At 68.1% G+C, this 112,154-nt stretch carries 108 protein-coding genes (2 of these 108 running past the window's edge); 46 read left to right on the plus strand and 62 right to left on the minus strand.

What is annotated here, in order from left to right:
• The 8 genes from KF892_22395 to modC all read left to right on the plus strand — a co-directional run.
• A protein-coding gene (locus tag KF892_22395; GenBank protein ID MBX3627775.1) for a ParA family protein crosses the window boundary here: on the plus strand, positions 1–500 show its 3' portion. The gene continues 118 nt to the left of window position 1, outside the view; 500 of the gene's 618 nt are visible here — the last part of the coding sequence; its start codon lies off the left edge, out of view; it ends in the stop codon at positions 498–500.
• On the plus strand, positions 497–949 hold the full coding sequence (locus tag KF892_22400; GenBank protein ID MBX3627776.1) for a MaoC family dehydratase: 453 nt from the start codon (positions 497–499) through the stop codon (positions 947–949). The genes KF892_22395 and KF892_22400 overlap by 4 nt, the downstream gene beginning before the upstream one ends.
• 123 nt (positions 950–1,072) lie before the next feature.
• Positions 1,073–1,819, plus strand: a complete 747-nt coding sequence (locus KF892_22405) for a response regulator transcription factor (protein MBX3627777.1) — start codon at positions 1,073–1,075, stop codon at positions 1,817–1,819.
• Positions 1,820–1,927: 108 nt separating this feature from the next.
• Positions 1,928–3,712, plus strand: coding sequence for a hybrid sensor histidine kinase/response regulator (locus KF892_22410; protein MBX3627778.1), 1,785 nt, complete (start codon positions 1,928–1,930; stop codon positions 3,710–3,712).
• 63 nt (positions 3,713–3,775) lie between these two features.
• On the plus strand, positions 3,776–4,600 hold the full coding sequence (locus tag KF892_22415) for a TOBE domain-containing protein (protein ID MBX3627779.1): 825 nt from the start codon (positions 3,776–3,778) through the stop codon (positions 4,598–4,600).
• Between the two features lie 13 nt (positions 4,601–4,613).
• Entirely contained in the window at positions 4,614–5,363 is a 750-nt protein-coding gene (gene modA, locus KF892_22420) for a molybdate ABC transporter substrate-binding protein (protein ID MBX3627780.1), read from the plus strand.
• The gene (gene modB, locus KF892_22425) at positions 5,360–6,046 is read left to right on the plus strand and encodes a molybdate ABC transporter permease subunit (protein ID MBX3627781.1); all 687 of its coding nucleotides are present in this window, start codon (positions 5,360–5,362) and stop codon (positions 6,044–6,046) included. The genes modA and modB overlap by 4 nt, the downstream gene beginning before the upstream one ends.
• Positions 6,043–7,137 (plus strand): molybdenum ABC transporter ATP-binding protein, encoded by a 1,095-nt coding sequence (gene modC, locus KF892_22430; GenBank protein MBX3627782.1) that lies wholly within the window; start codon positions 6,043–6,045, stop codon positions 7,135–7,137. Before modB ends, modC begins: the two co-directional genes overlap by 4 nt.
• Here modC and KF892_22435 read toward each other — a convergent pair.
• The 11 genes from KF892_22435 to KF892_22485 form a co-directional block, all read right to left on the minus strand.
• Positions 7,123–7,980 (minus strand): class I SAM-dependent methyltransferase, encoded by an 858-nt coding sequence (locus KF892_22435; protein MBX3627783.1) that lies wholly within the window; start codon positions 7,978–7,980, stop codon positions 7,123–7,125. The genes modC and KF892_22435 overlap by 15 nt on opposite strands.
• 84 nt (positions 7,981–8,064) lie before the next feature.
• Positions 8,065–8,898, minus strand: a complete 834-nt coding sequence (gene panC / locus KF892_22440) for a pantoate--beta-alanine ligase (GenBank protein MBX3627784.1) — start codon at positions 8,896–8,898, stop codon at positions 8,065–8,067.
• A 21-nt stretch (positions 8,899–8,919) separates the two neighbouring features.
• Positions 8,920–9,780 carry a 3-methyl-2-oxobutanoate hydroxymethyltransferase gene (panB, locus tag KF892_22445; GenBank protein ID MBX3627785.1) on the minus strand — a complete coding sequence of 287 codons (861 nt, stop codon included), beginning with the start codon at positions 9,778–9,780 and terminating at the stop codon, positions 8,920–8,922.
• Positions 9,777–10,775, minus strand: coding sequence for a biotin synthase BioB (bioB, locus tag KF892_22450; GenBank protein ID MBX3627786.1), 999 nt, complete (start codon positions 10,773–10,775; stop codon positions 9,777–9,779). Before bioB ends, panB begins: the two co-directional genes overlap by 4 nt.
• A gap of 79 nt (positions 10,776–10,854) precedes the next feature.
• Positions 10,855–11,700, minus strand: coding sequence for a segregation/condensation protein A (locus KF892_22455; GenBank protein MBX3627787.1), 846 nt, complete (start codon positions 11,698–11,700; stop codon positions 10,855–10,857).
• 92 nt (positions 11,701–11,792) lie between these two features.
• Positions 11,793–11,999, minus strand: coding sequence for a DUF3460 family protein (locus tag KF892_22460; GenBank protein MBX3627788.1), 207 nt, complete (start codon positions 11,997–11,999; stop codon positions 11,793–11,795).
• 72 nt (positions 12,000–12,071) lie between these two features.
• Positions 12,072–12,743 (minus strand): hypothetical protein, encoded by a 672-nt coding sequence (locus KF892_22465; GenBank protein MBX3627789.1) that lies wholly within the window; start codon positions 12,741–12,743, stop codon positions 12,072–12,074.
• Positions 12,744–12,778: 35 nt separating this feature from the next.
• A complete protein-coding gene (locus KF892_22470) occupies positions 12,779–14,446 on the minus strand; it encodes an STAS domain-containing protein (protein ID MBX3627790.1) in 1,668 nt (555 codons plus the stop codon).
• An 11-nt stretch (positions 14,447–14,457) separates the two neighbouring features.
• Positions 14,458–15,216 carry a DUF1275 domain-containing protein gene (locus tag KF892_22475; GenBank protein ID MBX3627791.1) on the minus strand — a complete coding sequence of 253 codons (759 nt, stop codon included), beginning with the start codon at positions 15,214–15,216 and terminating at the stop codon, positions 14,458–14,460.
• A gap of 24 nt (positions 15,217–15,240) precedes the next feature.
• Positions 15,241–17,286: a methionine--tRNA ligase gene (gene metG, locus KF892_22480; GenBank protein ID MBX3627792.1), complete on the minus strand. Its 2,046-nt coding sequence runs from the start codon at positions 17,284–17,286 to the stop codon at positions 15,241–15,243.
• Between the two features lie 72 nt (positions 17,287–17,358).
• Positions 17,359–18,414, minus strand: a complete 1,056-nt coding sequence (locus KF892_22485; protein ID MBX3627793.1) for a cupin-like domain-containing protein — start codon at positions 18,412–18,414, stop codon at positions 17,359–17,361.
• Between the two features lie 119 nt (positions 18,415–18,533).
• Here KF892_22485 and apbC point away from each other — a divergent pair, with 119 nt between their 5' ends.
• Positions 18,534–19,625 (plus strand): iron-sulfur cluster carrier protein ApbC, encoded by a 1,092-nt coding sequence (gene apbC, locus KF892_22490; GenBank protein ID MBX3627794.1) that lies wholly within the window; start codon positions 18,534–18,536, stop codon positions 19,623–19,625.
• A 9-nt stretch (positions 19,626–19,634) separates the two neighbouring features.
• Here apbC and KF892_22495 read toward each other — a convergent pair whose 3' ends face one another.
• A complete protein-coding gene (locus KF892_22495; GenBank protein ID MBX3627795.1) occupies positions 19,635–20,630 on the minus strand; it encodes an MBL fold metallo-hydrolase in 996 nt (331 codons plus the stop codon).
• Complete coding sequence (locus KF892_22500; GenBank protein MBX3627796.1) at positions 20,627–21,163, minus strand: DUF962 domain-containing protein; 537 nt, start codon at positions 21,161–21,163, stop codon at positions 20,627–20,629. Before KF892_22500 ends, KF892_22495 begins: the two co-directional genes overlap by 4 nt.
• A gap of 79 nt (positions 21,164–21,242) precedes the next feature.
• On the opposite strand from KF892_22500, the gene KF892_22505 reads away from it, so the two are divergent.
• The gene (locus tag KF892_22505) at positions 21,243–21,953 is read left to right on the plus strand and encodes a Crp/Fnr family transcriptional regulator (protein ID MBX3627797.1); all 711 of its coding nucleotides are present in this window, start codon (positions 21,243–21,245) and stop codon (positions 21,951–21,953) included.
• Between the two features lie 13 nt (positions 21,954–21,966).
• Here the strand turns inward: KF892_22505 and KF892_22510 are convergent, their stop codons facing one another.
• Complete coding sequence (locus KF892_22510; protein MBX3627798.1) at positions 21,967–22,506, minus strand: DUF962 domain-containing protein; 540 nt, start codon at positions 22,504–22,506, stop codon at positions 21,967–21,969.
• A gap of 105 nt (positions 22,507–22,611) precedes the next feature.
• On the opposite strand from KF892_22510, the gene KF892_22515 reads away from it, so the two are divergent.
• The 4 genes from KF892_22515 to KF892_22530 all read left to right on the plus strand — a co-directional run bounded on the left by KF892_22515 (position 22,612) and on the right by KF892_22530 (position 25,979).
• The gene (locus KF892_22515) at positions 22,612–24,024 is read left to right on the plus strand and encodes a hypothetical protein (GenBank protein ID MBX3627799.1); all 1,413 of its coding nucleotides are present in this window, start codon (positions 22,612–22,614) and stop codon (positions 24,022–24,024) included.
• 38 nt (positions 24,025–24,062) lie between these two features.
• Complete coding sequence (locus tag KF892_22520; protein ID MBX3627800.1) at positions 24,063–24,632, plus strand: dCTP deaminase; 570 nt, start codon at positions 24,063–24,065, stop codon at positions 24,630–24,632.
• Between the two features lie 111 nt (positions 24,633–24,743).
• Positions 24,744–25,004 carry a hypothetical protein gene (locus KF892_22525; protein ID MBX3627801.1) on the plus strand — a complete coding sequence of 87 codons (261 nt, stop codon included), beginning with the start codon at positions 24,744–24,746 and terminating at the stop codon, positions 25,002–25,004.
• Between the two features lie 99 nt (positions 25,005–25,103).
• Positions 25,104–25,979, plus strand: a complete 876-nt coding sequence (locus KF892_22530) for a neutral zinc metallopeptidase (GenBank protein ID MBX3627802.1) — start codon at positions 25,104–25,106, stop codon at positions 25,977–25,979.
• On the opposite strand, the gene KF892_22535 is transcribed toward KF892_22530, so the two are convergent.
• The 3 genes from KF892_22535 to KF892_22545 all read right to left on the minus strand — a co-directional run bounded on the left by KF892_22535 (position 25,980) and on the right by KF892_22545 (position 27,773).
• On the minus strand, positions 25,980–26,264 hold the full coding sequence (locus tag KF892_22535; protein ID MBX3627803.1) for a hypothetical protein: 285 nt from the start codon (positions 26,262–26,264) through the stop codon (positions 25,980–25,982).
• 101 nt (positions 26,265–26,365) lie between these two features.
• Entirely contained in the window at positions 26,366–27,007 is a 642-nt protein-coding gene (locus tag KF892_22540) for a DsbA family protein (protein MBX3627804.1), read from the minus strand.
• A 121-nt stretch (positions 27,008–27,128) separates the two neighbouring features.
• Positions 27,129–27,773 carry an NAD(P)-dependent oxidoreductase gene (locus KF892_22545; protein MBX3627805.1) on the minus strand — a complete coding sequence of 215 codons (645 nt, stop codon included), beginning with the start codon at positions 27,771–27,773 and terminating at the stop codon, positions 27,129–27,131.
• A gap of 101 nt (positions 27,774–27,874) precedes the next feature.
• Between KF892_22545 and KF892_22550 the strand changes: the two genes are divergently transcribed.
• Positions 27,875–28,777, plus strand: coding sequence for a LysR family transcriptional regulator (locus KF892_22550; GenBank protein ID MBX3627806.1), 903 nt, complete (start codon positions 27,875–27,877; stop codon positions 28,775–28,777).
• Between the two features lie 6 nt (positions 28,778–28,783).
• On the opposite strand, the gene KF892_22555 is transcribed toward KF892_22550, so the two are convergent.
• Genes KF892_22555 through dinB form a run of 5 tightly spaced genes read right to left on the minus strand, consistent with a single transcriptional unit; the run spans position 28,784 to position 33,250 of the window.
• On the minus strand, positions 28,784–29,938 hold the full coding sequence (locus KF892_22555) for an alpha-hydroxy-acid oxidizing protein (GenBank protein MBX3627807.1): 1,155 nt from the start codon (positions 29,936–29,938) through the stop codon (positions 28,784–28,786).
• An 11-nt stretch (positions 29,939–29,949) separates the two neighbouring features.
• Positions 29,950–30,642 (minus strand): plastocyanin, encoded by a 693-nt coding sequence (locus KF892_22560; protein MBX3627808.1) that lies wholly within the window; start codon positions 30,640–30,642, stop codon positions 29,950–29,952.
• Positions 30,643–30,655: 13 nt separating this feature from the next.
• The gene (locus KF892_22565; GenBank protein MBX3627809.1) at positions 30,656–31,087 is read right to left on the minus strand and encodes a group 1 truncated hemoglobin; all 432 of its coding nucleotides are present in this window, start codon (positions 31,085–31,087) and stop codon (positions 30,656–30,658) included.
• Between the two features lie 10 nt (positions 31,088–31,097).
• Entirely contained in the window at positions 31,098–32,003 is a 906-nt protein-coding gene (locus tag KF892_22570) for a DUF3034 family protein (protein ID MBX3627810.1), read from the minus strand.
• A gap of 26 nt (positions 32,004–32,029) precedes the next feature.
• Positions 32,030–33,250, minus strand: a complete 1,221-nt coding sequence (gene dinB, locus KF892_22575) for a DNA polymerase IV (protein MBX3627811.1) — start codon at positions 33,248–33,250, stop codon at positions 32,030–32,032.
• 53 nt (positions 33,251–33,303) lie between these two features.
• Here dinB and KF892_22580 point away from each other — a divergent pair, with 53 nt between their 5' ends.
• The 14 genes from KF892_22580 (at position 33,304) to KF892_22645 (ending at position 50,664) form a co-directional block, all read left to right on the plus strand.
• A complete protein-coding gene (locus tag KF892_22580) occupies positions 33,304–33,717 on the plus strand; it encodes a GFA family protein (GenBank protein MBX3627812.1) in 414 nt (137 codons plus the stop codon).
• A gap of 41 nt (positions 33,718–33,758) precedes the next feature.
• Positions 33,759–34,943: an SUMF1/EgtB/PvdO family nonheme iron enzyme gene (locus tag KF892_22585; protein MBX3627813.1), complete on the plus strand. Its 1,185-nt coding sequence runs from the start codon at positions 33,759–33,761 to the stop codon at positions 34,941–34,943.
• Between the two features lie 87 nt (positions 34,944–35,030).
• Positions 35,031–36,338 carry a hypothetical protein gene (locus KF892_22590; protein ID MBX3627814.1) on the plus strand — a complete coding sequence of 436 codons (1,308 nt, stop codon included), beginning with the start codon at positions 35,031–35,033 and terminating at the stop codon, positions 36,336–36,338.
• Positions 36,339–36,415: 77 nt separating this feature from the next.
• The gene (locus KF892_22595; protein MBX3627815.1) at positions 36,416–36,811 is read left to right on the plus strand and encodes a VOC family protein; all 396 of its coding nucleotides are present in this window, start codon (positions 36,416–36,418) and stop codon (positions 36,809–36,811) included.
• 86 nt (positions 36,812–36,897) lie between these two features.
• Positions 36,898–37,872: a prop effector ProQ gene (locus KF892_22600; protein ID MBX3627816.1), complete on the plus strand. Its 975-nt coding sequence runs from the start codon at positions 36,898–36,900 to the stop codon at positions 37,870–37,872.
• Between the two features lie 319 nt (positions 37,873–38,191).
• Entirely contained in the window at positions 38,192–41,605 is a 3,414-nt protein-coding gene (hsdR, locus tag KF892_22605) for a type I restriction-modification system endonuclease (GenBank protein MBX3627817.1), read from the plus strand.
• Between the two features lie 20 nt (positions 41,606–41,625).
• Positions 41,626–43,227, plus strand: coding sequence for an N-6 DNA methylase (locus KF892_22610; protein MBX3627818.1), 1,602 nt, complete (start codon positions 41,626–41,628; stop codon positions 43,225–43,227).
• Positions 43,224–44,285: a DUF1016 family protein gene (locus KF892_22615; protein ID MBX3627819.1), complete on the plus strand. Its 1,062-nt coding sequence runs from the start codon at positions 43,224–43,226 to the stop codon at positions 44,283–44,285. The genes KF892_22610 and KF892_22615 overlap by 4 nt, the downstream gene beginning before the upstream one ends.
• Positions 44,278–45,921 (plus strand): restriction endonuclease subunit S, encoded by a 1,644-nt coding sequence (locus KF892_22620; protein ID MBX3627820.1) that lies wholly within the window; start codon positions 44,278–44,280, stop codon positions 45,919–45,921. Before KF892_22615 ends, KF892_22620 begins: the two co-directional genes overlap by 8 nt.
• Entirely contained in the window at positions 45,911–47,509 is a 1,599-nt protein-coding gene (locus tag KF892_22625; GenBank protein ID MBX3627821.1) for an AAA family ATPase, read from the plus strand. Before KF892_22620 ends, KF892_22625 begins: the two co-directional genes overlap by 11 nt.
• A complete protein-coding gene (locus KF892_22630) occupies positions 47,506–48,360 on the plus strand; it encodes a hypothetical protein (GenBank protein MBX3627822.1) in 855 nt (284 codons plus the stop codon). The genes KF892_22625 and KF892_22630 overlap by 4 nt, the downstream gene beginning before the upstream one ends.
• A 6-nt stretch (positions 48,361–48,366) precedes the next feature.
• Entirely contained in the window at positions 48,367–49,344 is a 978-nt protein-coding gene (locus KF892_22635) for a DUF91 domain-containing protein (protein MBX3627823.1), read from the plus strand.
• A 292-nt stretch (positions 49,345–49,636) separates the two neighbouring features.
• A complete protein-coding gene (locus KF892_22640; protein ID MBX3627824.1) occupies positions 49,637–50,212 on the plus strand; it encodes a DJ-1/PfpI family protein in 576 nt (191 codons plus the stop codon).
• Positions 50,213–50,262: 50 nt separating this feature from the next.
• The gene (locus tag KF892_22645) at positions 50,263–50,664 is read left to right on the plus strand and encodes a ribbon-helix-helix domain-containing protein (protein ID MBX3627825.1); all 402 of its coding nucleotides are present in this window, start codon (positions 50,263–50,265) and stop codon (positions 50,662–50,664) included.
• A gap of 16 nt (positions 50,665–50,680) precedes the next feature.
• On the opposite strand, the gene fdhD is transcribed toward KF892_22645, so the two are convergent.
• The 6 genes from fdhD to KF892_22675 are packed head-to-tail and all read right to left on the minus strand — an operon-like array spanning position 50,681 to position 58,363.
• Entirely contained in the window at positions 50,681–51,514 is an 834-nt protein-coding gene (fdhD, locus tag KF892_22650) for a formate dehydrogenase accessory sulfurtransferase FdhD (protein ID MBX3627826.1), read from the minus strand.
• Positions 51,511–51,747, minus strand: coding sequence for a formate dehydrogenase subunit delta (locus tag KF892_22655; GenBank protein MBX3627827.1), 237 nt, complete (start codon positions 51,745–51,747; stop codon positions 51,511–51,513). The genes fdhD and KF892_22655 overlap by 4 nt, the downstream gene beginning before the upstream one ends.
• A 3-nt stretch (positions 51,748–51,750) precedes the next feature.
• Positions 51,751–54,612, minus strand: coding sequence for a formate dehydrogenase subunit alpha (gene fdhF / locus KF892_22660; GenBank protein ID MBX3627828.1), 2,862 nt, complete (start codon positions 54,610–54,612; stop codon positions 51,751–51,753).
• 28 nt (positions 54,613–54,640) lie between these two features.
• Positions 54,641–56,227, minus strand: a complete 1,587-nt coding sequence (locus KF892_22665) for a formate dehydrogenase (GenBank protein MBX3627829.1) — start codon at positions 56,225–56,227, stop codon at positions 54,641–54,643.
• Positions 56,224–56,703, minus strand: a complete 480-nt coding sequence (locus KF892_22670; protein ID MBX3627830.1) for a formate dehydrogenase subunit gamma — start codon at positions 56,701–56,703, stop codon at positions 56,224–56,226. Before KF892_22670 ends, KF892_22665 begins: the two co-directional genes overlap by 4 nt.
• Before the next feature lie 10 nt (positions 56,704–56,713).
• Positions 56,714–58,363 carry an OFA family MFS transporter gene (locus tag KF892_22675; protein MBX3627831.1) on the minus strand — a complete coding sequence of 550 codons (1,650 nt, stop codon included), beginning with the start codon at positions 58,361–58,363 and terminating at the stop codon, positions 56,714–56,716.
• Positions 58,364–58,557: 194 nt separating this feature from the next.
• Here KF892_22675 and KF892_22680 point away from each other — a divergent pair, with 194 nt between their 5' ends.
• Positions 58,558–59,667 carry a helix-turn-helix transcriptional regulator gene (locus KF892_22680; protein ID MBX3627832.1) on the plus strand — a complete coding sequence of 370 codons (1,110 nt, stop codon included), beginning with the start codon at positions 58,558–58,560 and terminating at the stop codon, positions 59,665–59,667.
• Positions 59,668–59,794: 127 nt separating this feature from the next.
• Here KF892_22680 and KF892_22685 read toward each other — a convergent pair whose 3' ends face one another.
• From KF892_22685 to KF892_22725, 9 genes are all read right to left on the minus strand, one after another.
• Positions 59,795–60,382 carry a membrane integrity-associated transporter subunit PqiC gene (locus KF892_22685; GenBank protein ID MBX3627833.1) on the minus strand — a complete coding sequence of 196 codons (588 nt, stop codon included), beginning with the start codon at positions 60,380–60,382 and terminating at the stop codon, positions 59,795–59,797.
• Between the two features lie 3 nt (positions 60,383–60,385).
• Entirely contained in the window at positions 60,386–62,056 is a 1,671-nt protein-coding gene (locus KF892_22690) for an MCE family protein (protein ID MBX3627834.1), read from the minus strand.
• Complete coding sequence (locus tag KF892_22695; GenBank protein MBX3627835.1) at positions 62,053–62,706, minus strand: paraquat-inducible protein A; 654 nt, start codon at positions 62,704–62,706, stop codon at positions 62,053–62,055. Before KF892_22695 ends, KF892_22690 begins: the two co-directional genes overlap by 4 nt.
• The gene (locus KF892_22700; protein MBX3627836.1) at positions 62,703–63,392 is read right to left on the minus strand and encodes a paraquat-inducible protein A; all 690 of its coding nucleotides are present in this window, start codon (positions 63,390–63,392) and stop codon (positions 62,703–62,705) included. Before KF892_22700 ends, KF892_22695 begins: the two co-directional genes overlap by 4 nt.
• A gap of 49 nt (positions 63,393–63,441) precedes the next feature.
• A complete protein-coding gene (locus KF892_22705) occupies positions 63,442–64,662 on the minus strand; it encodes a GAF domain-containing protein (GenBank protein ID MBX3627837.1) in 1,221 nt (406 codons plus the stop codon).
• A 152-nt stretch (positions 64,663–64,814) separates the two neighbouring features.
• Positions 64,815–66,707 (minus strand): Flp pilus assembly complex ATPase component TadA, encoded by a 1,893-nt coding sequence (gene tadA, locus KF892_22710; protein MBX3627838.1) that lies wholly within the window; start codon positions 66,705–66,707, stop codon positions 64,815–64,817.
• An 818-nt stretch (positions 66,708–67,525) separates the two neighbouring features.
• Positions 67,526–68,827 (minus strand): TRAP transporter large permease subunit, encoded by a 1,302-nt coding sequence (locus KF892_22715; GenBank protein MBX3627839.1) that lies wholly within the window; start codon positions 68,825–68,827, stop codon positions 67,526–67,528.
• Entirely contained in the window at positions 68,820–69,332 is a 513-nt protein-coding gene (locus KF892_22720; GenBank protein MBX3627840.1) for a TRAP transporter small permease, read from the minus strand. The genes KF892_22715 and KF892_22720 overlap by 8 nt, the downstream gene beginning before the upstream one ends.
• Positions 69,333–69,361: 29 nt before the next feature.
• Positions 69,362–70,339, minus strand: coding sequence for a TRAP transporter substrate-binding protein (locus KF892_22725; protein ID MBX3627841.1), 978 nt, complete (start codon positions 70,337–70,339; stop codon positions 69,362–69,364).
• Positions 70,340–70,456: 117 nt separating this feature from the next.
• On the opposite strand from KF892_22725, the gene KF892_22730 reads away from it, so the two are divergent.
• Together KF892_22730 and KF892_22735 are read left to right on the plus strand one after the other, a co-directional pair.
• A complete protein-coding gene (locus KF892_22730; GenBank protein ID MBX3627842.1) occupies positions 70,457–70,948 on the plus strand; it encodes a GAF domain-containing protein in 492 nt (163 codons plus the stop codon).
• A complete protein-coding gene (locus KF892_22735) occupies positions 70,945–71,328 on the plus strand; it encodes a response regulator (GenBank protein ID MBX3627843.1) in 384 nt (127 codons plus the stop codon). The genes KF892_22730 and KF892_22735 overlap by 4 nt, the downstream gene beginning before the upstream one ends.
• 2 nt (positions 71,329–71,330) lie before the next feature.
• On the opposite strand, the gene KF892_22740 is transcribed toward KF892_22735, so the two are convergent.
• Positions 71,331–72,317: a LysR family transcriptional regulator gene (locus KF892_22740; protein ID MBX3627844.1), complete on the minus strand. Its 987-nt coding sequence runs from the start codon at positions 72,315–72,317 to the stop codon at positions 71,331–71,333.
• Positions 72,318–72,456: 139 nt separating this feature from the next.
• On the opposite strand from KF892_22740, the gene KF892_22745 reads away from it, so the two are divergent.
• The 7 genes from KF892_22745 to KF892_22775 all read left to right on the plus strand — a co-directional run bounded on the left by KF892_22745 (position 72,457) and on the right by KF892_22775 (position 80,894).
• Positions 72,457–73,632 carry an efflux RND transporter periplasmic adaptor subunit gene (locus KF892_22745; GenBank protein ID MBX3627845.1) on the plus strand — a complete coding sequence of 392 codons (1,176 nt, stop codon included), beginning with the start codon at positions 72,457–72,459 and terminating at the stop codon, positions 73,630–73,632.
• Between the two features lie 105 nt (positions 73,633–73,737).
• Positions 73,738–76,911 carry an efflux RND transporter permease subunit gene (locus tag KF892_22750; GenBank protein ID MBX3627846.1) on the plus strand — a complete coding sequence of 1,058 codons (3,174 nt, stop codon included), beginning with the start codon at positions 73,738–73,740 and terminating at the stop codon, positions 76,909–76,911.
• A gap of 1 nt (position 76,912) precedes the next feature.
• Complete coding sequence (locus tag KF892_22755) at positions 76,913–78,355, plus strand: efflux transporter outer membrane subunit (GenBank protein ID MBX3627847.1); 1,443 nt, start codon at positions 76,913–76,915, stop codon at positions 78,353–78,355.
• A 119-nt stretch (positions 78,356–78,474) separates the two neighbouring features.
• Complete coding sequence (locus KF892_22760; protein ID MBX3627848.1) at positions 78,475–78,753, plus strand: DUF2282 domain-containing protein; 279 nt, start codon at positions 78,475–78,477, stop codon at positions 78,751–78,753.
• Positions 78,753–79,589 (plus strand): DUF692 domain-containing protein, encoded by an 837-nt coding sequence (locus KF892_22765; protein MBX3627849.1) that lies wholly within the window; start codon positions 78,753–78,755, stop codon positions 79,587–79,589. Before KF892_22760 ends, KF892_22765 begins: the two co-directional genes overlap by 1 nt.
• Positions 79,586–80,374: a putative DNA-binding domain-containing protein gene (locus KF892_22770; protein ID MBX3627850.1), complete on the plus strand. Its 789-nt coding sequence runs from the start codon at positions 79,586–79,588 to the stop codon at positions 80,372–80,374. The genes KF892_22765 and KF892_22770 overlap by 4 nt, the downstream gene beginning before the upstream one ends.
• Positions 80,375–80,435: 61 nt before the next feature.
• The gene (locus KF892_22775; GenBank protein MBX3627851.1) at positions 80,436–80,894 is read left to right on the plus strand and encodes a DoxX family protein; all 459 of its coding nucleotides are present in this window, start codon (positions 80,436–80,438) and stop codon (positions 80,892–80,894) included.
• Positions 80,895–80,909: 15 nt separating this feature from the next.
• Here the strand turns inward: KF892_22775 and tolA are convergent, their stop codons facing one another.
• The 20 genes from tolA to KF892_22875 all read right to left on the minus strand — a co-directional run bounded on the left by tolA (position 80,910) and on the right by KF892_22875 (position 97,617).
• The gene (tolA, locus tag KF892_22780; GenBank protein MBX3627852.1) at positions 80,910–81,728 is read right to left on the minus strand and encodes a cell envelope integrity protein TolA; all 819 of its coding nucleotides are present in this window, start codon (positions 81,726–81,728) and stop codon (positions 80,910–80,912) included.
• Between the two features lies 1 nt (position 81,729).
• Positions 81,730–82,161: a protein TolR gene (tolR, locus tag KF892_22785; GenBank protein MBX3627853.1), complete on the minus strand. Its 432-nt coding sequence runs from the start codon at positions 82,159–82,161 to the stop codon at positions 81,730–81,732.
• A gap of 16 nt (positions 82,162–82,177) precedes the next feature.
• The gene (gene tolQ, locus KF892_22790) at positions 82,178–82,888 is read right to left on the minus strand and encodes a protein TolQ (GenBank protein MBX3627854.1); all 711 of its coding nucleotides are present in this window, start codon (positions 82,886–82,888) and stop codon (positions 82,178–82,180) included.
• 56 nt (positions 82,889–82,944) lie between these two features.
• Positions 82,945–83,373, minus strand: coding sequence for a tol-pal system-associated acyl-CoA thioesterase (gene ybgC, locus KF892_22795; protein MBX3627855.1), 429 nt, complete (start codon positions 83,371–83,373; stop codon positions 82,945–82,947).
• A 66-nt stretch (positions 83,374–83,439) separates the two neighbouring features.
• Positions 83,440–83,832: a TssQ family T6SS-associated lipoprotein gene (locus KF892_22800; protein MBX3627856.1), complete on the minus strand. Its 393-nt coding sequence runs from the start codon at positions 83,830–83,832 to the stop codon at positions 83,440–83,442.
• A complete protein-coding gene (locus KF892_22805; GenBank protein MBX3627857.1) occupies positions 83,829–85,457 on the minus strand; it encodes a serine/threonine protein kinase in 1,629 nt (542 codons plus the stop codon). Before KF892_22805 ends, KF892_22800 begins: the two co-directional genes overlap by 4 nt.
• 240 nt (positions 85,458–85,697) lie before the next feature.
• Positions 85,698–86,885 (minus strand): pyridoxal phosphate-dependent aminotransferase, encoded by a 1,188-nt coding sequence (locus tag KF892_22810; GenBank protein ID MBX3627858.1) that lies wholly within the window; start codon positions 86,883–86,885, stop codon positions 85,698–85,700.
• Positions 86,886–86,902: 17 nt separating this feature from the next.
• Positions 86,903–87,433, minus strand: a complete 531-nt coding sequence (nusB, locus tag KF892_22815) for a transcription antitermination factor NusB (GenBank protein ID MBX3627859.1) — start codon at positions 87,431–87,433, stop codon at positions 86,903–86,905.
• A complete protein-coding gene (locus KF892_22820) occupies positions 87,430–87,894 on the minus strand; it encodes a 6,7-dimethyl-8-ribityllumazine synthase (protein MBX3627860.1) in 465 nt (154 codons plus the stop codon). The genes nusB and KF892_22820 overlap by 4 nt, the downstream gene beginning before the upstream one ends.
• A 19-nt stretch (positions 87,895–87,913) precedes the next feature.
• Positions 87,914–89,008, minus strand: coding sequence for a 3,4-dihydroxy-2-butanone-4-phosphate synthase (ribB, locus tag KF892_22825; GenBank protein ID MBX3627861.1), 1,095 nt, complete (start codon positions 89,006–89,008; stop codon positions 87,914–87,916).
• Between the two features lie 95 nt (positions 89,009–89,103).
• A complete protein-coding gene (locus tag KF892_22830) occupies positions 89,104–89,742 on the minus strand; it encodes a riboflavin synthase (protein MBX3627862.1) in 639 nt (212 codons plus the stop codon).
• A 13-nt stretch (positions 89,743–89,755) separates the two neighbouring features.
• Complete coding sequence (gene ribD, locus KF892_22835) at positions 89,756–90,841, minus strand: bifunctional diaminohydroxyphosphoribosylaminopyrimidine deaminase/5-amino-6-(5-phosphoribosylamino)uracil reductase RibD (GenBank protein ID MBX3627863.1); 1,086 nt, start codon at positions 90,839–90,841, stop codon at positions 89,756–89,758.
• 64 nt (positions 90,842–90,905) lie between these two features.
• Positions 90,906–91,904, minus strand: coding sequence for a hypothetical protein (locus KF892_22840; GenBank protein ID MBX3627864.1), 999 nt, complete (start codon positions 91,902–91,904; stop codon positions 90,906–90,908).
• Positions 91,905–91,911: 7 nt separating this feature from the next.
• A complete protein-coding gene (locus KF892_22845) occupies positions 91,912–93,060 on the minus strand; it encodes a hypothetical protein (GenBank protein ID MBX3627865.1) in 1,149 nt (382 codons plus the stop codon).
• The gene (locus KF892_22850) at positions 93,057–93,629 is read right to left on the minus strand and encodes a prepilin-type N-terminal cleavage/methylation domain-containing protein (GenBank protein ID MBX3627866.1); all 573 of its coding nucleotides are present in this window, start codon (positions 93,627–93,629) and stop codon (positions 93,057–93,059) included. The genes KF892_22845 and KF892_22850 overlap by 4 nt, the downstream gene beginning before the upstream one ends.
• Before the next feature lies 1 nt (position 93,630).
• Positions 93,631–94,065 carry a prepilin-type N-terminal cleavage/methylation domain-containing protein gene (locus tag KF892_22855; GenBank protein MBX3627867.1) on the minus strand — a complete coding sequence of 145 codons (435 nt, stop codon included), beginning with the start codon at positions 94,063–94,065 and terminating at the stop codon, positions 93,631–93,633.
• A 17-nt stretch (positions 94,066–94,082) separates the two neighbouring features.
• Complete coding sequence (locus KF892_22860; GenBank protein ID MBX3627868.1) at positions 94,083–94,610, minus strand: GspH/FimT family pseudopilin; 528 nt, start codon at positions 94,608–94,610, stop codon at positions 94,083–94,085.
• A 127-nt stretch (positions 94,611–94,737) separates the two neighbouring features.
• Positions 94,738–95,181 (minus strand): transcriptional regulator NrdR, encoded by a 444-nt coding sequence (nrdR, locus tag KF892_22865; protein ID MBX3627869.1) that lies wholly within the window; start codon positions 95,179–95,181, stop codon positions 94,738–94,740.
• A gap of 52 nt (positions 95,182–95,233) precedes the next feature.
• Positions 95,234–96,484, minus strand: a complete 1,251-nt coding sequence (locus KF892_22870) for a serine hydroxymethyltransferase (protein MBX3627870.1) — start codon at positions 96,482–96,484, stop codon at positions 95,234–95,236.
• 233 nt (positions 96,485–96,717) lie between these two features.
• The gene (locus KF892_22875) at positions 96,718–97,617 is read right to left on the minus strand and encodes a lytic transglycosylase domain-containing protein (GenBank protein MBX3627871.1); all 900 of its coding nucleotides are present in this window, start codon (positions 97,615–97,617) and stop codon (positions 96,718–96,720) included.
• Between the two features lie 245 nt (positions 97,618–97,862).
• Between KF892_22875 and KF892_22880 the strand changes: the two genes are divergently transcribed.
• Positions 97,863–99,422 carry a UbiD family decarboxylase gene (locus KF892_22880; GenBank protein MBX3627872.1) on the plus strand — a complete coding sequence of 520 codons (1,560 nt, stop codon included), beginning with the start codon at positions 97,863–97,865 and terminating at the stop codon, positions 99,420–99,422.
• 214 nt (positions 99,423–99,636) lie between these two features.
• Here the strand turns inward: KF892_22880 and KF892_22885 are convergent, their stop codons facing one another.
• Positions 99,637–100,449, minus strand: a complete 813-nt coding sequence (locus KF892_22885; protein MBX3627873.1) for a YdcF family protein — start codon at positions 100,447–100,449, stop codon at positions 99,637–99,639.
• A 194-nt stretch (positions 100,450–100,643) separates the two neighbouring features.
• Here KF892_22885 and KF892_22890 point away from each other — a divergent pair, with 194 nt between their 5' ends.
• From KF892_22890 to KF892_22900, 3 genes are all read left to right on the plus strand, one after another.
• Entirely contained in the window at positions 100,644–102,713 is a 2,070-nt protein-coding gene (locus tag KF892_22890) for a TonB-dependent receptor (protein ID MBX3627874.1), read from the plus strand.
• 63 nt (positions 102,714–102,776) lie between these two features.
• Positions 102,777–103,316 carry a peptide-methionine (S)-S-oxide reductase MsrA gene (gene msrA, locus KF892_22895; GenBank protein ID MBX3627875.1) on the plus strand — a complete coding sequence of 180 codons (540 nt, stop codon included), beginning with the start codon at positions 102,777–102,779 and terminating at the stop codon, positions 103,314–103,316.
• Between the two features lie 150 nt (positions 103,317–103,466).
• Positions 103,467–106,499, plus strand: a complete 3,033-nt coding sequence (locus tag KF892_22900; protein ID MBX3627876.1) for a PAS domain-containing protein — start codon at positions 103,467–103,469, stop codon at positions 106,497–106,499.
• Between the two features lie 7 nt (positions 106,500–106,506).
• Here the strand turns inward: KF892_22900 and pdxH are convergent, their stop codons facing one another.
• Positions 106,507–107,148, minus strand: a complete 642-nt coding sequence (pdxH, locus tag KF892_22905) for a pyridoxamine 5'-phosphate oxidase (protein MBX3627877.1) — start codon at positions 107,146–107,148, stop codon at positions 106,507–106,509.
• A 72-nt stretch (positions 107,149–107,220) separates the two neighbouring features.
• On the opposite strand from pdxH, the gene KF892_22910 reads away from it, so the two are divergent.
• From KF892_22910 to KF892_22920, 3 genes are all read left to right on the plus strand, one after another.
• Entirely contained in the window at positions 107,221–107,679 is a 459-nt protein-coding gene (locus KF892_22910; protein ID MBX3627878.1) for a (2Fe-2S)-binding protein, read from the plus strand.
• Positions 107,630–109,912 (plus strand): xanthine dehydrogenase family protein molybdopterin-binding subunit, encoded by a 2,283-nt coding sequence (locus KF892_22915; GenBank protein MBX3627879.1) that lies wholly within the window; start codon positions 107,630–107,632, stop codon positions 109,910–109,912. Before KF892_22910 ends, KF892_22915 begins: the two co-directional genes overlap by 50 nt.
• A gap of 155 nt (positions 109,913–110,067) precedes the next feature.
• On the plus strand, positions 110,068–110,691 hold the full coding sequence (locus KF892_22920; GenBank protein ID MBX3627880.1) for a nucleotidyltransferase family protein: 624 nt from the start codon (positions 110,068–110,070) through the stop codon (positions 110,689–110,691).
• A gap of 69 nt (positions 110,692–110,760) precedes the next feature.
• Here the strand turns inward: KF892_22920 and KF892_22925 are convergent, their stop codons facing one another.
• Positions 110,761–111,375, minus strand: a complete 615-nt coding sequence (locus tag KF892_22925; GenBank protein ID MBX3627881.1) for a gamma-glutamylcyclotransferase — start codon at positions 111,373–111,375, stop codon at positions 110,761–110,763.
• Positions 111,376–111,381: 6 nt separating this feature from the next.
• A protein-coding gene (locus KF892_22930; GenBank protein MBX3627882.1) for a hypothetical protein crosses the window boundary here: on the minus strand, positions 111,382–112,154 show its 3' portion. It continues 148 nt past the right edge of the window; 773 of the gene's 921 nt are visible here — the last part of the coding sequence; the start codon falls outside the window, past its right edge; the stop codon is at positions 111,382–111,384.

The following is a 112,154-nucleotide window of genomic DNA, read 5'->3' on the forward strand; positions in this document are numbered from 1 at the left end:
GGCAGCAGTCGGCCCGCACCTGGCTCAAGCTGAGGCCCGAGGGTTTGCCCCAGATCACGGGCTGGGACGTGGCGCAAGACGAGATCGTGCGCCCGCCCAAGGGCACGACGCACGTGGTGCTCGACACGCCGGCCGGCCTTCACGGCAAGCGGCTGGAGCAGGTGATGAAGATCGCCGACAAGGTGATCGTGCCGCTGCAGCCCAGCATCTTCGACATCCACGCCACGCACGACTTCATCCGCGAGCTGCTGAAGAACCGCCGCAGCGACAAGGTCGACGTGGGCGTGGTCGGCATGCGCATCCGCGAGGGCACGATCTCGGCCGACCAGCTGCGCAGCTTCCTTGGCACCTTGGAGACGCCCGTCGTCACCTTCCTGCGCGACACTCAAAACTACGTCCACCTCGCCGCACGTGGCCTCACGCTGTGGGACGTGGCGCCCAGCCGGGTCGAGCGCGACCTGGCGCAATGGCAACCCCTCATCACCTGGATCAATGCATGAGAACGTTCGACAAGATCTCTGACCTGCAACCCCTCGTCGGCCAGGAGCTGGGCGTGAGCGAGTGGATGACGATCACGCAGGAGCAGATCAACAAGTTCGCCGAAGCGACCGGCGACCACCAGTGGATCCACATCGACCCCGAGCGCGCCAAGAGCGGCCCCTTCGGCACGACGATTGCCCACGGCTTCCTCACGCTGAGCCTCTTGCCCGAGATGACGGCCAAGGCCTTTCGCGTGACCGAGACGCGCATGGGCGTCAACTACGGCCTCAACAAGGTGCGCTTCCCGTCGCCCGTGCCGGCCGGCAGCAAGGTGCGCGGTCGCTTCAAGCTGATCGAGTACATCCCGCTCGAAGGCGGCGCGCAGATGACGGTCGAATGCACGATGGAGCGCGAAGGCTCCGACAAGCCGGTCTGCGTGGCCGAGTCCCTGGCCCGGCGTTATGCGTGAACTTTTGGCCTGAAGCGGCCACTCCGCCCAGGCCGTGGCCCATGTTGTCCCCATTCTGAGGGTGTGGGCGCCCCCCACCGCTCGCATACGATGCCGGCTGCAAAAAACTCCCGGGGGGGAACCATGAAGGTGCTGCTGGTCGATGACCACCCGCTGATCCTGTCGGCGCTGCAAACGGTCATCAAGGGCCTGGGCGACCACGTCAACGTGGTGGGGGCCGGCAGTGGCCGCGCGGCGCGTGAAGCGCTGCAGCGAGACGACGATTTCGACCTCGTGCTGCTCGACCTGCAGCTGGGCGACGAAAACGGCTTCGACCTTCTCACCGAGTTCCGCTCCGGCTACCCGGCGCTGCCGGTGGTGGTGGTCTCGGCCTCCGACCGTGTGAGCGACGTGATCCGCTCCATCGACCTTGGCGCCATGGGTTTCGTGCCCAAGCGCGCGACCAACGAGACTTTGTTCGAGGCGCTGCACGTGGTGATGTCGGGTGGCATCTACGTGCCGACGATGAGCATGTCGAGCGAGGCGGCCGTCACCGGCCGGCGCAGCACCGACGCCGCACCCACCGCCCCGGGCCCGCTGCACGTGGTCAACAAGGAGGCGAGCGACGGCAGCTTCCAGAAGCAACCGAGCCTCGCCTCGCTCGGGCTCACCCCCCGCCAGACCGACGTGCTGGCCCTGCTGCTCAAGGGCCACCCCAACAAGCTGATCGCCCGCGAGCTGGGCCTCTCGGTCGAGACGGTGAAAGACCACGTCGCGGCGGTGCTGCGGGCGCTCAACGTGAGCTCGCGCACCCAGGCCGTGCTGGCCGTGAGCCAGATGATCCAGCAGCACGGCGACTTCTCCGTGCTGCGCAACGGCCAGACCACCTGAGGCCGGCCGGGCGCCACTGAGATGCCACTCGCCCCGAGCCCGGAAAAGTCCGCGCCGATGGGCGATGCGCAGGCGGGTGGTGCGGGGTTCGACCCCGCGACACGCGCCATGCTCGACGACCTGGCCTCGGCCGAGCGGGTAAGCGACATCTACGCTTACCTGCCCATCACCACCGTGGCGATGGTCGTCGGGGTGTTCGTCACCGTCGCGCAGTACTGGTCGCTCGTGCCGAGGGCCGGCATGGTGGCCTGGCTCATCGGGCTCGCGGCGCTGGGCGCGGCGCGTTCGTACATGTACCGCGGCTTCAAGAAGCGCCGCGGTAACGACCGTGAAGCCCTGCTGCGCTGGTACCAGGCCTGGCGTGCCACCACGCTCGTGGCCGGCTGCCTGTGGGGCATGGCGGCCTGGTTCTTCTACCCCTATGGCGGTGCGGCCGAGCAGCTGACGCTCATCCTCACCATCTACAGCTACTGCATGGCGGGCATGCAGATCCTCTCGCCGCAGCACAACACCTTCTTCGAGTTCTGCGCCTTGTGCCTCACGCCGCTGGTGGTGCGGGTGGCGCTGCCGGGCGACACCCCCAATCTCATGCTGGCCGCCTACCTGGTCGTGATCTTCGGCATCACGATCATGCTGGCGCGCCTGTACCGCAAGAACAACGAGGGCCTGGTGCAGATCAAGGTGCGCCTCGACCAGCTCACGGTGCAGCTGCGGGCCGAGAAGGCCGCGGCCGAGGCTGCACGCCAGGAGGCCGAAGTGGCCAACCGCGCGAAGACCCAGTTCTTCGCTGCGGCCAGCCACGACCTGCGCCAGCCGCTGCATGCGATGGGCCTCTTCGCCGAGGCCTTGCGCCAGCGCAGCCACGACGAAGAGGTGACCCAGCTCGTCGCCAGCATCAACGGCTCGGTCGATGCACTCGAAGGCCTCTTCTCCGAACTGCTCGACATCACCCGCATCGACACCGGCGGCGTCGACGTCACGCCCGAGCATTTCAACGTGGGCGACATCTTCCGGAAGCTCCGCCTGCACTTCGAGCCGGTGGCTTTCGAGAAGGGCCTGGCGCTGCGTTTCCGCGGGGCGCAGCACAACCTCTATGCCGACCCGGTGCTGGTGGAGCGCATCCTGCGCAACCTCGTTTCCAACGCCATCCGCTACACCAACGACGGCACCGTGCTCGTGAGCTGCCGGCGCCGCAACGGCCAGCTGCTGCTGCAGGTGTGGGACACCGGCGTGGGCATCCGCGAGCGTGAGCAGGAGCACATCTTCGAAGAGTTCTACCAGGTGCCCTACAGCGAGTCGCTCACGCCGCAGCAGCGCAAAGGCCTGGGCCTGGGTCTCGCGATCGTGAAGCGCCTGGCCGCGCTCATGCAGTCGCCGCTCACGCTGCGCTCGGTGCCGGGGCGTGGCTCGGTGTTCTCGTTCGCGCTGCCGCCGGGCAAGGCGCCGCGGGCGCGCGAGCCGAGCGACGTGCGCAGCAAGCTGCCCATCGGCCTCACGCTCGACCACCGCTTCATCGTGGTGGTGGAAGACGAGCCGGCGGTGCGCGGTGGGCTGGAAGTCCTGCTGCGCGGCTGGGGTGCGCGCGTGGCCTCGTTCGAGACGGCACAGGAAAGCCGCGCCTGGGCGCTCCACGCCGACCCCGTCACCGAGCGCCCCGACCTGCTGATCGTCGACTACCGCCTGGAGCAGGGTCACACGGGCATCGAGGTGATCCAGGCCCTGCGCGCGCGCTTCGGCCAGGCCATGCCCGCCATCATGGTCACCGGTTCGACCATGACCCAGCACGACGGCGAAGCGGCCGAGCATGACTTCCACCTGCTCATCAAGCCGGTGGTGCCCAACAAGCTGCGGGCGATGATCGGGTTCAAGCTGGGCGTGCGCGCGGGCGGCTGACCCGGTCGGGGATTTCGGTAGCGCCATAGCGCTATATTCGCGAGTATATAACGACCCGCTCCCGTGACACGCCCACCCGCCCCAACGCGCCTCACCGGCCAGCTCGACATCCGCACCGACGCAGGCGCCTACCTGGGCGACACGCGGGTGCGCCTGCTCGAAGCCATCGGTGAACACGGCTCCATCAGCCAAGCCGCCAAGCAGGTGCCGCTGTCGTACAAGGCCGCGTGGGACGCGGTCGACGCGATGAACAACCTCGCCGAGCGGCCCCTGGTCGAGCGCAGCACCGGCGGCAAGGCGGGCGGTGGCACACGCCTCACCGAACACGGGCGGCGCGTGGTCGCGCTCTACCGGGCGATGCAGGCCGAATCGCAGCGCGGGCTCGACCGGGCTTCGACGCTCCTCGCGCAGTTACCCGATGGCGATGCCGCCTCTTTCGAGCGCCTGCTGCGACGCCTCGCGCTGCGCTGCAGCGCCCGCAACCAGTTCGCTGGCAGCGTGAGCGCACTGCGCTGCGGCCCGGTGGATGTGGAGGTGCTGATCCGCCTCGACGACCGCCTGGAGCTCGCCGCCGTCGTGACCCAGGAGTCCGCCGAGTTGCTGGGCCTCGCCGTCGGATGCGAGGTGGTGGCGATGGTCAAGGCTTCGTCGGTGATGCTGGTGGCGGACGACAGCCTGCGCCTCAGCGCCCGCAATTGTTTCTGGGGCACGGTCTCGCGCATCGTCGACGGGCCGGTGAATGCCGAGGTGACGCTCGATCTCGGCCAAGGCCGCAGCGCCGTGGCGGTCGTCACGGCCGAGTCGGTGCGCACGATGGGGCTGAGCGAAGGGGCGCGTGCCGCGGCGGTGTTCAAGGTGTCGAGCGTGATCCTGGCGGTGATCGATTGAAGGGGCGCGGCGGATGAAGAAGGTGACCTGGCGTCTCGCGATGCTCCTGGCGTGCGTGCTGCCATCGGCGGCGAACGCCGGCGAGGTGACGGTCGCGGTGGCCGCCAACTTTTCCGGCCCGATGGCGAAGCTTGCCGAAGGGTTCAGCGCCCGCACCGGCCACACGCTCAAGCTCACGAGCGGCGCCACGGGCAAGTTCTACAGCCAGATCGTGGCGGGCGCGCCCTTCGATGTGCTGCTGGCCGCCGACGATGAAACGCCGCGCCGTCTCGTGAACGAGGGCCATGCGGTGGCGGGCACTCGGTTCACGTATGCCGTCGGGCAGCTGGTGCTGTGGAGTGCACAGCCCGGCGTGGTGGACGAGCAGGGCGCGGTGTTGAAGACGGCGCGCTACAAGCACCTGGCCCTCGCCAACCCGAAGCTCGCGCCCTATGGCAAGGCGGCCCTTGAGACCTTGGCGGCGCAGGGTGTGCGCGAGGCCGTCGCGGGCCGCATCGTCACCGCCGAAAGCATCGCGCAGGCCTACCAGTTCGTGGTGAGCGGCAACGCCGAGATCGGCTTCGTGGCGTGGTCGCAGGTGAAGGTGCCGGGCAAGCCGGTGCAGGGCTCGTATTGGCTCGTGCCGCCGTCGCTGCATGGCGAGATCCGGCAGGACGCCGTGCTGCTCAATCGCGCCAAGGACAGCGCTGCCGCGCAGGCCCTGCTCGCCTACCTGCGCAGCGCCGAAGCCAAGGCGTTGATCCAGGGCTACGGCTACCGATGACCGCGGCCGACTGGAGCGCGATCCGGCTGACGGCCGAGCTGGCCGCCGTCACCACGCTGCTGTTGCTCGTGCTGGGCACGCCGGTGGCATGGTGGCTCGCGCGCACACGCTCGCGCAGCAAGCCGGTGTGGGCCGCGCTGGTGGCGATGCCGCTCGTGCTGCCGCCGTCGGTGCTGGGCTTCTACCTGCTGCTGTTGATGGGCCCGCAGGGGCCGGTCGGGCAGTTCACACAAGCACTGGGCCTGGGCCGCCTGCCCTTCACCTTTGCCGGGCTGGTGGTGGCCTCGGTGCTGTACTCGATGCCCTTCGTCGTGCAGCCGCTGCAACAGGCCTTCGAGGCGGTGCCGGAGCGTGCGCTCGAAGCCGCGGCCACGCTGCGCGCGGGGCCCTGGGATCGTTTCTTCACCGTGGCCTTGCCGCTCGCAAGACCGGGCTTCATCACCGCCAGTGTGCTGGGTTTCGCGCACACGGTGGGCGAGTTCGGCGTGGTGCTGATGATGGGCGGCAACATCCCGGGCCAGACGCGGGTGATGTCGGTCGCCATCTACGACCACGTGGAAGCGGCCGAGTACGCCGACGCGCACCGGCTGGCCGCCGCCATGGTGGCCTTCGCGCTCACCGTGCTGGTGACGCTCTACTGGGTGAACCGGCCGCGCCGTGCCGAGGCGGGAGCGGCGCGGTGATCGACCTCTCGCTCCGCCTCGCCCGCGTCGGTTTTTCGCTCGACGTGTCGCTGCAGCTGCCGTCGCGCGGCGTGAGCGCCGTGTTCGGCCCCTCGGGCTGCGGCAAGACGACGCTGCTTCGCGCGCTGGCGGGCCTGGAGCGCGCCGCCGGCCATGTGACGGTCGGCGACGAGCCCTGGCAAGACGACCGCCGCGGCCTCTTCGTGCCCACGCACCGGCGCCCCATCGGCTACGTGATCCAGGAGGCGGCGCTTTTCCCGCACCTCAGCGTGCGGGGCAATCTCGACTACGGCCTGCGCCGCAGCGCCCAGGCCGGCTCGCACGAGGCGCTCGAGCAGGCCGTCGACCTGCTGGGCATCGGTGCGCTCATGGCGCGCGGCACCGCCACCCTGTCGGGCGGCGAGCGCCAGCGTGTTGCGATCGCGCGCGCACTGGCCACCCAGCCACGCCTGCTGCTGATGGACGAGCCGCTGGCCGCGCTCGATGCCGAGCGCAAGGCCGACATCCTCCCCTACCTCGAACGCCTGCACACCCAGCTCGCGATGCCCATCGTCTACGTGACCCACGCGATGGACGAAGTGGCCCGCCTCGCCGACCACTTGGTGCTGCTGCGCGAAGGGCGAGCGCTGGCGACGGGGCCCACCCACGAGCTGCTGTCACGCGCCGACCTGCCGCTGGCCCGGCGCGACGACGCGGGCGTGGTGCTTGATGCACGTGTGGAGGAGCACGACGACCGCTACCAGATGATGCGCATGGGCGTGGCGGGGGCTTCGCTGTGGGTCGGCGGCTCGCACGCGGCGCTCGGCGAGAGCGTGCGTGCCGCCGTCCTCGCGCGAGACGTGAGCGTCACACGTGAGCCAGCGCAGCAGACCAGCATCCTCAATGTGTTGCCGGTCACGCTGGAGTCGATGCACGCCGATGGCGGCACGGTGATGCTGCGGCTGCGCCTGGCGGCGCAGTCACACCACGATGCGCCGGCTTACCTGCTGGCGCGCATCACGCACAAGAGTTGCGATGCGCTGGCGCTGGAGGCCGGCGATGCGCTGTGGGCGCAGGTGAAGGGCGTGGCGCTGATGTCAGCGCGCGGCTGACCGGGTCTTCTGCAGGTACACCTCCATCTGGTGTCCCTTGTTGAGCAGGCTGGCCGGCAGGTTCAGCATCTCGGTGCCGAGCTTGATGAGACGGTAGGCGAGCTTGTGGGTTTCGCCCTGTTCCTTGAGCTTGACCGAGTGCGTATCGACACGGGCGACGCCCAGGCCCACGCGCGGTGCCAGTACCTTCAACGAGCCGGGCGAAAAGAAATTCACGTGGCCCACGTGGCTGTTGAGAAAGTCCCATCGGCCCTTGCGGATCACCCGTGTCCAGCTGTCGGCGTTGCCCGTGCCGATGAGCAGCACGCCACCGGGCTTCAGCAGCCGGGCGCATTCGGCGACGAGCGCGTAGGAGTCGGGCACGTGCTCGATCACCTCGTAGAGGGTGATGGCATCGAAGCGGGCGTCTTCGAACTGGATGTCGGCGAGGAAGCCGCAATGCAGCTTGAGGCCGCGCTTCTGGCCATCGGCGATGGCCAGCGGGGCAGTGTCCACACCCTCAGCCTTGAAGCCGACGTCCTGGGCGGCTGCGACCACCGCGCCGTTGGAGCAGCCGACGTCGAGCAGCTGCATGTCGGCGAAAGGTTTGCCGACCATTTTCGAGATGAGCTTGAAGTCGCGCTTGCGGCGGCGCAGGAAACGGGCGTAGTCCTTGGGGGACGGCCAGGTGCCCTCGTAGCGGTCCCACTCCTTGTTGGCCTCGTGGAGGTGGGTCGCGTCGCAGGCCGATACCAGCTGGCCGCAGCCCTGGCAATGGTTCAACTCGCCCCCCGGCACCACCAGGCCCGACGGCACGAGTGGGGTGGGGCACAGATTGGGGCAGCTCTCGATCAGCGCCGGCATGTGTCCCTCCCGTGCGGCATGGCTTCGTTTGCGCGCGACTCTATGCGCACCGACGAAAGATTGCCGTTCGGGAGAACGCCGAGATCAGAACTCCAGGTTGTCGATCAGGCGCGTGCTGCCCAGCTTGGCGGCGCCCAGCACGACCAGCGGGCCCTGCGCGTCTGTGGCAGTGGGCACTTGCAAGTCATTGCGCCGGCGCACGGTGAGGTAGTCGGGCGCCCAGCCGCGTTCGGCGAGTTGGCGGCTGGCGTCGGCTTCCAGCGATGCAAGGGCGCCGGGGTTGGCGCGGTAGCCCGCGGCCAGTTGCTTCAGCGCTTGCGACAGGGCGAGTGCTTCGTTCAACTCAGAGGCGCTCAGGTAGCCGTTGCGCGACGACAGTGCGAGGCCATGGTCGGAGCGGCGCGTCTCGCCGCCTTCGATGGTGATGGGCAACGCAAACTGATCCACCATGCGGCGGATCACCATCAGCTGCTGGTAGTCCTTCTTGCCGAAGACGGCCACCTTGGGCTGCACGATGGTGAAGAGCTTCATCACCACCGTGGCCACACCGACGAAGAAGCCGGGGCGGAAATGGCCTTCGAGGATGTCGGCCAGCGCCGGGTCGGGGTGGACCTTGAAGGTCTGCGGCTGCGGGTACATCTCGCGTTCGTCGGGGGCGAAGACGAGGTCGCAACCGGCGCCGTTCAGCAACTCGGCGTCGCGTTGCAGCGTGCGTGGGTAGCGGTCGAAGTCTTCGTGCGGTGCGAACTGCAGCCGGTTGACGAAGATGCTCGCGACCACCGGCAGGCCGTGGGCCTTGGCCTGGCGCACGAGCGCGAGGTGGCCGTCGTGCAGGTTGCCCATGGTGGGCACGAAAGCGCACGCTTGCGGGCCCGGCAGCGCGGCGCGCAGCTCGGCGATGGTGTGGAGAACCTTCATGGCGTGTCCGTTGGTGTGCGTTCAGTACCCGTGCACGGTGTCGTCGGGGAAGGTGCGCGACTTCACCGCCGCCACGTAGGCTTCGATGGCGGCCTTGATGCTTGGGGCGCCGTCCATGAAGTTGCGCACGAAGCGTGGCAGCTTGCCTTGCGTGACGTTGAGCATGTCGTGCAGCACCAGCACCTGGCCCGAGCAGGCGTTGCTGGCGCCGATGCCGATGGTGGCCATCGCGACGCTCTGGGTGATCTCTTTCGCGAGGGCGGCCGGCACGAGTTCGAGCACGCACATCGCAGCCCCGGCGTCCGACAGTTCCTTGGCGTGCTGCTTCAGCGTGGCGGCACCATCGGCGCTCTTGCCCTGGATGCGGTAGCCGCCGATCGCGTGCACCGACTGCGGCGTGAGGCCCAGGTGCGCACACACCGGCACGCCACGCTCGACGAGGAAGCGCACGGTCTCGGCCGTCCAGCCGCCGCCTTCGAGCTTGACCATCTGCGCGCCCGCCTGCATCAGCACGGTGGCGCTGCGCATGGCCTGCTCTTTCGACTCCTGGTAGCTGCCGAAGGGCATATCGCCCAGCACGAAGGCGTTGCGGTTGCCCGCCTGCACGCTGCGGATGTGGTACGCGGTCTCTTCCAGCGTCACCGGCAGCGTGCTGCTGCGGCCCTGCAGGACCATGCCGAGCGAGTCGCCGATCAGCAGGGTGTCGACCCCCGCGGCGTCGAGCAGCTTGGCGAAGCTTGCGTCGTAGCAGGTGAGCATGGTGATTGGTTCACCGGCAGCCTGCATCTCGCGAATGCGGTGCAGCGTGACGGGCTTGCGCTCTTTCGGCGCGCTGTTGCCAGATCCACCTCCCCCGTAAAGCGACTGCTCGGCCGTGGTCATGAGGTGGTCATCCCAAGCTTGGCGAGCAGTTCCTGGTCGGCCTGCACGTCGGGGTTGCCGGTGGTCAGGAGCTTGTCGCCGTAGAAGATGGAATTGGCACCGGCCAGGAAGCACAGCGCCTGCACCGCTTCGCCGAGCTGTTGGCGGCCGGCCGACAGGCGCACGCGCGACTGCGGCATGGTGATGCGCGCGACCGCGATCGTGCGCACGAATTCGAGCGGGTCGAGCTTCTCGCTGCCGTGGAGCGGCGTGCCGGGCACCTGCACGAGGTTGTTGATGGGCACCGACTCGGGGTAAGGGTCCATGTTGGCCAACTCGGCGACGAGCGCGGCGCGCTGGGTGCGCGTCTCGCCCATGCCGACGATGCCGCCGCAGCACACCTTCACGCCGGCGCCGCGCACGCGCTGCAGGGTGTCGAGCCGGTCCTGGAACTGGCGGGTGCTGATGATGTCGCCGTACTTGTCGGGGGCGGTGTCGATGTTGTGGTTGTAGTAGTCGAGGCCGGCCTGTTGCAGCGTCTCGGCGTGGCCGTCTTCCAGCATGCCGAGCGTGGCGCAGGTCTCCAGGCCCAGCGACTTCACGGCGCTCACGAGCTCGGCCACTTTCTCGATGTCGCGGTCTTTCGGCGAGCGCCAGGCGGCGCCCATGCAGAAACGGGTGGCGCCGGCCGCTTGGGCGCGCTTGGCCGCGTCGAGCACCGCGTCGCAATCCATGACCTTGCTGGCTTCGACGCCGGTGTCATAGCGTGCGGCCTGGGGGCAGTAGCTGCAGTCTTCGGGGCAGCCGCCGGTCTTGATCGACAGCAGGGTGGACAGCTGCACCTCGGTGGGGTCGAAATGCTCGCGGTGAACCGTCTGCGCGCGGTGCATCAGCTCGGTGAAGGGCAGGTTGAAGAGCGCCTCGATCTCGGCCACGGACCAGCGGCTGGCAGCCGCGGGAGCGGTTGCCGATTCAGCCGGCTTGCGAGGGTGGACGCGGACAGCGGTTTCTTGCATGCGAGGGTTCCCGAGAGATGAATACGGCGGGCAGTCTAACCAGATGCGTCCAGCAGATGGTGCTGTGCAGCAGCCGCGGTCAGGCAGGCTGGTAGGCCAGGCGGACGTAGATGGGCGCGAAGGCTTCGGCCTGGGTGACTTCGAGCAGGTGCTCGCGTGCCAGTTCGAGCATGGCGATGAAGGTGACCACCAGCACCTGTGGCCCGCGGTTCAGCTCGAAGAGGTCTTCGAAGAGGGCGAAACGGCGGCCTTGCAGGCGGCGCAGCACGATGCTCATGTGCTCGCGCACCGAGAGCTGCTCGCGGGTGATGGTGTGGTGCTGGTTGAGCTTGGCGCGCTTCAGTATGTCTTGCCAGGCGGCGCGCAGCTCGTCGGCGTTGACGTCGGGGAAGCGCGGCGTGAGCGACTGCTCGATCACCACCTGCGCCCGCAGGAAATCGCGGCCCAGCACCGGCAGCGCGTCGAGCCGTGCGGCGGCGAGCTTGATCTGCTCGTACTCGAGCAGGCGGCGCACCAGCTCGGCACGCGGGTCTTCGGGTTCTTCGCCTTCGGCCACCTTCTTCGGCGGCAGCAGCATGCGCGACTTGATCTCGATGAGCATCGCCGCCATCAGCAGGTATTCGCTGGCCAGCTCGAGGTTGGTCTTGCGGATCTGGTCGACGTAGGCGAGGTACTGGCGCGTGACGCTGGCCAGCGGGATGTCGAGGATGTTGAAGTTCTGTTTGCGGATCAGGTACAGCAGCAGGTCGAGCGGGCCTTCGAAGGCTTCGAGGAAGACCTCCAGCGCATCGGGCGGGATGTAGAGGTCCTGCGGCAGCTGGAAGAGCGGCTCGCCGTACAGGCGCGCCACGGCGATGTGGTCCACCACCTGCGGAACCGCTGCTGCATCAGGCGCCTCGTCGGGCGCCATCACCTCGGAATCCATGCGATGAACGCCTCAGCCCGGCGCCCGGCCGCCCGAAGCCGGGCTGCGCCCCCTCGGGGGGCAGGAGCGGAGCGACGCGGGGGCCGTCATCCTTAGCGCTTCGTGTTGTTCTGGTACACGTAGGGCTGCTGCGGCACGCGGGCGTCGCGGTACTCGGCCTGCGCCTCGCGGTCGATGGGCTTGTCCCACAGCAGGGCGCGGCCGCGGCGCTGCTCCTCTTCGAGCGTCGGGCGCTTGGCCTTCAGTTCCTCGATGAACGAGGTGATCTCGGACTTGTACGGCTTCCAGAACAGCGGCATGGCGGTCGGGGCGCCAGGGCGGCGCCGGAGTGAAGCCGGGATTTTAAGCGCTCGGGATGAGCCGGCCGGCGGTCAGGCTTCCACCCGCTTGACCTGGCTCGCGCGCCGCAGGAAGTCGTTGGAATGCCCCACCATCCAGCGGGCGAGCTGGTCAAGCAGATCGGAGCCAACCTCGCGTGCCGGGAACTCGGCCGTCACCGTCTCCAGGCTGTCGAAGTTGTTGAGCTGGAAGCGCAGCACACCTTGGTCATGGTCGGGCAGGACGCGGGCCATGAAGGTGAGATCGGCCTTGAAGTTGAAGATCACTTCTTCGAGCCGGCCGTTGGCTTCGTTGCGCACCCACTTCGTGTCGGGCGTGATGCCGGCTTGGCGCAGGCGCGATTCCAGGCGTTCGATCTCGGGCGGGAAGTCTTTCCTCATGGTCAGCGTGCGGCCGGTCTTCTGCACGGCGTGGATCACGAGGTGGTCGTAGACCTCCTGGTCGCGGTGCTGCTTGCGCCGGGCGTCGACCTGGAAATCGCATCGCTTGAGGTTGTCGAGTGCGGTCACCTTGTCCAGCGAAAAGCGGATGGGGGGCGTGGGTTGCAGCACGTTGAGCTGCTGGGCGAGGTCGAGCCAGTATTGCCAGACGGTCTTGCACGCCGCTTCCACCAGCGTGGCGTTGCGTGCGAGCAGGGCGGCGTCTTCGGTGCTTTGTGTCTTGAGCGCGTCGGCCTGGCGCTTGAGGTCGTTCAGGAAACTCATGATGGTGCTGCTTTCTCCCGGCCGGGCAGGATAGCTCAGCGACCCGGTGGCATGGCGCGTGACAGGGCCCCCCCAAGGTGGGTGGTGATGTTCTCCAGCCCCAGCTCGGCGTCGAATCCGGCTCGGCGCACCAGTTCGCGTGGCTGCTCGTTCAGGTCGCACAGGATGAGGCGCACGCCTTGCCGCGCCAGTGCCTTGTGCAGCTGCATCAGGGCGTCGAGGCCGGAGTTGTCGATGGACACGAGCTGGTGCATCTCCAGCACCACGGCGTGCGTGCCGGGCGGCAGCTGCTGGGCGATCGTCTCGATCTTGCCGACGGCGCCGAAGAAGAGCGTGCCGTACAGGCGGTAGACCTGCACGCCCGGCGGACTGTCGGGGGCCAGGTCGGTGCGGAAGAGGCTGCTCATGCGGTAGATGAAGAAGCCGCAGGCCATGATCAGGCCCACCTGTACCGCCACCGTGAGGTCGAAGATCACCGTCAGCAGGAAGGTGCCCAGCAACACCGTGCGGTAGGGCACGCTGAAGCGGCGCAGGCGCGCGAACTCGTGCCACTCGCCCATGTTCCAGGCGGCGAAGAGCACGATGCCCGCCAGCACCGCGAGCGGCACGTTCATCGCGAGCGGCGCCGCCAGCAGCACGATCAGCAGCAGCGTGAGCGAGTGCACGATGCCGGCGATGGGCGTCCTGGCACCGGCGCGGATGTTGGTGACGGTGCGGGCGATGGTGCCGGTGACCGGGATGCCGCCGAAGAAGGGCACGACGAAGTTGGCGACGCCCTGGGCCATCAGCTCCTGGTTGGGATCGTGGCGTGGCGGGTCGGTGAGGTTGTCGGCGATGCGCGCACACAGCAGCGACTCCACGCCCCCCAACAGCGCGATGGTGAGGGTGGGAATGACGAGTTCCTTGGCGCTCTGCCAGCTGAAGGGCGGCAGCTCCAGCGACGGCAGGCTTTGCGGAATACCGCCGAAGCGCGAGCCGATGGTCTCCACCGGCATCTGGAGCCACCACGCGAGCGCCGACAGTACCACCAGCGCGACGATGGGCCCCGGCACGCGCGAGGCGCTGCGCAGCGTGTGCCCTTCCAGCAAGTGAGAGGGCAGCAGCGACCCAGGGCTGAAGAGCCGAGGCCAGAAGAAGAGCATGGCCACGGTGGCCGCGCCCAGCCCGAGCGCGTGCAGGTTCAGCGTGTGCAGGTGGGTGGCCAGCAGGTGGACCTGCGAGAAGAAGTCGCTCGGCAGCTTGGCGACCGAGAGGCCGAGCAGGTCCTTGATCTGCGAGAAGGCGATCAGCACCGCGATGCCGTTGGTGAAGCCGATGACGATGGTGACCGGGATGTAGCGCACCAGCGCCCCGAGCTTGAAGAGCCCGAGCGTGAACATCAGCACGCCGGCGAGCGCGGTCGCGATCAGCAGGTTGGTGAGGCCATAGCGCTGCACGATGCCGTAGACGATCACGATGAACGCGCCGGCCGGCCCGCCGATCTGCACGCTCGAGCCACCGAGCGCTGCCACGAGCAGGCCGCCGATGATGGCGGTGAAGAGGCCCTGCTCGGGCTTCACGCCGGAGGCGATGGCAAACGCCATCGCGAGCGGCAGCGCGACCACGCCCACCGTCACGCCCGCCCCCACGTCGCCGAGGAAGCGGCGGCGGTCGTAGCCCTTCAAGGCATCGACGATCCGGGGCCGGAAGGCGGCGAGGTCGATGCCGGGGCGCTTCACGGTGCGGCGTTCCCGGGGGGCGCCAGGCGGGCCTGCACGTCACGCCACAGCGGGCGCAGGCTCAGGAGCACGAGCAGCGCGGCAAGCGGCACGGTGGTGACGTAGCCCACCCACTTGAAGCCGAGCGCGCCCAGCACACCGCCGACGAAGAAGCAGGCCACCAGCAGCCCGTGCGTGCGCAGCCGTTCGCGGTTGGCGCGCACCTGCCCGAGTTGGGCGTTGCGGTTCACGTAGACGAGCTTGCCGAGTTCGATGCCGAGGTCGGTGACGAGGCCCGTCACGTGGGTGGTGCGGATCTCGGCGCGCGAGATCTTGGTGATGACGGCGTTCTGCAGCCCCATCGTGAAGCAGAGCAGCAGCACGGTGGCCGGCAGCAGCAGGGCCGAGTGCAGGCCGAGGCTTGCGCCCATCACGCCGAAGATCATCAGCAAGCTGGCCTCGAGCAATAGCGGCAGGCTGTAGCTGCTGTGCAGCTGGCGGCGCTGCGCCCAGTTGACGAGCAGGGCCGTGCTCATGGCGCCCGCGGTGAAGGTGAGCAGTGCGGCCAGCGCAGCGCCGGCCAGGAGGAATTGGCCGAGCGCCAGGTGGTCGGCCAGCGACGACATCACGCCGGTCATGTGCGAGGTGTACTGGCCGACGGCGAGGAACCCGCCGGCATTGGCCGCACCGGCCACGAACGCCAGTGTCGCCCCCAGCCGTCGGTTGGTCCGCGGCGTGCGCTGCACATCGGTCCAGCCTCGGATGAAGGGCAGCATGGGTGGGGGTTGGTGTCGTCCGGGTCAGCGCACCCTCAGCCCCGGCGTGGCGCCGGGCCAGGGTTCGAGCACGTAGAGGCCAGGGTTCTTCTTTTCGTCGGCATGCGATGCCGCAAGAACCATGCCCTCGCTCACGCCGAACTTCATCTTGCGCGGCGCGAGGTTGGCCACCATCACGGTGAACTTGCCTTCCAGCTGCTCGGGCTGGTAGGCCGACTTGATGCCGCTGAACACATTCCGCGTCTTGCCTTCGCCGACGTCGAGCGTAAGGCGCAGCAGCTTGTCGGAGCCTTCCACATGCTCGGCCTTCACGATCTTCGCGATGCGCAGGTCGACCTTGGTGAAATCGTCGATCCCGATCTCGGCGGCGAGCGGCTCGCCCCCAGGGGCAGGCGGTGCGGCCGGGGCGGGCGCTTCGAAGAGGGCGTCGAGCAGCTTGGGGTCGACACGCTGCATCAGGTGCTTGTACTCGCCGATGGTGTGTGCGCCGAGGGAACGCTGCGCGTCGGCGAAGCCCAGCGGCTCCACGCGCAGGAAGCTCTCGACCTGCGCGGCCAGCGCCGGCAGCACCGGCTTCAGGTAGATCGTGAGCACGCGGAAGGCTTCGATGCAGACGGTGCACACGTCTTGCAGCACCTGGTCCTGCCCGGCCTGCTTGGCCAGCTCCCACGGCTTGTGCTGGTCGACGTATTCGTTCACGCGGTCGGCGAGCAGCATGATCTCGCGCAGCGCCTTGCCGAGCTCGCGCTCGTTGTACAGCTCGACGACGGTGGCGCGGTGCGCGCGCAGCCCGTCGAGCAGCGTGCGGCCTTCGACGCCCACGTCGCTCGACAGCCGGCCCTCGAAGCGCTTGGTGAGGAAGCCCGCGGCGCGGCTCGCGATGTTGATGTACTTGCCGACGAGATCGCTGTTCACGCGGGCGACGAAGTCTTCCGGGTTGAACTCCACGTCTTCCACGCGCGCATTGAGCTTGGCCGCGAGGTAGTAGCGCAGCCATTCGGCGTTCATGCCCAGCTGCAGGTACTTGAGCGGCGAGAGGCCCGTGCCGCGGCTCTTGCTCATCTTCTCGCCGCCGAGCGAGAGGAAGCCGTGCACGTTGATGTGGTTCGGCGTCTTGCGGCCGCTGAAGTGCAGCATCGCCGGCCAGAAGAGCGTGTGGAAGGTGATGATGTCCTTGCCGATGAAGTGCACCTGCTCCACATCCGGGTCGGCCATGAAGGCGTCAAAGTCGCGGCCGGTCTTGTCGAAGAGGTTCTTCAGCGAGGCCAGGTAGCCTACGGGCGCGTCGAGCCAGACGTAGAAATACTTGCCCGGCGCGTCGGGGATCTCGATGCCGAAGTAGGGCGCGTCGCGGCTGATGTCCCAGTCGGCCAGCCCCACGTGGCCGTGCTCGTCGACGGTGAACCATTCCTTGATCTTGTTGAGCACCTCGGGCTGCAGGCGGCCGGCGGTCGTCGTCCAGTCCTTCAGGAACTCGATGCAGCGGTCGGACGAGAGTTGGAAGAAATAGTGCGAGCTGCTCTTGAGCACCGGCGTCGCGCCGCTCAGCGCCGAGTACGGGTTCTTGAGCTCGGTGGGTGCATACACCGCGCCGCACACCTCGCAGTTGTCGCCGTACTGGTCTTTCGCGCCGCACTTCGGGCACTCGCCCTTGATGTAGCGGTCGGGCAGGAACATGCTCTTCACCGGGTCGAAGAACTGCTCGATCACCCGCTCGGCGATCAGGCCCTGCTTGCGCAGCGCGCGGTAGATGTCTTGCGCGAGGGCGTGGTTCTCGGGGCCGTCGGTCGAGTGCCAGTTGTCGAAGCCGATGTGGAAGCCGTCGAGGTACTGCTTGCGCCCCGCGGCGATCTCGGCCACGAACTGCTGTGGCGTCTTGCCCGCCTTTTCGGCCGCGATCATGATCGGCGCGCCGTGCGCGTCGTCGGCGCAGACGAAGTGCACTTCGTTGCCCAGCATGCGCTGCGCCCGCACCCAGATGTCGGCCTGGATGTACTCCATCATGTGCCCGATGTGGAAGGGCGCATTGGCGTAGGGCAGGGCGGTGGTGACGAAGAGCTTGCGGGTCATGGGTGTCCGGGTGCGAGAGCCGCGCCACGACGGCGCGGAGCGGTCGATTCTAGGAGTCCCGCGGCCTGGGCCTCACCAGTTGTGGATGGTCGGGTTGACGTAGCTGTACTGGTTCGGCACCGCGAGGTTCGAGTACGAGAAGGACAGGCTCACGTCGAGCGAGCGCACCTGGTGCCACCAGCCGAGCGGCAGGAAGACGGTGTCGCCCGGCTCGGCCACCACTTCGAGCACCGTCACGCCCTCGAAGTCGGGGTAGCGGGCGAGGTCGGGCGCGTCGAGGTCGATGGGGCTGTAGACGTCGTAGTGGTTGTACAGCCGCGGCGTCTGCAGCGGCGAGATGAAGCGCCAGCGCTTGCGGCCCACGATCTGGGTGTGGAAGAGCATCAGCGTGTCGTGGTGCAGCGGCGTCACCGTGCCCGCGGGCCCGAACCAGAACGACGCGCGCTCGGCCAGCCGCGCCCGGTCGCAGATGGGCGGCAGGCTGCCGATGTCGTCGAGCAGCGGCGCGAACTCCGGCCGGCGCAGCGCCTCGTTGTTGGCGGTGAGGTAGTAGTCGTTGGTCTCGCCGCCCGCCATCACCTGGTCGACGAAATCGGCGAGCCGCACCTGGCGCTGCAGGTTCAGCTTGTTGATCTCGTACTTCGGGTCGGCGTTGCGCTCGGCCTGGATCTGCACGTCAAGGTGGCCGAAGCGGGCTTTCAGGTCCTGAGGTGACCAGCGTGCCTTGGCCGGCCAGTCGTCGGCCACGCCGGTCAGCACCACCGGGCGGCAGCCGACGACGTAGCGGTCCACGAATTCGGCCGCGCCCACGTGGCTGCGTTTTTCGACCTGGGCGTAGTGCGGGTCCAGCTCCCACAGCCGCTGCTGGTTGGCCATCACCGACTCGAGCTTGCGCTGCAGCTGCTGGATCTTGCGGGCGGCGAGGAACGCCGGGTCGGTGTCGACCTTGGCGATGGCCACCTGCGCCGCCCCCGCATCGATGCCGGCCGCGGTCATCGTCTCGAGCATGGACTCGGCGGTGCAGTTGCGCAGCCGGTTCTCGGCGACCCATTGCTGCCACTCGGCATCGACCGGGCGGCCTCCGGCGAGGGGCCGCGGCGCTGGGGGGAAGGTGTCAGGTGCGCTCATCGTCGTCTGCCGGGCAGGGCCGGACCATTGTGATCCCGTGCCCGGCGATGCGCAAAACCATGTGGCGGGCACAGGCCCTAGACTTCGCCGTTCCCTGTCCTCATCTTTTCCCGCCCGCCATGTCTGCCACTGAAGCCGCGATCCTCGACGCGCTGAAATCCGTCATCGACCCCAACACCGGCCGAGACTTCGTCAGCACCAAGCAGGTGAAGAACCTGCAGATTGCGGGGGGCCACGTGAGCTTCGACGTGGAGCTGGGCTACCCGGCGAAGAGCCAGTTCGAGGGTCTCGCGCAGGCGCTCACGCTGGCGGCACGCGGCGTGCCCGGCGTCGACACGGTCACGCCCAGCATCAGCTCCAAGGTGGTGGCGCATGCAGTGCAGCGGGGCGTGCAACTGCTGCCCAACGTGAAGAACATCGTGGCCGTCGCGTCCGGCAAGGGCGGCGTGGGCAAGAGCACCACGGCCGTCAACCTCGCGCTCGCACTCGCCGCCGAAGGCGCGAGTGTGGGCGTGCTCGATGCCGACATCTACGGCCCCAGCCAGCCCACCATGCTCGGCGTGGAAGGCCGCCCCGAGAGCGCCGACGGCAAGACCATGGAGCCGAAGGAAAACCACGGCGTGCAGGTCATGTCGATCGGCTTCCTCGTCGAGCCCGACAACGCGATGATCTGGCGCGGCCCGATGGCCACCCAGGCGCTCGACCAGCTGCTGCGCCAGACCAACTGGCGCGACCTCGACTACCTCATCGTCGACATGCCCCCGGGCACTGGCGACATCGCCTTGACGCTCGCGCAGCGTGTGCCCCTCACCGGCGCCGTGATCGTGACCACGCCGCAGGACATCGCCCTCATCGATGCCAAGCGCGGCGTGCGCATGTTCGAGAAGGTGGGCGTGCCCATCCTCGGGCTGGTGGAGAACATGGCCATGCACGTGTGCTCCAACTGCGGTCACGTGGAGCACATCTTCGGCGCCGACGGCGGCAAGCAAATGGCGGCCGAGTTCAAGATCGACTACCTGGGCGCGATGCCGCTGTCGAAAAACATCCGCCTGCAGGCCGACTCGGGCGCGCCGACGGTGGTGGCCGAGCCCGACAGCGAGATCACGAGCCTCTACAAGGCGATGGCCCGCCAGGTGGCGGTGAAGATCGCGCAGCGCTCGAAAGACTTCTCGTCGAAGTTCCCGACGATCACCGTCTCGAAGAACACCTGAGGGGCGGACTCAGGGCGCGAAGGGCTCGAAGAGCGGCGGCAGCCGCACCTCGATGCCGTCTTGCTGCCCGCGCTGCTGCAGGTCGGCCATCACCACGTCGAAGTCGTCGACCAGATACGGCGAGGCCACGAGCGGTGCGTCGAGCATCGGCTGCATGAAGTCGTCCCAGTGGATCGGGATCACGCGTTTCGCGCTGGTGAGCTTGACCGTCTCGTGCCAGTAGGCGGCGCGGTAGGCCTCGTCTTTCTTGCCCAGGGTGCCGGTGCCGAGGAAGACGGTGTCGGCGCGCACGCCCGAGAGCGCACCCGGCACGATGCCGGCACTGCCTTGCACGAGAAAGCGCCGGCCCGAGCCGTGGCTCACCGCGATCGACCACACGTCGCCTTCGCGCCAGCGGGTGGCGTGGGCCGGCGGCTTGAGAGGCGAGGTGATGAGTTCGCCGCCCTCGCCGCTGCTGAAGGGCGTGGGGCTGTGGCGGCTCGTGATGAAGCGCAGGGTGAACTGGCCGAGCTGCAGCGTGTCGCCGTGCTTCACGGCGCGCATCTGCGTGTCGGCGAGGCCGAAGCCACGGCCGATCTGCAAGGTCGACTCGCCGCCCACCAGCAGCGCGCCGGTGCGCTGCGCGACGAGCGGTGCATCCATCGCGTGGTCGTAGTGCGAATGCACCGGCACCACGGCGGCAAGCCGGGTGACGCCCAGCCGCCGCAGCGATGCCTCGACCACCGCGGCATCGGGGCCGATGGTGCCGAAGAAGGTGCGCAGCGCCGAGGGCCGCGAGAAGAAGCCGTCGATGGCCCAGGCGGTCTCGCCATCGTCGAAGACGAGCGTGGCCACCCCGGCGAAGCGCACGCGCACGCCGCTGGCCTGCGGCGCGGCGGGCAGCGTGAGCGACTGGTACGGCGCGAGCGAGGGCCGGCGGTTGAACTGCACCACCGCCCACGCGGCCAGCAGCACGAGCGCCGCCAGCAGCGCGAGGGCGGCCCGTTTCAGCAGGCGGCCGGTCACCGGTGGGCCGGGGCCGACAGGTCGCGTAGCACGGTCGGGCCCACGCGGCGCTCGATCTCGGCCAGCAGCGGCTTGCCCCAGCCCAGCGCGAACATGCCTTCGCCGGTCACGAACATCGGCCCGACGAGCAGGCCGATCAGGTCGTCGACGAACGCCGGCTTGCGGCCTTCGTAGTAGTGGCCGATGAACTGGATCACCCAGCCGACCACGAAGCTGCCGATGCCCCAGCCGAGCCAGGCGGCGGTGCCGCCGAGCGCGAGGCTGTGAGCCAGCAGGATGAGCACGCCGTTGGTGACGCTCACGCCCACCCCGAGCGCGAGGTTGCCGCGGGTCAGGTACCAGGCGGTCGAGGCGAGCCACAGCAGCCAGGCCGGCGTGATCGGAAAGCCTCCGAGGCTGAAAAGCTCGGGTCGCGAGAGCAGCACGCCGATCGAGAACACGATCAGCGGGATGCCGACGAAGTGGGTGGCGATGTTGCGGCGGTCACGGTGGTACGCGGCGTACTGGACCATCATCTCGGTGGCGTTGCGCATGGCTGTCTCCATCGGGGTGTTGTGGGGCGGATGCTAGTGCGTTGGAGTGAAAAGCGACTGTCAAAATTCAGACATTCACATGTCGCCCTCCACGACCTCCGCCACCCCGGCCTTGCAGGCCGCCCTGCGCACCGATGCCTGGTTCGGCAGCTGCGCGCCGGCCCTGCAGGAGGCCCTGCTCGGCCTGGGTCGCGCCGGGCAACTGGCCGCGGGTGAGCGCCTCTTCACACGGGGCGCCTCGGCCGAAGGCCTGTGCTGCGTGACGGCCGGGGCGCTGCGGGTGGGCGCGCTGCAACCCGACGGCAGCGAGACCCTGCTCGGCTACGTGGAGCCCTACCAGTGGTTCGGCGAAATCTCGCTGCTCGACGGCCTGCCGCGCACGCACGACGCCGTGGCCGATGTCGACACCACCGTCTGGCAGGTGCCGCAGCCGGAGCTGAGGGTTTGGCTCGACGCGAACCCGGCCCATTGGCGCGACGTGGCACGCCTGGCCTGCACCAAGCTGCGCCTCGCGTTCACCATGCTGGAAGACATCGCCCACCTGCCGCTCGAGCAGCGCCTGGCGAAGCGCCTGTGGCTCGTGGCGCACGGCAATGGCACACGCCCCGATGCGCCGCGCCGCCAGTTGCGGCTGCCGCAGGAGCAGCTGGCCCTGATGCTCGGCGTGAGCCGGCAGAGCGCCAACAAGGCGCTGCGGGCGCTGGAAGACAAAGGCGTGCTGAAGCTGCGCTACGGCGCCATCGAACTCATCGATGTGGCGGTGCTCGCCCGCGCCGCGGGCCTCGCCTGAGGGGCTTGCGGGCTCAGGCCGGGTGGGCCAGGTCGCGCAGGTGCGTGGGGCCGGCGCGGCGCTCGATCTCGGCGAGCAGCGGCTTGTTCCAGCCCATCGAGAACAGCGCCTCGGCCGTCACGAACATCGGTCCGACCAGCAGGCCGAAGACATCGTCGACGAACGCCGGCTTGCGGCCCTCGTAGTAGTGCCCGAGGAACTGCATCGCCCAGCCGATGAAGAAGGTGCCGGCCCCCCAGGCCAACCAGCTCGCCATGCCCCCGCCAGCCACGCCATGCGCCAGGGCGACGATGCCGCCGACCGCCAGCGTGACGGCCAGGCTCAGCGTGAGCGGCCCGCGGCGGCTCAGGTACCAGGCGCCCGCGAAGCAGAAGGCCACCCAGGCGGCGGTCACGTCGAGCTGGGGCAGGGTGAGGTGCAGGCGGGCCAGCAGCACGCCAATGCCGAAGATGATCAGCGGGATGCCCACAAAATGGGTGACGATGTTGCGCTGGTCTCGGTGGTACTGGGCGTAGTGCACCAGAAGGTCCAGGGTGCTGCGATGTGCGTTCATGACGGGTCTCCGCATGGCGGGCGTTGGGTCACATTCTGGGCCGGGCTGCAGCCCTTGGGAACATGGTAGTTACACAGAGACCGATGGTGTCACGGGAAGGAACGAATGCAGGGCGTGCTTGAGCAAAACCGCACCAACATGAACACATTGGCGCGCTGGGCGGGCGCGGCGTGCCGCAGTGCGGTCTTCATGCGGCCGGGGCTGTCGGGCCTGCATATCGGGCCAGTGGGTCTGGTGCTGCTGACGGTGCTGCTGGTGGCCGGCGGAGCCGCCTTGCAGCGGCTCTTCTATTGGCCGGGGCCGGTGCAGTTCTACTGGCAGGCGGTGGGCAGCGGCTGGATGGCCACGCTGTTGCTCGTGCTGGCCTGCTGGATGGCCGCGCGGGGTACGCCGGAGGGTGAGGGCGGTGCAGTGCTGCTGGCGCTGCTCTGGCTGCAGCAGATGCTGATCTCCTGGCCGATCTGGGGTGCCTACCTCGTGCTGCAGCGTGGGCTGCCGCCTGGCGCGGCGGCGCTGGCGGCGGAGGTGATGCAGGTGCTGCCCTGGGTGTTGATGGGCTGGATGGCGCTCGCGGCCGCCGTGCTGCTCGCGCACCATGCCGACCGGGCGGCGCTGCGGGTGGCGGTGGTCATCGTGGTGGCCGCCGCGGCGCTGGCCAGCCTCTACCTGCCCCGCGGCGCGTACTGGTACCCCGACGTGACGGCTGCGGCTGCGGGCGAGCCCGAAGAGCAGCGCCTGCAGCTCACCCAGGAGGTGCTCGAAGCCCAGTCGGCCACCGTCGTGTCGACCCTGCATGCCTTGGAGCCGCAGCGGCCCGGCGTGGCCGACGTCTACGCCATCACCTTCGCGCCCTATGCCGGTGAAGAGGTGTTCCGCCGCGAGAGCCGGCTCGTCAGCGAGCTGATGCAGGACCGCTTCGATGCGCGCGGCCGCACGCTCTCGCTCATCAACCATGCCGAGACGGCGCGCGAGCTGCCCTGGGCCACCGGGCTCAACCTGCGCCGCGCCATCCAGCAGGTGGCGAACCTGATGGACCGGGAGGAAGACATCCTCTTCATCCACCTCACCTCGCACGGGGCGCGCAACGGCCGGCTGGCCGCGCAGTTCGACCCGCTGGAAGTCGACGAGCTCACGCCCGACAAGCTGCGTGCCTGGCTCGACGAAGCCGGCGTGCGCTGGCGCGTGCTGTCGATCTCGGCCTGCTACTCGGGCTCGTGGCTGCCCACGCTCGCCGACCCGAGCACGCTGACCATGACCGCGGCCGACGCCACGCACACCTCCTACGGCTGCGGGCGCGGCTCCGAGCTCACCTACTTCGGCCGTGCGATGTATGCCGAGCAGTTGCGCGGCACCCGCTCGTTCGAAGCCGCGCATGCGGCGGCGCGCGAGGTGATCGCCCGGCGCGAGAAGGAGGCTGGCAAGACCGACGGCTATTCCAACCCGCAGATTCAGGTGGGCGAGGCCATCAAACCCAAGCTCGCCGAACTGGCGGGCCGGCTCGATGCTGCGGTGCGATAGGCCACAATCGAGCCCCCTCTGAAAAGCGCGAGACCGGCATGAGCATCAAGAGCGACAAGTGGATCCGCCGCATGGCCGAGCAGCACGGCATGATCGAGCCCTTCGAGCCCGGCCAGGTGCGCCACGCGGCCGACGGCCACAAGATCGTGAGCTACGGCACCAGCAGCTACGGCTACGACATCCGCTGCGCGCCCGAGTTCAAGGTCTTCACCAACATCCACAGCACGGTGGTCGACCCGAAGAACTTCGACGAGAAGAGCTTCGTCGACATCGAGGCCGACGTCTGCATCATCCCGCCCAACAGCTTCGCGCTGGCGCGCACGGTGGAGTACTTCCGCATCCCGCGCAGCGTGCTCACGATCTGCCTCGGCAAGAGCACCTATGCGCGTTGCGGGATCATCGTCAACGTCACCCCCTTCGAGCCCGAATGGGAAGGCTACGTGACGCTCGAGTTCAGCAACACCACGCCGCTGCCCGCCAAGATCTACGCTGGCGAAGGCTGCGCGCAGGTGCTCTTCTTCGAGAGCGACGAGGTCTGCGAGACGAGCTACAAAGACCGCGGCGGCAAGTACCAGGGTCAGCGCGGGGTCACCCTGCCAAAAACTTAACGGCACATCGTCACGGGGCGCGAACTGGGCGCTCGCCGGCCCCCAGTTCCCCCGATTCCCCGGCAGGGTGCAGGGCTATCGTGTGGCCACACGCTACACATGGAGCCCGCCATGACGACCTTGTCGCACGCTGCCCCCGCCGCCGGCACCCACCGCCCGGTCGCGCTGATCGAAGACCTGAAGGCGCTCGGCCGCTTTCGCAGCAAGATGGCGCAGCAGGCCCTGAGCGTCAACGTGGCCCGCATGATGTACGACCGGCCCTATGCCTTCGACCGCATCGCGCTCGCGCACAGCAGCGCCGATGAGTCGCTGCAGCGCCTGGCCCTGCAGCTCTTCGCACAGTACTCGCAAGACGACGCTGCGGCGCACTGAGCGCGCCGTCGACTCCGCATCAGGGGCTGCCGCGAGGCGGCCCTTTTCGCTTTCCGGCCTTCGCTACCATGCCCCTTCGGCCAACACCGGGAGCGCAGCATGAAGTGGGAAGGCAATCGCGAGAGCGACAACGTCGAGGACGCCCGCTCGGGCGGCGGTGGTGGCGGGTTCTCCTTCGGCGGTGGCCGCGGCATCGGCCTCGGCAGCGTGGTGATCGCGCTCGTGGCCGGCTGGATCTTCGGCATCAACCCGCTCACCATCCTCGGCCTCATGAGCGGTGGCGGCCAGGCGCCGCAGGTGCAGCAGGCGCCCGCCGGCAAGCCGCCAGCCGACGACCCGATGGCGCGCTTCGTCTCGGTGGTGCTGGCCGACACCGAAGACGTGTGGCGCGAGCAGTTCCAGCAGATGGGTGCCACCTACCGCGACCCGAAGCTGCGCCTCTTCCGCGGCAGCGAGGCCACGGCCTGCGGCATGGGCCAAGCGGCGATGGGGCCGTTCTACTGCCCCGGCGACCAGAAGGTCTACATCGACCTCAGCTTCTACGAGACCATGCGCACACGCCTCGGCGCCCCCGGCGACTTCGCCCAGGCCTACGTGATCGCGCACGAGGTGGGCCACCACGTGCAGAACCTGCTCGGCATCAGCGGCAAGGTCGACAGCATGCGCGGCCGCGTCTCCGAGGCGCAGCAGAACGCGCTCTCGGTGCGCCTCGAGCTGCAGGCCGACTGCTTCGCCGGCGTGTGGGCGCACCACGCCAACAACGCACGCCAGATCCTGGAGCAGGGCGATGTGGAAGAAGCGCTCAACGCCGCGTCACAGATCGGCGACGACGCGCTGCAGCGCAAGTCGCGCGGCACGGTGCAGCCCGAGACCTTCACCCACGGCACGAGCGCCCAGCGGGTGACGTGGTTCAAGAAGGGCCTGCAGACCGGCAGCGTGAACCAGTGCAACACCTTCGAGGCGCGCCAGATCTGATCAACGCCTCGGGGGCGGCAGCTCCAGCGTGCCAAGCCAGTCGCAGCGCAGGCGGCCCCGCCGGTGCAACGCGCGCCGCAGGGCCACGTAGAGCGTGGGCGTGAGGAAGAGCAGCGCGCAGCCCAGCGCCATGCCGGGCCACCACAGGATCAGTGCCGCGGGCTCGCCCATCCAGCCGAACATCCACGCGGTGAGCACGCCGTCCCAGGCGTGGTACTCGAGCGGGTGCTCCGGCTTGTGGGCCAGCTGCCAGAGCTTGATGGCGTGAAGCTGCTGCAGGGTCATGGGGCTCTCCCGACGAGCGCGCGGCCTTCAGCGTAGAACCATCTGCGCAGCGTGAAAACCCCCTCGGCCGCAAGCCCCTCGGGCCCGCTCAGACAAGCGGCTCAGGCCAGCAGCGCCAGCTGCTCCGAGAGCGTCTTCTCGCCGAAAAGCCACTGGCCCGGCAGCAGGCGCATGCCCTGCTCGCTGGGCCACACGAGCGCGGGCACGCCGTGCATGCCGACCGCCTTCATCACCTTCTTCGCGCGGGCGACACGTTTGTCCGTGAGGCCGGGCAGGGCCGGGTTGGCGAGGCGCTGCTCCCAGGTCTCGGCATCGTCACCGAGTGACTTGGACAGCGCCTGCGTGATCACGCTGCGGTCGCTGATGTCGCGGCCGGCGACGAAGCGCTCGCGTTGCAGGGCGTGCAGGGCGTCGAGCTCACGGCGCACGTTCCACTGCGACACGGCGGTCAGCGCTTCGGTGGCGGCGGTGCTGTCGAAGGGCAGCTCGGGGTTGGCCAGCACCTTGCGTTTGTAGAGCTCGCTGAAGCGCTGGCCGCTCATCGCGGCGATGCGCGCATCGGCCTGCTCGATGTGGCGAGCCATCTCGGCGTCGAGCGTCTTGCCCGGGGCGACGAAGAGGCCGCTGGGCACCGGCTCGACGATGCAACCGCCCAGATCCGCCAGCCCGTGGATGGCGGGCATGGCGCCGTAGCACCAGCCGCACAACGGGTCGTAGAGGTAGATCAGGTGGTCGATGGCCATCCGGCGAGTATGCGACAGCCCCTTGAGGGTTCAAGCCCGGCCGCCGATGGTCGGCAGCATGGCGCCGCCGGGCGGTGGGGCGGCCTCGGCGGTCAGTGGCGTGGGCGCGACGTTCCGCGGTTCAGTACGCCGCGGTGAAGCGGCGCTGCACGTGCCGCGGCGTCTCGATCTCGTCGACGATGGCCACCGCCAGGTCGGCCACCGAGAGGCCGGCCGGGGCGCCGTTGGCGTCGACCAGCACCTCGTCACCGCCGAGGCGGAAGCCGCCGCGCCGCTCGCCGGGCGCGAGCATCACGGCCGGTGAGACGAAGGTCCAATCGAGCGAGGTCTCGTGGCGGATGCGGTTCAGCGCCTCGCGGGCGGCGAGCGCACCTTGCTTCCACTCGGCCGGGAATTCCGGCGTGTCCACGAGCTGCACCCCAGGCGCCACGTAGAGGCTGCCCGCGCCGCCCACGACCAGCAGCCGCTTCACGCCACTGCGCTTCACGCCGTCGACGATGGCCTGCGTGCCCTGCAGGAAAAGGTCGTGGATGCGTGGCTCTTTCCAGCCCGGGTTGTAGGCGCTGATCACGGCGTCGACACCTTCCACCGCGTGGGCCACCTGCGCGCTCTGCAGCGCATCGGCTGCCACGACCGTGAGGCCCGGCCGGGTGGTGAATTTCGACGGATTGCGCGCCAGCGCCGTGACCTGGTGGCCACGGCGCAGCAGCTCTTCCAGCAGGGCCGCGCCGACGAACCCGGTGCCTCCGATGAGGGCGATCTTCATGTGTGTTTCTCCAATCCGTTGCAATGGATGTGACGATATGGGCTTCACAATCGGCTAGGAAGTCGTTCAAATCGAAGAACTTCTTTAAGCCCAGCTTCACAATGGACGATCTCCGGCGCATGGCCGTCTTTGCTGCGGTGGTGCAGCACGGCTCGATGAGCGCCGCCGCCCGGGCGCTGCGCATGAGCACTTCGGCGGTGAGCCAGCAGGTGCGCCTGCTGGAGCAGGGCAGTGGCGTGACGCTGCTGCACCGCTCCACCCGCAAGCTCTCGTTGACCGACACCGGTGCGCGTTTCGCCGAGCACTGCCACGCGATGGTGAGCGCTGCGGCCCAGGCGAACGCGCAGCTCGCGCTGGCGCACGACGCCCCGAGCGGCGAGCTGCGCATGTCGGCGCCGGTGGGCTTTGCGCGGCACATCGCACCGGGCCTCGGGCCGCTGCTGGCGGCCCACCCGGGGCTCACGCTGCGGCTGCTGGTGGACGACGCCCTCATCAACCTCGTCGACGCGCGCATCGACCTCGCCCTGCGCGCCGGCCGCCTGCCCGATTCGAGCTGGGTGGCACAGCGCCTGTGCGACTTCGACTGGATCCTTTGCGCCTCGCCCGACTACCTGCGCCGCCACGGCGAGCCCGCCACGCCGGCCGAGCTGGCGCAGCACCAGTGGCTGGTGGGCTCACGCGACGGCTCGGGCCTGCAGATCGAGCTCATCGGGCCGCAGGGCGAGCGCGCGCCTCTGCGCGTCGACGCACGCATCGCCAGCAACAACCAGCTGAGCCTGGAGCAGATGTGCCTGGCTGGCCTCGGCGTGGGCATGCTGACCCACCCCGACGTGCACGAGGCCCTGCAGGCGGGCCGGCTGAAGCGCGTGCTGCCGCAGTGGCAGCTCGCGCCGGGCCCGGTGTGGGCCGTCACGCCTCAGCGCGAGAACCAGCCAGCCAAGGTGCGCCATGCCATCGAGGCGATGCGGGCGTACTTTGCGGCCACGCCGGGCACGCGGGTGTGAGGGCCCTCAGTGCCCGGGCGCAGTGCCCGGCACGAGGATGCGCCGGTCGACGTTGCGGATGTCGGTGTGGCCGCAGAAGGCCATGCTCACGTCGAGTTCCTTGTAGATGATCTCCAGGCACTTGGTGACGCCCTCTTCACCCAGGGCGCCGAGGCCGTAGAGGAACGAGCGGCCGATGAGCGTGCCGCGGGCGCCGAGGGCCACCGCCTTCAAGACGTCTTGCCCCGAGCGGATGCCGCCGTCCATCCACACCTCGATCTTCGAGCCCACCTCGCGGGCGATCTCGGGCAGCGCGGCAATCGACGAGGGCGCGCCATCGAGCTGCCGGCCGCCGTGGTTGGAGACGATCAGCGCATCGGCGCCGCTGCCGGCCGCATAGCGCGCGTCTTCCACGTCCATGATGCCCTTCAAAATCAGCTTGCCGCCCCAGCGCTTCTTGATCCACTCGACGTCGTTCCAGTCGAGCTTGGGGTCGAACTGCTCGCGCGTCCAGGTGCTGAGCGAGGTGACGTCGCTCACGCCCTTGGCATGGCCGATCAGGTTGCCGAAGCTGTGGCGCTTCGTGCCGAGCATGCCCAGGCACCAGCGCGGCTTGGTCATGAGGTTGAGGATGTTGGCGATGGTCGGCTTGGGCGGCGTGGTGAGGCCGTTCTTGATGTCCTTGTGGCGCTGGCCGAGCACCTGCAGGTCGAGCGTCAACATCAGCGCCGAGCAGCCGGCGGCCTTGGCGCGGTCCATGAGCCGTTCCATGAAGTCGCGGTCGCGCATCCAGTAGAGCTGGAACCAGAACGGCGACTTGGTGTGCGCGCGGATGTCTTCGATGGAGCAGATGCTCATCGTCGACAGCGTGAACGGAATGCCGAACTTCTCGGCCGCACGGGCCGCGAGGATCTCGCCGTCGGCGTGCTGCATGCCGGTCAGGCCCGTGGGCGCGATGGCCACCGGCATGTGGGTCGGCGTGCCGGCCATGGTGGTGGCGAGCGTGCGGTTGTCCATGTTCACCGCCACGCGCTGGCGCAGCAGGATCTTCTGGAAATCGCTCTCGTTGGCGCGGTAGGTGCCTTCGGTCCACGAGCCGGAGTCGGCGTAGTCGTAGAACATGCGCGGCACGCGGCGCTTGGCGAGGACGCGAAGGTCCTCGATGCAGGTGATGGGGGTCATAGCCCCAGAGCTTATCCCCTGCGGCGGCGCGGAACGAAGTTCAGTTGCGTCGTCGTTTTCACGGGCGATGCGCTCACCTGCACCGGCACGCCTGCCTGCTCCTGGAGCTGGTCGGGGTGCCAGAGGGTCAGCTGCGCGGGGCCATCGGGCACGCCCTCGATCGTGACGACGCCATTGGCGTCGGTCTTGCCGAACCACGGTGTGTCGGCCACGTAGACCTGCCCGCGCATCGAGCCGTGGATGTGGCAGCCGAGGCCAATGGGGCCGGCCGCGTCCATCTTCAGGTCGGCGCTGGAGATGCCCGATTTTTTCTTGGCCGGGCCGCTCGGGTAGGCGTCGCCGCCGCCGCGGGCTTCGGCGATGGGGTCGGCGTCGAGCCGCAGCTCGAAGGTCTTGGCCGGGGCGATGGCGCCCAGCGGGCCGCTCGGCGTGGAGCGCACGTGGTGGTCGTAGGCGTCTTTGTTGACGAAGCGCAGCGTGCTGCCCACCGGCACGACGGTGAGGAAGGGCACGAAGCGCGAGCCTTCCTGCACGATGAGCACGGGCTTGGCGGCCGGCGTCACCGTGCCCTTGTTGGCGGCCTGCACCAGCACCACCACGTCGGGGGCGGGCTTGCCGTCCTTGTCGGTCACGGTGAGTTGCACGGTGCCCGCATGGGCGGTGCTTGCAACAAGGGCCAGCAGGGCCAGCAGGTGTCGTGTCATCGGTTTGTCTCCCTCACGGCGTGTTGATGATGTCGCGGTGCATCGGCGCGAGGCGCGCCAGCAGCTTGTTCTGTGTCGAGAACGCGATGCCTTGCGCGTTCATGCTGTCTTGCAGCACCTCCACCAGCGCGTTGAAGTCGCCTTTGGTGATGTCCATGCCCTCGTGGGCCTTCTTCATGTCGGGGCCCTTGAGCTTGCAGGGGCCGCCCGAGACCTCGCAGAACTGCGCCACGAGTTGTGCCTTCACGTGCGGGTGGTCCACGTCCTTGAAGAAGGGGTTCATGCGCTTGTCGGCGAGCAGGCGGGTCATGAAGTCGTCCATCAGCTTGGTGAGGCCGGGCTGGCCGCCGAGCTGGCGGTAGAGCGAATCGTCGGCGGGTTGCGCGTGGGCCGTGAACGCGAGGCCGAGCAGGGCGGTGCACAGGAGTTGAAGCAGGCGGTGCATGTCGTGCTCCTTAGAAGGCAACCTGCGCCGAAAGGTACGCGCCGGTCTGCCGCTTGTTGACGACGCCCGGCACGATCTTGCCGGCATCCACATAGGCGAGCGTGAGCGAGAAGTGCTTGCTCGGCGCCCACGCGACGAACACGTCGGCCCAGTCGTCTTCAGCCAGCGCGCCTGCGCCCAGCGCGGTGACGTCGCGGAAGTTGTCGGGCTTGGCGCGGTACTCGGCGCCGATGGCGAGGTCTCGCCGCAAGAGCCAGGCGAGCGAGACTTCGGGCTGCAGGCGGTAGCTCGTGTGGCCGGTGGCGCCGAAGCCGAGCAGGCCGTTCTGGTTGGCCTTGGTGGCGCGCAGCGTGCCGTTGACGAGCACCCCTTGCGCGAGGAAGAGCTTGGTCGCGCTCAGGTAGAGATCGGTGCCGCGGTCTTTCGCGCCGAAGCCGGCGAGCGTGCTTTCGAGTGCGCCGGCATCGGCCTGCTTGTGTTGCACGCCCACGGCCACCTGCGGCACCCAGGTGTCGCTGTCGAGCACCGCGTCGCCCAGCACGCGCAGCTTGACGCCGAAGATGTCTTGCTTGAGCTTGAGCCCCGGCAGCGTGAGAGCCGTGCCGACCGGGCCGGTGTCGAACGACTGTTGTGCGAACGACGCCTCGATGCGGTCGCCATAGGCGAGCGCCACGCCCGCCGCGTTGACCGCGAAGTCTTGGGTCTTGACGCGTGTGGCGAAGGCCGAGCCGCCGATCTCGCCCACGCTGCCGTAGCCGCCGGTTACGGCCCAGGGCGTGAGGCCGCCGCCTGCCGCACCGTCGATGCTGCTCACGCCGCCGGTCAGCAGCAGCTTGCCGCCGAATGAAAGCGCCGGTGGGCTGGCAACGGCCAGCGCCAGTGCGCCGGCCAGTGCGAAACGATGGTGTCGTGGCATGGAATGTGTCCCCTCTCCAGACTCATCTACGCGTCAGATCCGCTTTCGGATGCATCGAACAGCGGCAGCGGCGCATGGTAAGCGGGCACTGGCTCCTGTGCCACCGGGGTGTCGATGGCATGAGGGTTGAGCAGCTCCGAGAGCTTGGCCAGGTTGCCGGCGCGCACGCCCAGCAGGCGCAGGCGCCGGGTGAGGTCGACCCGCTTCAGGCATTCGCCGGCGGCGCGGCGGATGGTCTTCGCGTCCATCGTGTGCGCGGGCAGCGTGAGGTCGCGCGTGACGATCTTGAAATCATCGAAGCGCAGCTTGATGCCGATGGTCTTGGCCGCGTAGCCCTTGCGGCTGAGGTCGTCGGCCAGCTCGATGCACAGGTCGGTGAAGATGGGCGTGAGCACGCGCCGGTCGCGCACGGCGTGCAGGTCGCGCTCGAAGGTGGTCTCGCGGCTCATCGAGACGGGCTCGCTGTGCGTCACCACCTCGCGGTCGTCGATGCCGTGCGAGGCGCGGTGCAGCCAGGCGCCGTAGCTCTTGCCGAAATGCTCGACGAGGTAGGCCGCATCGCGCGCGGCGATGTCGCCGATGGTGTGCATGCCATGCGCCGCGAGTTTCTCGCTCGCCTTCGGGCCGATGCCGTTGACCTTGCGGGCGGCCAGCGGCCACACGCGGGCCGGGATCTCGTCGGCCCGCAGCAGCGTGAGGCCATCGGGCTTGTCGAACTCGGAGCAGAGCTTGGAGAGCAGCTTGTTGGGCGTGATGCCCACCGAGCAGGTGAGGCCGCCCGTGGCCTCGGCCACCGCGTCTTTCAGCTGCTGGCCGATGGCGCGCCCGCCGTCGTCGTGCACGCCGGGCAGCTCGGAGAGGTCGATGTAGATCTCGTCGATGCCGCGGTCTTCCACCAGCGGCGCGATGCGGCGCACCGCGGCCTTGAAGAGGCGCGAGTACTTGCGGTACTCGTCGAAGTCGACCGGCAGCAGCACCGCATCGGGCGCGAGCTTGGCGGCCTTCATCGTGGGCATGGCGGAGAACACGCCGAGCTTGCGTGCTTCATACGTGCTCGTCGTCAGCACGCCGCGGCCGGTGTAGTCGCGCAACAGCGAGAACTCTCGTGTGCCGTCAGGCCGCATCACCGGCTGGTGCCGCCGGCCGCCGCCGATCACCACCGGCAGGCCTTTCAATTCCGGGTAGCGCAGCAGCTCCACGGAGGCGTAGAACGCATCCATGTCGAGGTGGGCGATCAGGCGAGGCACGACTGTATTTTCATACAGTTATCTCCGGCAGGCGAGCCCACTACCATCCCCCGATGACCTACACCGCCCAATGCCTCTGCCGGGGCATCTCGTTTCGCATCGACGGCGAACTGGCGCCGATCCAGATCTGCCACTGCTCGCAATGCCGCCATGCGCAGGGCGCTGCCTTCGCGGCCAACATCCCGGTGGATGAGTCGGCGCTGCACTTCGACAGTGGCCGCGAGCTGATGACCGAATACGAATCGACGCCGGGCAAGAAACGCGCGTTCTGCCAGCGTTGCGGCTCGCCCATCTACAGCCGCCGCGACAACCTGCCCGGCGTGCTGCGCATCCGCGCCGGGCTCATCAACGAGCCGCTCGCCTCGAGCATCGGCTTCCACGCCTACGTGGCCAGCAAGGCCAACTGGTACGAGATCGGCGACGAGGCACCTCGGCACGCCGAGGGCTACGTGCCGCCTGCCGCCTGACCATGCTCGACTTCGAAGCGCCCCCCATCGAGTCGTCGCAGATGCGCCGCGCCGGCAAGGAATTGCTGTCGCTCGCGTTGATGGACACGCGCAACCACAGCCTGCGCTGGATGAGCGCGATCGAAGCGGCGCTGCCCGGCTTCGCGGTGAGCGAGCCGCAGCGCGAGGGCCTGAACCCGCCGCTGTGGTCGCTCGGCCACCTGGCCTGGTATCAGGAGCACTGGATCTCGCGAAACGTGCAGCGCCAGCGCGGCACCCAGGCCGACCCCACCGCGCTGCGGCTCGCGTCCATCGAGCCCCAGGCCGACCGGCTGTTCGACCCCTCGGTGGTGTTGCCCTCGCTGCGCTGGCGGCTCGAGCTGCCCGAGCCGCAGGCCATCCGCCAGTACCTGGCCGACACGCTCGAGACCACGCTCGAGCTGCTCGACCACGCGGCGGAAGACGACGACGCGCTGTACTTCTTCCGCCTCGCGCTCTGCCATGAAGACGCGCAGCTCGAAGCCTTCGCCGAGCTCGCGCAGACGCTCGGCTTCGACCCGGGCTTGCTGCCGATGATCGGCACGCTGGCGTCGCGCCAGCCGGTGCTCTTCCCGGCCACGCGCTGGCTGCTCGGCTCGCCACCCGGCGGCTTCGCGTTCGACAACGAACAGCCCGCGCACGAGCACAGCGTGCCCGAGTTCGAGATCGACGCGCAGCCCGTCACCTGGGGCCAGTACTGCGAGTTCGTGGAAGACGGCGGCTACGACGACGAGCGCCACTGGTCACCCGAAGGCTGGGACTGGGTGCAGCGAGAAGGCCGCCGCACGCCGCGCCATGTCGACCAGATGCGCCAGAGCGTGCTGATGCAGCGCTTCGGCAAGATGACGCGCGTGCCGATGTCGCAACCCGCCATGCACGTGAGCTGGTACGAGGCCGACGCCTGGTGCCGCTGGGCCGAGCGCCGCCTGCCGACCGAGCTGGAGTGGGAAGTCGCCGCGCACCAGGGCGCCTCGCGCGGCGTGCGCTTCGGTCAGGTGTGGGAGTGGACGGCGGGGAGCTTCCGCCCCTACCCAGGCTTCATGCCCGGGCCCGATGCGCAGTATTCGCAAGCCGCCTTCGGCTCGCACAAGGTGCTGCGCGGCGGCTCGTTTGCCACGAACGAGCGCATGCGCAACGCGAAGCACCGGCGCTTCCTGCTGCCCGAGCGCGACGACGCGTTCAGCGGGTTTCGCAGCGTCTCGCTCTGAGCGTCAGCGCCTGCCCGGCGCCGATCTCTCCCCTAAGATCGCCCGGCTTTCCGTTCACCACAACGACACAAACCGAGGGAGATCTTCATGCCAGGGCGCCATTTGCTCGTCTGCTTTCCGCGCGTTCGCCTTCTGCTGGCCCATGTGCTGCTCGCCGCGGCCACCTGCACGCAGGCCGCCGAGCCGGGCTACTTCAAGTTCAGTGACTTGATGAACTCAGACTCCGGCCGGGCCCTTCACGACCCCGCCGTCAAGCTCTACTGGGCGACACAACCGACGCCCGAGTTTGCGGAAGTCGCCCCGCCCGATGTCTATGCCCGGCGCGGGCCCTTCTCCAACGCGGGCGGGCAGGCGTACTGTGTGGGGGCGTTTGAAGACACCCTGAAGACGCTCATCAGCGACGCACGCAGCCGCGGCTACGACGCCGTCATCAACCTCCAGGCCGCCGTGGATGGCCAGCCCTCGAACGACAAGGAAGGCTTTCGATGTGCCGGCGACCGGCGCGTCAAGGTCGCGCTGTGGAGCCAGTTCGCGATGACGCCTGCCGCGGTGCAGCGCATGGTGGAGGCCGACGAACGGTCGACCCGCACGCCGCCGAGGCAGGCCCCTGAGAACGGCAGGTTCATTCCGCTGGCCCCGATCCTCACGTCTGCCGAAGCGCAAAAAATACTCGGCCCCGACATGCATGTCTTCTGGGGCATTGCAGCACCCAAGTACGCCAAGCGCTACGGCCCCGATTCCTATTCGGAGTCTGCTTCCAACCGAGACATTGGTGACGAAGGCGCGTGCCGGAAGGCCGTGCTGGAGAGCCTGAAGTCGATGGCGAAAGACGCCGAGGAACGCGGCCTCAACGCCATCATCAAGGTGCGAAGCTTCTACGACGATCGGTATGCGCCCGTCATCACCGACGCCGAATGCCGCCAGAGGCAACTGATGATGGGCAAGCTCTCGGTCAGCTTGCAGGCGTCATTGGCCAGCATCGACGACGACAGCATCGGCTTCGCGCCCATGCCGGCCAGGCCTGCGGCCAAAGACGCCTTCTTCATGCCCCTCGGCCCCATCCTGGAGTCGCCCGAAGCGCGCGCCATCCTGGGCTCCGATGTCAAAGCGTATTGGGAGTTCAAGGCGCCCAAGTACAGCCGGCACAAGAAGCCCGAGGTCTACTCCGAAGACGTGGCGCTCGGCACGCTGACCCGTGAAGAAGCCTGCCGGCAGGCCGTGCTGAAGACGCTGTCGGAAATGGTCTCGAACGCCCGAGGCGGCAAGTTCGATTCGATCATCCGGATCCGCAGCTATCTCGGTGAGAAGTACGCGCCGGTGCCGACCGACGTCGAATGCAAGGTGGCGAAGAATGAAGCGGTCGTCGAGTTGCGGGCCACGCTCGTCAGGCAGTAGCAGGGCGAGAGATCGGGGCATTGCAGCGTGCCGACAATGTGCGCTTCCCCTTTCACCAGCATCACAAGGAGACAAGCTTGTTCAATCACATCATGGTCGGCACCAATGACATCGAGCGCTCGAAGCGCTTCTACGACGCCGTGCTCGGCGTGCTCGGTGCCGGCGAGCCCGTGCGCAACGTGAACGCCACCGGGCAGACCCGGTTGTTCTACCGGCACGACGGCAGCAGCTTCTGCGTCTCCGAGCCCATCAACGGCGAGCAAGCCACCGCGGCCAACGGCGGCACCATCGCGTTCAAGTGCAGCTCGCCTGAGCAACTGCAAGCCTTCCACGACGTCGCGGTGGCCAATGGCGGCACGTCGATCGAGGAGCCACCGGGCTTGCGTGAGAGCACGCTCGGGGCGATGTACCTTGCCTACGTGCGAGACCCCGATGGCCACAAGCTGTGCGCCGTTCATCGTGTCAAACGCTAGCGAACGCGTGCAGGTGCCGCGCCCGTGGGCCGAGAATACGTGCCCCGGCGACACAGCCGCCCCAGTGACCGACCCGCTCCGTTCCGATGCCTGACATTCCCAACATTCCCGAGCCTGCCTTGGGCACCACGCCCGATGCGACGCCGAACACGCCCGCCGAGGCGGCGCACCCCGCTCCCGAGGTGGCTGCCGCACCGGCACCGCGGCCCGAGCCCAGCGTGGCCGACACCGGGCGCCTGCTGGCCACGCACTTCCCGGCGCTGTTTGGTGAGGGTGTGATCAAGCCGATCAAGCTGCGCATCCAGGCCGACATCCATCAACGTGCGCCAGGGGTGTTCACCAAGAAGGCACTGTCGTTCTTCCTGCAGCGCCACACCACCCGGACGGCCTACCTGCGTGCCCTGGTTGCGGAGGGCGCGACACGCGTCGACCTCGACGGCCAACCGGCCGGGGAAATTGCGGCCGAACACCGCGATGCTGCCGGTGTGGAGCTCGAGCGGCGCCGTGTGCTGGTGGAAGAACGGAAACGCGCGGAGCGCGAGGCGGCCCGGGCGTCGCGTGGGCCGAGCCACCCGCCACGCCGTTCCGAGCAGGCGGAGGGGGCGCAGGCCACTTCGCAAGCAGCCGGAGAGCGGCCTGCCACCCGTGGCAAGCGCTCGGCGCAGCCCGCCACTGCTGATCGCCCCGACCGATCGACGAGGCCACCTCAACGCGGCCAGGCGTCACCGCACGCTCAGCCGCCAAGACCTGGCGCACCACGAGGCCCCGGCAAGCCCGGCAAGCCCGACGATGTGGGCTCGGGTGCACAGCGGCGCCCGCACGGGCCAAGGCCCGAGCGGCATGGCGGTGCACGTGAGCAAGAGCCCGCGAACGCACGCGCCCCGCACATGACCCCCGAGCAGGCGGCCGAGGCCGAGGAGCGCCAACGGCGCGCTTTGCTGCTGCGCAGCTTCGAGCAGAGCCCACTGTCGAAGGCGAACTTCGGCGCCTTGAAGGGGCTGAGTGAGGAAGCCCTGGACGTGCTTCTGACCCTTGCGCGGCAGGAGCGTGGCTCACGCTAGTGGCCTGGCTCCCGCAGGGATCGGGACCATTTTGAGATCTGAGTGATCGCCGGCTGCTGTTCAGCGATTGCTGCCCTCCCATGCAGCCTCACGAGCGCCCCCTATCGGGCTACTAGCCATCGGTCAGGCCGTCAAGACGCATAACCGCTTCAGACTGGGTTGCCGTCGTTCGAAGGAGGGCTCGAAGTGCTGCGCATCTTCAGTGCTACCCGCTGGTCGCGGCTGATGAGCAAAGGTGCTCGTCAAGGTTACTTCCGGCAGAATTGCCCGCAAAACCTGAGCTGCAAGGCTTGCCAGGAGCGTGCGAGAGAGGAGCTTCATGAGGGAGGCAGGCACATCAAACTTCGGCTACCTGATGACGCACGACGAACAGCTCGTGCGCTTGGGGATGCTGGCCGAGCGCTACTTTCCCGACGATCCCAATACCTGCTTGCTGAAGCTGAGGCAGTTGACCGAACTGTTGGCTCAGCTGGTGGCCTCCAATGTCGGCCTCTTCACCTCGCCAGACGAGAAGCAAGCCGACCTTCTGCGCCGCCTTCAGGACCAGGGCATCGTGCCGCGCGAGGTTGGCAACCTCTTCCACGAGGTTCGACGCACAGGCAATGACGCCAATCACCGCTTGGCCGGGGATCATCGAACGGCCCTCCTTGCGCTTCGCTTTACCTGGCAACTGGGCGTGTGGTTCCACCGCACCTTCAAGGATGCTGGCTTCAAGTCGGGTCCTTTCCAGCCCCCCACACCGCCTGTGGATCAGAGCAGCGAGCTGCAGGCGGAACTTGACAGCCTGCGCAGCGAGCTGGCGCAGTACAGAGCGACCCACCAGGACGCCGTCCAGTCGCTCAACCAGATGCACACCCAGGCCCGGCAAGCGGAACAAGACCGCGCCTTCTGGGAGGCGATGGCCGCCGAGGCCGACGCGGCCAAAGCTGAACTGTTGATACGCCTGCAAGCCCTTCAGACCCAGGCCGAGACAGCACCGCCACAGACCATCGCCAAGTTCGTGGCGGCGGCCAACACGGCAGCAGCCTCCCTCCAGATCAGCGAGCGCGACACACGCAGGCTGATCGATGAGCAACTCGCCGCTGCCGGCTGGACGGTCGACTCCGAGCAGCTCACCTTCACCAAGGGCACAAGGCCGCAGCGCGGCCAGAACCTAGCCATCGCCGAATGGCCGACGGAGACCGGGCCCGCCGACTACGCACTCTTCGTGGGCCTGGTGCCCATGGCCATCGTCGAAGCCAAGCGCAAGCACATCGACGTGTCCGGCGCCCTCCAGCAAGCCAAGCGCTACAGCCGTGGCTTTCGCCCCTCACCCGAAGTCGAGCTACCAGCCACCAATTTCGGCGCGCAAGGCGAGTTCCGCATCCCCTTCGTGTTCGCCACCAACGGCCGCCCTTACCTGCGGCAGTTGGCCGAGCAAAGCGGCGTCTGGTTTTGCGACGTTCGCCAGCCAGAAAACCTGGGCCATGCACTCGATGGCTGGTACACCCCCGGTGGCCTGAGCGCGCTACTGCAGCGCGACGACGCACGAGCCCATGCCGAGCTGGCCCATTCGCCTTTCGACTATGGCTTCCCGCTGCGGCCCTACCAACAGCGCGCCATCCTGGCCACCGAAGCCATCATCCGCGACGGCCAGCGCGCCATCCTGCTGGCCATGGCCACGGGCACTGGCAAGACCAAGACCTGCATCGCACTGATCTACCGCCTGCTCAAGGCCAAGCGGTTTCGGCGCATCCTGTTTCTCGTCGATCGCTCAGCCTTGGGAGAGCAAGCGGCCAACGCGTTCAAAGACACGCGCATGGAGCGCCTGCAGACCTTTGCCGACATCTTCGGCCTCAAGGAGCTGGAAGACCAGGCGCCCGACGACGACACTGCGGTGCATTTGGCCACCGTGCAAGGCATGGTGCAGCGCGTGCTGTACCCCAGCGATGGCACGGCGCCACCACCCATCGACCAATACGACTGCATCGTCGTCGACGAATGCCACCGCGGCTACCTGCTCGACCGAGAGCTGTCCGACACCGAACTCAGCTTCCGTGGCTACGACGACTACGTGTCGAAGTACCGCCGTGTTTTGGACTACTTCGATGCAGTGAAGATCGGCCTCACCGCCACGCCCGCGCTGCACACCACGCAGATCTTTGGCGCGCCCGTCTTCACTTACGGCTACCGCGAGGCGGTGATTGACGGCTACCTGGTGGACTACGAGCCGCCGATCCAGGTGCATACACAGCTTTCCGGCCAAGGCATTGCGTGGAAAGCTGGCGAAGAGGTCAAGGTCTACAACACCGGCCGCCAGCAAATCGAGCTGTTCAAGACGCCCGACGAGATCAAGCTCAAGGTCGACGAGTTCAACCGCAAGGTCATCACGCGCAACTTCAACGAGGTGGTCTGCTCCTACCTCGCGCAGGAGCTGGACCCAGCCTCCCGCCGCAAGACCCTGATCTTCTGTGTGAGTGACAGCCACGCCGACATGGTGGTGGCGTTGCTCAAGCAGGCCTTCGCCGCCCAGTACGGCGCGGTCGAAGACGACGCCGTTATCAAGATCACTGGCGCGGCCGACAAACCCTTGCAGCTGATCCGCCGCTACAAAAACGAACGCCTGCCCAACGTCGCCGTCACCGTCGACTTGCTGACCACGGGCGTGGACGTTCCCGAAATCTGCAACCTGGTGTTCCTGCGCCAAGTGAACAGCCGCATCTTGTTCGACCAGATGTTGGGTCGTGCAACGCGGCTCTGCGACTTCGGCGGCACCGACGTGAAAGACTCGTTCCGCGTGTTCGATGCGGTTCGCATCTTCGAAGCCATCGGCGACATGACAGCGATGAAGCCTGTGGTCGTGAACCCGAAGATCAGCTTCACCCAACTGGCGCAGGAGCTGGCCACGTTGAAGGACGAATCCGCCACCGAACTGGTGCGCGACCAGTTCCTGACCAAGCTGCAAGCCAAGAAGCGCCACCTGACCGACAAGAACCGCCAAGACTTTGAAGCCACGGCCGGCATGCCGGTGCAGGCCTTCGTGCAAAAGCTCAAGGCCATGCCACTGGCCGATGTGGCAGCGTGGTTCGTACAGAACCCGACACTGGGCGAGTTGCTCGACCGCCGCAGTGACGGCCCCGAGCGCGAAATGTTCGTGTCAGAGCATGCCGACGCCTTCGACCGAGCCGAGCGCGGCTACGGAAAGGGCAAGAAGCCCGACGACTACATCCGCGCTTTCAGCGAGTTCATCAACACGCAGGGCAACCAGATCCCAGCGCTGGTGACCGTGCTCACACGGCCCCGCGAGCTGACCCGCGCGCAACTGCGCGAGCTGGTCTTGGCACTGGACCGGGCGGGCTTCACCGAAACCAATCTCGCCTCGGCCTGGCGCGAGCTGACCAACCAGGACATTGCCGCCCGCATCGTCGGCTACATCCGCCAGGCCGCCATTGGTGACGCGCTGCTACCCTACGCCGAGCGCGTCGACCGGGCTCTTCAGCATCTGCTGGCGCATCCACCCGCAGGCAAGCCCTGGAGCACGCCGCAACGCGACTGGCTCAAGCGCATCGCTGCGCAGACCAAAGCCAATGTGCTGGTGGACCGCTCGGCCATTGACGACCCCGACTTGATCTTCAAGCGCGAGGGCGGAGGCTTCAACCGGCTGGACAAGGTCTTCAACGGCCAGCTCCAACCCGTGCTCGATGCCTTCAACGACGCGCTGTGGGCCCTGCCGCCCGAATCTGCCAACCGCTGACTCTTCTCGAACCTGAATCCATGTCCAACCCCACTGCTGCACTCGACATCGGCGCCAAGCTCTGGTCGCTGTGCCACGTGCTGCGCGATGACGGTGTCACCTACCACCAGTACCTCAGCGAGCTGACCTACCTGCTGTTTTTGAAGATGATGAAAGAGACGGGGCAAGAAGACCGTCTCAAGGTGTGGAAGCGCCCCAAGAAGTCTGAGCCGCCCGTCGAACAGCCCGGCACCCGCTGGGACGACCTGCTCAGCGCCTCGGCCCCTGAGAGGCTCGACACATACAAGGAAATGCTGCTCGACTACGGCCTGCACGGCCGTGGCGCCGTGCAAGCAATCTACGCCAACGCCAACACCTTCATCACCAAGCCCGCCACGCTGAGCAAGCTGGTCACCGACATCGACGCGCTCGACTGGTACAGCGTGCAGCGCGACGACCTGGGCGACCTGTACGAAGACCTGCTGGAGCGCAACGCCACCGAGAAGAAGAGCGGTGCAGGCCAGTACTTCACCCCACGGCACCTGATCGACAGCATCGTCAGCGTGATGAAGCCCCAGCTCCGCGACGTCATTCAAGACCCAGCGGCCGGCACCTGCGGCTTCTTGATCGCTGCCAACAACCACCTGCGGGCGAACAACGATTTCGACAGCCTCACCGAAGAAGCCCAGCGCCGCTACAAGCGTGAAACCTTCTACGGCATGGAGCTTGTGCAAGACACCCACCGCCTGGCGCTCATGAACATGCTGCTGCATGGCATCGAGGGTGGGGTGACCTATGGCGACACGCTGGGCGAAGAAGGCACGCGCTTGCCCGCCGCCACGCTCATCCTCTCCAACCCCCCTTTCGGCACCAAGAAGGGTGGCGGCCTGCCGACGCGCAAAGACCTCACCTACGAGACCAGCAACAAGCAGTTCGCCTTTCTTCAGCACATCTACCGCAACCTCGCACCCGGCGGCCGTGCCGCCGTGGTGTTGCCCGACAACGTCTTGTTCGAAAGCAACGTCGGCACCAGCGTGCGCCGTGACCTCATGGACAAGTGCAACCTGCACACCATCTTGCGGCTGCCCACGGGCATCTTTTACGCCCAGGGCGTGAAGACCAATGTGCTCTTCTTCACCAAGGGCGATAAGACCGACAAGGGCAACACCAAAGAAGTGTGGGTCTACGACATGCGCGCCAACATGCCCCAGTTCGGCAAGCGCACCCCTTTCACCCGCGACTACTTCCGCACCCCCGACGACGCGCCGGCCGGCACATCCCGCGACAAGTTCGAAGACGTCTTCGGCCCCGACCCCCAAGGCGGCCCCGAAGCCCTGGCCCGGCGTGTAGACAGCGGCGACACCGGCCGCTGGCGCAAGTTCACCCGCCAGCAGATTGCTGACCGTGGCGACAATCTCGACCTCGCCTGGCTCAAAGACGACAACGCCGACACCGCCCAACAGCAGCGCGAAGACCCCGCCCTGCTGGCCCGCCTGGCCATGCGCGAAATGAATGCCGCCGTGCTGGAGCTGCGCGCCCTGCTCGAAGCCCTGGGCGAAGACCCCAATGCCGAGCTAGACGAGCTCGAAGAGCTGTTGCCCGATGAGGCCGGCAACGAGGCCAGCGAGGGGGCCGACGCGTGACCCCGTCTGTTCCGGCGCCTTCACCCAGCGGCCCGCACACCGACCTGCACGCCGAGCTGCGGGCGCTGATTGCCGGCAGCCGCCAGCGCCTGGCCGGTGCCGTCAACGCCGAGCTCACCCGCCTGTACTGGACGGTCGGCCAGCGCCTGCACGTCGAGCTGCTGGGCGGTGAGCGTGCCAGCTACGGCGCCCAGTTGCTCGACCAGCTCGGCCAGCAGCTCTCGCACGAGTTTGGCCGTGGCTTCGAGGCCCGCAACCTGCGCCGCATGCTTCGTTTTGCCCAAGCCTTCCCGGCGGCCGAGATTGTGTCGACGCTGTCGACACAATTGAGCTGGAGCCACCTTGTGGCCATCGTGCCGCTCAAGACGGCGGAGGCCCGGCAGTACTACGCCGCCCAGGCTGCGCACGAGGGCTGGAGCGTGCGTGAGCTCACGCGCCAGATTGAGCGCAAAGCCTTTGAGCGCCAGGCCCTGGCCAGCGCCCAGGCCGGCGCGGCCCTCCTGCCCGAGCCGGGCGCAGCGCCCGCCCAAGTCTTCAAAGACCCCTACTTTCTCGACTTTCTGGGCCTGCGACAGGGCCACGACGAGGCCGACCTGGAGGCCGCCATCCTGCGCCAGCTCGAAGCCTTCATCTTGGAGCTGGGGCGCGGGTTTGCATTCGTCGAGCGGCAAAAGCGCATGGTCATCGACGGCGACGACTTCTACCTCGACCTGCTCTTCTTCCACCGCCGCCTGCGCCGCCTGGTGGCCATTGAGCTCAAGCTCGGCCGCTTCAAGGCTGCGCACAAGGGCCAGATGGAGCTTTACCTCAAGTGGCTCGACCGGCACGAGCGCCAACCCGGCGAAGAGCCGCCCATCGGCTTGATCCTGTGCGCCGAATCCAGCCGCGAGCAGGTGGAGCTGCTGCAAATGCACCGGGACGGCATCACCGTGGCCGAGTACTGGACCGAGCTGCCGCCCAAGGCGGAGCTGGAGCAGCGGTTGCATCAAGCGCTGGTCGAAGCGCGGGAGCGGTTGGCGCGGCGGGGGGTGTTGTTGGAGGGGGACTCCGATGAGTGACCAGGACAACTTGGGCCGACAACTGCCTCCCACGTGGGCCGTCGCACGGCTGGGCGATCTCGTCAACTACGGCCGCACCAACAAGGCAGAACCAGAAGAGATCGACGATTCGGCGTGGGTGCTGGAGCTGGAGGACATCGAGAAGGACAGTTCGCGTCTTCTACAGCGCGTCACCTTTGGCGAGCGGCGATCAAAGAGCACCAAGAACCGTTTCGATACGGGCGATGTGCTCTACGGCAAGCTGCGTCCCTATCTGAACAAGGTACTGATCGCGGATCAACCCGGCTTTTGCACCACCGAGATCGTGCCGATCAAGAGCTCTGCGCACCTGGACACGCGCTTCCTGTTCTATTGGCTCAAGCACCCGGCCTTCCTGAGGTACGTCGAGGCAGAGAGCCACGGCATGAACATGCCCCGGCTGGGCACCGAGGCTGGCCGCGCGGCGCCATTCGTAATCGCGCCGCGAGCTGAACAATCCCGCATCGCCGACCAACTCGACACCTTGCTGGCCCGCATCAAGGCCTGCAACGATCACCTCAATGCCATCCCGGGGCTACTCAAGCGGTTTCGACGAGCGGTCATCAATGCCGCGACGACTGGCGCTCTGACAGAGGACTGGCGATCCACCGCTGGCAATGCGTCGGACGCGGAGGCTGACGCGGGGATCGCAAACACCACCATCTCAGCAATTGCGCTAGACCTGCGGTATGGCACATCGAAGAAATGCGACTACGTGTCGACAGGCGTAGGTGTACTTCGCATTCCAAACATCGCTGACCATGGGCGCCTTGATCTCAGAGATCTGAAGTCCGCTGAGTTCGACAGCGGAGAACGCGCCAAGCTGTCGCTTCACGAGGGCGACCTGTTGGTGGTTCGTTCCAACGGAAGCTTGGATCTGGTGGGAAAGACAAGCGTGGTCACGAAAGCGGAGGTCGGTCTTCTGTTTGCCGGCTACCTCATGCGCTTGCGAGTGAATACTGCGTTGGCTGTCCCTGAGTTCATTCAGTTGAGCCTGTCCGCTTCAGCTCAGCGCCGCTACATCGAGCAAACAGCAAAGTCCACAAGCGGTGTGAACAATCTCAATGCCGAGGAACTGCGTGCCTTGAAGCTTTGGTTGCCGGAGCTTGCCGAACAGCGCGAAATCGTGAGCAGGGTCGCTGCCCTCTTTCGTGTCGCTGACCGTATAGAAGCCAACTTCAGCAAGACGCTCAGCCGAACGAGGAGGTTGGCTCCCCAAATCCTGGCTAAAGCGTTCCGCGGTGACTTGCTACCGCAAGACCCCCATGACGAGCCCGCCAGCGCCCTGCTGGCGCGCCTCGCCGCCGAACGAAGCCAAACCAGCGCGCCAGCCAAAACCCGCAAAGCGCGCACCCCGCGCACCGCGCGGTCGCCCCAATCAACGTCATCCCCCAGCCAAGCCATGCCCACCAAAAGCCGCCAAGAAGAAGACGTGAAAGGCCAGCCCTATCTCGCCGGTCACCTGCGCCACCTGGGTCAGCCGGTGGATGCCAAGACCTTGTTTGAGGCCTCGGAACTGCCGGTGGCCGACTTCTACAAACAGCTCGCCTGGGAGATCGCCCACGGCCATGTGAACGACGCCGACCCGCTGCTGGAGCCCGCCCGCCATGCGGCTTGATCGCGTCTACGTCGACGGCTTCAAGAACTTGAAGCAGCTGGAGGTTGACTTTGATGAAACCCGGCTGACCACCGTCTTGATTGGGCAAAACGGGGCCGGCAAGTCCAACCTCATCGAGGCGCTGGCCCTGGTATTCAGCCACGTCGATCTGCGCAGTGCCTCTTTGCGATTCAGCTATCGCGTGACCTACCGCATTCAGGCGCGCAAGGCCAAGCCCGGCGAGTTCACACGGGTGGCATTGAGCAATATGCCCAGCGAAGCGCCCATCCAGGTCGATGGCAAGCCAGTTTCTCGAGCCGAGTTCGAACGGAACAAGTCCGAATGGTTTCCTGACCTGATCTTGGGTTACTACTCCGGCAGTGGGCGGCGCTTGGAACGGGTGTTCGACAAGCACCAGAGCAATTACTACAAGGCCATTGCGCGCAACAACGACGAGGACGCCTGCCACCAGGCCTTGCTGGCCCGCCGGCTGTTCTATTGCCGCCATGTTCATGGCGTGATGGCCTTGTTGGCCCAGTTCGCGTTCCCTGACGAAGACGCGGACAAGCTGCTTGAGGAGATCGTCCGCGTCACAGGCTTTCATTCGGCGCTAGCCTTGTTCCGCGAGCCCTGGTACGCCAAAGGTGGGCGCAGCAAGAAGCGCGAAGACGCCGCGAACTTTTGGGGCGCCGATGGGCCGGCAGGGCGAACGGCCCGGCAGCTACAGGCGATGGCCTTCCATCCGTTCGGTCTGACGGGCAATGACATTGACGACTATCGCGACAGGCTCCAGGACGAGGCCCAGTTCGCAGTTTTTCTGCGCGATCAATCGGTCATCCAGCGCTTGCGCGACACCTTCAGTGATGACGCGGACATGTTCTATGCCTTGGAGGCATTGGATGTCTCAGACCTGATTCGCAGTTTGAATGTCTGGGTGACGCGGGAGAACGATGCCAGCGGAGACATCGAGTTCTCCGACCTCTCTGATGGCGAGCGACAGTTGCTGATGGTGATGGGTTTGTTGCGCATCTCGCGGGGCAAGCGGGTGCTTTTCTTGCTGGATGAACCCGACACCCATCTCAACCCGCACTGGCAGTTGAGCTATCTGCGGTTGATCGAAAGGTGGACGGGAACGGCGGCTGATGCAGAGAACAGCCACATCGTGCTGACATCTCACAACCCGCTGACCATTGCCGGCTTGGAGCGCAATGAAGTCCGTGTGCTGCATACCGAACCAGCGAGCCAACAGGTGTTGGCTTCAGTGCCCTTCGTCGACCCGCGCGGACTGGGTGTCAGCGGTGTGCTCACAGACATCTTCGGCATGCCCAGCACTTTGGATGAGCCCACCCAGAAAAAGATCGACGAGCGCAACAAGCTGGCGCGCCTTCGTCAGCTGAGTGTTGCCCAAGCTCAGCAGCTGGAAGTGATCAATCAGGAACTGCGCAAGCTCGGCTTCATGTACGAAGAACGTGATGAGCTGTACCGCGAGTTCCTGCGCAAGCTGGACGATGTGGAACTTGCCGATGTCGAGCCTCTGACGCCTGAGCAACTGGCGCAGCGCGACGAGACCACCCGTGAGTTGATTAAGCAATTGCTGAAGAAACCATGATCTATGTCCACCGGAACTGGGACCTCGTTCCAGAGCAAGTCAAGAACGACTTGAAGCAAGCGGCGGCAGAGTTAGATGCCATTGCCGATCCAGAAGCTCGCAAGGCTTACATCAAGGAAAACCAAGGCAAGTGGTCGGCGGTGCGCGACTACCTGGGTCAGATGTCTCACCGCAAGTGCTGGTACTCAGAAGCGCCCGAGAGTGTGTCTCGCTACCAAGTTGACCACTTCAGACCGCATGGCCGGGCCAAACAAGCGTTGCGCGATACCTGTGACGGCTATTCCTGGCTGGCCTTCGACATCGAGAACTTTCGGCTGGCGGGCGTGTTGTGCAATACGCAGAACAAAGAGTACTCAGAGGAAACAGTGGGCAAAGGGGATTGGTTCCCGCTGCTCGACCCGGCAAAACGCGCGAGCCTGGCCGCGCGCGACTGCGGTTGCGAGTCGCCGATATTGCTGGACCCGATTGACCCCGATGATCCGGGCAAGCTTTTGTTCAAGGACGACGGAACGGTGTGGCCACATGATCAGCTGTCCGAGGCGGAAAAGGAGCACGTCACCACCGCGATCGACTGCTTGGGGTTGCGTCAGAGCCAGCTCAACCGCGCGCGCAAGCGCGTGTGGACCGATTGCACAAGGCGCGTGTTCAAGTACAACCGAATCGCGGCCAAGCCAAAGGGGAAAAGAACCCCAGAAGAGGCAATGACGTTGCAGGAGCTTGCAGGCGAGTTGATCGCTATGAGCAAGTCAGCCAGTCCGTTCGCCGCAGTGGCTCGGACCTGCCTTTCTGCCAACCTCCTGGGAAGACTCATCGTCGCAGATGAAATGCTGCACCTCGCTGCTGCGGATTGACGCCAAATGAGCGACATCAAACTCTTCCGCCTCCAATCCGGCCGGGCCATCGAACTGCAAGGCGACGCCTCCGACCTGGAGAAGCCGCTGCAGACGCTGATCGAAGCCAACCTTGACACCCTGCTCGGCATCCGCTTCCTGGCCACCGAGTACTCCACCGGCAAGACCCACGCGGGCCGCATCGACTCGCTGGGGCTGGACGAGAACAACTGCCCCGTTATCCTGGAATACAAGCGCTCGGTGGGCGAGAACGTCATCAACCAGGGCCTCTTCTATCTGGACTGGCTGATGGACCACCAGGCCGAGTTCAAGCTGCTGGTGATGGACCAGCTGGGCAAGCCCGCGGCCGACGTCATCGATTGGACCGAACCGCGCTTGGTGTGCATCGCGGCCGACTTCACCAAATACGATGGCCATGCCGTTCAGCAGATCAACCGCAACATCGAGTTGATCCGCTACCGGCGCTTTGGCGACGAGTTGCTGCTGCTGGAGCTGGCCAACGCGGCCAGTGCCAAGGCCGGCAAGTCAACAAGCACCAAGGGAGTGAAACCGACCAAGGCAACGCCCGCACCCCTGGCCGCGCCCGCCAACACCCTGGCGGCGGGCGGTGACCGCTCATACGCCGACTGGTTGCCGCTGTTGCCACCGCACCTGAGCGAGCTGGTCGCGTCGCTGGAAGGGCATGTGCTGTCGCTCGGTGACGACGTGCAGCGCAAGGAGCTGAAGCTCTACGTGGCGTTCAAGCGGTTGAAGAACTTCGCGACATTGGTGCCACAGAAGAACCGCCTGCTGTTGTACTTGCACCTTGATCCGTCGAAGGTGGTGCCGATGCCACCGAACGGGCAGGATGTCAGCCAGAAGGGGCATTGGGGAACCGGAGATCTGGAGCTGTCGCTGTTGTCGCAAGCTGATCTGGACGCTGCGAAGCCATTGATCATGATGGCCTACGAGGGGCGAGCTCCGATGTCCGCATCTGGCCTCTAGCGACCTCAGTGCGCCTTTGTCCGTCTGATTCTCACGATCTCGGCATGTCCGCTCACGCTGCAAGCAGGGTGGGGAAGGGCTGCAACGGGTCGAAGGCAGTTTTCCGGCTTGCTACAGCGAATAGGTCATACCAGTCTGAAGCCTGCGCTGGTGGAACCCGTCGTTCTCTCGGCAGCCCGGACGGCTCGTGACGGCCCCCGGGTAAACCACGACCCACCCCATACGCCGCTACTACCCACGCCGCCGTCGGCTCCCAAGAATCGTGGCTCCACCCCCAAGACGGAGACCTCAGATGAGCAAGATCCTGATGCTGTGCGGCGACTTCGGCGAAGACTACGAAGTGATGGTGCCCTTCCAGGCGTTGCAGGCCGTGGGCCACACCGTGCATGCGGTCGCGCCCGACAAGAAGAGCGGCGACTACGTGATGACGGCCATCCACGACTTCGAGGGCCAGCAGACCTACAGCGAGAAACCCGGCCATCGCTTCACGCTCAACGCGACCTTTGCCGAGGTCGACCCGGCCAAGTACGACGCGCTCGTCGTGCCCGGTGGGCGCGCACCGGAGTACCTGCGCCTGAACTCGCGCGTGGTCGAGATCACGCGGCACTTCCTGCAGGCCCACAAGCCGGTGGCGGCCATCTGCCATGGCGCGCAGCTGCTGGCGGCCACCGGCCTGATCAAGGGCCGCAAGGTGAGCGCCTATCCGGCGTGCCAGATCGAGGTGGAGCTGGCCGGTGCCGAGTACATGGGCATCGCCATCGACGGCGCCGTGACCGATGGCAATCTCGTCACTGCGCCGGCCTGGCCCGCGCATCCGGCGTGGATCGGCCAGTTCCTCACGGTGCTGGGCACGCGCATCACCTTGTAGGCATATCCTTCCGTAGCATCGACGCACGCCACACCGAAGGGAGCCTCGCCATGTGCAAGATCTTCATCAGTGCCGACCCCGCCAGCTACGAGAGCCGCACGCGCTCGGTGCGGCTACATGGCGTGGTCACGAGCCTGCGGCTCGAGAACCTGCACTGGGCGGTGCTGGAAGAGATCGCCGGGCGAGACGGCATGACGGTCGCGCAACTGATCGAGAAGCTGTACGACGAGCTGGTGGCCGACCGCGGTGCGGTGGGCAACTTCTCGTCGTTCCTGCGGGTGTGCGCGCTGCGCTATGAGAACCTGATCGCTCAGGGTCTGATCCCGCGAGACGCTTCAGTCCCGATCCGGTCACTGGATGCCGATCGTGTGCTCGATGGCCTGCACGGGGTGCCGCAGCCTGCGGCTGCGCCGCGCGAGATGCGGCAGCACAACAAGCGGGCGCTGAACTGATCGCTGGCGTGTGGGCTCAGGGCCCGTACCGCACCACCTGCGTCCCCCGGCAAAACCCATACAGCTGCATCCCGGCCTGCCGGGCGATGTCGACCGCGAGGCTCGTCGGCGCCGAGATGGTGGCCAGCACCGGCACGCCGAGCCGCGCGCACTTGCGCACCAGCTCGTAGCTCGCGCGGCTCGACATGATGACGAAGCCGTCGGCGTTGGCCAGCCTCTGCCGCGCGCGCTGGCCCAGCAGCTTGTCGAGCGCGTTGTGGCGGCCAACGTCTTCCATCACGGCGGTGAGTTCGCCCTCGGGCGTGGCCCACGCGGCGGCGTGGTGGGCGCCGGTGAGGGCGTTGAGCGGCTGACGTGAGGGCAGTTGCGCGAAGGCGCGCAGCAGCGTGGCGGGCGTGATCTGCGCGGCCCAGGCGGGTGGGGTGATCGGCTCGGGGGTCAGGTCGAGCTGTTTCAGGCTGTCGATGCCGCACAGGCCGCAGCCGGTGCGGCCGGCCAGCGTGCGGCGGCGCTCCTGCAAGTGCGCCGCCGCGCGGGCCGACACGTCGAGCCGCACCTCGATGCCTTCGGCCACTTCCACCACCTCGATGTCGTGGCACTCGCTGCGGTCTGCGAGCAAGCCTTCCGACAGGGCGAAGCCGAGTGCGAAGTCTTCGAGGTCGGCCGGCGTGGCCATCATCACGGCGTGCGAGATGCCGTTGAAGACGAGCGCGACGGGCACCTCGGCGGCGACGAGGTCGTGGTCGTTGCTCGCTCCGCGCGGCGAGAGGCGCTGCACGTCGACGTGGCGCGTGGGCGAGGTGTGCAGGCCTTCGTTGAGTGGCATGTCGAGCGGCAGTCGGGCGTTCATGACGGCGCTCCGACGAGGGCGGCGCGCTGCTGCGTGATCGCCTGCAGCACGGCGGGGTGCAGGCCGGCGCCGCCGGTGGCGTCGATGTGCGCGATGAGCTCGCGCCGCATGCGTGGCTCCCAGAACTTGCGGATGTGCGTGGCGATGCCTTCCTGCGCTTCCACCGGGTCGGGCATCGACTCGAAGAAGTCGCCGATCTGGTTGGCCATCTTGATGAGCTGGTCGACGTGCATGGCTTATTTCGCGGAGACGGTGTGGTGCCGTTGCTGCAGCAACGCTTCCTGCACCTGGCTGAAGCGCGAGTGCTCCTGCTGCCAGGCCGAGGGCTGCATCACCGGCATCACCTGCACCGCGGTCACCTTGTACTCGGGGCAGTTGGTGGCCCAGTCGGAGTTGTCGGTGGTGATCACGTTGGCGCCCGACTCGGGGAAGTGGAAGGTGGTGTAGACCACGCCTGGCGCCACGCGGTCGGTGATCACCGCGCGCAGCACCGTGTCGCCGGCGCGGCTCTGGATGCCGACCCAGTCGCCGCTCTTGATGCCGCGGTCTTCGGCGTCGTGCGGGTGGATTTCCAGCAGGTCTTCGCTGTGCCACTCCACGTTCGGCGTGCGGCGCGTCTGCGCACCCACGTTGTATTGCGAGAGGATGCGCCCGGTGGTCAGCAGCAGCGGGAACTTGCGTGTCACCTTCTCGTCGGTGGGCACGTATTTCGTGATCATGAAGCGGCCCTTGCCGCGCACGAAGTGGTCGATGTGCATGGTCGGCGTGCCGTCGGGTGCCTCGTCGTTGCAAGGCCACTGCACGCTGCCCATCTTCTCGATCTTGTCGAAGCTCACGCCGCGGAAGGTGGGCGTGAGCGCGGCGATCTCGTCCATGATCTGCGAGGGGTGGGTGTAGTGCATCGGGTAGCCGAGCGCGTTCGCCAGCTTCACCGTCACCTCCCAGTCGGCCAGGCCCGCGAGCGGCGGCATCACCTTGCGCACGCGCGAGATGCGGCGCTCGGCGTTGGTGAAGGTGCCGTCCTTTTCGAGGAACGACGAGCCGGGCAGGAACACGTGTGCGTACTTCGCCGTCTCGTTGAGGAAGATGTCTTGCACCACGATGCATTCCATCGCCATGAGCGCCGCGGCCACGTGCTGCGTGTTGGGGTCGCTCTGCACGATGTCTTCGCCCTCGCAGTACAGCCCCTTGAAGCTGCCGGTGAGCGCGGCGTCGAACATGTTGGGAATGCGCAGGCCGGGCTCGGGCTGCAGCTCCACGCCCCAGGCGGCTTCGAACGACGCGCGCACGGTGCTGTCGGAGATGTGGCGGTAGCCCGGCAGTTCGTGCGGGAAGGACCCCATGTCGCACGAGCCCTGCACGTTGTTCTGGCCGCGCAGCGGGTTCACGCCCACGCCTTCTCGGCCCACGTTGCCGGTGGCCATGGCGAGGTTGGCGATGCCCATCACCATGGTCGAGCCCTGGCTGTGCTCGGTGACGCCCAGGCCGTAGTAGATGGCGGCGTTGTGGCCCTTCTGCGCATAGAGGCGGGCGGCGGCGCGCACCTCGGCGGCGGGCACGCCGGTCACGGCTTCCATCGCCTCGGGCGAGTTCTCCGGGAGCGAGACGAAAGCGCGCCACTGGTTGAACGACTTGGTGTCGCAACGCTCGGCCACGTAGGCTTCGTCGACCAGCCCTTCGGTCACCACCACGTGAGCGAGGGCGCTGATGAGCGCGACGTTGGTGCCGGGCTTGAGTTGCAGGTGATGCGCCGCCTTCACGTGCGGCGACTTCACGATGTCGATGCGACGCGGGTCGGCCACGATCAGCTGCGCGCCTTCGCGCAAACGCTTCTTCAGGCGCGACGCGAAGACAGGGTGCCCGTCGGTCGGGTTGGCGCCGATCACCATGATCACGTCGGCCTTCTCCACCGACTTGAAAGTCTGCGTGCCGGCCGAGGTGCCGTAGGTCTGGCCGAGGCCGTAGCCGGTGGGCGAGTGGCACACCCGTGCGCAGGTGTCGACGTTGTTGTTGCCGAAGGCGGCGCGCACGAGCTTCTGCACGAGATACGTTTCTTCGTTGGTGCAGCGCGAGGAGGTGATGCCGCCGATGCTGTCGCGCCCGTGCTGGGCCTGGATGCGCTTGAACTCGCTGGCGGCGTAGTTGATGGCTTCGTCCCAGCTCACTTCCTGCCACGGGTCGGTGATCTTCTTGCGGATCATCGGGGTGGTGATGCGGTCCTTGTGCGTCGCGTAGCCCCAGGCGAAGCGGCCCTTCACGCACGAGTGGCCTTCGTTGGCCTTGCCGTCCTTCCACGGCACCATGCGCACGACCTCGGTGCCCTTCATCTCGGCCTTGAAACCGCAGCCCACCCCGCAATAGGCACAGGTGGTGATCACGCTGTGCTCGGGCTGGCCGAGCCAGATCACGCTCTTCTCCTGCAGCGTGGCGGTGGGGCAGGCTTCCACGCAGGCGCCGCAGCTCACGCATTCGCTTTGCATGAAGGGCTCGTCTTGCCCCGGCGACACGCGTGAGTCGAAGCCACGGCCGCTGATCGTCAACGCGAAGGTGCCCTGGGTCTCTTCACACGCGCGCACGCAGCGGTTGCAGACGATGCACTTGCTGGGGTCGTAGGTGAAGTAGGGGTTGGACTCGTCCTTCTTGTCTTTGAGATGGTTGGCGCCGTCGAAGCCGTAGCGCACGTTGCGCAGGCCCGTCACACCGGCCATGTCTTGTAGTTCGCAGTTGCCGTTGGCGCTGCAGGTCAGGCAGTCGAGCGGGTGGTCGCTGATGTAGAGCTCCATCACGCCCTTGCGCAGCTCCTGCAGCTTCGGGCTTTGCGTGCGCACGTTCATGCCTTGCTCGGCCGGCGTGGTGCACGAGGCGGGGTAGCCCTTGCGGCCGTCGATCTCGACCAGGCACAGGCGGCAGGAGCCGAAAGGCTCGAGGCTGTCGGTGGCGCAGAGCTTGGGCACGTGGATGCCGGCCTCGACGGCCGCGCGCATCAGCGAGGTGCCGGCCGGCACGGTGACTTCGGCGCCGTCGATGGTGAGCGTGACTTCACGGTCGGACTCGCGCTTGGGCGTGCCGTAGTCGGTGTCTTTGAGGTGGTCGAGCATGGTGATTCCTGAGCAGGCTTCGACAGGCTCAGCCCGAACGGCTGGTGGCTTCGCGCCGTTCGCCCTGAGCTTGTCGAAGGGCTTCGACAGGCTCAGCCCGAACGGGAGAGATGCCGAAGTCTTGGGGGAAATGGTTGAGCGCAGACAGCACGGGATACGGCGTCATACCACCCATCGCGCACAGCGAGCCGTGCAGCATCGTGTCGCACAGGTCGCGCAGCAGTTGCACCTGCTGCGGCCCGTTGAGGTTCAGCGTGATCTTGTCGATGACCTCCACGCCGCGTGTCGAGCCGATGCGGCAGGGCGTGCACTTGCCGCAGCTCTCGATGGCGCAGAACTCCATCGCGTAGCGCGCGAGCTTCGAGAGGTCGGCCGTGTCGTCGTGCACCACGATGCCGCCGTGGCCGAGCACCCCGCCAATCGCAGCGTAGGCCTCGTAGTCGAGCGGCACGTCCCACTGCGACTCGGGCAGGTAGGTGCCCAGCGGCCCGCCCACCTGCACGGCCTTGATGGGGCGACCCGAGGCCGAGCCGCCGCCGTAGTCGTAGAGCAGCTCGCGAAGCGTCACGCCGAAGGCCTTTTCCACCAGCCCGCCGCGCTTGATGTTGCCGGCGAGCTGGATGGGCAGGGTGCCGCGCGAGCGGCCCATGCCGAAGTCCTGGTAGTAGCTCGCGCCGCGCGCCAGGATGATGGGCACGCTGGCCAGCGTGATCACGTTGTTGACCACGGTGGGCTGGCCGAAGAGGCCCGCGAGCGCCGGCACCGGCGGCTTGGCGCGCACGATGCCGCGCTTGCCTTCCAGGCTTTCGAGCAGCGCGGTCTCTTCGCCGCACACGTAGGAGCCCGCGCCCTTGCGCACCTCGAGCTTGAAGCCGCCCAGGTGGCCGGCAGCCTCCGCGAGGCGGATGGCTTCGTTCAGCGTGGCGATCGCATGCGGGTACTCGGAGCGGGTGTAGATGTAGCCCTGCGTCGCGCCGGTGGCGAGCCCGGCGATCACCATGCCTTCGATCAGCATGAAGGGGTCGCCCTCCATCACCATGCGGTCGGAATAGGTGCCCGAGTCGCCTTCGTCGGCATTGCAGACGATGTACTTCTGCGCGGCTTGCGCACCGAGCACCGTCTTCCACTTGATGCCGGCCGGGAAGGCCGCGCCGCCGCGCCCGCGCAGGCCCGAGTCGATCACCTGCTGCACGATCTCTTCGGGCTTGAGCGTCAGCGCGTGCCGCAGGCCCCGGAAGCCGTCGTGTGCGCGGTAGTCGTCGAGCGAGAGCGGGTCGGTCACGCCCATGCGGGCGAAGGTGAGGCGCTCCTGCTTCTTGAGGTACTCGATCTCTTCGGTCGGGCCGAGGTGCAGCGCGTGGGCGCCACCGGAAAGAAAGCCGGCGTCGAACAGCGAAGGCACGTCGTCCGGCGTGACCGGCCCGTAGGCGATGCGGCCCCGCTCGGTGCGCACTTCCACCAGCGGCTCCAGCCAGAAGAGGCCGCGCGAGCCGTTGCGGATCAACTGGACATCGAGGCCGCGGCGTGCGGCTTCGTCGGCGATGCGGCGCGCGACGCGGTCGGCGCCGACCGCGAGCGCTGCGGAGTCGCGCGGCACGTAGACGGTGACGCTCATGGCTGCGCCTCCTGGGCCAGTAGGGCGTCGAGCCGCTGCGGCGTCATGCGGGCGTGCAGCTCGTCGCCGAGCATCAGCGCAGGCGACGAGGCGCACAGGCCGAGGCAATACACCGGCTCCAGCGTGTAGGCGCCGTCTTTCGAGTGGCCGTGCATGGCGCATCCCAGCTTGTGCTCGGCGTGTGCGATCAATTCGTCTGCGCCCATGGCCTTGCACGACTCGGCGCGGCAGATCTGCAGCAGCCGCCCGGACGCCGGCTGGCTTCGGAAGTGGTGGTAGTAGGTGACGACGCCGTGCACCTCGGCCCGCGACAGGTTGAGCGCCTCGGCGACGCGCGGCACCACGTCGGCGGGGATGAAGCCCAGGGCATCCTGCAGCTCGTGCAGGATGGGCAACAAGGCCCCGGGCTCGGCGGCGCGGCGCGTGAGCACCTCGTCGACGAGTGCCAGGGTCTCAGTGGTGGACACGGTCGTCATCGTTGCAAGGTCAGTTGAAGAATTTGGAAGCGCTGATCAGCGTCTTGTAGACACCCCAGGCCAGCGGCACACCGACCGCGAGCCACGCCAGCGCGACCACGACGGGCGAGGTCGTGCCGCCCGCGCCTCGGCCGCTGCCGACCTCGGCCGCCGCGGCGCGCTCATGTGCCAGGCGTTTCTCTTCCGCGAGCTCCGCCTCGCTCATGAACCACTTGTCGGCCACCGGCCGGATCAAGAGGTTGCAGATGAGCCCGATCACCAGCATGCCCACCAGGATGTACATGGTCTGGTTGTAGACCTGCTCGCGCGGAATGCCAAGCCCCAGCTGGTAGTCGCGCATGTAGTTCACGACCACCGGGCCCAGGATGCCGGCGGTGGCCCACGCCGTGAGCAGGCGGCCGTGGATGGCGCCCACCATCTGCGTGCCGAAGAGGTCGGCGAGATACGCCGGCACGGTGGCGAAGCCGCCGCCGTACATGCTGAGGATGATGCAGACCGCCGCCACGAAGAGCAGCATGCTGCCCGCCGCCGCGCTGCCCGGCATTGACGCATAGCAGATGCCGCCCAGCACGAAGAACACCACGTAGGTCATCTTGCGGCCGAGCTTGTCGGACAGGCTGGCCCAGAAGAAGCGGCCGCCGATGTTGAAGAGGCTCAGGAGCGCGGTGAAGCCCGCGGCCACGCCGGCGATCGCGGTGAGCTGCGCCTTGTCGAGCTCGCCGAATTTCTTGGCCACGCCGATCAGGCTGCCGCCGAACACCTCTTGCAGCATGGGGCTCGCCATGCCGATCACGCCGATGCCGGCCGAGACGTTCATGCACAGCACGATCCACACCAGCCAGAACTGCGGGATGCCCCAGACCTTCTTCACGTGCACGTGGCGCTGCGTGATCATGGCGTTGCTGGTGTCGGCCGCCTTGGGCACCCAGCCCGCGGGCTTCCAGCCGGTGGGCGGCACGCGGTAGCCGAAGGCGCCGCCCAGCATGAAGACGAAGTAGACGAGCGCCATCACGATGAAGGTCTGCGTCACGCCCACGTCGGTGGGCGTTGCAAAGGTCTTCATCAGCTCGGCCGCGAGCGGCGAGCCGATCATGGCGCCGCCGCCGAAGCCCATGATGGCCATGCCGGTGGCCATGCCGCGCCGGTCGGGGAACCACTTGATGAGCGTCGACACCGGCGAGATGTAGCCGAGCCCGAGGCCAATGCCCCCGATCACGCCCGAGCCGAGGATCATCAGCCAGAACTGGTGCAGGTGGATGCCCAAGGCCGAGATCAGCATGCCGCCGCACCAGCACACCGCGCTCACCACGCCGGCCTTGCGCGGGCCGGCGCGCTCAAGCCAGCCGCCCCAGAGCGCCGCCGAGCAGCCGAGGAAGACGAAGAAGAGCGTGTACATCCAGCCCAGCGTGGAGATCTTCCAGTCGCAGGTGGTGGTGAAGAGCTCGGCGAAGAAGCCGACCTCGGGGCCGCACTTGATGGCCTCCTTGATGCCCAGCGCCTTCGACAGCGGCAGCCAGAACACCGAGAAGCCATAGGCCATGCCGATGCACAGGTGGATGGCGAGGGCCGCCGGTGGCACCAGCCATCGGTTGAAGCCGGGGCCGGCGATGGTGCGTTCCTTGTCCAACAACCCAGGGGCGGCGCCTGGCGCGGCCCCCATCGTTCCCAGTCCGACTGACGACATGCTGTGGTCTCCAGGTGTGGGCGGGGTCGTGGCCCCGCGTTGATCCATATAGGAGGCGCTGGGCATATGAGTTGCTCGCGCCAACCCGAATGTATGAAACACCTGCGCCGCAGCACAATAAGTCGACCAACGCTGAATCCATCGGCGTTTCACAGCATAAGGATCAACCCTTGCACAAGGTGAGCATCCACCCGCGCTGGACGATCGCGCGGCCCGACGGCGAAGCGCTGGCCCAGCGCCTGCTCGAAGTGCTGGTCGACGTGCACGAGCACGGCAGCCTCTCGGCCGCCTGCAAGCACTCGGGCATGTCGTACCGCCATGCGTGGGAACTGATCCGCCAGGGCGAGGCGCTGCTCGGCCTGCCGCTCCTGAGCATGGAGCGCGGCAAGGGCTCGAGCCTCACCGAGCTGGGTGAGAAGCTGGTGTGGGCCGACCGGCGCATCAACGCGCGGCTCTCGCCGCTCTTCATGTCGCTCGCCTCGGAGCTCGAAGCCGAGATCGAGAAAGTGTGCGGGCCGGCGCAGGCGCTCTTGCGCATCCACGCGAACCACGGCTTCGCGGTCGAGACCTTGCGCCACTTCCTCGCGCAGGCGAGCGTGCCGCACGAGCTCAAGTACTGCGGCAGCGTGGAGGCGGTGGCGGCGCTGCATGGCCAGGCCTGCGAGGTGGCGGGCTTCGCGGTGCCGCTGGGGGAGTTCGAGCCTGCGGTGGTGGCGCACTACGCGCGGTGGTTCGATGTGCGCTCGCAGCGCATCATCCACGTCACCACCCGCGAGCAGGGGCTGATGGTGGCGCCCGGCAACCCCAAGAAGCTCTACGAGGTGAAGCACCTCGCGCGCCCCGGCGTCCGCTTCATCAACCGGCAGCCCGGCTCGGGCACCCGCCTGCTGCTCGACCTGATGCTGAACAAGCAGGGCCTGGAGCCGGCGAGCGTGCATGGCCACGAGCAATGCGAGTTCACGCACGCGGCGGTGGCGGCCTATGTGGCGAGTGGCATGGCCGACGTGGGCTTTGGCGTGGAGACGCCGGCGCGCCGCTTCAAGCTCGATTTCATCCCGCTGCAGACCGAGCGCTATTTCCTGCTGTGCGACGAGCGGGCGATGGACACGCCGGTGGTGCAGCAGATGCTGGCCATCCTGCGCAGCGCCGAGTTCCGGAAGGCGGTGAACCTGTTGCCCGGCTACCGCGCCGACGGCTCGGGCACGGTGATGAAGATGGACGAGGCTTTCGAGACGCTGCAGGCGGAGAGTCCGCGGCGGCGGCGCACCCGTTCGGGCTGAGCCTGTCGAAGCCCCGCAGCGCGCAGGCTTCGACAGGCTCAGCCCGAACGGAGCGTTGTGCGCGACACCGTTTGCCCTGAGCTTGTCGAAGGGCCTTCAAGCGCTTCGGACCCCGAACGAGGGTGGTCTACGGGCAGCGCACGCCGGCGCCGTTGTACATGGCGAGCAGGCGCTGGCCCATCAGGTCGGCCAAGGCGTTGACGGCGCGGCGGTGCGCGGCCGCAAGCGCCTGCGCATCGCCGTTCACCGGCTCGCGCACGCTGCTGCGGCACACGAGCGGCGCGTTGCCCTTGGCGGTGGGCGTGGCCGTCCACACGGCTTCGATCCACACCTCGCGCGCGGCCATCGATTCGAAGCGCTGCACGTCGACCTTCAGGCGCACGAACTCGGGCGTGTGCAGCGCGCGCACGTCGACCGCGCCGAAGCGCTTGGCCAGGCGGTCGAAGAGCGCGGCGCGCAGCTCGTCGCGCAGCGGGGCAACCCACTGCTCCTGCTCGAGGATGCGCAGGCTGTCGTCGGGCAGGCGCACCACCCACTGCTGTTGGTCGACGGCGGGCGGCACGCCCACCGGGCCGATGTCGAGGGGCAGCGGCACCGTGCTCACGGCGTCGACGGGTGCGGCCTGCGTCGACAGCAGGCTGTGGAAACGCGGCGCGGGGGTCGACGAACACCCCGCGAGCAGCGCAACGGAAAGGGCCAGTGCAAGAAGCTTCATCGTTCAGCGTCGCTCAGGAGAGGCGGGAATCTTCGCGTCGTCGGGCTTGCCGCGCAGCAGCGATTCCGGGTGGCGTTGCAGGTAATCGGTCAGCACGCGCAGCGACTGGGCGGCGCGTTGCAGGTCTTGCATCGTCTGCTCGGCGTTGCGCTGGATCGGCGCGGCCGGGTCGAAGAGGCTGCGGTCGGCGCGTTGCAGCGTTTCCTGCACCGACTGCAATGTCCGCCGCACCTCGGCCAGCGACGCTTGCGCCTCCGGCCGAAGCTGCGAGATCGCCTGGTTTGCCTGCGCCAGCGTTTCGTTGAGGTTGCGCCCGATCTCGTCGAACGGCACCTTGTTGACCTTGGCCACGATCTCGGCGATCTGCGGCTGCACGTCGGCGAGCGTGCCCGGCACGGTCGGGATGGCGGGGATGGCGGTCGAGGTGTCGAGCTCGGCCTTCTGCACCTTGCCGGGGAAGTCGAGGGCCACGTACATCTGGCCGGTGAGCAGATTGCCGGTGCGGGCCTGCGCGCGCAGGCCGTTTTGCACCAGGCGCTGCAGCAGCGTGGTGTCGCGGCGCTTGTCGTCGTCGCCTTCCTGGCGCATGGAGTCGCGCACCGCGCCGAGCCGCGTCGGGTAGATCTCGGCTTCCACTTCCACGGGGAAGCGCTTGCGCTTGCCGTCGTAGTCGAGCCGGATGGCGCGGATCACGCCGATCTCGATGCCGAGGAAGTCGACCGGCGCATCGATGTCGAGCCCGCGCACCGACTGGTCGAACACCATGCGCACGCGCAGCGGCGGGCCGTCGGGTGGGGCGAGCGCCGATTTGCGGTCGGCAAAGAGCTTGAAGCGGCTGCCGTCGGAGGCAGGCGGCAGGCCCTGCGTGCCCTGCGGGCGCTCGAACGAGATGCCGCCCGAGATCACCGAGGCCAGGGTCTGCGTGTCGACCTTGAGGCCGCTGCTGTTGAGCGAGACCTCGACGCCGCTCGCGTTCCAGAAGCGCGTCTGGCTGTTCACGAGCTTGTCGTAGGGCGCCTCGATGAAGATCTGCACCGAGAGCTCGTCGATGAGCGGGTCGAGGTTGTAGCCCACCACGCGGCCCACGCGGTTGCGCTTGTAGAGGATGGGCGAGCCCACGTCGAGCGAGCCGAGGTCTTCGGTGCGCAGCACGAAGCCGCGGCCCGGCTCGCCGCGCAGCACGAAGGGCGGGTTCTCCAGGCCGGTGAAGTGGCGCTTCTGCTTGGTGGACTCGCCGGCATCGACGCCGATGTAGGCGCCGGAGAAGAGTGTTTCGATGCCGCTCACGCCGGCGGTGTCGATGCGCGGGCGCACGACCCAGAAGCGGGTGTCTTCGACGGCGATGTTCGACACCGAGCGGTCGAGCCGCACCGTGGCCTGCACGTGGTCGCGTTTCTCGCTGAGTGTCACGGCCTCCACCCGGCCCACCACCACTTCCTTGTAGCGCACCTCGGTCTTGCCGGGGCGCAGGCCGTTGGCGGAGTGGAAGTCGATCGTCACCTGTGGGCCGGTCGACAGCACCGCGCGGATCAGCAGCGCCACGCCGACCGCCAGCGCCACGATGGGCACCAGCCACACGAGCGACGGCCCGTGCCACTTGCGCGTGACCGGCGTGGGTGGGCGCACCGGTGGTTCGGGCGGCGGAGGGGCGGAGCCGAGGGTGTCTTCGCTCATGAGGGGCGGTTGTTGTCTTCTTCTTCGGGCCAGATCAATCGGGGGTCGAAACTGCCGGCGGCGAGCATCGTGAGCACCACCACCGCACCGAACGCCAGCAAACCGGGTTCCGGGGCCACGCCGCCCAGTGCGCCGAAGCGGATGGTGCCCACCAGCAGCACGACCACGAACACGTCGAGCATCGACCAGTGACCCACCGCTTCGATCATGCGGTAGAGCTGCGCCCGCTCGACCTGCTTCCAGCGCGAGCGGCGTTGGGCGGTGACGGCGAGCACCAGCAGCGCGCCGATCTTCAAGAGCGGCACCGCGATGCTCGCGATGAAGACGATGAGGGCGAGCATCCAGTCGCCACCGTGGCGCAGCTCCTCGATGCCGCCGAGGATGGTGTGCAGCGTCTCGCCCTCGAAGACGTTGCTCGTCGACATGATGGGCAGCAGGTTGGCCGGGACGTAGAGGATGCTCGCGGCGATCAGGTAGGCCCAGGTGCGCTGCAGGCTGCGCGGGCGCCGGTGGTGCAGCGGCGTCGCGCAGCGCGGGCAGAGCAGGGGCGTGCTGTCGGCCACCGGGTGCAGCAGCTGCGAGACGCGCCCGCAGGTGGGGCAGCCGTAGAGCTTGAGCTGCTGCCCGGTCTGCACGGCTGCATCGCTCATGCGATGCCCCCGATCTCGCCGCTGCGCTTCCACAGGGTGTGCGTGCCGGCTGCGGTGATGGCGGTGATGAGCAGCGTGACCGCGCCGTAGGCGAAGAGCCCGATGCCCGGCGTGGCGCTGGTGAGCGAGGCGCAGCGCACCACCGCGACCAGCGTGCCCAGCATGAAGACTTCGGGCATGCCCCAGCGCGTGACGAAGACGAGCATGTGCATCGCCGGCACGAAGCCGCGCGGCACGATGCCGCGCACCAGCGAGCCCAGCAGGTACAGGCGCAGGAGGGTGAAGACCAGCGGGAAGACGAGCGCCGTGGCCGCGGTGAGCACGGCGATGAAGGGCTGGCCTGCCGTCCACGTGGCCTCGATGGCCTGCGGCAGCGTGGCCTGGCTCACCACGCCCTGGAAGTCGAGCGTGACGATGGGGGCGCTGTTGCCGATGAGGATGAGCAGCAGCGAGGCGATGGCGAAGGCCAGCAGCTTCTCGGTGCCGATCACGTGGCCGCGGCCGAGCAGGGCGTTGCAGCGCTGGCAGCGGGCGACGGTGCCGCGGGCGAGCGTGATGCGCTCGTGCACCGCATCGCACTCGTGGCAGACGACCAGGTCGGGCCGCGCAGCGAGTGCTGCCGAGGTGCGAGCCGCTGCCGGCGCATGGGGCGCGTAGGCGGGGGGGCTCGACAGGGGTTCGGTCATCCGGCGATCTTAGCGGCGCCCCTTGCGGGGCCCCAGCCGGGCCGGGCGATCACCCCGCCGTCTCTGCGGCTGCGGCGCGCAGCTTGCGGTAGATGGTGTTGCGGGCCACGCCGAGCTGGCGCGCGGCGCGCGAGATGTTGCCGCCTGCCGCATCGACCGCCTGGCGGATGGCGGCCATCTCCTGGGCGTGCAGCGTCGTCGGGGCCGCGCTGGGCTCGGCGGGTGCCGCGAGCGGGGCGGCCAGCGGCGCGATGGCGGGCTCTGCCGGCACGGCCTCGGGCACGGCCTCGGGTATGGCCGTCTCGCGCGGCACCGCCACGCCGGTGGCGAGCGACACGTTGGGCCAGAGCGTGGGCCAGTTGAAGAGGGCACGTGCGTAGACCGGCGTGCCGGCGCGGTCGCCGTGCTGCACGAAGAGCGTCATCGGCTCGTCGGCCCGGTGGCGGCAGTGGTCGGCGATGTGGGCCACGCGGGTGCCGAAGATGGCTTCGAGCCCGAGCCGGCGCAGCGCCGCCATGTTGAGCCCGAGGTGCTCGAGCGCCGCGCGGTTGACGCCGAGGATGCTGCCGTCGGGCGCCAGCGCGATCATCGCCTCGCGCATGGTGCCGAGCATGCGCTGCTGCGGATGGAAGTGCAGGCGCAGGCCGTGGCGGAACTTGTCGTTGAACCACTGGTTCTCGATCATGCGCGCCGACATCGTGACCATCGCCAGCGTGTGCGGGTGGTACGACGAATGGTGCCCGCTCACGTCGAGCACGCCGATCATCTGGCCGGTGTGGTCGAAGATCGGCGAGGCCGAGCAGGTGAGGAAACGGTTGGCCGCGAGGAAGTGCTCGTTGCCGTGCACGAGCGTCGGCGCTTCGGTGAAGAGCGCGGTGCCCACCGCGTTGGTGCCCTTCGACGCTTCCGACCAGTTCACCCCGGGCGAGAGGGCGATCTGCTGCAGCCGCTCGAGGAAGCTGTCGTCGCCCACGGCCTGCAGGATGCTGCCGTCGGTGTCGGTGAGCGCCACGGCGCTCTTGGTCGACACGATCTGCTCGAAGAGCATCTCCATCACCGGCGTGGCGTGCTCCAGCAGGCGCTGGTGCGGCTCACGCATCAGGCGCGTGCCGTAGGCCGAGAGCGGGTGGAGTTCGGGTACCGAGTCTTCGGTGAGCCCCAGGGCACGGCATCGGTCGTGCGACTGCTGGATGGTGTGGACGTGCTCCGGCCCGACGGCCAGATCGAAGGTTCTCGCACCAGGCGCCAATGCCGTTGCGTGACGGTCCATGAAGTCTCCTCAGCGAGGCCGGGGCGTGCCAGTGGGGTGGGCGCCGGCTCGGGCGACACATTCTGCGCCTCTTCGGTACAACGTCTGTCACGCAGGGGAAAGGGTGTCTACGGGTGGACCCTAGGCCCACCGGCACCCTGCTGGACGCCGCCTCAGGCGTTGCTGGTGGCGCGCACTTCGGCCAGGCTGGTCACGCCCTGGAGCACCTTTTCGATGCCGTCTTGCCGCAGCGTGCGCATGCCTTCGGCCATGGCGGTGCGCTGCAGCTCTTCGGCACGCGAGCCGGTCTGCACCAGGCGGCGCAGCTCGCGGCTCACGACCATCAGCTCGTGCAGGCCGGCGCGGCCCTTGTAGCCGGTGTGGCCGCAGTGCTCGCAGCCGGGGCTGTGGAAGTGCATCAGCTGCCCGTTGCGGCCGAAGCGCTCGCTCCAGTCGGCCAGCAGCGACTTGCGGTTGAGCGTGTCGTGGTCGGGCGGGCACACGTGCAGGTAGTCGTCGAGCAGCTCGTTGACCTCGTTGTCGCCGAGCGGGCGCGAGGTGCGGCAGTGGTTGCAGAGCTTGCGCACCAGGCGCTGGGCCAGCACGCCGAGCAGCGAGTCGGCGAAGTTGAAGGGGTCGAGGCCCATGTCGAGCATGCGCGTCACCGTCTCGGGGGCGCTGTTGGTGTGCAGCGTGCTCAAGACCAGGTGGCCGGTGAGCGAGGCTTCGATGGCCATCTGCGCGGTCTCTTCGTCGCGCATTTCACCGACCATGATCACGTCGGGGTCGGCGCGCAGGAAGGCGCGCAGGGCTTTCGCAAACGTCCAGTCGATCTTCGGGTTGACCTGCACCTGGCGCAGGCCGGGCTGGGTGATTTCGACCGGGTCCTCGGCCGTCCAGATCTTGCGTTCGGGCACGTTGATGTGCGAGAGCGCCGAGTGCAGCGTGGTGGTCTTGCCCGAGCCGGTGGGGCCCACGCACAGCACCATGCCGTAGGGGCGCTCCATCACCTCTTTGAGCTGTTGCAGGTTCCAGGGCGCGAGGCCGAGGTTGTCGAGCGGGATGGGCTTGGCCGAGGCCAGGATGCGCATCACCACGTCTTCGAGGCCGTTGTTGGTGGGGATCGTCGCCACGCGCAGCTCGATCTTGTGCTGCGCGCTGAACTTGGCGAAGTTGATCTTGCCGTCTTGCGGCTTGCGCTTCTCGGAGATGTCGAGGTCGCACATGATCTTGATGCGCGCGATCACCGCGTTGCGGTAGTTGGGCGGCAGCTCCAGGTGCGTGCGCAGGAGGCCGTCCTTGCGGAAGCGGATCTTGATCTTGTCGCGGCCGGGGTAGCTCTCGACGTGGATGTCGGAGACGCCGTCCTGGTGCGCCTCGATGATCATGTTGTTGATGAGCTTCACGAGCGAGTTGTCGCTCTGCTCGATCTGCCGGTCGTCGGTGGGCGCGAGGGCTTCGAGGTCTTCGCGCTCCAGCGTTTCGACGAGCTTGTCGGTGCCTTGCAGGTCGAAGGGAATCGGGTCGGCCGAATCGATGCTGGCAAAGCGCAGCGGAATGGCCGCGCCGATCTTCTCGTAGGCGGTGTTGAGCACGTCGTCGAGCCGCGCGCATTGCGCGAGCACCGCCACGCACTTCAGCTGCGTGATGAACTCGATCTCGTCGACGATGGCGCGGCGGCGCACCGGGTCGTCGAGCGCGATCACGAGCCGGCCTTCGCGCAGCATCAGCGGCATCACCTGCAGGCGCATGGCCACCGAGAACGGCAGCTTGCGCAACGCGTCTTCCTCGAAGGGGAAGGCGTCGAGGTTCACCAGCGGGTAGCCCATCTTGCGGGCCAGCGCCGTCTGCAGGTCTTCGCGCGAGACGATGCCCATCTTCACCAGCAGCTCGCCGAGCGGCACGCTGCGGTCTTGCTGCTGCTGGGCGAGCGCGTCGTCGAGCTGTGATTGCGACACCATGCCGAGCGAGGTGAGCGCCTCGCCGATCTTCACCATCGGCATCTTGGCCTGCTTCTCGATGGCGGCCATCAGCTGCTGTGGGGTGACAACCTGGCGCTCGAGCAGGATGTCGCCGAGCTTCTGGTGGCGCATCTGCTGCTGGCGGTCGACCGCCTGCTCCACCTGCTGCGGCGTGGCGGCCTTCTGCTCCACGAGCAACTCGCCGATGCGCGGGCCGATCTCGAAGCCGGTGTAGCCGGCCTTCGGGATGAAGAGTCGCTGCACCGAGCCCTTGTCGTCGACCGGCGGGAAGAGGAAGAGGCCGTGCTCGCTCTCCACATGGCCGATGGTCGTGCCTTCGATGGCCGCACCGTCGGCCAGCAGCACCTTGTAGCTGCTGCGCGGGCGCTGCTCGAGCATCGCGGCGTGTTTCTCGTGGGTGAGCAGGGCGGTGGTGATGGGCTTGAGCGGCTCCATCACCCGCAGCGAGCGGAACTGGTGGAAGCGCAGCGGCATCGTCGTGCGCGCCGGCGGCACCTGCACGTGCGCGACCTGGTCGTCGGGCACGAAGAAGATCAATCGCCCGGCCACGGCCTTGCCGTTGGTGCCGACGAATTCGCAGCCCTGCGCCTGGTGCTGCTCGTCGGCGTCGGGGTAGGCGGCAAACGGCGGCGTGGGCCACAGGAAAGCGGCGTGGCGGGCCTTCTCCACCGGCTCGGCGGCGCGCGGCGGCAGCGAGGCCGGGGCACCGTCGGTGGTGAAGTCCATGTTCACGAAATCGGAGAGGTCGGACATACGGGTCTCGCTGGAAATCGGGCGCGCAGGGTCGAAGGGCGGGATCGACCGCCCAGGCATGCTAGGCCGCTGAGCCTGCGGGGGTGTGGCGAAATGAGGGGTGAAAGCGCCCCGAGTCGGCGCTTTCGTGCGCTTGTTGGCGGAAGGCCTCAGCCGCGCATCTGCGTCGGCAGGAAGCTCACCATCTGCGGAAACAGGTACAGCAGCACCAGCATCAGCACCATCAGCAGGAAGAAGGGCAGCGTGGCGCGGGCGATGTAGCCGATGCCGCGGCCGGTCATGCCCTGCAGCACGAAGAGGTTGAAGCCCACGGGCGGGGTGACCTGCGCCATCTCGACCACGATCACGATGAAGACGCCGAACCAGAGCAGGTCGATGCCGGCCTTCTGGATGGTGGGCAGCACCACGCCCATCGTCAGCACCACCATCGAGATGCCGTCGAGGAAGCAGCCGAGCACGATGTAGAAGAGCGTGAGCGCGGCCAGCAGCGCGAGCGGGCTGAGCTGCAGGCCGCCGATCCATTCGGCCAGGTGGCGTGGCAGGCCGATGTAGCCCATCGACAGCGTGAGGAAGGCCGCCCCCGCGAGGATGAGCGCGATCATGCAGTAGAGCCGCGTGCCGCCGAGCAGCGAGTCGCGGAAGGTGGGCCAGTTGAGCGAGCCCTGCGCGGCCGAGATGAGGAGCGAGCCCACCACGCCCAGGCTGGCCGCTTCGGTGGCGGTGGCGATGCCGGAGTAGATGGAGCCCAGCACGCCCGCGATCAGCAGCACCACCGGGACGAGCCCACGCGAGGCAGCCCAGCGCTCGCGCCAGGGCATGGGCGGGTCGGCCGGCGGGATGAGCCCCGGGTGGCGCCACGACCACAGCGCGATGTAGCCCGAGAAGATGAGCGCCAGCAGGATGCCCGGGATGACACCTGCGATGAAGAGGCGCGAGATCGACACGTCGGCCGAGACACCGTAGACGATCATGATGATCGACGGCGGGATCAGGAGCCCCAGCGTGCCGGCGCCGGCCAGCGAGCCGAGCGCCATCGTCTCCGGGTAGCCGCGCCGCGCGAGCTCGGGCAGGCTCATCTTGCCGATGGTGGCGCAGGTGGCGGCACTCGAGCCCGAGACCGCGGCGAAGAGCGTGCAGCCCGCCACGTTGGTGTGCAGCAGCCGGCCGGGCAGGGTCTGCATCCACGGCGCGAGGCCGCGGAACATGTCCTGGCTCACGCGGGTGCGAAAGAGGATCTCGCCCATCCAGATGAAGAGCGGCAGGGCGGTGAGCGTCCAGCTCGATGCGGTGCCCCAGATGGTGACGGCCATCGCATCACCGGCCGGGCGCGAGCTGAAGACCTGCATGCCGATCCAGGCCACGCCCGAGAGCGCGAGGCCGATCCACACGCCGCTGCCGAGGATGAGGAAGAGCGAGAGCAGCAGCAGGGCGGTGATGGCGAGGTCATTCATTGCGCAGGGGCTCCTCGCCGGTCGTGGGTGCTGGGCGTGTGCCCGTCAGTTCGAGCACCAGTTCGTCGAGGCAGGCCACGGCCAGCACCAGCGTGCCCGCGGCCATCGAAAGCTGCGGCAGCCAGAGCGGTGTGGCGTCGGCGCTGGTGGAGATGTCGTGCAGCTGGTACGAGACCCACGCCAGCCGGCAGCCGTAGTAGGCGAAGAGGGCGGCGAGCAGCGCCGACAGCGACAGCGCGAAAAGCTCCAGGCGCCGCCGCCACGGCTCGCCCAGCCGGCCCAGCACCAGCGTGACGCGGATGTGCTCGCCGCGCTTGAGCGTGTGCGCGAGCGCGAGGAAGCCGGCGCCGGCCATGAAGTAGCCGGCGTAGGCGTCGCTGCCCGCGATGTTGAAGCCGACCTGGCGGCCCACGATCGACAGCAGCACCATCACAAGCAGGGCCACCATGCACAGCGCCGCGAGCACCGCGGCGCTGCCGTACAGCCCGTCGAGCGTGCGCCGCAACGCGCCGCGGGCGGGCTCCGCAGGGGCCGTCACTTGCGGTAGGCGTTCACGACGGCCTGGCCTTCGGGGCCGGCCTTCTGCAGCCACTCGTTGAGCATCGCCTCGCCGACCTTCTGCATGTCGGCCTTGAGCTGCGACGAGGGCTGCGCAATGGTCATGCCGTTCTTCTTCAAGAGTTCGAGGTACTCGTTGTTCTTGGCCTTCGAGGTGGCCCAGCCGCGGGTCTCGGCCTCGGCGGCGGCCTTGAGCACGGCGGCCTGCGTGGGTTTGTCGAGCGCATCAAAGGCGGCCTTGTTCACCAGCACCGCATTTTTCGGCAGCCAGGCCTGGGTGTCGGTGAAGAACTTCAGGTGCTCGTAGGTCTTGGTGTCGTAGCCGGTGGAGCCCGACGACATGTACGACTCGACCACGCCGGTGGCCATGGCCTGCGAGAGTTCAGCGGCCTGCACCGTGACCGGCTGCGCCCCCAGCAGCTCGGCCAGGCGCGAGGTGGCCGGGCTGTAGGCGCGCCATTTCACGCCCTTGAGGTCGGCAGCCGAGTTGATGGGCTTCTTGCTGAAGATGCCTTGCGGCGGCCAGGCCACGGCGTAGAGCAGCATCAGGCCCTGCTCGGCGAGTTTCTTCTCCAGCACCGGCCGCTGCGCCTTGTAGAGCTTGAGCGATTCGTCGTAGCTGTCCGCGAGGAAGGGCAGGCCGTCGGCACCGAAGATCTGCCACTCGTTCTGGTAGTTCACGAGCAGGATCTCGCCGGCCTGTGCCTGGCCGCCCTGCACCGCGCGCTTGATCTCGGGCGCCTTGAAGAGCGAGGCGTTGGGGTGCACCGTGATCTTGAGCTTGCCGCCGGAGGCTTTGTCGATGTCGTTGGCGAACTGTGTGACGTTTTCGGTGTGGAAGTTGCTGGCCGGGTAGGCGGTGGGCAGGTCCCATTTGGTCTGGGCCTGGGCAGTCGTGTGGGTGGTGGCGGCCAAGAGCAGGGCGGCGGCGATCAGGGGCAGGTGAAGGCGCATGGCGGTGGTCTTGTGGGGTGGGGAGACGCTCGAGGGTAAGCGCCCCGTTGGCGGGTGGCATCCGGGCTTCTACGTGCCAGGCCTTCAGCCCGGGCGCGATCGGCCGATATCCCTTGGATGATCCCCGCGCCCCTGCCCGAAGACGAAGCCGAGCGCCTGGCCGCGCTGCGCGCACTGCTCATCCTCGACACCCCGCCCGAAGAGCGCTTCGACCGCATCGTGCAGTTCGCCGCGACCGAGTTCGACGTGCCGATGGCGATGATCAGCCTGGTCGACAGCGACCGGCAGTGGTTCAAGTCGCGCGTGGGTTTCGAGGGGGTGTGCGAGACCCCGCGCGACGTGTCGTTCTGCTCTCATGCGGTGCACAGCCGCGAGCTGCTGCTGGTGCCCGACGCGCTGCGCGACCTGCGCTTCCACGACAACCCGATCGTGGTCGGCGACCCAGGCGTGCGCTTCTACGCCGGGGCGCCGCTGACGCTCAAGAGTGGTGCGGTGGTGGGCACGCTGTGCGTGCTCGACACCCAGGAGCGCCGCTTCGACGCCATCGACCGCAGCATCCTCGAATCGCTGCGCATGCTGGTGGTGGACGAGCTGGAGCGCAAGGCATGAAGCGGGTGCTGTTGCTGGAGCCGCACTTCGTGATGCGCAACACCGTGGCCAACGTGGCGCGCCAGCTGCGGCTGGCCGACATCCATGAAGCCACTCACTACGAGGCGGCGCTGCGCATGCTGCAGAGCGACGTCTACGACGCCCTGCTCGCCGACCTGGGCGAGAAGCTCGACGGCGTGACGCTCGTGCAGCAGGTGCGCAGCGGCGCCACGCTGTGCGACCCCGAGGTGCCGATCGCCGTGATGGCGCTCGGCCTCGATGCCGACACGATCGGCGTCTTCAAGACGCTGAAGGTGCAGCGCATCATGATCAAGCCGTTCAAGGTGAAGACGGCGGTCGAGGTGCTGGCGAGTCTGTCGGGCGTGCCGCTGCCCGCGTGAGATCAGGCGGGCGTCGACATGACGCCGAGTTCCAGCATCTGGCGCTGCTGATTCTTCTCGTGCACGGCTTTGGCCTTCTCGCACATCTGCATGCCGGTGTGGTGCTCCAGCGTCTCGGCCACCCAGTCGACGAACACGCGCACCTTCGATGAGAGGTGCCGGTTCGACGGGTAGGCCACGAGGAAGGGCATGTCGTCCGACAGCCATTCGCACATCACGAGCTCCAGCGCACCGCAGCTCGGGTACTGGTGGAACATGTAGGTCGGCAGGCGGCCGACACCCAGGCCGGCCAGGCAAGCGTCGATGTAGGCGTTGGAGTCGTTGAGCGTGAGCGGGCTGTCGACGGTGAGCACCACGCGCTCCTTGTCGCGGTTGAACTCCCAGTCGAACACCTGGCCGGTGCGCATGGAGAAGTAGTTCAGGCACACGTGCTTCTTCAGGTCGTGCGGGTGCTCGGGCCGGCCGTGCTTGGCGAGATACGCCGGCGTGGCGCAGGTCACGAGCTGCATCGTGCCCACGCGGCGCACCACCACCGACGGGTCCTGCACCTCACCCACGCGCAGGGCGCAATCGATGCCTTCGCTCAAGAGGTTGAGCGGGCGGTCGCTGCAGCCGAGCTCGAGCTCGATGTCGGGGTAGCGCTCGAGGAAGGTGTGCAGCAGGGGGATGAGCAGCCGGCTCGCCACCGCCGTGCTCACGTCCACCCGCAGCTTGCCGTGCGGTGAGCCTTGCTTGGACGAGAGCGACTCTTCGGCGTCACGCAAGTCTTCGAGGATGCGCACGCAGCGCTCGTAGTAGGCGGCGCCGTCGGCGGTGACGGTCACCTTGCGCGTCGTCCGGTGCAGCAGCCGCACTTTCAGGTGCGCCTCCAGCTCGGCCACGGCCGCCGAGAGCGTGGCCTTGGGCATGTTGAGCAGCTCGGCCGCACTGGTGAAGCCACCCGTGTCGACCACCCCGACGAAGGCCTGCATCGCGCGCAACTGGTCCATTGTCTTGATTCCTGAACAGTCAATCTTTGAAACGACACTTTATTAGGTTCTGACTGGCTAATAAAGTGTTGGTGCATTGCAGCATGTTTGACCATGCGCAAAAACCCGCAATAAAAAGCTTGAACCCAGAGGAATTCCCATGACCGTCCGTCCCGCCCCCTTGATGTTGTCCACCCTGGCCTTGACGCTGCTCTCGGCCCTGGTGCTGTCGCTGGCCGGCTGTTCGGGCGGTGGCGAGGCCCAGGCCGCCGCGCCTGCGGGCGCGCCGCCCGCCCCGCCTGTCAGCGTGGCAGCAGTTGTCTCCAAGAAGGTGCTGGAGCTGCAGGAGTTCTCCGGCCGCATCGAGGCGGTGGAGTCGGCCCAGATCCGCGCCCGGGTGCCCGGCACCATCGAGGCGGTGAAGTTCAAGCCCGGCGCGCTGGTGAACAAGGGCGACGTGCTCTTCGTCATCGACCCGCGCAGCTACCAGGCCGAGGTGGCGCGCCTCGAAGCGGCCGTGGCCAGTGCCCGCGCCAAGGCCGAGCACGCCAACGCCGAGTTCGAGCGCTCCAAGCTGCTCAAGGCCGACAACGCGATCTCGCAACGCGATTTCGACGAGCGTGCATCCAACGCCCGCCAGCTCGCGGCGAATGCCAAGGCCGACGAGGCCGCGCTCGCGTCTGCCAAGCTGAACCTCGACTTCTCGGTGGTGCGCGCCCCCATCTCGGGCCGCATCGGCAAGGCCGAGGTCACCGAGGGCAACCTCGTCGACAGCAGCGTGGTGCTCACCTCCATCGTCTCCATCGACCCGGTGTACGTGAGCTTCGACGGCGACGAGTCGACCTTCCTGCAGGTCGGCGCGCTGGCCCGCAAGGGCGGCCCCGGCGTGAAGGTGCAGGCGGGTCTCGCCAACGAGACCGGCTACCCGCACGAGGGCAAGCTCGATTTCGTCGACAACCGCATTGACCCCGTCTCGGGCACGGTGCGCATGCGCGCGGTGCTGCGCAACGCCGATGCGTCGCTCGTGCCCGGCCTCTTCGTCCGCGTGCAGGTGGGCACCGACGGCAAGGGTGAGGCCCTGCTCATCAACGACACCGCCGTCGGCACCGACCAAAACCGCAAGTACGTCTACGTCGTGGGCGCCGAGAACAAGGCCGAGTACCGCGTGGTCACGCTGGGCCCGCTGGTCGATGGCCTGCGCGTGGCGCGCTCGGGCTTGAAGCCCGGCGAGCGCATCGTCGTCAACGGCCTGCAGCGTGTGCGGCCGGGTGCGCCGATCACGCCGGAGGTGGTGCCGATGGTCACCGCCGCTGCCAGCGCGCCCGTTCGCCAGTAATTCACTCCCAGATCCCCACCGCCCACCGTTCGGGCTGAGCTTGTCGAAGCCTCGCGCAGGCCCTTCGACAGGCTCAGGGCGAACGGCCTGTGAACAGGACACCCTATGCGTTTCTCCAGGTTCTTCGTGGACCGGCCCATCTTCGCGGCCGTGTTGTCCATCCTCATCTTTCTCTCAGGCCTGATCGCCATCGGCCGGCTGCCCATTTCCGAGTACCCGTCGGTCGTGCCGCCGTCGGTGGTCGTCAGCACGCGCTTCCCGGGTGCCAACCCCACCGTGATCGCGCAGACCGTCGCCGCGCCGCTCGAAGAGGCGATCAACGGCGTCGAGAACATGCTGTACATGGGCTCGCAGGCCACCGGCGACGGCGGCATGAACCTCACCGTCACCTTCAAGGTCGGCACCAACGTCGAGCAGGCCGAGACCCAGGTGCAGAACCGCGTGCAGCGGGCCCTGGCGCGGCTGCCTGAGGAGGTGCGCCAGATCGGCGTCACGACCGTCAAGAGCTCGCCCAACATCACGATGGTGGTGCACCTCGTGTCGCCGAACTCGCGCTACGACGAGGTCTACCTGAGCAACTACGCGGTGCTCAACATCAAGGACCGCCTCTCGCGCATTCCCGGCATGGGGCAGGTGCTGGTGTTCGGTGCGGGTGACTACTCGATGCGCGTCTGGCTCGACCCGCAGAAGATCGCCGCCCGCGGGCTCACCGCGCCCGACGTCGTCAACGCCATCCGCGAGCAGAACGTCCAAGTCGCCGCCGGCGTGGTGGGCGCGTCACCCAACAAGAACGCACCCTTCCAGCTCTCGGTGAATGCGCAGGGCCGGCTGTCGACCGAAGAAGAGTTCGGCGACATCATCGTCAAGACGGGCTCCAACGGAAACGGAGTCGGCGTCACGCGCTTGCGCGACATCGCCCGCATCGAGCTCGGTGCTGCGCAGTATTCGCTGCGCTCGCTGCTCAACAACAAGCCGGCGGTGGCGCTCGGCCTCTTCCAGGCGCCGGGCTCGAACGCGCTGCAGTTGTCGAGCGACGTGCGCCAGCTGATGGACGAGCTGCAGCGCGACTTCCCCGAAGACCTGAAGTACGACATCGTCTACGACCCCACGCGCTTCGTCGAAGACTCCATCGCCGCGGTCATCAAGACGCTGCTCGAAGCGGTGGCCCTCGTGGTGCTGGTGGTGATCGTCTTCCTGCAGACCTGGCGGGCGTCGCTCATCCCGCTCTTGGCGGTGCCGGTGTCGGTGGTGGGCACGTTTGCGGTGCTGCTGGCCTTCGGCTTCTCGATCAACACGCTGAGCCTCTTCGGCCTGGTGCTGGCCATCGGCATCGTGGTCGACGACGCGATCGTGGTGGTCGAGAACGTGGAGCGCAACATCGCCAACGGCCTCACGCCGCGCGAGGCCACGATCCAGGCGATGAAGGAAGTGTCGGGCCCGATCATCGCCATTGCGCTGGTGCTGTGCGCGGTGTTCGTGCCCATCGCCTTCGTGTCGGGCCTGACGGGCCAGTTCTACCGCCAGTTCGCGTTGACCATCGCGATCTCGACCGTGATCTCGGCGTTCAACTCGCTCACGTTGTCGCCTGCGCTGGCGGCGGCGCTGCTCAAGCCGCACGACGCACCGAAGGATCGTCTGTCGCGTGGCATGGACTGGGCGCTCGGCGGCTTCTTCAAGCGCTTCAACCGCTTCTTCGATCGCTCGTCGAATGGCTACACCAACGGCGTGCGCGGCGTGCTAGGCCACAAGGCGGCGACCATGGGCGTCTACCTGCTGCTGGTGGTGGCGGCGGTGGCGATGTTCCGCGTGGTGCCCTCGGGCTTCGTGCCGGCGCAAGACAAGCAGTACCTCGTCGGCTTCGCGCAGCTGCCCGACGCCGCCTCGCTCGACCGCACCGACGCGGTGATCCGCCGCATGAGCGACATCGCGCAATCGGTGCCGGGCGTGAAGGAGTCGGTGGCCTTCCCGGGCCTGTCGATCCACGGCTTCATGAACGCGCCCAACTCGGGCATCGTGTTCTACACGCTCGATGATTTCAAGGAGCGCAAGGGCCGCACCAGCGGCGAGATCGCGGCCGAGGTGAACCAGAAACTCGGTGCGATCCAAGACGCGTTCATCATGGTCTTCCCGCCGCCGCCGGTCGACGGGCTGGGGGCCATCGGCGGCTTCAAGCTCTACGTGCAAGACCGAGCCAACCTCGGCCAAGACGCGCTCTACCAGGCCGTGCAGGCGCTGCAGATGAAAGCGTGGCAGACGCCCGAGCTCGCGGGCGTGTTCTCGGGCTACCAGGTCAACGTGCCGCAGCTGAAGGCCGACGTCGACCGCACCAAGGCCAAGCAGATGGGCGTGCCGCTGTCGGACATCTTCGACACCATGCAGATCAACCTCGGCTCGCTGTACGTCAACGACTTCAACAAGTTCGGCCGCACCTACCAGGTGATCGCGCAGGCCGATGCGCCGTTCCGCGCCGACGCCTCGGCCATCGGGCAATTCAAGGTGCGCAATCTCGGCGGCGAGATGGTGCCGCTCGGCAGCCTCGTCAACGTGTCGCCCACCTACGGGCCCGACCGCGTGGAGCGCTACAACAGCTTTTTCGCGGCCGACTTCAACGGTGGGCCCGCGCCCGGCGTTTCGTCGGGCCAGGCGCAGGCGGTGATGGAACAGCTCGCCAAGGAGACGCTGCCACGCGGCATCGGCTTCGAGTGGACCGACCTCACCTACCAGGAGATCCTGGCCGGCAACACCATGGTGATCGTGTTCCCGCTGTGCGTGCTGCTGGTCTTCCTGGTGCTGGCCGCGCAGTACGAGAGCTGGACGCTGCCGCTCGCGGTGATCCTCATCGTGCCGGCGTCCATCCTGTGTGCGTTGCTCGGCGTGTGGCTGACGAAGGGCGACAACAACATCTTCACGCAGATTGCGCTCTTCGTGCTGGTGGGGCTGGCGTCGAAGAACGCCATCCTGATCGTCGAGTTCGCCCGTGACCTGGAGCACCAGGGCCGGGGTGTGGTCGAGGCGGCGCTCGAAGCGTGCAAGCTGCGCCTGCGCCCGATCCTCATGACCTCCATCGCCTTCATCATGGGTGTGCTGCCGCTCGTGTTTTCGTCGGGCGCGGGCTCCGAGATGCGGCATGCAATGGGCGTGGCGGTGTTCGCCGGCATGCTGGGCGTCACGCTCTTCGGGCTCTTCCTCACGCCGCTCTTCTACGTGCTGTTGCGCACGCTCGCGCTGCGCATCGAACGCCGCCGTGTCTCGGTGACGCGCGCTGCCATCGAGGTCTGACATGACATTCCAAGAACGACTCTTTCCCCTGACCGCGCTGGCTGCTGCGCTCCTGCTGGCCGGTTGTTCGCTCGCGCCCAAGGTGCCCGAGCCCGAGATCAGCGTGCCCGTCGCCTTCAAGCAAGCCGCGCCGGCTGAAGGCCAATGGAAGCCGGCCGTGCCGGCCGAAGCGGCGGCGCGGGGCGCGTGGTGGAGCGTGTTTGGCGACGCCCGCCTCGATGCCCTCGAAGCGCAGGCCGAGAAGGCCAACCCGACGCTCGCGCTCGCCGCGGCACGGGTGCGTGCCGCACGGGCCACGCTCAGCGGTGCACAAGCCGGCCGTTGGCCCACGCTGGGCCTGAACGCCGGGGCGAGCCGTGCGCGCTCGGCGCCGGCCTCGCTAGGCCTGCCCGATGGCACGGCCACCTCGGCGGGCACCGTCTACCAGGCCGGCCTCGGCGCACGCTACGAGATCGACCTCTTCGACCGCGTGGGCAGCGGCGTGGCCGCCGCGCGTGCCGACGCACAGAGCGTGGAAGCGAGCTACCGCTCGGTGCTGCTTGCGCTGCAGGCCGATGTGGCGCAAACCTACTTTGCATTGCGCACGCTCGATGCCGAACTTGCGCAACTCGATGCCACCCTCAACCTGCGCACCGAGAACAACCGCCTCATCGAGCGCCGCTTCAGCGCTGGTGCGGTGGCGGAGTTCGATGTGGCGCGCTCGCGCACCGAGCTCGCCACCGTGCAGGCCGAGCGTGCCGCGCTCGCCGGCCAGCGCGCCCGCACCGAGCACGCGCTCGCGCTGCTGCTGGGCCAGGCGCCGGCCAGCTTCAGCCTCGACGTGGCGCCGCTGCTCGCCGCCGAGAAGGTGCCCGAGGTGCCGGCCGGTGTGCCGTCAGCCCTGCTGGAGCGCCGGCCCGATGTCACGGCCGCACAACGCAGCCTCGCCGCCGCCACCGCGCGCGTGGGCGTGGCCCGCTCGGCGATGTTCCCGGCGCTCGCGCTCACGGCCGAAGGCGGCCATGCGTCGAGTGAGCTCGAGAACCTCTTCAAGTGGAGCAGCCGCGCCTGGCTCGCGAGCGTCGTCTTCTCGTTGCCCATCCTCGATGGCGGGCGCAACAAGGCGGCCGTCGAGCAGGCCGAGGCCCAGCTCGATGGCGCGGTGGCGTCCTACCGCGGCACGGTGTTGTCGGCCTTCGCCGATGTGGAAGACAACCTCGCGAACCTCAAGGCCGTGCGCGAGCAGGTGCGCCACGTCGACGTGGCGCTCGTCTCGGCCCGCCGCGCGGCGGAGCTGGCCGACAAACGCTACCGCGCCGGTGAAGACAGCTACCTGCAGCTGCTCGACACGCAGCGCGACCTGCATGCGGTGGAGCGCGAGGCCGTGCGCCTGCGCGGCGGCTGGGCCAACGGCACGGTGGCCTTGATCCGTTCGCTGGGTGGGGGCTGGACGACGGCGCAGTAGGTCCACCGGGGACTTTGGGCGATGATCGCGGCGGCTGTAAGAAGCCGCCGCTGTCCTCGACGGAAGCGGGTCGTCGTCATCGTTCGCGACACCCTTCCCACCTCACAAGGAGAACCCCCATGACCCAACGCCTGATCGCTTCCACTGCGCTTGCTTCCGTGCTCGCCCTCGGCCTCGCCGGCCACGCCGCCGCGCAAGACAAGGCCAAGGAGAAGTGCTATGGCATCGCCAAGGCCGGCCAGAACGACTGCGCCAACCTCTCGGGCTCGCACTCGTGCGCCGGCCAATCCAAGACCGACAAGTCGCCCGACGAGTGGAAGTACGTCGCCAAGGGCACTTGCAAGGACATGGGCGGCCTGAGCGCCGACGAAGCCAAGAAGGCCGGCGCCAAGAAGTGATGAACGACAGCCTGCGCTGCGGCATCGGCTTGCGCCAGCCGCATTACGCGCAGCTGCTCGACACCCTGCCGCCGCTCGCCTTCGTCGAGGTTCATTCCGAGAACTTCTTCGGCGACGGCGGCGCGGCGCTCGCGGTGCTGCACGAGGCCCGCGGGCACTACCCGGTGAGCCTGCACGGCGTGGGCCTGTCGCTCGGCTCGGCGGCCGGGCTCGACCCCTGGCACCTGGAGCGGCTGGCGCGGCTGGCCGAGCGCATCGAGCCCGATCGGGTGTCCGACCACGCGAGCTTCGCGCGCGCACCGCAGCGGGCCGGCGGGCCGGTGCTGCACGCCAATGACCTGCTGCCGCTCGCGTTCACGCAGGCCTCGCTCGACATCATGGTGCGCAACGTGACGCAGGTGCAGGAGCGCCTGCGCCGGCCCATCCTGGTCGAGAACCTCTCGGCCTACCTCGCCTGGGCCGAGCAGGACATGAGCGAGCCCGAATTCTTCAACGCCCTCGTGCGCCGCAGCGGCTGCGGCCTGCTGCTCGACGTCAACAACCTGGTGGTGAATGCGCTCAACGAGCGTGCAGGCGATGCCGTGGCGAGTGCCTGCGCGTGGGTGGATGCGATCGACGCGGGCGCGGTCGGCGAGATCCACCTCGCGGGCTACGTTGACATGGGCGACATCGTGATCGACGACCACGGCAGCCGCGTGCACGAGCCGGTGTGGCAGGTGTACCGCCACGCCCTCGCGCGGCTCGGCCCGCGCCCCACGCTGGTGGAGTGGGACACCGACCTGCCCACGCTCGACGTGCTGCTCGACGAAGCGCAACGGGCCGAGCAGATCGCATGACGAGCGAAGCCGAACGCCAGCAGGCGCTGATGGCGGCCATCCTGCAGCGCGGGGATGGCGGCGCGCTCGAAGGCTTGTTGGGTGCCCGCGCCGCGGGTGTGGCGCGGGGCCTGCAGGCCTACCAGGCGAACGCCGGGGCCTCGGCCGAGCGCGCGCTGGCGGCGGTGTTCCCGACCGTGCAGGCCCTGGTCGGTGACGAATCTTTCGCCGCACTGTCACGCGCCTTCTGGCATGCCGAGCCGCCCCAGCGGGGAGACCTGGCGCAGCTCGGGGCCGGCCTGCCCGCCTTCATCGCCGCGAGCGAACAACTGGCCGACGTGCCTTACCTCGCCGACATGGCGCGGCTCGACTGGCAGCTCGCCGAAGCCGAGCGCGCGCTCGACGCACAGCTCGAACCCGAGACGCTGCAACGGCTCACCGACACCGACCCGGCGCACCTGCGCCTGGCTTTGATGCCCGGCGTGGCCATCGTCGCGAGCGGCTACCCCATCGTGAGCCTGTGGAAGGCGCACCAGCCGGGCGACGATGCGGCCCACCATCGCGCGCGCGCTCGACAACAGCTCATCCAAGGCCAGGGCGAGCACGCCGTCGTCTGGCGAACGGGCTGGCGCGCGCATGCCGACATCGTCGACCCGACGACCGCACGCTGGATGCAAGCGCTGCTGCGCGGTGAATCGCTCGCGACAGCGCTCGCACAGGCCGGTGAAGGCTTCGAATTCGAGCCGTGGCTGGTGCACGCGCTGCAGCAGCAGTGGCTGTGGCGGGCCGACGCCGACGCGGCGTGATCCGCTGCAAGAACACGCCGCGTCACACGACCAAGACGCCACACCATCTTGGAGGAACCCCATGACCACTCTCGCTGCGCTGGCTCCGTTGTTCAGACTCTGGAGCCGCTTCGTCGCCGCGCTCGAAGCGCTGCAACCCGCTGCACAACTCGGCGCACGGCTCTACGTCGCGCAGGTGTTCTTCATGTCGGGTCTGACCAAGATCCACGACTGGGACACGACCCTCGCGCTCTTTGCCGACGAATACAAAGTGCCCCTGTTGCCGCCGCCCGTGGCGGCCGTGATGGGCACGGCCGGCGAGCTGGTGCTGCCGGTGCTGCTGCTGCTCGGCCTCGGCGGGCGCTTCGCGGCGCTGGGCCTCTCGGTCGTCAACGCGGTTGCCGTGCTGAGCCTCACCGAGATCGCGCCGGCTGCGCTGCAGCAGCACGTGTTCTGGGGCAGCCTCTTGCTGGCGCTCGTGTTGTGGGGGCCGGGGAAGTGGTCGCTCGACAGCCTGCTCGCACCGCGGCTGGCCGCCTGACGCGCTACCGCCCGCTCAGGGCTGCGGCCTGAACCCGATGGTGATGCTGGCGGGCACCGAGCCGTCTTCGTCGCGCGGCAGCTTGCCGGTCTTGGTGATGGCGTCGAGCACGGCCTCGTCCCACTCGGGGATGCCGCTGCTCTTGACCAGGCGGCGCGCGATCACCGTGCCGTCGGGTGCGGCCTGCACCTGCACGTCGGCGGTCGGGTTGCCGGCCACGGCGCGGATGAAGGTGATGTTGGGGTAGATGGCGGCGCGCAGCTTGCCAGCGTAAGACGGCGACGGACCCTTGGTCTGCGAGGCGGTGCTCGTCGTCGAGCCGACCTTCTCGCCCATCATCTCGCGCATGCGGGCGAGGTTCTTGTCGCGCGCTTCGTCGAGCTTCTTCTGGCGTTCGGCCTCGGCCTTGGCGAGCTTGGCCTTCTCTTCCTGGGCGCGCTTCTTCTCGAGCTTCTCCTTCTCTTCGCGCTCGCGCTTCTCTTCTTCCTGCTTCTTCTTCAGCTTTTCCTGCTTGGCCTTCTCGATCGCGATCTGAGGGTCGGGCCGCGACTTGGGCTCGGGCTTCGGTTCGGGCTTGGGCTCAGGCTTGGGTTCGACCTTCGGCGTGGGCTTGGGCGGCGGCTCGGGGGCGATGTCGCGTTGCGCGGCCACCTGCGGCACGGCGGCCCACAACTCGGCCTCCACGCCTTCGGGCTCGCTCATCTTCCAGCTCACCCCGAGCGTCAGCGCGATCACCAGGCCCACGTGCACCAGCACCGCGAAGAGCATGCCGCGGCTCGTGCCGTCGGCCGACTTCGGCATCAGGTTTTCGCGGTCGAAGGTCGACACCGTCATGTCAGCCGTTGCTCTTCACCGACAGGCCCACACGCTGCACGCCGGCCTTCTGCAGCAGGTCCATCACCCGCACCACCGATTCGTACTTGACCGCCTTGTCGGCCGAGATCACCACGGGCGCGCTCTCGTCGCCACCTTGCGCGGCGCTCACGCGGTCGGCGAGGTTCTTGAGCGTCATGGTGCTCACGTCCTTGTTGTCGACGCGCAGGCGCAGCGTCTCGTCTTTCGCGACCACCACCTCGATCACCTTCTTCGGCTGCTGCTTGCTCTTGCCCACGCTCGGCAGGTCGACCACGCCCGTCGTGATGAGGGGCGCGCTCACCATGAAGATGATGAGCAGCACCAGCATCACGTCGATGAAAGGCACCATGTTGATTTCGTTGATGGTGCGGCGGCGCCCACCGGCGCGGCCTCCAGACATCACGGCAGGCATCGTGTGCTCCTTGCGTTCAGCGCAGCGGCGCGGGCTGCGTGGCCTGCGGCGCGATCGGTTGGCTCGCGTTGCGCTGCAGGATGTTGGAGAACTCCTCGATGAAGGTCTCCATCTGGATCGCGATGCGGTCGATGTCGCGGGCGAAGCGGTTGTAGGCGATCACGGCCGGGATGGCGGCGAAGAGGCCGATGGCCGTGGCCACCAGCGCCTCGGCGATGCCGGGGGCGACGGTCGCGAGCGACACTTGCTGCAGGTTCGCCAGGCCCACGAAGGCATGCATGATCCCCCACACCGTGCCGAAGAGGCCGACGTAGGGTGACACCGAGCCCACGGTGGCGAGGAAGGAGAGGTTGGCTTCGACCACGTCGAGCTCGCGCTGGAAGCTCGCGCGCATGGCGCGGCGCGAGCCGTCGAGCAGCTGGCCGCCGTCGGTCACCCGGCGCTCGCGCAGCTTCAGGAACTCGCGCATGCCCGAGGCGAAGATGCGCTCCATCGGGGCGCCCTCTGCACGTCTTCCCGCGTCGTTGTACAGGTCATTGAGGTTTTTACCGGCCCAGAACTCGCGTTCGAATTCTTCGTTCACCGCACGCACCTTCTTCAGCCCGAAGAGCTTGCCGAAGATGACCGTCCAGCTCGCCAGCGACACCAGAAGCAGCCCGGCCATCACGAGTTGCACCACGAAGCTCGCGTGCAGCACCAGGCTGACGATGGAGAAGTCTTGGTTCATGGAGGCTGGATCCTTGTTGTTGTGTCAGACGATGGGGTGAGAGGCAAGCGGCGTGCTCAGGTTCCGCGGCCCATGTAGCCGTCCATCACCTTGAGCAGGGGCTCGGGGATGCGCCGGGGCCGGAAGCTTTGCGCGTCGACGCAGCCGATGCGGATGTCGCCCTCGGCCAGGCGCTCGTCGCCGCGCCAGGCCACCTGGGCCACCGTCATGCTGGCCTGGCCGGCGTGCTGCACGTCGACGGTCACGGTGAGCTGGTCGTCGAGGCGGGCCGGGCGCAGGTAGCGCACGCGCGTCTCGGAGACGATGAAGATCGCCCCGGTTTCGGCACGCAAGGCTTCCTGTGCGAAGCCGAGCGAGCGCAGCCACTCGGTGCGCGCGCGCTCGAAGAACTTGAGGTAGTTGGCGTAGAACACCACGCCACCGGCGTCGGTGTCTTCCCAGTAGATGCGCAGGGTGTGCGCGAAGGTGCGGGCTGCAGCGGTCATGAACGCGAGTTCGACGGCTGGGGTGCCGTCGCCTCGCGGATTATCACTGCGGCTTTTGCAAAGACCTTACGGGAGCTTCTTGTAAACCGGGCCCCAGAGCGGGTGGCCCTGCTCCGACTTGCTGAGCGCGAAGGCCGGGTCGGAGGCCTTGGCGGCGCGGAACTCGGCTTCGCATTCCACCAGCCGCTTGCTGGTGCAGTAGATGAAGGCGAGCACCTTGTGCGCTTCGGCCTGGTCGCGTGGCGAGACGAGGCCGGCCTTCAGCGCGTTGTTGAGCTGCCGCTCGGCGTCGGCGTACTGCGCGTCGTCGTAGGCGCGCAGGCCGGATTGCAGGGCCTTTTCGGCCGGGCGGGAGACGACGTCGAGCAGCCCGATCGGGGCCTGCTTGGGCTGCGTGACGCAGCCGGTGAGGGCCGCCAGAACCAGCGCAGCCAAGGAGGTGCCGAAGAGTGTTCTCATGATCCGAAGCGGTGTTTGAGGGAAACCGGCTGGCCCGGCACGATGGTGACGCTGGCGCTGAACGGTGGGAACTCGTCGTTGCGGATGGTGATGGTGTGGCGGCCTTCGCTGAGCGTCAGCTCGTTGAGCGGGGGCGTGGTGCCCACCGGCTTGCCGTCGACCTCGACGTTGCCCCACGGGCTGACCGCGATGCGCAGCGTGCCGGTGGCGGCCACGGCGCCCGAGGCGCGCTTGGCCTCCCGCTCGCGGGCCTCGCGGGCACGGCGTTCTTTGAGGGTTTCCTTCTTGGTTGCGGCGACGGCGGGCTTGGCGGGGGCGGGCTCGGTCTTGTCGACCTGGGCCACCTGGACCGGCGCCGGGGCCGGCGTGGGGGCGGCTGTGGGCGTGACCGGGGCGGGCGTGATCGCTGCCACGGTGGGCGCCGGCAGGCTGGCCGTGGGGGCCACCGACGCCGCCGCATCGACCGGCGCCGTGGTGGCGGTCACGACCGGCGCGGGCGCGGAGGCCACTTCCGGGGCGGCGGCGGGCGGTGCCGTCACGACCTGCGCCACGACGGGCGTGGCGGCCTGGGCGAGCTCTGCTTCCTGAGCAGGCCCGCGCGAGGACATCGCCCACCAGGCCGTGGCCGCGACGGCCAGCGCCGCGATGCCCGCCAGGGCCCACACGACCGGCTTCTTGCCACTCGCGAGCCCTTCTTCGGCCGCTTCCTGGCTTTCCTGCTGGGCGTGCTCTTCGAGCCAATGGCGCAGCTCGCGCGACAGGGCGCGGGCAGAGCGGTAACGGTCGTCGGGGTTCTTCTCCATCGCCTTGGCCGTGATCTCGGACAAGGCGCGGGGCACGCTCGCGTCCACCTCGTGCGCCTTGGGCGGCACGAGCGAGACGACGGCGCCGGTGATCTCTTGCAGCGAATTGCCGCGGAACGGGCGGGTGCCGGTCAGCAGCTCGTAGAGCACGACGCCGAGCGAGAACACATCGGTGCGGCGGTCGATGGCCGCGTGCTGCACCTGCTCGGGCGACATGTAGTACGGCGAGCCGCCAGCGACATCGCCTTCGCTCTCGTGCTGGTGGGCGACGCGGGCGATGCCGAAGTCGAGCACGCGCGGCTGGGTTCGGCCGACCATGAAGATGTTGGCGGGCTTGATGTCCCGGTGCACCACGCCCTTGGAGTGGGCGTAGGCCAAGGCGTCGGAGACGCGGCGCACGATGAGCGCGGCCTGCGTCGGCGTGGGCTTCCAGCCTTCGAGGCGCAGCTGGCGCAGGTCGCGGCCCTTGAGCAGCTCCATCGCGATGTAGGCGCCCTGGTCGCTCACGCCGGCGTCGAACACCGTCACGATGTGCGGGTGGCTCAGGCCCCCGGCGGCGCGCGCTTCGTTCAGGAAGAGCGCGTTGAAGGCCTCGCGCTCTTCGGCCGCGATCTCGAGGTTCAGGGTCTTGATCGCGATCAGGCGCGACAGGAGCGGGTCGTGCGCGGCGAACACGCGGCCCAGGCCGCCTTCGCCGATCTGGTACTTGAGGGCGTAGCGGCCGATGTGGCCGATGGTCGCCATGTCCTGCCCCTTGCCGTTGGCGGCGGGCGTCACCGTGCGGGTGACCTGCGGCTTGGCAGGCGGGAAGTCGACCGACATCTCTTCCGTGTCGACCCAAGGCGCAGAGTCCGGCGGCAACTGCGGGTTGCTCGGGACGGACGGGAGCGGTTCGGAGTCAGGGCCAGGGCCGGTCATGGATGGACTTGGGTGCATCTTTCGGCGGGGCAGTAAGCAACCACCATCATGTGAGCTTAGTGCAAGCTGGCCCCATGCTGGCACCAAAAAGCACCGGCTTCGCGCACTAGTAACACCCAGACACCCAAAAGGCCGTGTTCTTTCTCACGTCACGCGCAGCAACTGGTGCAGGCGCGCCACAGCCTCGGCGAGGCTGTCCATGCTGCTGGCATAGGAAAAGCGCAGATAACGTTCTCCGGCATGGGAGCCGAAATCCCGACCCGGCGTCACGGCGATTTGCGCCCGGCGCATCAGGTCGAAGGCGAAGTCCCAGCTGCTGGCGGCGTGGGCGCTGCAGTCGGCCCAGGCGTAGAAGGCGCCGTCGGGCATGACGGGGACCGTGAGGCCGAGGCCGTTCAGCGCCGGCACGAGGAAGTCGCGCCGGGCCTTGAACTCGCCGCGGCGGCGTTCGTATTCGGCCAGGCACTCGGGCTCGAAGCAGGCGAGTGCGGCGTATTGGGAGACCGTGGACGCACAGATGTAGAGGTTCTGGGCCAGCTTCTCGACCGGCGCCACCAGCGACTCAGGCAACACCATCCAGCCCAGGCGCCAGCCGGTCATGCTGAAGTACTTGCTGAAGCTGTTGATCGAGACGATGTCGTCGCCGTGGGCGAGGGCACTGTGACCATAGGCCTCGTCGAAGCTCAGGCCGAGGTAGATCTCGTCGACGATCGTCACGCCGCCGCGCTGGCGCACCACCTCGGCGATGCGGCCCATCTCGTCGTGCGCGATCGAGGTGCCGGTGGGGTTGGACGGCGAGGCCAGCAGCACGCCGCGGGTGCGTGGCGTCCATGCGGATTCGACGCCAGCCGCGTCGAGCTGGAAACGATGCTCGGGTGACGACGGGAGCAGCACCGGCACGCCATCGGCCGCCGCCACGAAATGGCGGTTGCAGGCGTAGCTCGGGTCGGGCATCAGCACTTCGTCGCCACGGTCGACGAGCGCGAGGCAGGCCAGCTGCAAGGCGCCCGACGCGCCCGCGGTGATGACGATGCGACGGGCCGGGATGTCGAGCCCGAAGCGCTCGCGGTACCACTGGCTCAGCTTCTCGCGCAGCGCCGGCAGGCCGGTGGCGGGGGTGTATTGCGTGCGGCCTTGGGTGAGGCAGCGTTGCGCCGCAGCCTGCACCAGGGGCGGGGCGGTGAAGTCGGGCTCGCCGATGTTGAGGAAGATCATCGGCCGGCCGCCCTGGGCCGGGTCGCAGAGCGGGCTCGCCGCGAGTTCGGAGGCCGCCTTGGCGCACTCCATCACGTAGAAGGGCTCGATGTGGTCGAGCCGTGAGGCGAGCTTCATCGGCGGGTGTCGCGTCCTCAGCGGCGCGAGGCGCGGAAGGCCTCGACCTCCACCGGCCGCAGGTCGACCGCCGCCTTGTCGAGCACGCCGTTCACGTACTTGTGGCCGTCGGTGCCGCCGAAGCTCTTGGCCAGCTCCACCGCTTCGTTGATCGCCACCTTGTAGGGGATGTCGATGCAGTGCTTGAGCTCGTAGGTGCCGATCATCAGCACGCCGTGCTCGATGGGCGACAGCTCGGTGGTCTTGCGGTCAACGTGGCGGGCGAGCACCGCGTCGATGTCGGCCGCTTCGTCGATGCAGCCGTGCAGCAGCGCATCGAAGTGCGCGCTGTCGCATTTGTCGAAGCCTTCCTGCTCGCGCACGTGGGCGTCGACCACACCAGGGTCGCTGCCGGAGAGCAGCCATTCGTAGAGGCCTTGCAGGGCGATCTCGCGCGAGCGGCGGCGGGCCGATTTCGGCGCGCCCGCCTTGCCGGCACCGCCCTTGGGCTTGTATGCGGGCTTGCCGCCTGGTTTGCCTGGGCCGGCCTTCTTGGGCTCAGTGCTCACGAGAGGTCTTCCAGCAGGTTGGCCATCTCCACCGCCACACGGGCGGCGTCGCGGCCTTTTTCTTCGGCACGGGCCCAGGCCTGCTCTTCGTTCTCGACGGTGAGGATGGCGTTGGCGATCGGCAGCTCGTGGTCGAGCGCGATGCGGGTGACACCCTGGCCGCTCTCGTTGGCCACGAGTTCGAAGTGGTAGGTCTCGCCGCGGATGATGCAGCCGAGCGCGATGAGCGCGTCGAAGCGGTCGCTCTGCGCCATCGCGTTGAGCGCCACCGGCACTTCGAGCGCGCCCGGCACCGTCACGTGCTTGATGTGCTTGAGCGCGACGCCCAGGGTTTCGAGTTCGGCGATGCAGGCCTTGGCCAGCGTGCTCGTGAGGGGCTCGTTGAAACGCGCCTGCACGATGCCGATGCGCAGATCGGTGCCGTCGAGGTCGGCAGCGATGCCTTTGTCAGCGTCTTGCATGGTGGTGTTCTTTCGGTTTTCAGTGTTCGGGGGCGAGGAAGCCGGTCACTTCCAGGCCGTAGCCGGTCATGCTGGGCATGCGGCGCGGGCTGCCGAGGAGCTTCATCTTGGTCACGCCCAGCTCGCGCAGGATCTGTGCGCCGATGCCGTAGGTGCGCAGGTCCATCTGGCCGCGCGGGGCAATCGTGTCAGGTGGTGCGCCCAGGTGGGTGAGCAGCGAGCTGGTGTCGGCCGAGCAGTTCATCAGAACGGCCACGCCGCGGCCGGCGGCCTGCACGGCCTGGAGCGCCTTGGGCAGGGGCCAGGAGTGGCCACAGCTGCCGGTGTCGAGCAGGTCCATCACCGACAGCGGCTCGTGCACGCGCACCAGCACCTCGTCGCCCGTGTTGATCGCACCGTGTGCCAGGGTGAGGTGCACGCCGCCGGTGCGATCGCGGAAGACGGTGCCATCGAAGGTGCCATACGGCGTGGACAGCTGACGCTGGCTCACACGCTCGATCAGGCTCTCGTTGCGGCTGCGGTAGCCGATGAGGTCGGCGATGGTGCCGATCTTGAGGCCGTGTTCCTTGGCGAAGACTTCGAGGTCGGGCAGGCGGGCCATCGTGCCGTCGTCCTTCATGATCTCGCAGATCACCGAGGCAGGGCTCAGGCCGGCCATCGCGGCCAGGTCGCAGCCGGCTTCGGTGTGGCCGGCGCGCATGAGCACGCCGCCATCTTTCGCCTGCAGCGGGAAGATGTGGCCGGGCTGCACCAGGTCGCTCGCCTGCGCGTCCTTGGCGACGGCCGCTTCGATGGTGCGGGCGCGGTCGGCGGCCGAGATGCCGGTGGTCACGCCGGTGGCCGCTTCGATGGACACCGTGAAGGCGGTGCCGTGCTGCGTGCCGTTGCGCTGGGCCATCGGCGGCAGGCGCAGGCGTTCGCAGCGTTCGCGGGTGAGGGTGAGGCAGATCAGGCCACGGCCGTACTTGGCCATGAAGTTGATCGCTTCGGGGGTCACATGGTCGGCGGCGAGCACGAGGTCGCCCTCGTTTTCGCGATCTTCCTCGTCGACGAGGATGACCATGCGGCCTGCTGCGAGCTCCGCGATGAGCTCTGGGACGGGTGAAATGGGCATCCCGTATTGTAAGTTGGCCCCTCAGTCGCTGCGCTCCTGCCCCAAGGGGCGCCACCCTACGGCCCGGCAAAGCCGGTTCCGTGGGGGTTGCTCGATCAGTCGCTTGCTTTGCTCGCTCCTTCGACAGTGAGCATGCGCTCGACGTAGCGGGCGATGAGGTCGATCTCGAGGTTGACCTTCGAGCCCGCCTTGAGTGCGCCGAGCGCCGTGTTCTCGATGGTGTGCGGGATCAGGTTGATGCTGAACTCGCAGGCCGCCGGCAGGTCGGCCACGCGGTTGACGGTGAGGCTCACGCCGTTGACGGTGATCGAACCCTTGTACGCCAGGAACTTGGCCAGTGCCTTGGGCGCCTGGATGCGCAACTCCCACGATTCGCCGACCGGGGCGAAGTGGCTCACCTCACCGATGCCGTCGACGTGGCCGCTCACGATGTGGCCGCCCAGGCGGTCGTGGGCGCGCAGGGCCTTTTCCAGGTTGACGGGGCCGGGCTGGTCGAGGCCGGCGGTCTTGTCGAGGCTTTCGGCCGAGATGTCGATGGTGAAGCGCTTGGCCGCCGCGTCGAAGGTGGTGACGGTCATGCAGGCGCCGTTGAGCGCGATGCTGTCGCCGAGTTGCACGTCGTCGAGGTAGCCGGCGGGGGTTTCGATGGCGAGCTGCTTGCCGTGCGATGTGTCGGTGCCGAGCGCCTTGACGGCGGTGATGCGGCCGACGCCGGTGATGATGCCTGTGAACATGGTGGGTGGAAGATCAGAAGTGTTCGCGGCCGGGAGGCCGGGCGATGAGGCGCAGGTCGGGGCCCACGCGCTCGATGCTGACGAAGCGTAGCGCAAGCGCATCTTCCAGCGTGTCCAAGGGGCCGAAGCTCGCGAGGCCCTGGCCGAGGCCGACAAGCGTGGGCGCCTGGTAGACGAGCAACTCGTCGACGAGCCCTTCGCGCACGAAGGAGCCCGAGAGCTTGTGGCCGGCTTCGACGTGCAGCTCGTTGACGCCACGCTGGGCCAGGTCGGTGAGCATGCTGGGCAGGTCGACCTTGCCCGACGGGCCAGGAGCGAACGCGATCTCGGCCCCGTGGGCTTTCAGCGCTGCTTCGCGGCTCTTGTCGTGCACGGCAGCGTAGAGCAGCACTTGGCCCGGCGGCTGGAGGATCTTCGCGCTGGGCGGCGTCTCCAGGCGCGAGTCGACGATCACGCGCAGCGGCTGCTTGGGTGTCTCGACCAGGCGCACGTCGAGCCGCGGGTCGTCTTCGAGCACGGTGCCCACGCCGGTGAGGATGGCCCCGGCGCGCTTGCGGAAAGCGTGGCCATCGGTGCGGGCCTCGACGCCGGTGATCCACTGGCTCTGGCCGTTCTCGAGCGCGGTGCGGCCGTCGAGCGAGATGGCCGACTTGAGGCGCACCCACGGGCGCTTGCGCAACATGCGCGAGAAGAAGCCGATGTTGAGCTCGCGCGACTCGTCGGCCAGCAGGCCGGTCGTGACGGCCATGCCGTGCGCGCGCAGCCGCTCGCTGCCCTTGCCGGCCACGAGCGGGTTCGGGTCTTGCGAGGCGGCCACCACACGGCCCAGGCCCGCGGCGATCAGCGCATCGCAGCAGGGCGGCGTGCGACCGTGGTGCGAGCAGGGTTCGAGCGTGACGTAGGCGGTAGCACCGCGCACATCGTGCCCCTTGGCTGCGGCGTCGCGCAGGGCCATCACTTCGGCATGGGGCCCGCCGGCTTCCTGCGTGAAGCCCCGGCCGAGCACCTGGCCGGTGGCGGTGGTGATCACGCAGCCGACGCGCGGATTGGGCTCGGACAGGCCGATGGATTGCGCGGCGAGGGCCAGCGCCTCGCGCATGAAGGCTTCGTCGGCGGGGGAGTGTTCGGGTGTCTTCATCGGTGGCCGGTGCGGGCCACCACGCTCAAGGCTGATGCTGGACGGTGACCACGGGAGCGCCATTGTGCGGCGGAACGGCGCTCGGGCAATCGAGGTCACCGCGGATGACCAGGTAGTTGCGAGGCGCACGGCCGCTGCCCGGATAGCGGCAGGCCTTGAAGGTGCCCGCGGTGAGCCCGAAGGCCCAGCCTTGGGGCTGCAGCGCGGGCTCGGCGTCGGTCGAGGCCACGGCGCAGGCATAGGCGATGTAGCGGTCGCCGTCGGTGGCGATGACTTCGCTATCGCAGCGCTGCGAGCCGGCCTGGACCGACAGCTGCAGGGGTGCGTCGTTGGCGTGCAATGGGTCCGGGGAGGTGGAGAGCGCGAAGCGGATGAACCCACGCACCAGCCGGGCCGAGAACGGCTCGCAGTTCGGCAGGTCGTCGACACGCAGGTCGCGCGCCTGCGCCGACGCGGCCACCGTGCACTGAAGCTGGATCTCGCCGGTGGCGTTGTCGATTACCCAGGCGATGCGGCTCTCGGCGGTGGGTTTGACCACGCTGCGCCCATCGGAAACGGTGCGCGCGCCGGTGTTCGACACCCGCTGGTTCGCGAGCACGCGGTCTTGCGGCGGCACGTCGAGCAGCGCCGAATAGACCGGGGCGAGCCGCACCGTGCTGGAGGTGAGCTGAAGTTGCTGCCCGTCGCCGGCGCGGGGCTGCCAGTGCACGGTGACACGTGCGGTCTTGAGGCCGTCGTGGAGGGCGGTGTCGTGTTCGAGGCGGAAGGTGGTGGTGAGCGTGCTGGCGCTGGCCTCGCGCGGCGTGTCGCGGTCGAAGGCCGTCAGTTCGCGAACCCCGCGTTGGGTCTCCAGCGCCCGCTGCGCCTGCTGCACGGCTTCGCTGCGCTCGCGGGCGAGGTCGCTGTGTTGTCGCAGCCAGGCTTGCAGCCGCACCGTGGCGACGAGGCTCAGCGACAGCACGAGCAGCGCCACCAGGCCCTCGACCAGGCTGGCCCCGTGTTGATGAGGTCGGCGTGCATTCATGGGTGTCTCACAGGTCGCGCCAGCTGCCGGCGACGGGGGTGAAGGTGCCGCTGCGCTGTTGCAGGGTTTGGAGGAGTGCGGCGTCGTGGTGGATGGCGGTCGGCCCGTGGGCCTGCAGGTCGTTCTCGGCGATGACCGCGCCGCGAACCGTGGCGCCCACGGTGTCGGTCCACTGCGGGTGGCGCAGGTAGACGAGGCCGTGGAGGGTCACTGCGGCGTTCAGTTCGACTGGCCCGTCGACCACGAGCAGCACGGGTCGCTCGGGTGAGCCCAGGGTCAACGCGGTGTCGACGCGCAGGCCACCGTCGAGCGCGATCAGCGTGTGCTCGCGGGCAGCCTCGGCCAGCGCGGCATCGCAGGCGGTGCGGCAGCTCAGCGTGGTGGCGCCCGGCTGCTCTCGCCAGTGGGCGGGGCTCATGCGGAAGACGCTCGCGTGCAGGCCTTGTGCGCTGAGGCCGGCCAATCCAGGCTCTTGGCTCAAGATCGAGGCACGCGAAGGCGTGCCGGGTGTGCTGATCGACCGCAGGCCGGCGCCCTGCACGCTGCCGCCGGCATGCAGCGTGACGCCGCCGGATGCGGCATCGGTGTGGGTGAGTGTGACGTCGCCGGTGAAACTGACGTTGCCCCGCACGGCAAGGGTGGCGGCGGGCAGGGTGTCGAGCCCCGGCACACGGCCGATGCTCTGGCGCAGCTCGACGCGTCGTCCGGCTTCGGTACCCTGGCCGACAGACACCAGCTGCCAGCGTTCCGCTCGTGACGGATCAGCGGTGAGCTGAACGCGGAAGGCAGGGGCCGACGCGTGTTGCACCGAGCGGGGCTCACCGCCGCGCGGGCAATGGCAGGCCCACCCTGCGCCGTCGGCGACACAGCTGGCTTGTAGGGGTCCGAGCCGCGCCTGTGCGTGCCATGCCGTGCCGGAGGCGGCGTCGGCGGCACGGCAGTCCTCGCCGATGGGTGCGCTGCGGTTGAGCTGGGCCAGCGCCCACGCAAGCCCGGCCTGGGCGGCTTCCTGCGCCTGCGCCGTGTGCAGCTGGTGCACCGAGCTGCGCACCTGCATCAGCACGCTGCGGTTGGCGAACGCCACGGCGAGCAGCACCGCGAACGCGAGCATCAGCGTGACGGGCAGGGCGGCCGCGCCGCGTTGGGTGGGCTTCATGCCGGGCACGCGCCAGTGAGCGCGTCGTGGCGGAGCTGCACGTGGCGCGTGGCGGTGCGGGTCCAGCGGGTGCCGTGCACGGCTTGCGCGGTGAGTTCGATGTCGATGCTGCGCAGCTGCTGGCGGGGCGGGCAGTTCGGCGTGGCGTCGCTGCAGGCTTCGCGGCAGGTGCCGTCGAGCACGATCTCCTGCGTGCGTGGCACGAAGCGCAAGGACGAGACGCGCAAGGTCTGGGCATCGTTCATCGCCTGCCAGTGGCCGTCGCCGATCTTCATGCTGACGACGCCGTCCTGCAGCCGATAGGCGAGCTGTTCGGGGCTGCCTGCCGGGCTGAAGCGCACGCCGTCGCCCTGCACGGCCAGTGGGCCGGCGCGGCGCAGGTCGCGCGACACCAGGTCGGCGATGGCCTGCAGGTCTTGCGTGAGCCGTGCCTCGACCAGCAGGCGGTGGTTTTCGCGCAGGTGCTGGCTCATCGCGAGCAGTGCGACAGCGGTGAGCAGCAGGGCGATGGCCAGGCCGACCATCAGCTCGACCAGCGTGAGGCCGCGTTGTGTGTAAGCGCGCGTCATCTCAGAGGCCCCAGCAGCGGCGGTTGTCGGCATCGGTGTTGGTGTGGCGCTCGTCCTCGCCCGACGCGCGGGTGGTCTGGCCGTTGGCAACCACGATCCGCAACACGCGGCAGGGGCGGTCGCCGGCTTGTGCGCCGGTCGCGGTGGCGACGAGCGAATAACCCGAAGCGCTCGTGTCCGCCACGGCGAGCGTGTAGTAGCGCAGCCCCGAGGCGGCCGGCGTGCGCAGCTCGGCGAGGCTGGCGTACTGCGTGTTGCTGGAGCGCCATTGCTCCTGGCTCAACTGCAGCTGCAGCAGGGCGCTCACGCCGTCGATGCGCCGTGCCTTGTAGAGCGGGCCCTGGAAGCTCGGGACGGCGATGCCCGCGAGGATGCCGACGATGGCGGTGACGACCATCATCTCGATGAGCGTGAAGCCGTGCTGGAGGCGTTGCATGGTCAAGGCCTCCACGGTCAGCAGGCGCTGTAGCCCGGGACCGCGCCGTGGGCCGCGCACGAGCGCACACGGCCCATCAGGTTGACGGTGTGCTGCACCGTGCGGCCCTGGGCGCCGCTCACGCGCAGCGTGGCGGTCGGGCTGGCAGTGCCGTGCTCGGGTGCGAAGAGCACTGAGCGCACGTTGGACTGGAGCGAGAGGCCCTGGCCCGTGGGCAGTGCCACCGTCTTGATCGGGGCTGCGCCGTCGTCGCAGCGGCCCGTGCCATCGGCGTCGCAATGGCAACGGTCGCTGGCGCCGGTGTGCACGATGTAGCAGGCGGTGCCGGCGAAGGTGATGCGCACGCCTTCGTTGCGAAGCAGCGCTTCGGTGCGGGCATGTTGAAGGTCGCTCGACAGTTCGCCTGCGATGCCCTTGAGCCGCTGCTGGTCGGCCCAGCCATGAAGCGACGGCACCGCGGCCGTCGTGACAATGCCGGCCACGGCGAGCGTGGCCATCGTCTCGATCAAGGTTAAGCCGCGTGCTGCGGCGCTCCCGGTGTGCATGGTGCCCTCCCTCTGTTTTGGTGTGAGGGCACTGTAGAAAATGCACCGCGGTGTGGCTTCCACCGCGCGGGGGAAATCCCCGGGCCACTGGTGAGGGCACCCGGGTGGGGGTCAGCAAAAGAGAGGATCAGATGTCGCGGATCAGCTGCCGGAACTCGTCCACGTCTTCGAAGCTGCGGTAGACCGAGGCGAAGCGCACGTAGGCCACCTTGTCGATGCGCTTGAGCTCGCGCATCACGAATTCGCCGACCTTGGTCGACGCCACTTCCTTCGCGCCGCTGTTGAGCAGCTTGTCTTGAATGCGCTCGAGCGCCGCGTCGATCTGTTCGACGCTGACCGGGCGCTTGCGCAGCGCAAGCGTCATCGAGGCGCGCACCTTGCCAATGTCGAACTCGGCGCGGGTGCCGTCTTTCTTGACGACCGAGGGCAGCGCGATTTCAGCGCGCTCGTAGGTGGTGAAGCGCTTGTCGCAGCTCTGGCAGCGCCGACGGCGGCGCACGACGTCACCCTCGTCGGACTCGCGGGTCTCGACGACTTGGGTGTCTTCGTGGGAGCAGAAGGGGCAACGCATCGGCGGCTCCGCCAAAAACGAGGGCGGGGTTGCTGCGCAACCCCTTCTCGGCTTATCGGTAAACCGGGAACTCGCGGGTCAGCGCGGTGACCTTGGCGCGCACGGCCGCGATGTTTGCCTCATCGTGCGGCTTGTCCAGCACGTCGGCGATCAGGTTGGCGGTGATGCGCGCCTGCTCTTCCTTGAACCCGCGCGTGGTGAACGCCGGTGAGCCGAGGCGGATGCCGCTCGTGACCATCGGCTTCTGCGGGTCGTTGGGGATGCCGTTCTTGTTGCAGGTCATGTGGGCCGCGCCCAGGATGGCCTCGGCTTCCTTGCCGGTCAGGTTCTTCGGGCGCAGGTCGACCAGCATCACGTGGCTTTCGGTGCGGCCCGAGACGATGCGCAGGCCGCGCTGCGTGAGCGTGTCGGCCAGCACGGCGGCGTTCTTCACCACCTGCTGCTGGTAGGCCTTGAATTCGGGCGACAGCGCTTCCTTGAAGGCGACGGCCTTGCCGGCGATCACGTGCATCAGCGGGCCGCCCTGGATGCCCGGGAAGATCGCGCTGTTGATCTTCTTGGCGATGTCTTCGTTGTTCATCAGCACCACGCCGCCGCGCGGGCCGCGCAGGCTCTTGTGGGTGGTGGAGGTGACGACGTCGGCGAAGGGCACCGGATTCGGGTACACCCCCGCGGCGATCAGGCCGGCGTAGTGGGCCATGTCGACCATGAAGTAGGCACCGATGGCCTTGGCGACCTTGGCGAAGCGCTCGAAGTCGATGCGCAGGGCGTAGGCCGAGGCGCCGGCAATGATCAGCTTGGGCTTGTGTTCGTGGGCCAGGCGCTCCATCGCGTCGTAGTCGATGGCTTCGTTCTTGTCGAGGCCGTAGCTCACCACCTTGAACCACTTGCCGCTCATGTTGAGCGGCATGCCGTGTGTCAGGTGGCCGCCTTCGGCGAGGCTCATGCCCATGATGGTGTCGCCGGGCTGCAGCAGGCCGAAGAAGACCGACTGGTTGGCCTGCGAGCCCGAGTTGGCCTGCACGTTGGCGAACTGGGCGCCGAAGAGTTGCTTCAGCCGGTCGATCGCCAGCTGCTCGACGATGTCGACGTACTCGCAGCCGCCGTAATAGCGCTTGCCGGGGTAGCCCTCGGCGTACTTGTTGGTGAGTTGGCTGCCTTGTGCAGCCATGACGGCCGGCGAGGTGTAGTTCTCGGAGGCGATCAGCTCGATGTGGTCTTCCTGGCGTTGGTTCTCGCTCTGGATCGCGGCCCAGAGTTCGGGGTCAACGGAGGCAATGGTGGATTTGGCGCGGTCGAACATGTGGCGGTTCTCTAGGTCAGGTGTGTCCCGTCGACCATCTGCATCGGGAGATGCGATCTCGGGGCTGCCCAGGCGAACGGCGGAACCGGCTCCAAACATCTGGAGCGGGCCGCGCTTCCCAGTGGTTCACCACCTCAGGCTCCGCAGTCATCAGACCGGGGCCCCATCGCCAGTTGCGCAGCGGGTGGGAGTGTAGCGCGGCAGGTCGTGCCTGCCACGTTCACGTGGGGGAGTCAGCCGGCCAGGGCCACCTGGTCCGTGGTCGACTTCTCACCCGGTGACGCCGGCTTGGCGTCGGGTCCGGTCAGGGTGGCGGGTACCGTGACGGGCGCCGGCAGGATCAACGGCGCGGTGATCGACACGCTCTTGCCCGCGGCGACCTGGCGCAGGTGCTCCTGCTCGGCCAGCACCTTGCCCGCGTAGCCGCCATCGTCGGCCAGGTTGGCCGCGCCGACGTAGTAGCGCAGGCCCGCTTCCAGGCCACCGGCGCGCGAGATGCATTCCTTGAGCACCTGCACGCCGACGCGCAGGTTGGTCACCGGGTCGAAGGCCGCGTGGTTGCCACCGAAGGCCTCGTACTTGTCGTCATGCACGCGCGTCATCACCTGCATCAGGCCTTGTGCGCCGACCGGGCTCTGCGCGAACGGGTTGAAGCTCGACTCGATGGCCATGATGGCGAGGATCAGCGTCGGCTCCAGGTTCGCCTTGGCGCCGACCGTCCAGGCTTCCTGCACCAGGCGGGCCACCGGCTCCGGCGCCACGCGGTAGCGGCGAGACAGCCAGGTGGCGACGGCCGCCTGCTGGCGGGTCAGTTCGCGGGGGTCGCTGGCGGTGGCGCGGGTGATGGCGTCGGGCTCGTTCAGCCCCGCCAGGGCTTCCAGCGTGCCGGCCGTGCGGGCCTCGTGCCGGGCCTGCAGCCAGCTCAGGGCTTTCTGTTCGACACCCTGGCTCAGGTCGCGGTGGCTGAACAGGAAGACCAGCATGGCGACGATCACCAGACCCACCAGGGCCAGGGTGTTGTGGCTGACTTCGAGCAGGCCGTGGCCCACGTCGCGGAGAAAAACGGTTGCGGAGCCTGCGGCCCGGGTGCGGGCCGATTGCAGGTGCGAGAGCAAATTCTGAAGCGCTGTCATGTCACTCCTTTCTTCTCTGTCTCGCTCCCGGCCAGCGGATGCCCGTGGCTGGGAAAGTGGACAGTGATAATCCCTCGGCAAGTGGCGTGCGGGATTAGGCAGCGTGCGCCTGTCGGACTTCCGGCTTTGCTGAACCAGTCATCGGCGCGGGTTATCCCTGATCTGTGTCAGGTGCGGCGCGGATTCTGTTGGACCGGGTCATAACTGGTCAAGGATATAAAAATGACCTTTCATAACTGGAAAGCATGAAATATCGCGATCTGCGGGACTTCATGGCCGGCCTGGAACGCCTCGGCGAGCTGCGGCAGGTCGCCGAGCCAGTCTCCGCGCGGCTTGAAATGACAGCGCTCAGTGACAAGGTCCTCCGTTCCGGAGGTCCGGCGCTGTGGTTCAAGAACCCCAGTGGTTACAAATTTTCCGCCTTGACGAACCTCTTCGGTACCCCGAAACGAGTGGCCCTTGGCATGGGGGCTACCGAGGTAAACGAGCTGCGGGATGTGGGCCGCGTGCTGGCCAGCCTGAAGGAGCCGGAGCCGCCGAAAGGTCTGAAAGACACCGGTCGCTTGTTACAGATGGCCAAGGCTTTGTGGGACATGAAGCCCGCCGTTACCGGCAAAGCCGCCTGCCACGAGGAAGTCTTGACCGGCGACGAGATCGACCTCAGCCAACTGCCCATCCAGACCTGCTGGCCCGGAGACGTCGCCCCCTTGATCACCTGGGGTCTGGTGATCACCCGCGGGCCGCAAGGCACGCCCAACGCCCGCAAGCGGCAGAACCTGGGCATCTACCGCCAGCAGGTGATCGGCCCGCGCCAGGTCATCATGCGTTGGCTCACCCACCGGGGTGGAGCGCTTGATTTCCGGGACTTCGCCCTGGCCCGGCCTGGCCAGGCGTTCCCGATCGCCGTGGCGCTGGGGGCCGACCCGGCGACCATCCTCGGTGCCGTGACCCCCGTGCCCGACACGCTGTCGGAGTACCAGTTCGCCGGCCTGCTGCGCGGTAGCCGCACCGAGGTGTTCGACACCGCCGTCGGCGACCAGGGCGTGATGCTGCAGGCGCCGGCCGGGGCCGAGATCGTGCTCGAAGGCCACATCCCACCGGCCGCGCCCGGCTACACCGGCACCAGCCCGCACGGTGTGCCGCTCAAAGAGGTGGGTGGCTACTTGCACGCGCTCGAAGGCCCGTTCGGTGACCACACCGGCTACTACAACGAGCAGGACTGGTTCCCCGTGTTCGAGCTCAGCCGCCTGCTGCGGCGGCGCGATGCGATCTACCACTCCACCTACACCGGCAAGCCGCCCGACGAGCCGGCCGTGCTGGGTGTCGCCCTGAACGAAGTCTTCGTGCCGATCCTCCAGAAGCAATTCCCGGAGATCGTCGACTTCTATCTACCGCCCGAAGGTTGCAGCTACCGGATGGCGATCGTCAGCATCAAGAAGAGCTACCCCGGCCACGCCAAGCGGTTGATGTTCGGCATCTGGAGCTTCCTGCGCCAGTTCATGTACACCAAGTTCATCGTGGTGACCGACGACGACGTCGACATCCGCAGCTGGCAAGACGTGATCTGGGCCATCACCACCCGCGTCGACCCGGTGCGCGACACCACGCTCGTCGAGCACACGCCCATCGACTACCTCGACTTCGCCTCGCCCGTGAGCGGCCTGGGCGGCAAGATGGGGCTGGACGCCACCAACAAGTGGCCGGGCGAGACCAGCCGCGAGTGGGGGCGCAACATCAAGATGGACGCAGAGGTGGAGCAGCGCGTCAGTGGCCTCTTCGACCGCCTGATGAAGCCGTCTCAATGATGCGGCGCCGCGTCATAGACGATCTCACTTGGCGCTGATGCAGGCCGTCATCTAGTTTTAGGGAGCCTGCATGCAGGCATCCTCACTGGCGCAGTCACTGCGCTATAGGAGCCCTGGACCTACTTCCTCCAGAGCCCCGACCGATGGCGTCAGCCGTCCGTCCCCCTTCCGCCGCGAGGTTGGAAGGGGGCTTCGCTTTTTGGGCGACGTTTGTTCAGGCGCGCACCAGCAGGGCGAGCAGCTCGCGCACGGCGTGGTGGACCTTCTGGTAGCCGGCTGGCGAGGGAATCCAGTCCAGCACCGGGCGCGTGGTGTTCTGAGCCAGCCCCATGGGCGCCGGCTGAACCTTGACGGAGCCTCCCGCCGCCTGCTCGAACATCTTCTGCGCACGCGGCATGTGCCAGCCGTGGGTGACGAGCACGATGCGGGTGACGCCGTCGCGCTTGAGCAGCTGCACCGTGTGGCCGGCGTTCTCGCGGGTATCGCGCGAGCGGTCTTCCTGCCACTTGAGCGGCTGGCCGAATTCGCGGGACGCGATGCGCGCGGCCACCTCGGCCTCGGGCTTCGCATCGCTCGCCTGCGCCCAGCCCACCCCGCCGCTGAACGCCACCGGCGCGCCGGTCTCGCGGCTGAGCCACAGCCCGTAGCGCAGGCGCTCAAGCGACGCCGGCACCAGGTTCGAGATGCCGTACTCGGGCGCCAGCGGCTCGGCGCCGCCGCCCAGCACGACGATGGCCACCGGCTCCTTGGCCTTCACGGCCGCTTTCAGCTCAGCCATCGCCTCGGTGCTCAGGGCCGCCGGCGGCTTGAGTGCGAACTGCACCAGCACCTGCCCCATGCCGACGCAGGCGCTCAGCCACAGGCCGGCCAGGCTCAGCAGGATCACGAACCAGCCCAGCCCGCGGCGCGGCAGGATCAGCCGTGCGCCGATCAGCAGCAGCAGGAAGAAGGGCAGCGGCGGCAGCACGAGCGCCGCCATCACGGGTTTCCAGGACTCGATGCCGAGCAGCGTCAGCAGGCCGTTCATGCCGTTTCTCTTTCTTGATGGAAGTGGGCGGGCCTCCCTCGGCCCGGGCGGGATTGTGCCGGCCGCCCCTCGATGCCCATTCAGTGTTTGCGCCGACATGGCGCACGATCGGTGACAAATTCCTCGATTGCCCGGGGTTCCCGCGGCCAGGGCGCCGTGGAACAGTCGCTCGCTTTGCAACGAGAACTGCTTCCATGCGACTCACCGTGATCTGGGCCGCCGTGCCCATGCTGGCTGCCCTCCAGGCCGCCAGCGCGCAAGGCATCTCCAACGCGCTCGATCCGGTGGTCATCACGGCGCAACGCGTGCGTGAAAGTGCCTTCGACTCGCCCACGGCCATCAGCGCCGTCACCCGCGAGGTGATCGACAACGGTGGCCCGCAGGTCAACCTGTCGGAGGTGCTCAACCGCGTGCCGGGCATCGTGGCGCTCAACCGCCAGAACTACGCACAAGACCTGCAGATCTCCATCCGCGGCTTCGGCACGCGCTCGACCTTCGGCGTGCGGGGCGTGCGCCTCATCGTTGACGGCATCCCCGCGACCATGCCCGACGGGCAGGGCCAGGCGTCCAACGTGTCGCTCGCGTCTGCCGGCCGCATCGAGGTGCTGCGCGGCCCGATGGCCCAGCTCTACGGCAACTCGGCCGGCGGCGTGGTGCAGGTCTTCACCGAAGACGACGCGCCCACCCCCACCTTCACCGTGAGCGGCGCGGCCGGCCCCTACGAGCAGCGCAAGCTCGGCCTCAAGTACAGCACCACCACCGCCCAAGGCGACGGCATCACCCTCGACGCCTCGCGCTTCGACACCGACGGCTACCGCGAGCACAGCGCCGCCCGCCGCGGACAGTTCAACGGCCGCTGGCAGCGCGACCTCACGCGCGACACGCACGTGAGCGTGGTCGTCAACGCGCTCGACCAGCCCGACACCCAAGACCCGCTCGGCCTCACTCGGGCGCAGTGGGAGGCCAACCCCCGTTCGGTGGCGGCGCCTGCGCTCACGCAAGACACCCGCAAGACCGTGCGCCAGAACCAGCTCGGCAGCGTCATCGAGCACCGCTTCAGCGAAGCCACCCTCTTCACCGGCCGCGTCTACCTCGGCGAGCGCAATCTCTTCAACGCACTCGGCATTCCGCTCGCGCCGCAGCTGGCCGATACCCACAGCGGCGGCATCGTGCGCTTCGACCGCAACTACAGCGGCCTGGGCGCGCAGCTCTCGCACCGCATCACGCTCGACGAAGGCCGCGCGCTGCGCCTGACCGGCGGCATCGAATACGACCGCATGCGCGAGAACCGCCAGGGTTACATCAACAACGCCGGCGTCGAGGGCTCCCTCAAGCGCGACGAGCGCAACGTGGTCGACAACCGCGACGCCTACCTGCAGGCCAGCGTCGACCTGCACCGCGACTGGACGCTGACCGCCGGCGCCCGCAGCATCGACGTGCGCTTCCGCACCCACGACCGCTTCATCACCACTGGAACGCCGGGCAACCCCGACGACAGCGGCAGCCTCGGCTTCAGCGGCGTGAACCCGGTGCTGGGCCTCGCCTGGCACGCCGCGAAGACGGTCAACGTCTACTTCAACGCCGGCCGCGGCTACGAGACCCCCACCTTCACCGAGCTCGCCTACCGCAACGTCGGCTCCGGCCTCAACACCGACCTGCGCGCCTCCAGCAGCCGCCACCTGGAGCTGGGCGCGAAGTGGAAGGTCGACGGCGTGCAGCGCCTCGACGCCGCGCTCTACGACATCGACACCAAAGACGAGATCGTGGTCGACACCAACAGCGGCGGCCGCTCCACCTTTCGCAACGCCGGCCCCACCGAGCGCCGCGGTCTCGAACTCACGCACGTCGCGCAGCTCACCGACAGCCTGCGCAGCACGCTGAGCCTCAACCTGCTGCGCGCCCGTTTCGCCGACGGCCGCCGCCTGCCCGGCACGCCCGAGCGCAGCGCTTTCGCCGAGCTGGCCTGGGCGCCCCAGGCGGCCTGGGGCGGCTTCCACAGCGCCGTCGAGGTGGTGCACACCGGCTCGCTGGTGGTCAACGATGCCAACACCGACGCCGCCCCCGCCGTGACGCTGCTCAACCTGCGCGCCGGCTTCGCCCAGTCGCTCGGCGGCTGGCGCTTCACCCAGCTCGTGCGCCTCGACAACGCGACCGACCGCCGCTATGCCGGCTCGGTGATCGTCAACGAGGGCAATGGCCGCTTCTTCGAGCCGGGGCTCCCGCGGAACTGGCTGCTGGCCGTGACCGCAAGCCATGCCTTCTGACCAGCTTTCTGACAAGTCGTGGCCGGCTTGTCAGAATCGGCGCTTGTCTGCGACGGAGTCGGTATGAGCATTGACACCATCACCCTGGGCGGCGGCTGCTTCTGGTGCACCGAGGCGGTCTATGAGCGTGTGAACGGCGTGACCGCCGTCGAATCGGGCTATTCCAACGGCCACGTGGTCGACCCGAGCTACGAGCAGGTCTGCACCGGCAACACCGGCCACAACGAAGTCGTGCGCGTGAGCTTCGACACCGAGCAGATCAGCCTGCGCGAGGTGCTCGAGATCTTCTTCGTCGTGCACGACCCGACCTCGCTCAACCGGCAGGGCAACGACGTGGGCACGCAGTACCGCTCGGGCATCTACTTCAGCTCGCCCGAGCAGGAAAAGGTGGCGCGCGAGGTGATCGCCGAGATGACGGCGAGCGGCACCTACCGCTCGCCCATCGTCACCGAGGTGCTGCCGCTGGCGAACTACTCGCGCGCCGAGGACTACCACCAGCACTACTTCGCCCAGCACCCCAACCAGGGCTACTGCGCTTTCGTGGTTGCGCCCAAGGTGGAGAAATTCCGCAAGACCTTCGCCAGCCGGGTCAAGGCGGCCTGAGCCGTTCACGGCCCGCGGGGCAGCGTGCGCGATTTGGCAGCGGCCCAGCTGCCCCCGGTGCTTCTCCTGTGAAGATTGCGCGGCAGCCTCGATAGACTGCCCAACACCGTTTGTGATCGGCCGCTCGCCCGCGCGGCCGCGGCGTCTTGCATGGATGGCATTGAACAACTGTGGTGGCGCGCACCCAGCCTCGCCCTGAGGCTTGCGGCAGTGCGGCAGCCGCATGAGCGAGGCGATGAGCGCGTCGATGAGGGCGGCTGGCAGCCCAACCCCGCGGCCACCGCGTGGGCTGCGCAGCGGGGCTTGCCCGAGCACCACTGGCCGGCGCTCGCCAGCGCCTTGCGGGCGCGGCTCGACGCGGGCCAGAGCCAGGGCCGCGTGGCGATGGAGCGTGCGGGCGTCGAGTTCACCTGGACCGCGGTGGCGCTCGCGCCGGGCTGGCTCGTCTGGCTGGAGCCGGCCGCGGGCGACGTCGAACGCCTGACCCGCCGGCTCGACATGGTGCAGACCCTCGGCCGCATGGCCTCGTGGGAACACGACCTCGCCACCGGCGAAAGCCGCTGGGACGCCCACATGTTCGAGCTGCTCGGGCTCGACCCCGCCCAGGGCATGCCGACCCGCAACGCCAACCTCGAGCTGGTGCACCCCGACGACCGCGCGCGCCTCGAAGCCGAATACACACGCTTCGCCCAGGCCGCGGGCCGCTACGAGACGCACTACCGCATCGTCTCGCCAGGCGGCGCGGTGAAAGACATCCGCGCCCTGTGCGAGGTGGAGACCGACCCCCGCGGTGTGCCCGCGCGCATGACCGGCCTACTGATCGACGAGACCGAGATCGCCGACCGCCTGCGCACCAGCGAGGCCACGGCGGCGCTGTGGGTGCGCGCGGTCGACCTCGCCGCCGTGGCCCTGTGGCGGCTCGACCTCATCAACCAGCGCGTCTACTTCAGCGACTGGGGCTACACCATGCTCGGCCTCGACCCGGCGAACGACAAGCTCACCGTCGAGCAGCTGCGCGATCTCATCCACCCCGACGACCGGCCCGCGGTGGTGGCCGCCGCCGAAGAGGCGATCCGCACCCGCGGCGTGGTCGACGTCGAGGCGCGCTACCGCCATCGCAGCGGCCACTACCGCAACCTCTACACCCGTCGTGTGGCGGAGTACGACGACCGGGGCCACGCGGTCGGCCTCTCGGGCGTGACCATCGACATGACCGAGCAGATCGCCGAGCGCGAGCTGGCCCAGGCCTACGCCCAGCGCATCGACCGCGTGACCAACGCCGCCGGCGTGGGCATCTGGAGCGTCGACCTCGAGACGCGCGAGATCGAGTGGAACGAGCAGATGTACCGGCTCTACGGCGTGCCGCGCGACCAGCCGCCGCCGGGCAACGATGTCTGGCTCAACCAGCTGGTGCACCCCGAAGACCGCGAGATCGCGAGCCACCACCGGCCGGTCATCGGCACCGGGCCGCAAGGCCTGCATGCCGAGTTCCGCATCGTGCGGCCCAACGGCGCGGTGCGCTGGGTGGCCTCGTGGTCGCGCCGCGAGGTGCTCGGCAACCGCGAGCTGGCCTTCGGCGTCAACCTCGACATCACCAACCTGCAGCGCACCCAGGCCGAGCTGCGGCAGACGCAGGAGCGCGCGCGCCTGGCCACCGAGTCGGCCGGCATCGGCACCTGGGAGCGTGACCTGCGCACCGGCCGCGCCAAATGGGACGCGCAGATGTACCGCCTGCGCGGCCTGCCCGTCGGGCCCGAGACGCCGCCCGACGACATGCGCTACGCGGCCTACCACCCCGACGACCTGGAGAACATCAACCGCAACAAGGCGCGGGCGGGGATGGAGGGCGACAGCTACGAGAACGAATTCCGCGTGGTGTTCCCCGACGGGTCCATCCGCTGGCTGGCCACGCGCGGCCTGGTGAAGCGCGACGTGCACGGTGACCCCGAGAAGATGCTCGGCGTGACCTGGGACATCACCGAGCGCCGCCGCGCCGAGCAGGCCCTGCGCGAGAAGGCCGCGGCGGTGCAGGCGAGCGCGGCCAAGAGCCAGTTCCTCGCGCGCATGAGCCACGAGCTGCGCACGCCGCTCAACGCGGTGCTCGGCTTCGCGCAGCTGCTCGGCAACGATGTGGCCGACCGCCTGAGCGCACAGCAGCGCCAGCGTGTCGACCGCATCCACTCGGCCGGGCTGCACCTGCTCGCGCTGATCGACGACGTGCTCGACCTCGCCACCATCGAGTCCGACGCCTTGCCGCTCACCTATGAGGCCGTGTCGCTGCAGGCCTCGCTCGACGACGTGCTGCAGTGGACGCAGCTGCAGGCCTCGCAGGCGGCCGTGCAGATCCATGCGCAGCCCATGCGCGGTTGGGTGCGCGCCGACCCGAGGCGGGTGCGACAGATCCTGTCCAACCTCGTCAGCAACGCGATCAAGTACAACAAGTCGCAGGGCCAGGTGTGGATTGCCTGCCATGCCACCACCCACCGCGACCAGCCCGCGTGGACGCTCGCGGTGCGCGACACCGGCCGCGGCCTCTCGGCCGAGCAGTGCACGCAGCTCTTCCAGCCCTTCAATCGCCTCGGCGCCGAGCGCGGCACCATCCCCGGCACCGGCATCGGCCTGGCCATCGTGCACCATCTCGTGCGCCTGATGGGAGGCGACCTGACCGTGACGAGCGAGCCCGGCCGCGGCAGCGAATTCCAGGTCACGCTCCCCGCCGAACGGGCGCCCGAGGCCCTGGAGCGCGAGGTGCACACCGGCTTCCACGCCGACCTGGGCGATGGCGACGCGGCGGGCAGCACGCGCCTGAACGTGCTCTACATCGAAGACAACCCCGTCAACGTGGTGCTCGTGCAGGAACTCGTGGCGCTGCGGCCCGACGTGAGCCTGAGCGTGGCCGTCGACGGCGTGTCAGGCGTGAGCCGCGCGGTGGCCGATGTGCCTCATGTGGTGCTGGTCGACATGCAGTTGCCCGACATCGACGGCTTCGAGGTGCTGCGCCGGCTGAAGGCCGCGCCCACGCTGTCGGACATGACCATCGTGGCCCTGTCGGCCAATGCGATGCCCGAAGACGTGAACCGGGCGAAGCAGGCGGGCTTCGACGATTACTGGACGAAGCCGATCGACTTCCATGCGTTCCTGCGCAACCTCACGCGGCTGGCGCAATCGCACTTGACCCACTGACGACGGCTCAGGGCGCGAGCCGCTCCCGCACCCAGCTCGTGCCCTCCAGGCGATAGCGCAGCCGGTCGTGCAGGCGCGACTTGCGGCCCTGCCAGAACTCCCAGGTGTCGGGCACCAGCCGGAAGCCGCCCCAATGCGGCGGGCGTGGCGGCGAGAGCGCATAGCGCGCCGCCGCCTTGGCCGCATTGGCCACCAGCACGGCGCGCGACGAGATCACCTGGCTCTGCGGCGAGGCCCAGGCGCCGAGGCGGTTGTCGAGCGGGCGCGAGTTGAAGTACGCGTCGGACTCTTCGGCGCTCGTCTTCTCCACGCGGCCCTCGATGCGCACCACGCGCTCGAGCTCGACCCAATGGAACTGCAACGCCGCCTGCGCATGCAAGGCCAGCTCCCGCCCCTTGCGGCTCTCGTAGTTGGTGTACCAGACGATGCCGCGTGCATCGAAGCCCTTGATGAGCACGATGCGCGTCGAGGGCCGGCCGCCTTCGCCCACGGTGGCGAGCGTCATCGCGTTCGGCTCGGGCACCTGCGCATCGAGCGCCTGCTGCAGCCACAGACCGAATTGCTCCAGCGGGTCTTCGCGCGACGCCGCTTCGTCCAGCTCGGCTCGCTCGTAGCTCTTTCGCAGGTCGGCGATGTTCTGTGTGCTCATGCAGTTGAGTATAAAAACACAGGCCAGCGCAAAGCGGTATACCCTCGCGCTTCGTTTTTTGAAAGCCTTGCGATGACCACGATGAACGTCAACGGCAAGACGGTGAACGTCGATGCCGACCCTTCCACCCCCGTGCTGTGGGCGCTGCGCGACAACCTGCAGCTCACCGGCACCAAGTTCGGCTGCGGCGCGGCGTTGTGCGGCGCCTGCACGGTGCACATCGACGGCCAGCCCACGCGCAGCTGCGTGACGCCGATCTCCGCCGTGGGCACGCAGAAGATCACCACCATCGAGGCGATGGCCGACGACAAGGTCGGCCGTGCGGTGCAGGCCGCCTGGATCAAGCACGACGTGGCGCAATGCGGCTACTGCCAGAGCGGCCAGATCATGAGCGCCATCGGCCTGCTCAAGACCAAGCGCCGCCCGAGCGACGCCGACATCGACGCGGCGATGGCCGGCAACATCTGCCGCTGCGGCACCTATGCGCGCATCCGCGCCGCGATCAAAGACGCCGCGCAGTCGCTGGCGTGAGGAGGCACGACAGATGAACTACGACCACCTCATGTCGCGTCTCGGTGCGCAGCAGGCCGCCACCGTGGGCCGGCGCCATTTCCTGAAGCTCGGTGCGGGCACCGGCTTCGCCCTGGGCCTCTTCGTCGCGCACGACGAGGCCGAGGCCCAGGCCGCCTCGGCGCCTGCCAAGGCGGTGTCGCTCAAGCCCAGCGAGCAGCCGACGGCCTTCGTGCGCATCGACACCGACGGCACCGTCACCGTGCTCGTCAACCGCCTCGAGTTCGGCCAGGGCGTGATCACGAGCCTGCCGATGCTCGTGGCCGAGGAGATGGACGCCGACTGGTCCAAGGTGCGCGGCGAGCTGGCTCCCGCAGGCGATGCCTACAAAGACCCGGGCTTCGGCATCCAGATGACCGGCGGCTCCAACTCCGTGCGCAGCTCGTGGCAGCAGTACCGCCAGCTCGGTGCGCGCACCCGCGCGATGCTCGTGGGCGCCGCGGCGCAACGCTTCGGCGTGGCACCGTCCGCCTGCCGCGTGTCGAACGGCGTGGTGTCGGCCGGTGGCAAGCGTGCCAGCTTCGGCGAGCTCGCGGCCGACGCGATGAAGCAACCCGTGCCCGAGGCCGTCACGCTCAAGAACGCGAAGGACTTCAAGCTCATCGGCAAGCCCACCCCACGGCTCGATGCGCGGGCCAAGGCCACCGGCCAGCAGGCGTTCGGCATCGATGCGCACCTCGCCGGCATGAAGACCGTGCTGCTGCTTCACCCGCCCGTCTTCGGCGCGAAGCTCGTGAGTTTCGATGCCAGCAAGGCGCGTGCGGTGAAGGGCGTGGTCGAGGTGTTGGAAGTGGTGCTCGACCGCGGCGCGACCGGCCTCGCGGTGATCGCCGAAGGCTACTGGCCCGCCAAGATGGGCCGCGATGCGCTGCAGGTGGTGTGGAACAGTGCGGCGGTCGAGAAGGTCGATTCGCAGGCGCAGCTGGCGAAGTACCGCGAGCTGGCCGGCAAGCCCGGCATCAAGGTGCGCGAGGCCGACACCTCGAAGATCGCCTCGGCGCCGCGCAAGATCAATGCGGTCTTCAGCTTCCCCTACCTCGCGCACGCGCCGATGGAGCCGCTCAACTGCCTGATCGATTTCGACGGGCGCAGCTGCAAGATCACCGCGGGCTCGCAATTCCAGACCGTCGACCAGGGCGCGGTGGCCGCCGTGCTCAAGCTGAAGCCGCAAGACGTGCAGCTCACCACCGCCATGGCCGGCGGCGGCTTCGGGCGCCGCGCGGTGCCGAGTTCCGATTACCTGGTGGAGGCCGCACGCGTGGCCGATGCGTGGCGGCTCGCGGGCAACTCGGGCCCGCTCAAGATCGTGTGGAGCCGTGAAGACGACATCAAGGGCGGCTACTACCGCCCGGCGCATGTGCACCGCGCCGAGATCGGCTTCGACGAGAAGGGCCAAGTGCTGGGCTGGAACCACACCATCGTCGGCCAGTCGATCCTCATGGGCACGCCGTTCGAAGCCTTCATGGTGAAGAACGGTGTCGACGGCGTGATGGTCGAGGGCGTGGCCGACACGCCCTACAAGCTGCCGCTGTCGCTGCAGATCCACCACCCCAAGGTCAACGTGCCGGTGCTCTGGTGGCGCTCGGTGGGGCACACGCACACGGCCTTCGTGATGGAGACGCTCATCGACGAGATCGCCCGCATCACCGCGCAGGACCCGGTGGCCTACCGCCGCCAGCTGCTGGGCGACCAGCACAAGCACCACCTGGCGGCGCTGGAGCTGGCGGTCGAGAAGTCGGGCTACGGCCACAAGACGCTGCCCAAAGGCCATGCTTTCGGTGTGGCGGTACACGAGTCCTTCGGCTCGGTGGTCGCCTACGTGGTGGAGGCCTCGATGCGCGACGGCGAGCCTACCTTGCACCGGGTCACGGCGGGCGTGGCCTGCGGCACGGCGGTCAACCCGATGGCCATCGAGGCGCAGGTGCAGGGCGCCGCGCTGATGGGGCTTGGCACCACCCTGCCGGGCGCCGCCATCACGCTCAAAGACGGCGTCGTGCAGCAGAGCAACTTCGGCGACTACACCGTCGCCCGCATGCCGCAGATGCCGGCCATCTCGGTGCACATCGTGCCGAGCACCGAGCCCCCCACCGGCATGGGCGAGCCCGGCCTGCCGCCTTTGGCACCGGCGTTCGCCAACGCCCTGGCGCGCCTCACCGGCAAGCCGATGCGTGCACTGCCGTTTGAATTTGTATGAGGCTTGTATGGGGCTGCTGAAGGGTGGTGGTCTTACTCAAAATGCCTTACGGGGAAGGCCTTAAGTGAAGCCCCCACTATCGTTTGAAGGCCCGAAATCCGATTCTTGATGACAGGCGGCCCGCAGTGGAGCCGCCACATCGGGGAGTAGGCCGAATGAAGTCACGGCCGGCAGTGGTGGTGTTGGCAGCAGGCCGCGGCTCGCGTTTTCGCGGCCTGCACCACAAGCTCGTGCAGACGCTGGGTGCGTCGACCGTGCTGGCCACGACGATCTCGAACGCGCTGGCCACGCAGATGCCGGTGCTGGTGGTCACCACCGAGCCGCTCGCCGAGATGGTCAGCCGCCACGTGGCCACGCGCGACATGGTGGTGCTGCCGCCGGCCGGCTCGCCCGCCGCTCAGGCGCTGGGCATGGGCTACTCCATTGCGGCCGGGGTGGCGGCGCGCTCCGATGCCTCGGGCTGGCTCATCCTGCCGGCCGACATGCCGATGATCCAGACCTCGACGTTGCGCCAGGTGGCCGACGAACTGGACGGTAATGCGATCGCCTACGCGCAGCACCGTGGCCTGCGCGGGCACCCGGTGGGCTTTTCCGCCGAGCTGTATTCGGAGCTGGTGATGCTCACCGGTGACGAAGGCGCCCGCCGCCTGCTGGCCCGCTACCCGGCGATGGGGGTGGAGGTCGACGACCCGGGCGTGCTGCTCGACGTCGACACCGAAGACGACCTCGATCGTGTGCGGGTCGCGCAGCGCGAGATGCAGTTCCGCGAGGCGCGCTGACAAGCCCCCCAGTCGCTGCGCTCCTGCCCCCGAGGGGCGCCGTCCGGCTTGGGGCGGCCCGGCGCCGGACTACGCCAGTGAGTGCGTCCGCGCCAGCGCCACGACACGCTCGATGGCCCGGTCGCGGATGCCGTGCGCCCGCAGCGCCTGCGCCGTCTCCAGCACATACGCGAGGGTGGTGCCGTATCGGCCGCTGGCGTGGCGCAGCACCTTCACCAGGTGCTCATCGTCCAGCGGGCCGGTGTAGTTGGGGCTCTCGCGGCTGAGCGTGAAGCCGAGCGCCGTGACCGGGCCGCTGGCCGTCTGGCAGGGCAGCCAGCGTGGGTCGTAGACGCTGTTGGGCATCTCGCGGGCCCACAGGCGCGGCAGCTCGTCTTCCACCCGGTCGCGGGCGATGCGGTAGACCATGCCGCGGCAGGAGCCACCGCCCACCAGGGCGAACACAAGCCCCGGCCGCTCGGGCGTGCCGCGGTTGATGCGCGACTGCATCTCTAGCGCCCGGTGCCATCCGTGCACCCGAGCCTGTCGCTGCTCGACCGACTCGAACTCGGGCCGCCAGATCAGCGAGGCGTAGCCGAACACCCACAAGTCGCTCTGCCCGCCCCAGGCCGCATGCACCTGCGCGAGCAGGTGAGCCGGTTCGCGCTCGGGTGACAGGGGGCGCAGGGGCGGGGCGAGGCTCATGCCGGATCAGCGGGTGGCAGTGGCCTCGGCTTCGCCCGCAGGCACGGCGATCCCGAGCGCCAGCGCGGTGCTCAGGAACCACAGGATCTCGAATGCCGACAAGCCGGCCGCCGCCGCGGCTTCGCCCACGCCCATCGCACGCTGCGTCCACGCGGCCACCAGCCGCGGTGCGCTCGGGCGGGTGAGGGCGGCAGGCTCGGGGGCGCTGGTGAGCCGGTAGCGGCCGTTGATCGTGCGCGGCGACACACCCTGGTCGACGAGCGTGTGCGTCAGCCCCCACAGCAGGGTCGAGACCTGCAGCGTGTGGCGCTCGCCGGTCCACGTCGTCGTGTCCGGCGCGCGCTGTGGCTCAGCGAGCTGCAGCGGCCGCTGCAGCAGCTCGGCCAGCGGCAGCGAACTCGTGATCTCCCCGGTGCGGAAGTCGACCACCATCCCATGCCCGCCCCCCACGCCCAGCAGGGTGCGACGGCGTTCACCGGCGAGCAGCGCACCCACCAGCAGGTCGCGCAGCGCATGCAGGGCCATGCGGGCGTGCTCGCGCTGCACCGCGCCGCGCGACAGCTCGTACAGCGCGGCGGCGGCTTCGAGCACTTCGGTCATGCCGTCCACACGCAAGGGCGAGCTCACCGCCAGGCCGCGCGGCGCGTCGGCCGCCTTGGTGCCGCGTGGCGTCAGGCGCACCAGCACGCGTGGCGGGGCGACGTATTGCGACCAGTCGTGTGGCACGAAGAGCGTGGTGCAGTCGTTGGCGTCTTCCACCCAGCGCAGGCGCAGGCCGG

The organism is Rhizobacter sp. (assembly GCA_019635355.1).
Taxonomy (GTDB): Bacteria; Pseudomonadota; Gammaproteobacteria; order Burkholderiales; family Burkholderiaceae_C; genus Rhizobacter.

What these genes read in the sequence shown, in the direction of transcription:
- msrA (MBX3627875.1), top strand. Translation starts at nt 102,777, where the DNA reads ATGAGCATTGACACCATCACCCTGGGCGGCGGCTGCTTCTGGTGCACC.
- apbC (MBX3627794.1), top strand. Translation starts at nt 18,534, where the DNA reads ATGTCTGCCACTGAAGCCGCGATCCTCGACGCGCTGAAATCCGTCATC.
- KF892_22655 (MBX3627827.1), bottom strand. Translation starts at nt 51,747, where the DNA reads ATGCACGTCGACCAGCTCATCAAGATGGCCAACCAGATCGGCGACTTC.
- KF892_22685 (MBX3627833.1), bottom strand. Translation starts at nt 60,382, where the DNA reads ATGAAGCTTCTTGCACTGGCCCTTTCCGTTGCGCTGCTCGCGGGGTGT.
- modA (MBX3627780.1), top strand. Translation starts at nt 4,614, where the DNA reads ATGAAGAAGGTGACCTGGCGTCTCGCGATGCTCCTGGCGTGCGTGCTG.
- KF892_22560 (MBX3627808.1), bottom strand. Translation starts at nt 30,642, where the DNA reads ATGACACGACACCTGCTGGCCCTGCTGGCCCTTGTTGCAAGCACCGCC.
- KF892_22840 (MBX3627864.1), bottom strand. Translation starts at nt 91,904, where the DNA reads ATGAATGCACGCCGACCTCATCAACACGGGGCCAGCCTGGTCGAGGGC.
- ribD (MBX3627863.1), bottom strand. Translation starts at nt 90,841, where the DNA reads ATGCGCGAGGCGCTGGCCCTCGCCGCGCAATCCATCGGCCTGTCCGAG.
- KF892_22530 (MBX3627802.1), top strand. Translation starts at nt 25,104, where the DNA reads ATGAAGTGGGAAGGCAATCGCGAGAGCGACAACGTCGAGGACGCCCGC.
- KF892_22750 (MBX3627846.1), top strand. Translation starts at nt 73,738, where the DNA reads ATGCGTTTCTCCAGGTTCTTCGTGGACCGGCCCATCTTCGCGGCCGTG.
- KF892_22475 (MBX3627791.1), bottom strand. Translation starts at nt 15,216, where the DNA reads ATGCTGCCCTTCATCCGAGGCTGGACCGATGTGCAGCGCACGCCGCGG.
- tolQ (MBX3627854.1), bottom strand. Translation starts at nt 82,888, where the DNA reads ATGAACCAAGACTTCTCCATCGTCAGCCTGGTGCTGCACGCGAGCTTC.
- KF892_22625 (MBX3627821.1), top strand. Translation starts at nt 45,911, where the DNA reads ATGCGGCTTGATCGCGTCTACGTCGACGGCTTCAAGAACTTGAAGCAG.
- hsdR (MBX3627817.1), top strand. Translation starts at nt 38,192, where the DNA reads ATGAGGGAGGCAGGCACATCAAACTTCGGCTACCTGATGACGCACGAC.
- nrdR (MBX3627869.1), bottom strand. Translation starts at nt 95,181, where the DNA reads ATGCGTTGCCCCTTCTGCTCCCACGAAGACACCCAAGTCGTCGAGACC.
- panC (MBX3627784.1), bottom strand. Translation starts at nt 8,898, where the DNA reads ATGAAGGTTCTCCACACCATCGCCGAGCTGCGCGCCGCGCTGCCGGGC.
- KF892_22850 (MBX3627866.1), bottom strand. Translation starts at nt 93,629, where the DNA reads ATGACGCGCGCTTACACACAACGCGGCCTCACGCTGGTCGAGCTGATG.
- modB (MBX3627781.1), top strand. Translation starts at nt 5,360, where the DNA reads ATGACCGCGGCCGACTGGAGCGCGATCCGGCTGACGGCCGAGCTGGCC.
- KF892_22805 (MBX3627857.1), bottom strand. Translation starts at nt 85,457, where the DNA reads ATGTCGGTCGACTTCCCGCCTGCCAAGCCGCAGGTCACCCGCACGGTG.
- KF892_22820 (MBX3627860.1), bottom strand. Translation starts at nt 87,894, where the DNA reads ATGCAAGACGCTGACAAAGGCATCGCTGCCGACCTCGACGGCACCGAT.
- KF892_22665 (MBX3627829.1), bottom strand. Translation starts at nt 56,227, where the DNA reads ATGAGCGTCACCGTCTACGTGCCGCGCGACTCCGCAGCGCTCGCGGTC.
- panB (MBX3627785.1), bottom strand. Translation starts at nt 9,780, where the DNA reads ATGACCACGGCCGAGCAGTCGCTTTACGGGGGAGGTGGATCTGGCAAC.
- KF892_22670 (MBX3627830.1), bottom strand. Translation starts at nt 56,703, where the DNA reads ATGACGACCGTGTCCACCACTGAGACCCTGGCACTCGTCGACGAGGTG.
- KF892_22885 (MBX3627873.1), bottom strand. Translation starts at nt 100,449, where the DNA reads ATGAACGGCCTGCTGACGCTGCTCGGCATCGAGTCCTGGAAACCCGTG.
- KF892_22540 (MBX3627804.1), bottom strand. Translation starts at nt 27,007, where the DNA reads ATGGCCATCGACCACCTGATCTACCTCTACGACCCGTTGTGCGGCTGG.
- KF892_22880 (MBX3627872.1), top strand. Translation starts at nt 97,863, where the DNA reads ATGAAATATCGCGATCTGCGGGACTTCATGGCCGGCCTGGAACGCCTC.
- KF892_22745 (MBX3627845.1), top strand. Translation starts at nt 72,457, where the DNA reads ATGACCGTCCGTCCCGCCCCCTTGATGTTGTCCACCCTGGCCTTGACG.
- KF892_22455 (MBX3627787.1), bottom strand. Translation starts at nt 11,700, where the DNA reads ATGGATTCCGAGGTGATGGCGCCCGACGAGGCGCCTGATGCAGCAGCG.
- KF892_22645 (MBX3627825.1), top strand. Translation starts at nt 50,263, where the DNA reads ATGTGCAAGATCTTCATCAGTGCCGACCCCGCCAGCTACGAGAGCCGC.
- KF892_22775 (MBX3627851.1), top strand. Translation starts at nt 80,436, where the DNA reads ATGACCACTCTCGCTGCGCTGGCTCCGTTGTTCAGACTCTGGAGCCGC.
- KF892_22630 (MBX3627822.1), top strand. Translation starts at nt 47,506, where the DNA reads ATGATCTATGTCCACCGGAACTGGGACCTCGTTCCAGAGCAAGTCAAG.
- KF892_22505 (MBX3627797.1), top strand. Translation starts at nt 21,243, where the DNA reads ATGTCGCCCTCCACGACCTCCGCCACCCCGGCCTTGCAGGCCGCCCTG.
- KF892_22845 (MBX3627865.1), bottom strand. Translation starts at nt 93,060, where the DNA reads ATGAAGCCCACCCAACGCGGCGCGGCCGCCCTGCCCGTCACGCTGATG.
- KF892_22890 (MBX3627874.1), top strand. Translation starts at nt 100,644, where the DNA reads ATGCGACTCACCGTGATCTGGGCCGCCGTGCCCATGCTGGCTGCCCTC.
- metG (MBX3627792.1), bottom strand. Translation starts at nt 17,286, where the DNA reads ATGACCCGCAAGCTCTTCGTCACCACCGCCCTGCCCTACGCCAATGCG.
- KF892_22460 (MBX3627788.1), bottom strand. Translation starts at nt 11,999, where the DNA reads ATGCCGCTGTTCTGGAAGCCGTACAAGTCCGAGATCACCTCGTTCATC.
- KF892_22690 (MBX3627834.1), bottom strand. Translation starts at nt 62,056, where the DNA reads ATGAGCGAAGACACCCTCGGCTCCGCCCCTCCGCCGCCCGAACCACCG.
- KF892_22550 (MBX3627806.1), top strand. Translation starts at nt 27,875, where the DNA reads ATGGACGATCTCCGGCGCATGGCCGTCTTTGCTGCGGTGGTGCAGCAC.
- bioB (MBX3627786.1), bottom strand. Translation starts at nt 10,775, where the DNA reads ATGCAAGAAACCGCTGTCCGCGTCCACCCTCGCAAGCCGGCTGAATCG.
- KF892_22565 (MBX3627809.1), bottom strand. Translation starts at nt 31,087, where the DNA reads ATGCACCGCCTGCTTCAACTCCTGTGCACCGCCCTGCTCGGCCTCGCG.
- KF892_22535 (MBX3627803.1), bottom strand. Translation starts at nt 26,264, where the DNA reads ATGACCCTGCAGCAGCTTCACGCCATCAAGCTCTGGCAGCTGGCCCAC.
- KF892_22620 (MBX3627820.1), top strand. Translation starts at nt 44,278, where the DNA reads ATGAGTGACCAGGACAACTTGGGCCGACAACTGCCTCCCACGTGGGCC.
- KF892_22400 (MBX3627776.1), top strand. Translation starts at nt 497, where the DNA reads ATGAGAACGTTCGACAAGATCTCTGACCTGCAACCCCTCGTCGGCCAG.
- KF892_22915 (MBX3627879.1), top strand. Translation starts at nt 107,630, where the DNA reads ATGCGCGCATCCGCGCCGCGATCAAAGACGCCGCGCAGTCGCTGGCGT.
- KF892_22760 (MBX3627848.1), top strand. Translation starts at nt 78,475, where the DNA reads ATGACCCAACGCCTGATCGCTTCCACTGCGCTTGCTTCCGTGCTCGCC.
- KF892_22800 (MBX3627856.1), bottom strand. Translation starts at nt 83,832, where the DNA reads ATGAGAACACTCTTCGGCACCTCCTTGGCTGCGCTGGTTCTGGCGGCC.
- KF892_22755 (MBX3627847.1), top strand. Translation starts at nt 76,913, where the DNA reads ATGACATTCCAAGAACGACTCTTTCCCCTGACCGCGCTGGCTGCTGCG.
- KF892_22410 (MBX3627778.1), top strand. Translation starts at nt 1,928, where the DNA reads ATGCTCGACGACCTGGCCTCGGCCGAGCGGGTAAGCGACATCTACGCT.
- KF892_22875 (MBX3627871.1), bottom strand. Translation starts at nt 97,617, where the DNA reads ATGACAGCGCTTCAGAATTTGCTCTCGCACCTGCAATCGGCCCGCACC.
- ribB (MBX3627861.1), bottom strand. Translation starts at nt 89,008, where the DNA reads ATGCCCATTTCACCCGTCCCAGAGCTCATCGCGGAGCTCGCAGCAGGC.
- KF892_22545 (MBX3627805.1), bottom strand. Translation starts at nt 27,773, where the DNA reads ATGAAGATCGCCCTCATCGGAGGCACCGGGTTCGTCGGCGCGGCCCTG.
- KF892_22465 (MBX3627789.1), bottom strand. Translation starts at nt 12,743, where the DNA reads ATGAGTTTCCTGAACGACCTCAAGCGCCAGGCCGACGCGCTCAAGACA.
- KF892_22900 (MBX3627876.1), top strand. Translation starts at nt 103,467, where the DNA reads ATGGATGGCATTGAACAACTGTGGTGGCGCGCACCCAGCCTCGCCCTG.
- KF892_22860 (MBX3627868.1), bottom strand. Translation starts at nt 94,610, where the DNA reads ATGCACACCGGGAGCGCCGCAGCACGCGGCTTAACCTTGATCGAGACG.
- KF892_22870 (MBX3627870.1), bottom strand. Translation starts at nt 96,484, where the DNA reads ATGTTCGACCGCGCCAAATCCACCATTGCCTCCGTTGACCCCGAACTC.
- KF892_22920 (MBX3627880.1), top strand. Translation starts at nt 110,068, where the DNA reads ATGAAGTCACGGCCGGCAGTGGTGGTGTTGGCAGCAGGCCGCGGCTCG.
- fdhD (MBX3627826.1), bottom strand. Translation starts at nt 51,514, where the DNA reads ATGAACGCCCGACTGCCGCTCGACATGCCACTCAACGAAGGCCTGCAC.
- KF892_22715 (MBX3627839.1), bottom strand. Translation starts at nt 68,827, where the DNA reads ATGAATGACCTCGCCATCACCGCCCTGCTGCTGCTCTCGCTCTTCCTC.
- KF892_22740 (MBX3627844.1), bottom strand. Translation starts at nt 72,317, where the DNA reads ATGGACCAGTTGCGCGCGATGCAGGCCTTCGTCGGGGTGGTCGACACG.
- KF892_22855 (MBX3627867.1), bottom strand. Translation starts at nt 94,065, where the DNA reads ATGCAACGCCTCCAGCACGGCTTCACGCTCATCGAGATGATGGTCGTC.
- KF892_22500 (MBX3627796.1), bottom strand. Translation starts at nt 21,163, where the DNA reads ATGCGCAACGCCACCGAGATGATGGTCCAGTACGCCGCGTACCACCGT.
- KF892_22435 (MBX3627783.1), bottom strand. Translation starts at nt 7,980, where the DNA reads ATGCCGGCGCTGATCGAGAGCTGCCCCAATCTGTGCCCCACCCCACTC.
- KF892_22925 (MBX3627881.1), bottom strand. Translation starts at nt 111,375, where the DNA reads ATGAGCCTCGCCCCGCCCCTGCGCCCCCTGTCACCCGAGCGCGAACCG.
- KF892_22525 (MBX3627801.1), top strand. Translation starts at nt 24,744, where the DNA reads ATGACGACCTTGTCGCACGCTGCCCCCGCCGCCGGCACCCACCGCCCG.
- KF892_22675 (MBX3627831.1), bottom strand. Translation starts at nt 58,363, where the DNA reads ATGGGGGCCGCGCCAGGCGCCGCCCCTGGGTTGTTGGACAAGGAACGC.
- KF892_22585 (MBX3627813.1), top strand. Translation starts at nt 33,759, where the DNA reads ATGCGCCGCGCCGGCAAGGAATTGCTGTCGCTCGCGTTGATGGACACG.
- KF892_22600 (MBX3627816.1), top strand. Translation starts at nt 36,898, where the DNA reads ATGCCTGACATTCCCAACATTCCCGAGCCTGCCTTGGGCACCACGCCC.
- fdhF (MBX3627828.1), bottom strand. Translation starts at nt 54,612, where the DNA reads ATGCTCGACCACCTCAAAGACACCGACTACGGCACGCCCAAGCGCGAG.
- KF892_22555 (MBX3627807.1), bottom strand. Translation starts at nt 29,938, where the DNA reads ATGACCCCCATCACCTGCATCGAGGACCTTCGCGTCCTCGCCAAGCGC.
- KF892_22765 (MBX3627849.1), top strand. Translation starts at nt 78,753, where the DNA reads ATGAACGACAGCCTGCGCTGCGGCATCGGCTTGCGCCAGCCGCATTAC.
- KF892_22700 (MBX3627836.1), bottom strand. Translation starts at nt 63,392, where the DNA reads ATGACCGAACCCCTGTCGAGCCCCCCCGCCTACGCGCCCCATGCGCCG.
- ybgC (MBX3627855.1), bottom strand. Translation starts at nt 83,373, where the DNA reads ATGACCGCTGCAGCCCGCACCTTCGCGCACACCCTGCGCATCTACTGG.
- KF892_22830 (MBX3627862.1), bottom strand. Translation starts at nt 89,742, where the DNA reads ATGTTCACAGGCATCATCACCGGCGTCGGCCGCATCACCGCCGTCAAG.
- KF892_22640 (MBX3627824.1), top strand. Translation starts at nt 49,637, where the DNA reads ATGAGCAAGATCCTGATGCTGTGCGGCGACTTCGGCGAAGACTACGAA.
- KF892_22705 (MBX3627837.1), bottom strand. Translation starts at nt 64,662, where the DNA reads ATGGACCGTCACGCAACGGCATTGGCGCCTGGTGCGAGAACCTTCGAT.
- KF892_22730 (MBX3627842.1), top strand. Translation starts at nt 70,457, where the DNA reads ATGATCCCCGCGCCCCTGCCCGAAGACGAAGCCGAGCGCCTGGCCGCG.
- KF892_22485 (MBX3627793.1), bottom strand. Translation starts at nt 18,414, where the DNA reads ATGAGCGCACCTGACACCTTCCCCCCAGCGCCGCGGCCCCTCGCCGGA.
- KF892_22635 (MBX3627823.1), top strand. Translation starts at nt 48,367, where the DNA reads ATGAGCGACATCAAACTCTTCCGCCTCCAATCCGGCCGGGCCATCGAA.
- KF892_22725 (MBX3627841.1), bottom strand. Translation starts at nt 70,339, where the DNA reads ATGCGCCTTCACCTGCCCCTGATCGCCGCCGCCCTGCTCTTGGCCGCC.
- tolR (MBX3627853.1), bottom strand. Translation starts at nt 82,161, where the DNA reads ATGCCTGCCGTGATGTCTGGAGGCCGCGCCGGTGGGCGCCGCCGCACC.
- KF892_22610 (MBX3627818.1), top strand. Translation starts at nt 41,626, where the DNA reads ATGTCCAACCCCACTGCTGCACTCGACATCGGCGCCAAGCTCTGGTCG.
- KF892_22570 (MBX3627810.1), bottom strand. Translation starts at nt 32,003, where the DNA reads ATGCCACGACACCATCGTTTCGCACTGGCCGGCGCACTGGCGCTGGCC.
- pdxH (MBX3627877.1), bottom strand. Translation starts at nt 107,148, where the DNA reads ATGAGCACACAGAACATCGCCGACCTGCGAAAGAGCTACGAGCGAGCC.
- KF892_22735 (MBX3627843.1), top strand. Translation starts at nt 70,945, where the DNA reads ATGAAGCGGGTGCTGTTGCTGGAGCCGCACTTCGTGATGCGCAACACC.
- KF892_22405 (MBX3627777.1), top strand. Translation starts at nt 1,073, where the DNA reads ATGAAGGTGCTGCTGGTCGATGACCACCCGCTGATCCTGTCGGCGCTG.
- KF892_22520 (MBX3627800.1), top strand. Translation starts at nt 24,063, where the DNA reads ATGAGCATCAAGAGCGACAAGTGGATCCGCCGCATGGCCGAGCAGCAC.
- KF892_22810 (MBX3627858.1), bottom strand. Translation starts at nt 86,885, where the DNA reads ATGAAGCTCGCCTCACGGCTCGACCACATCGAGCCCTTCTACGTGATG.
- KF892_22770 (MBX3627850.1), top strand. Translation starts at nt 79,586, where the DNA reads ATGACGAGCGAAGCCGAACGCCAGCAGGCGCTGATGGCGGCCATCCTG.
- KF892_22695 (MBX3627835.1), bottom strand. Translation starts at nt 62,706, where the DNA reads ATGAGCGATGCAGCCGTGCAGACCGGGCAGCAGCTCAAGCTCTACGGC.
- KF892_22580 (MBX3627812.1), top strand. Translation starts at nt 33,304, where the DNA reads ATGACCTACACCGCCCAATGCCTCTGCCGGGGCATCTCGTTTCGCATC.
- KF892_22515 (MBX3627799.1), top strand. Translation starts at nt 22,612, where the DNA reads ATGCAGGGCGTGCTTGAGCAAAACCGCACCAACATGAACACATTGGCG.
- KF892_22910 (MBX3627878.1), top strand. Translation starts at nt 107,221, where the DNA reads ATGACCACGATGAACGTCAACGGCAAGACGGTGAACGTCGATGCCGAC.
- KF892_22510 (MBX3627798.1), bottom strand. Translation starts at nt 22,506, where the DNA reads ATGAACGCACATCGCAGCACCCTGGACCTTCTGGTGCACTACGCCCAG.
- tolA (MBX3627852.1), bottom strand. Translation starts at nt 81,728, where the DNA reads ATGACGGTGTCGACCTTCGACCGCGAAAACCTGATGCCGAAGTCGGCC.
- KF892_22590 (MBX3627814.1), top strand. Translation starts at nt 35,031, where the DNA reads ATGCCAGGGCGCCATTTGCTCGTCTGCTTTCCGCGCGTTCGCCTTCTG.